Origin of the sequence: Fictibacillus halophilus (assembly GCF_042680145.1) — a bacterium.
Lineage (GTDB): Bacteria > Bacillota > Bacilli > Bacillales > Fictibacillaceae > Fictibacillus > Fictibacillus halophilus_A.
The window spans coordinates 857,035-972,377 of sequence record NZ_JBHTNQ010000001.1 but is presented as its reverse complement, the minus strand read 5'-3'; the positions used below and the strand labels follow the sequence as shown (position 1 = coordinate 972,377).

The window sequence follows — 115,343 nt, the reverse complement described above, 5'->3', positions numbered from 1 at the left end:
TTTTTATTTAAATTTGTTATTATTTTTTTAAATTATAGAAAGGATGTTGATTTTATGAAGGTTTCTTATGAATATTACCACCGAAGCGGCAATAAAGTAACCATTACCGACATCCCAGAAGAATTTAATGAGAAAGGTGTTTGGACACTACGCATCATGCATTCACTTCAAAAGCAAATTGATGAAATTGATCATATGTACCAGCCAAAAAGAACATATCGCCTTAAATTGGAAGAAACGGGGTAAAGACTACACCGTTTCTTTTTTTGATTTAATATTTTGAGCAATCCATTCAACAGCATTCAAATAGGCAGGACGCGAAACTTTATGACCAGATGTCTTGTCATTCATGTAAACCGATCTCTCATTATTTTCAGTAAGACGATTCACGAAAGGTTTTGCAAATTCATATGGAATCACGGCATCGATCTCACTATGCCATATGAATAAAGGACGGTTATTAAGTTTATCCATATTTTGAACGAGGTCATATTTGCTGATTAATTCATATGACTTATCCAATTCTTCTATTGAAAGAGGCAGCTTATGCCCTGCCTTTTCAATTCTTTCAATTTGCCATCTGGCGAAATCTTCATGAGATGGAGTTCCCATTAATGCACATCCTGCGTTAATATCCTGATTGTTTACAAGCGATCCATACGTAATGATTGCCCCCATTGAAGTCCCGCCAACTGCAATCTCTCTATCAGAAACATAATTATTTTCGTTTGCCCATTCAATGATTGTATTTACATCTTTAATACCTTGATGAACAATGTTCCAAAATTCATATTCCATAACTTTTGGAGGATTGGGAGAAATACGTTCACCATGATGAAGAGCATCTGGCAAAATGACACGAAGACCTTTTTCGGCAAGGGTATATGCAAAATGCAGATTATGTTCTTTCGCACTTGTGTATCCATGTATAAAAATAAAGAGCGGCAGCGGTATTCCTTTATTTTCTTCTTTTTCAGCCATTAAAAAAGTGATATCCCCTATCGTTCCTTTTTGAATCGAAACCAAATGTATCTCCTCTTTCTCTTTTTTTCCATCTTATCATGAGACACGCTTCATTTTCATGAATGAAGACCTGTTTGAATAGACTTTTTCAAGGGAAAATATTACACTTTACGTAAAGCATAATAAAAAGGCAGGTACTTTTGTGACACAACCATACTTAATCGCACTTGATCTTGATGGAACTTTATTGACAGATGAAAAGAAAATTCCCCGCAAGACAAAAGCATTGCTTTTTGAACTGATCGAAAAAGGCCACCATGTGTGCATTTCGACTGGCAGACCTTTTCGTTCATCAAACATGTATTATGAAGAGCTCGGATTAAAAACACCTATCGTAAATTTTAACGGCGCTTTTGTTCATCATCCGCATGATGCTGCTTTCGGCATTCACCATTCACCCTTGGAGCTGGATGTCGCGCAAAGAATTATTAAAGCATGTGAAACCTTTAAAGTAAAAAACATCATGGTAGAAGTACTTGATGAGGTCTATTTAAAAAAACACGATGAAGTCATTGTTAATACCTTTATTATGAATGAAAATCCGCTTCAAATCGGAGATCTTCAAAAAACATTAACCGAAGATCCGACAGCCATCCTCGTCCATCCTGAAGATCACCATATAGGTGAACTGAGAGAAATGCTGGAACTTGAGCATGCAGAAGTAGTTGATCAGCGTGTCTGGGCAGCTCCATGGAACATCATCGAAGTGATTCGTTCAGGGATAAATAAAGCAACTGGTCTTGAAAAAGTTGCGGCTTATTACAACATCCCTCAAGAACGAATAATTGCGTTTGGGGATGAGGACAATGACTTTGAAATGATCGAATACGCAGGACATGGTGTAGCGATGGGCAATGCCATTGATGAACTTAAAGAGCGTGCGAATTATGTTACGTTAACAAATGAAGAAGAAGGAATTGCACATTATTTAAAAAATGTATTACAACTTGTGTAATTCACTTGAAAAAACCTCTGGGATTCCAGAGGTTTTTTATTTTTCCATTTCTTTTATATGATGTTTCATCTTCTTTTTACATAATGTCTTCTTCACGGTTAAAACTAATCATACGGGAGAAAAGGAGGTATTTAAAATGAGTAAAAAAAGCCGCTCTAAACGAACAATTAAACAAGGTGCTGATATGGTAAGCCAAGAAACAACAATGGCATTCAGCAAGAATGAACAAGAAGACCGCAAGCGTGAAAAAGAAGAAAGAAATTCTTTAGGAGGCATATAAAAATGGCAAATAAATTATATCAAATGGCAAGAAATGCTGTTCAGCAGGCTGTTGGAAAGTTTCAAAACTCGGCTAATGAGATGATGGGTAACCAAAATAACACTAACAGCCATACATCACATACGAACCTTTCGAGTCATGATATGGAAGTTGCTCAGAACGCTTTATCCTCAGCTATGGCGAATTCTTCTGATGCAGAACGTGCTCAGCTTGCTGAACTTCAGCAGGAACTTGATGCTCATTCAAATCATGCCGGTACGTCTCAAACAGGACAGCCTCCATCCTTCTCTCAGGCGACAGGCTTAAGCATAGAAGATGCACAAAATCTTTTAGAAGATGACCCAAACCAAAATAAATTGCAATAACAGTAAACAGCTTTCTCTTTTTATGGAGAAAGCTGTTTTTTGGGAAATGATATAGCGGTAAGTGTGTTGATTTTTCTTAAGACTAGTTCACTTAACTCTTCATACCCATATTTATTAAAATGGAGGCCATCTTCAATAACGTAGTTCTCGATATCCATTTCGTTAAGTATTTCAAAAAGAGGTACATATGCGGTTCCCTCATGCTTTGCCACCTTTTTAACGGTCTGGGCATATGTTTTCATTCTTTCGTTCGTTCTTGCTTTTTGCTTTTCTTCGTAAACAGGTGCCGGACTAATCAGGATTACTTTTTTTGCACCGATTTTATTTACCATGTAAGTGAGGTTTTTTTCGAATTCTTTTAAAGGGATGAGTCTGTGATCACTTGAATCATTCGCGCCAAACAATATCGTTACAAAGTCGGGCTGATGTCTCAAAACATCATCTTGCAGCCTTACAAGAGCAGCCCTTGTTGTTTCAGCGGGTATTCCTGCGTTCATAACTACCCATTCTGTTAATTCTTGCCTTAGCCGGGAGGTCAGACGCAACGAACCGTCTTTACTCTTTTCTTTTGAAGTGATGCTGTCCCCAAAACAAACAAGAGTCTTCATTCCCACCCATCTCCTTTTTATTGTCTATTTTTATAGTTATTCGAAAGAAATTTCCATTTATCAAACGTCATAGCATCATTAAATTTGTTATAATGTGTTATGTTATGTTTAAATTTAATGTTTTAAGAGTAACCTTGGGGGCATTTTAATGAAAATATATCGAGTAACGAATGACGCAGAATCCCATATTATCGAAGAAATCGCGCACCTTTTTATACAGCAGCGCACAATGGACGGTGAACCTGAAGAACATTCCCGAACGCTTGCAGGTGTTAAGCTTGCGCTGGAAAACCCTGATAAGAGCGGGATCATTGTTGCTCAGGAAGAAGATACTATTATCGGACTAGCTTTTTTTAATTTGGGTATAAGCATTCGCATCGGTGGTCCTTATTTATGGCTTAATGAACTTTATGTACATGAAGAGTACCGAAATAAGGGTATTGCCCGCAAACTGCTTCTTCATTTAATCTATTGGGCCGAACGTGATGGAATTAAATCAATTGAATTAGAAACAGGAATCAATAACTCTGTAACGAAGCATTTGTATAACTCACTGGATTTTCATGATATCATCTCTAAGAGATACGCATTTAATTTTTAATTAAGAAGGAGTGTTCTTTAATGGCAATTGAATTTTCGATCCAGCCTACACCAAATCCAAACGCAATTAAGTTTGATGCATCTGAAAAATTTCTAGAAGGAAGATTATCTGCACGTGTTGGTGACGATACAGATTCACCTCTTGCAAAAGCATTGCTATCAATCGACGGCGTAGAATCAATCTTCGGCTTTGAAAATTTCATCACAGTTAACAAAACAAACGACAGTGACTGGAATCAGCTAATGCCTGAAATTGAAAAAGCTTTAAACGAAAATGCTTAATATGTAAAATGCGAAACCAGCCTAAGTTTGATGAGGGCTGGTTTTTTGATTTTATATGGTGTATGACGCTCGTTTAGCGAGTTTTGAGCGTTGCTGGGAGTGCGTAAATTCCCGTGAGCGCGCATAAATCTCCGCGAACGCTCATAAATCTACGCAAACGCTCATAAATCTCCGCAAACGCTCATAAATCTCCGCGAACGCGCATAAATCTCCGCGAACGCGCATAAATCTCTGCAAACGCTCATAAAACTTCGCAAACGCTCATAAATCTCTTCGAACGCGCATTAATCCTTGCCTCAAATGTAGTTCCCCGCTCATTTTTATCTAAAAGTCTCTAGCGGAACAGCCAATATATCTGTTTTCTCGCCGTCTTTCGGACTATAATAGAACAGTTCAAGCATCAATGTACCATTAATCGGCAAGTCTTCTTCAGGGATCTTAATTTCGAACGAAAAAGGCGCCCATGCAGGTGCTCCTTCTGAAGTTTGTGCATGTTGTTCAACAAAAACCTCATGGCCATCTGTAACTAAGTATGCAAATGAAGCCTCAAAAACTCTTGCTTCACCAGAAACTTTATATTCCCCATCAGTCCCTGTGAAGTGAATATTCCTGAATGAATTATTCTTTAAGTCCCCCAGCCCTGATTGCAAAGTCAAATTCTCGGTAACAACCAGATTTTCAGATTTAATAGAACCTGGTGTTACTTTGCTTGGGTTAAATACCGCTTTTACTTTGTATATTCCCGCTTTTCTGTCCTCTGGGGATAGCTTCCATTTTGCTTTCCATAAATGGCTTGCTCCTGCTTTGATCTGCACCTTCTCTGTGTCCTGTTTATACTTCTTCCCTTTTGAATGCCTATAATTCTCTTTTCCAGTTGAATCTGTAACCGTAATATCAAACATTTTAGAGCTGTCGAATTTCAAAGTTACTGTATGATTGCTTTTGTTCTCTAAAGCTATTAAAAAATCGATTCCATCGTTTCTCTGTTGAACAGATAATACGGGATTAAGCTGTGAACTTACGCTTTCATTCCCTTGAGTCTTTTTCTCTTTACCTTTGCTGCACGCAGATAGGATAGAAAATATGAGTAATGATGAAATAACTATTAAAAATATCTTTTTAAGTTTTTGTCCCAAGCAAATCACCACCTTTTAATTCATTTTTACCGTTATATGGTGATTTTAACGAAAAGATTCATAAATAAAACGCGGCACGGATAATGTCCGTGCCGCGTGTACATAAATAGCCAATTTGTATTTGTATGGGGTCTGTCCCCCCCCTAGTCGTTGCGGAAGAAGCCATAGATGCCTTGGGTATGAATGATATTCGTAAAGGCATTAGGGTCCACTTCTTTTAGAACCAGCTCCAAATCATATAGTTCATAGCGTGTTATTACAATCATAAGCATTTCTTTATCATGATTTGAGAAAGCTCCTTTTGCAGGGATGATTGTTATCCCTCGCACCATTCTGCCGTGAATGGCTTCTTGTATCTCTTTCCCTTTCTTCGTAACAATCATCGCTGTAAGCTTTTCATGACGAGTATGTACTGCGTCGATCACACGTGAAGAAACATAGAGAGCAACAAGTGTATAAAGTGCCTTTTCCCAGCCGAATAAGAAACCTGCCGCCATAATGATCAATCCGTTTAATATGAAAAAGTAGCCGCCGATCGGTTTGTTTTTCATTCGGGAAAGAACCATGGCAATGATGTCTAATCCACCGGTTGATGCACCGTATTTTAATGTAACCCCAACACCTATTGCAGCAATTACACCCCCAAAAACGGCGTTCAGCAAGATATCTGTTGATACTACTGTAATAGGAATTATTTCTAAGAAAAAAGTAATCATGAGTACGCTTAAGAAACTGTATATTGTAAACGACTTACCTACTTTCATCCAGCCGAGAATCGTAACCGGAATATTAAATATTAGATATAATATACCTGTTGAGATAGGAAATGAAGTATTTTCAAGCAGTGATGAAATAAGCTGGGATACCCCAGTAAATCCGCTTGCGTATACTTTTGCGGGAATCAAAAACATATTCAGTGATATTGCGTTTAATATTGCCCCTACTATTATAAAAAAGATTGTTTTCATTTCATTTATTCCTAGTTCAGAGATACGAAAACGTTCTTTAATCATGTGAGCCCCTCCTTTCATAGTCCAAGATTCATTTTTAACAGATAATACAGAACACCGTCAATAGCCAAATTAACCTTTTTTCTAAACATGTTGATTGCCTTTTCATTCCATCACAAGTTAAACTAGAGAAAAAGCCAAGCAGGTGAAATGAAATGATACATATTATAACGGATACAGGTTCTGATCTGCCAAAACAACTTTTGGACGAATACGATATTTCTATGCTTCCATTAGTAGTACAGATCAATAACGAAGAATATTTAGACCGGTCAAACATTGAACCAAAACAGCTATATACATATATGAAAGAAGGAGCCGTACCAAAAACGGCACAAGTACCTCCTGCTCTTATAAAAGAAACATTAAGTTCCTATGCAAAGAATGGAAAACCGGCAATATACATAACTTTATCTTCAGGAATTAGCGGCACGTATCAAACCGCAGTCCTCATGAAAAATGAAGTGCTCGAAGAATATCCTGACGCCCAGATTGAAGTTTTTGATAGTCAGGCAGCTTCACTCGGCTATGGACTCATGGTCTATGAGGCAGCCAAAGAAGCAAAAGAAGGAAAAGCATTGAACGAAATCATTAATACCTTACAGCATTATCAGAAACATCTTGAATCTATTTTTACCGTTGATGACCTTGAATATTTATTACGCGGTGGCCGGGTTAGTAAAACAGCGGCAGTAATGGGTGCTCTTTTAAAGATTAAGCCTGTGCTGCATATGGAAGACGGCAAGCTTTTCCCGCTTGAAAAATTGCGTGGAAAAAAGAAAGTCTTAGGCCGTATGGTCGAACTTATGAAAGAACGTGCTGAGTCACTGGATGATATTACAATCGGTATCAGCCATGCTGATGATACAGAAACGGCGCAAGCACTCAAAGAACTGATCATCGATGAAACAGGCAACCGAAACATTTTAATCACGATGATCGGCTGTGCAATTGGGGCACATGCTGGACCAGGAACCATTGCGTTATTCTTTTTAAATACACCTAAAAAAGTTTATTGAAACATGATGCATAATCAATTTCCTTCTGACAGATGTTAGAGACAGGAGGGATTCTATATGACACACCGCTATACAAAAGACGATAATAAAAGATCAGAAGACAATCAGGCGATGAACCAGCTTAAGAACGAAGCTGAACTCGAGATAAAGCAGAAAGGCAAACAGCCTTACTCTAAAAAGCCTGATCATCTTTAACAACATGAAAAAAGCTCCCGAATTAACGGGAGCTTTCTTTTATTGTTGGAAATTTTATAGTGAAACATGTGAAATCTTCTTTGGAATTCACTTCAATTGTGCCATTATGTTTTTCTACAATCTGCTTGCAAACCGATAATCCAAGACCTGTTCCAAGAGATTTGGTCGTTACAAACGGCTCGAAAACGTTCTCCAATAAATAATCAGGAATTGGATTCCCGTTATTACAGATTGAAAGTTCAACAGTTTTTTTAAAGGCCTTCTTTAGTTTGACCTCAATATTACGTTCACCATTCCATTCACTTAATTCTTCAACTGCGTTCACGAGAATATTTAATAAGACCTGTTTAATCTGTGAACTGTCTCCCTCAATATAAACCTCATCGCTTAAATCAGAATGAATGATGATATTGGTTTCTGTGAATCGAGGATACATAAATTCAAGCATCTCTTTTAAGAGTGTTGTTAAAGGTACACTTACAAGCTTATCTTCAAGGCCTCTCATTTTGGATAAATAAAGAAACTGAGTAATCTTTTCTTCAAGACTCTGCATCTCGTTCTGGATGATCTCAAAGTAATAAGCTGATTGATCCGTTTTCTCCAGTTCTCTTTGAAGCAAATAAATAAATCCTTTAACTGATGTCAGCGGATTTCTAAACTCATGTGCAAAGCTTGCTGCGATTTGTCCAAGCATCGTTAGCCTGTCATGATGCATTTCCTGAATGAACTGATTTTTTCTATCTATGATGGAGTCCTTTAGTGCCGTATAGTCTTTCACGCTTAAAAATAGAAGGTGATCAAAATAACGCTGCATCATAAGGACACCTTCGCCTTTTTCATGTTCGTTTAATAAGGAACACATTAAAAGCTCGTAAACAATGCTCCGGCCGATGTTTATGTTATGTACAAAATCTCCGATGTTTGCCTTTGCTTCAATTCGCTCTTTGGCCATTTTGTTTGTAAGATTACTTACTCTGTCGAGCGAACCTGTTTCCAAGTAATAGATCAGTTCTGCGATCGTTTGATAGCCGTTCTTTTTGACTTCCTCATAAAAAGGATCATTCTGCGGCAACAGTACATTTTCAAGCCATTTTTCAACGATGCTTGATTTCTGCTCACTAAGGAACGAAGCCAGCTTCTTATTTATTTGTTCATGTGTACTGCTATCCATGTAGTAATCACCCTTTAAATAAACAATCTCTGTCATCCATTATGAAGGATATTACATGATTCTACAATGAATTGTCGAAATGTGTATAAAGGTTGGAAAAATATACATGATGTTTATTTTAATGGAAATCAAACACTATGTAATAAAGGATCGTGAAAGGATGGTTTCCATGCATACGATGTGGAAAGGTGCAATCAGCTTCGGGCTAGTAAATATCCCAATTAAACTGTTTGCTGCCACAGAAAATAAAGATATTAAAATGAGATATTTACATGAAAAGTGCCACAGCCCTGTTCAATATGAAAAGATATGCCCTGTATGTGAAGAAACAGTTGACTCTAAAGAGATTGTTAAGGGGTATGAATATGAGCCTGGAAAGTTCGTCGTAGTTGAAAAGGATGAGCTGGATGAACTGGCAGGAGTGTCTGATAAATCGATCGAAATCATTGATTTCATACAATTAGAAGAGATTGATCCGATTTTTTACAACCGTTCCTATTTTGTTGGACCAGGAGAAAACGGAACGAAATCCTTTGCTCTATTAAAAAAAGCTATGGAAGACACTGGCAAGATCGGCCTTGCAAAGTTCACACTACGATCTAAAGAGCATCTTGCAGCAGTACGTGTGTATAAAAACGGTTTAGTGCTTGAAACAATCTTTTACCCTGACGAAGTACGCAATGTTGATCACGTTCCTGGATTAACTGACGAAGTTTCGCTTAATGAAAAAGAGCTTGAAATGGCGAAACAGCTTATCGAACAATTAACGGCTCCATTTGAGCCGGAAAAATATGAAGACGAGTATAGAGAAGCTGTTCTTGAGCTGATCAACAGTAAAATTTCAGGTGATGAAGTTAAAGTGGCAAAAGAAAAACCAAAGACAAATGTAGTTGATCTAATGGAAGCACTACAAGCTTCAATCAACGAGAGTAAAGGCAAAGAACCGAAGAAAAAAGAAACAAAGAAACAAAAAGAAACGGCTGAGAAAAAATCTGGTGAGGAAAAGAAAACGAAGAAGAAAAAATCAACAGCTAAGAAGAAAGCTTCAAGTTCATGATTTCCGCTTTTCTTAAACCCATGCTCCCTACTCTTTCTGATGAACTTCCAGTTGGCGAGGATTGGGTATATGAAGTAAAGTACGATGGTTTTCGGTGTCTTCTTTATTGGGATCATTCCAAAATTGTTATGACATCCAGAAATGGGCATCATCTGCATACAATATTTCCGGAAATCCCTAACTTTTTAAAGAGCTTTGATAATAAGCTGAATCACTTGTTTCCGCTTTTGCTCGATGGTGAATTGTGTATTTTAGAAAATCCTTTTAAAGCAAACTTTGAACAGATTCAAAAAAGAGGCCGGCTAAAACAAAGTGACAGAATTACACAAGCTGTTAAGCTGTATCCGTCCTCTTTTTGTGCTTTTGATTTGCTTGCTGTTGAAGGTCAATACATCTATCACGAGCACTTTTTAAAAAGAAAAGAATTGCTGTCGGGTTTTATAGAAACATTAAATGTGGATATCCAAAAGATAATCCCTTCATCTCATATGAACTTTGTCCCTTTTACAAATAATAAAGAGTATATTGAGCATACTGTCCGGAATAACAAAAGCGAGGGTATCGTAGCGAAAAATATTAAAAATAAGTGGTCTTCAGGAACGCGGACAACTCACTGGATTAAGGTAAAAAATCTTAGATACAGTACGTTTATTCTGACAGGATACGATACAGAAAACGGTTTTTTCCATGTTGGTGTGGTAAGAGATGATCAGATCATGTTTGTCGGATTGTTTTCGCACGGAATCTCACCTGAAGAGAAGGAAGCCTTAATTCAGGTCGTGAAAAGAAACCAAAGCGGAAGATCAGGCTCTATCATTACGATTGAACCGTCGCTGTGTGTGGAGCTTTCTTTTTTAGAGGTTTACAAAGAGCAGTTAAGACAGCCGCGCTTTTTTCGTTTTCGTTTTGACGCTGACTGGGAGGATTGTACATGGGAAAGCCTGCAAAAGAACAGCTGAATCTGCAAGTTAATGGAGAGATCGTCACACTGACAAGTCCTGACAAGCCTCTTTGGCCAAAACATAACATAGTAAAAGTCGAGTACATCAACTATTTGACACACATAGCACACTACATGCTTCCCTTCCTTAAGAACCGTGCACTTACAGTAATCAGATATCCGCACGGCGTTGGAGATGAACGCTTTTATCAAAAGAACTGTCCAGATTATGCGCCTGAATTTATACAAACGGTTCAAGAAGAGGATATCAATTATATTGTTTGCAATAACTTGCCTACCCTTTTATGGCTTGGAAATCAGCTTGCATTTGAGTTTCATATTCCTTACCGGACATCTGATACTTCCTTCCCGTCAGAGATTGTGATGGATCTCGATCCACCATCCCGAGAAGAATTTAAGCTTTCGATTGAAGCCGCATTGATGATTAAAGAAATTTGCGATAGCCTTCGTCTAACTACTTTTATTAAAACAAGCGGCAATAAAGGGATGCAGATTTATATTCCTCTACCTGATGATCAAGTAACATTTGATGAGTCCCGGCTTTTCACTGAATTTCTTGCACACTATTTAATTGAAAAAGAACCTCGCTGGTTCACAATCGAAAGGTTAAAAAAGAACAGAGGCAACAAATGTTATATCGATTATATCCAGCATGCGGAAGGCAAAACCATAATTGCACCTTATTCAGTAAGAGGAAATGATGATGCACTTGTAGCTGCCCCGCTTTATTGGCATGAGGTGGATGAGTCGCTTAAACCTGACTTTTTTCCGCTAACTGTTATTCAAGATCGAATTAAAGAAGTTGGCGATCCTTTTAAAGAGTTTTTTTCAGCGAAAAATAGACAGCCAATTTCTCCTGTATTAAAAGCATTAAAAGAAAAAAGCCTTTAACTGAGAGAATGAACTCATCAGATAGAGGCTTTTTAACATAGACTAATTCATTTTTTTACAAGATTGTCTTTCAACGAGCTCGAATGGCACCGCAACGCGTTTTGCTGGTTTTCCTGGCGTCTGAATGCATTCCAGTAATCCTTTTGCTGCTTCATAACCGAGCTTAAAAATATTAATATCAACGGAAGTTAAGGCCGGTGAAGAAAGTTCTGAAAGCATTACATTGTTGAAGCTTAACAAGGAAATATCCTCGGGAACACTTAATCCTAGGTCATTTAATGTACTTAATACACCAAATGACATAAGATCATCCATCACAATCAATGCAGTTGGCGGATTTTGCAATGCCAGCAGTTCTTTTACAGCTTCCTGCCCGCCTTCTTTTAAGAACTCTTCGTGAACGATATATTCATCTTTATGCGGCAGTCCTGCATTTCGTATTGCTTTTTCATAACCTAACAAACGGTCGATTGTTACGACGAGGTTTAAGTCACCGCCAACAAATCCTATTCGTTCATGGCCGAGGGACAATAAATGTTCAGTCATTTCCTGTCCAGCACGGAAATTATCGTTATCAATATGTGTTATCGTTTCTGCATTTTTAAAAGGTTTTCCGATTACGGTAAAAGGAAAGTTTTGTTCTTGTAAATAACACATGATACGATCGTCTACTCGTGAATAAAGCATAACGATTCCGTCAACACGCCGTCCCTGCACCATACGGACAACCCCATCAAAAATTTCATCCTCGGTTTTTCCCGTGGACATATATAGCGCATATTCCTGCTCGTGCGCCATCGTGCTGATTCCTCTGATTACTTCCGGGAAGAAAGGGTTTTGGAAAGCTTTATCTGCAGAACTTGGCATGACGAGTCCGATTGCCTGAGTGCTGCGGTTAGCTAAACTTCTAGCATTAAAGTTAGGATGATAGCCAAGGTAATCCATTGCTTCTTTCACTTTTCGTTTTGTTTTTTCTGATATACGCGGGTTGTTAGCAATAACCCTTGATACCGTTGAAGGAGCAACATCTGCTAATTTCGCTACATCTTTAATGGTAACTGACATAATGGGAGTCCTCCTTTCAGACTATTACTCTGGTTGTATACGCTTTCTTAATCCAACATAATTGTATAGAATCCTTAGGAAAAAAGATATATGATTCTTATAAATTCAGGTTGCTTTTAAAAGTAGTTGATTTCCGCTCCAGGTTGCTCGCTTTCCGCGGGGCGTGCGGTGAGCCTCCTTGGCTAATCAAGCCTGCCGTTGTCTCACCTTCAAGGAAGTTTGTGTGCTCCTGCGTCTACAAGCAAAATAGCATCAAGCGTGTTCCTCGTCGCATGCCTTGCAAGAAGTTTATTCAGGTGGTTGGCACGCAGGAGTCTCGCACCTTGCGCTCCAATCAACTTGTCAATGAAGAAAATGAAAGCGACCCAAAACCAACAATCTTATAGAGAAGATTCTTTAGAAATTCGCAAAATCTATAATCTTTTACGTTTTTTATATAGAAAGACAACCAACGTGATCACGAGAATAGCAATCGCTGCTATAGGAGCGTAGAGATAAGGATTTGAACTATCTTTTTGTAAAAGGAAAATATGCGCTGTCTCTCCTTTAACTTGAAGTTCCATGGTGTCACCTTTTACTTTCGCTTCTTCTTCGTTTAATAAATCAACAAGTTTATGCCCCTTTAAATCCTTGTCTTTAAAAGTGATCTCTGCATCTTTTTTATCGTTGTTATAAACGATATAAATCATTTCATCATTATGTGTTCTCTTAAATACCGCTTTTGCTCCATCATCTTTTATCATAGAAAAATCTCCTCGGCGAAGTGATGGATGCTTTTGTCTCAGATCACCAAGCTTCGCTGTAAATGTCGCCATCTTTTTGTTCTGGCTAAAGTCCATCATACGGCGGTTGTCAGGATCTTTCGCACCGTCCATCATATGTTCTGTCCCTTGATATAGAATCGGAATTCCAGGAGCGGTGTAAAGATAGGTCAGTGCCAATTTAAGTCTTTTTTCTGGGTCCTCTTGTTTGAGCAGCACTTCTCTTACAAAACGGATGTTGTCATGATTATCGATGAAATTTCCTAACGTATAGGGATCTTCATAATAATATTTGTTTCTTTCCCACACAGAGTGCAGCTCTGAAAGAGATTGACCGCTTTGTTTGAAAATCCTTACCATCTCATTAAACAAAGGATAATCTACAAAGGATTGAATTCCTGCTTTGTTATATTCTGCAATATACCGAGGATCGTTGTGCCACACTTCACCGATTAAATAAAAATCAGACTTCGCTTCTTTAACTCTTTCGGCAAATTCTATCCAAAAATCTTTTGGAACATGCTTAACTGTATCTAGCCTGTAGCCGTCAATATCTGTTTCTTTTATCCAATATTCAGCCATATCCAGCAAGTAGTTTCTCGTTTCAGGATTTTCTGTATTTAAATCTGGCAATCCTGCAAGCCATCCGTTCTCTACATTTTGCTGATTGTCCCAATTGCTGATCTCCTCCTGGGGATGAAACCAGTCTTTTTTTTCAGGATCGTTCTGCCATGAATGTTTGTAGCCTGTATGATTCACAACAAGATCCAATATTACTTTTATGTCACGATCATGGGCTTCCTTAACAAGCTGCTTTAACTCTTCCTTCGTCCCAAAATGTTCTTCCGTTTCGTAAAAATCCTGTGTCCAATAACCATGGTAGCCGCGTTCCTCATTTTTCACTACAGGTGTCATCCAAATTGCTGTTACACCAAGTTTTTTGAGGTAATCAAGCTTTTCAGTAATCCCTTTAAAATCTCCCCCATGATAGGCCGCAGGGTCTGATGTATCAACATCAAAATCATTCTTTTTATCACCATTATGAAACCGGTCTATCATAATAAAATAGATGGTCTCGTCTTTCCATGATCGCTCTTCCTTTTTTTCTGCAAGCGCTTTATTTTGAACAGATAAAAAAAGAAGAAACGACAAGCCCAAGATCATGATCTTTTTGCCCATCGCCGTTCCTCCTTGTTTGTCTTTCTCATTAGCTCTTTCTAAAAAGATTGTTGCTTTTATTTTGGGTCGGTTTTGTAAAGAGACTTCATTGATATATTGATTGTAGTGCAAGGTGTGAGACTCCTGTGGGATCAGTGGGACAGGTGAGACTCCTAATGGCCCAAAGGGTCAAGGAGGCTCACCGCCCGCCCCACGGAAAGCGAGCACCTGGAACGGAAATCAACCACTACCAATCAACGAAGTTTTTAACCTTTCGTTCCGCCTGCTGTTAAACCTGAAATAAAGTAACGCTGCAGCGATAAGAAAAGCAATCCGATCGGAATCGCAACTAATACTGAACCTGCCGCAAAAAGCGTAAAGTTATTTCCAAATTTATTTGAGATCATGTTAAACAATCCAACTGCCAGTGTCTGCTTTTCATCAGAGCTAATAAGAATAGAAGCCAAGATAAAATCAGCAAATGGCGAGATGAAACTGAATAGCGCAATTACCGCTAGAATTGGTTTCGAAAGCGGCAAAATAATTTGCCAGAAGATACGGAAGTGACCTGCACCATCAATACGTGCGGATTCATCCAGTTCTTTTGGAATCGTATCATAATAGTTTTTCGCCAAATATGTGTTCATCGGAATTAATCCGCCAACGTACACAAGAATTAATGCCAGATGTGTATCTAACAATCCTACTTGAAATGCAAGAATATAGATTGCAAGTATTGCTACGAACTGCGGGATCATCTGCAAAATCAGGAACAATAATAATCCATTCTTGCGTCCAACAAACTTATATCTTGAGAAGGCATAAGCAGTAAGGCCGATAAAGATGACGGAAAGCACCATTGTAATAAAACAGATCTTAAGCGTATTCCAATACCATGTTAGATATTCAGTTTCTGCAAAAAGCTTTCTATAGTGATCCAAGGTAGCATTTTCGGGAATAATCGTCGAACTTGATAAGCTATTACCTGGATTCAGTGAAGAGCCGACTACCCAAACGATCGGGTAGATTACAACAGCAATTGCACCTAAAAGAATAAGATACGACAGAGTTAAACGGATTCTATTTGCTGTTTTTATACTCATATTAAATCATTCCTTCATCCTTAAATGATTTGGTCTTTCTAAAGTAGAACAGTGACACCGAAACAATAATGATGGATAGCATAACGGTTACTGCTGCAGCTTTACTGTATTGAGCAGATGTCATCGTTAAGTTATAAATCCAGGAGATCAAGATATCAGTTCCACCTGCGTTCTGATCAGGAATCGCAGGACCACCATTGTTGAACAGGTAGATTACGTTAAAGTTATTAAAGTTAAACGTATACTGCGTAATCAAGATCGGAGCTGTCGTAAATAGAATCATAGGAAGCGTAATCTTTCTGAATTTGTCCCAAGTTGATGCCCCATCAACCGTAGCCGCTTCATAAAGCTCACCAGGAATAGATTGAAGAACTCCTGTTGTCATTGCCATAACGAACGGAAAGCCAAGCCATGATTGAATAAAGATCAATGCAATTTTTGTATAGAAAGGATCTGTCATCCAAGGTATGGAATCGATTCCAATAGATGCTAAAATATCGTTATTAATTGCTCCGAAAGTATCATTGAATAATCCTGAGAAGATAAGAATAGATACGAACGCTGGTACAGCCCATGGGAGAATCAATAATGTACGCATTAACCCTTTAAATTTAAGATCTTTCTGATTAAGAAGTACGGCAAGGAAAATCCCTACACCAATTTGTAGTGTTGTAGCTGTAAAAGTCCAGATAATTGTCCAGGCAAATACAGATATGAACGTTTCACGCCAGATATCTAATGTGAACATTTCAATAAACGTTTGAAAACCTACCCAGTCTACTAGTTTATTAGGCGGTGAGTTATATAAATTATAGTTCGTAAATGAAAGTAGAAGCATAAAGACGATTGGGAAAATAACTACGAAAACTAATAGCAGGAATCCAGGTCCCACCATGAGGTAAGGGAACCCTTTGTCGATCACGTTATGATATTGTTCGCGAAGTGTCGCTAACTGCAGCCCCATGTCGCGCTTCTTGCCATTTTGATAAGCATCATAAAAGTTCAATGCATAAAAGCCTAGTCCGATTGCAACTACGATCAAGGAGATAACACCATTTACAAGCAAGAATATAGAATGATCTCTTGGCACTTCTGTACCTAATGTTACAATTCCCCAAAGTCCAATATTTAGAAAATCCAGAAACGCAATAAAATAACATGCTGCTAAAAATAAGAATACAAATCCTTTTACCCATTGCTTGTTATAAAATTGCCCCAATCCTGGAATGATGGACAGCAGCGCTGCCGTCTTACGATGTGTCATTACAGGTTTCCCCTTTCCTTTTCCCGCTTACTTTATTGTGTATTGTTCGAAAGATTTCAGGACCCATTCTTTCAGCGAAACCTTTCCAACATACACAATAGTGAGAGAAAGCAGTACCCGCGACGAGTGGGTACCGCTTTCCTCTTATTGCTTTTTATTTTTTGTGGTTTGCTTCAATGTTTTGTCCGATTGTTTTTACTGCACTGTCTAATGCTGCTTGAGGCTTAGATTTGCCAGTTGCAGATAATTGAAGTGCGTTTGCAGCCGGAGCCCAAACTTCTGCCATCTCAGGGATGTTAGGCATTGGAACACCGCGTTCTGATTGAACAGCTACAGCTTTAGCAGCTTCGTTGTCTGCAATGATTGGGTCCTCCATTAGAGATACAACTGGAGGGATTTCTGCTGTCTTTTCATAACGAACTTTAGAGTTTTCTTCGTTTGTAATGAATTCAACAAGCTTTGCAGCCCATTCTTGGTTTTCAGAGAAAGCACTTACGTTATAACCTTTAACTCCGATGAATGTTTTTACATACTCACCGTTTGGAAGCTTAGGCATTGGTGCAACACCGATGTCGATTCCAGCATCTTTATAGCCTTGGAAAGACCAAGGTCCGTTCATAACTGAAGCTGCTTTACCTTCAGTGAATAATCCATCGATTGTAGAACCAGCTTTTTCACCGATGATACCTTTCGGGAACAATCCTTCGTTGTACCAGCTAGTGATGTAGTCTAAACCTTCAACAGCACCTTCATTAGCAAGGCCAACGTCTTTAGGATCTAAAGTACCGTTGTCATCTTTAAATACATATCCGCCAAATCCAGAAAGTACACCGTGTGCAAAGTAGAAGTCTGTCCAGTTTGCAAGGTATCCGTATTGAGCGCCACCTTTGTCGCCTTTAGAGAAAGCCATTAAGTCTTCTAAAGATTCAGGTGCTTTATCCATCATTTTCTTATTGTAGATGAATACTGGTGTTTCAGTTGATTTTGGAAGTCCATAAAGGTTTCCGTCGTATGTTAATGCGTTAATTGATGACTCAGTGTAAAGCTTTGTCACATCGTCAGAAACTTTAATCGGTGCAATAAGTCCTTCAATTGCTAAAGGTCCGATGCGGTCATGCGGTGTTGTGATAACATCTGGTCCTTTTTTTGCAGGTCCATCAAGACGAAGCTTCTCTTGTTGGTCAAGCATAGGAATTTCTTTAAGCTCTACTTTGATGCCGTGCTTCTCTTCAAACTTTTTGATGGCATCTTTTGTTCCCATACCTTTTTCCTGGTCTTCCCAGATAACCAATTTTTCTGGCTTTTTGCTTGAAGCTTCTTTCTTACCGCCAGTTGAAGTGCTGTCTTCTTGCGGTCCGCAAGCAGCTAGAGCACTTGCAGCTAGAGCAAAAGTTAAAGGCAATGCTAATAACTTTTTCATGAATTGTACCCCCCATAAGATATAAAAATTCAAAGCATACAAACGTTTGCACAGACTGACAAAAAAATATAACTCTGTTGAATTATGTAGTTTTTTGTCGTTTATGAAAACGATTGCATTACCTGCTCAATTTCATTATACCTCGGCATTAAATTTTTACAATAGTTTTTTATTTTTTTTTGGATTCGCTTTCATTCCCCTTGATTTTCACTTTGTAAGCGGTTTATACTACTTTCAACAATGTGAAGGCAATGTACATCTTAAGGGGGTACAACCTAGGTATTTTATAGGTTGTGCCCTTTTTTCATTTCTTTTAGAAAACTGTTTGTTTCTATTCTAAAAGATTGTGAATTTGCTTAGTTGACAAGTTGATTGGAGCGCAAGGTGCGATACTCCTGCGGGACGAGTGTGACAGGTGAGACTCCTAAGGACGCAAAGCGTCGAGGAGGCTCACCGCACGCCCCGCGGAAAGCGAGCATCCTGGAGCGGAGATCAACCACTTTAAGCTTTTAAATGAAGGGAGAAAAACATGTTAAAAGAAGCGATCTACCACAGAGCAGGTAATAACTACGCGTATGCATATGATGAAAAGACTCTTCATATCCGCCTGCGTACAAAAAAAGGAGATGCTGATAAAGTATCATTAATTTATGGCGATCCCTATGACTGGACGAAAGATGGATGGCAAACCGCTACTTCACCTATGACATTGAGCGGAACAGATGAATGGTTTGATTACTACCTTATTGAGATACAGCCGCCTTTTCGCAGATTGAGGTACGGGTTTGAACTCTCAAGCGGTGCCGAAACTGTAGTATTTACCGAAAAAGGCTTTTATGAAGAAGCACCGTTTGATGATACTGCCTATTACTTCTGTTTTCCTTTTTTAAATGCCATTGATGTATTTCGTGCTCCTTCCTGGGTGAAGGATACGGTATGGTATCAGATCTTCCCGGAGCGTTTTGCAAATGGCGATCAGAGCAATGATCCTGTAGATGCAGTACCATGGGGCAGTGAAGAACCAAAAAAAGATAATTTCTTTGGCGGCGACTTTCAAGGCGTGATCGACCATATCCATCATCTTGTAAAACTCGGAGTGACAGGCATTTATTTCACTCCTATATTTAAAGCCAAGTCTAATCACAAATACGATACGATCGACTACATGGAAATCGATCCTCAATTTGGAGATAAGGAAACTTTTAAGAAACTCGTGAAAATATGTCATGAAAACGGCATTAAGGTAATGCTCGATGCTGTGTTTAATCATAGCGGCTACTATTTTGAGCCTTTTCAGGATGTGCTTAAAAATGAAGAGAAATCCCGCTATAAAAATTGGTTTCATTTAAGGGAATTTCCAATCGTGACAGAACCGCGTCCAAATTATGATACGTTTGCTTTTGAAAAAACAATGCCAAAGCTGAATACAGAAAACCCTGAAGTCCGTGAATATTTGCTGAAAGTAGCCCGATATTGGATTGAAGAGTTTGACATTGATGGCTGGAGACTCGATGTTGCGAATGAAGTTGATCATTCTTTCTGGAGAGAGTTTAGAACTGCTGTAAAGACTGCTAAACCTGAAGCTTACATCTTAGGCGAGATTTGGCACGACTCGATGAACTGGCTGCAAGGCGATCAGTTTGATGCAGTAATGAACTATCCTTTTACAAATGCTGCTCTTGAATTTGTTGCAAAAAATACAATTGATGCAAAAGTCTTTGCCGAAAAAATCACCGCTGTTATGCATATGTATCCAGAAAATGTGAACGAAGCAGCGTTTAATCTTCTTGGCTCACATGATACAAAACGTGTTTTAAACTTCTGTGAAGGCAACAAGGACAAAATGAAACTTCTCTTCCTTCTTATGCTGACATTCAAAGGTACACCGTGTATTTATTATGGAGACGAAATCGGTATGACTGGGGAAATAGATCCTGGATGCAGAAAATGTATGGAATGGGATGAAGAAAAGCAGGATCTGGATCTTTTTAATCATATCCAGAAACTCCTTTCTCTTCGTAAAGAACACAAAGTTTTAGCGAATGAGGGCAAGCTGACATTCATCTCGGCAAATGGCAAGACACTCGTTTATGAAAAATCTTCTTATGATGAAAGCATATTGATACTTTTAAACGCTGGAGATGCATCTGTTGAGAAATCATTTATTATCCCAGAAGGGTATGAATTACTATTCGGAAAGGATGCATCGGAAGTAATACCTCCTTATGGATTCAGCATTTATAGAAAAAAATAAAAGCTGTTTTCGTAAACTTGGATGTTATTAGAAGAGGTTGATTTCCCCTTCAGTATGCTCGCTTTCCGCGGGGCGTGCGGTGAGCCCGCAGGAGTCTTGCACCTTGCGCTCCAATCAACTATCAATAAAAAAACAATCTATGAAAAAATCCCCTTACTAAAAAAGTAAGGGGATTTCCTTTCAAGAGTTCAATTTTCTGCTACAATAGGAAAATATTCTAAACACCTAGATGGAGAGGGATGTACATGAATGGAAATAAAGCCGCAAAGCTTTCCCTTTTTGCCATTACGTGGCCCATTTTTATAGAGATTTTACTTCATATGCTGATGGGTAACGCTGATACCCTTATGCTAAGCCAATACTCTGATCACTCGGTTGCAGCTGTTGGATTAACTAACCAGCTTTTATCAGTCGTGATCGTTATGTTCGGTTTTGTTGCTACAGGGGCGAGTGTGGTCATTGCACAAGCAATCGGTGCGAAGCTTGATAAAACGGCAGCCGAGGTTGCGGTTGTATCGATTATAGCAAACTTACTTTTCGGTTTGCTGTTAAGCGGAGCATTGCTTATTTGGGGTGACACTTTCTTAAAGTGGATGAATACTCCGCCTGAATTAATGAAAGAGGCAACCATCTATCTTATGATCGTTGGCGGTTTTTCTTTTGTCCAATCTGTTATTATGACAATTGGTGCCGCTATTCGCAGTTACGGATTTACGAAGGATGCGATGTATGTAACCATCGGGATGAATATCTTAAATGTGATCGGAAACTACTTATTCATTTTCGGCGCATTTGGATTCCCTGTTCTTGGTGTTGAAGGTGTCGCCATCTCCACTGTTTTCAGCCGATTTTTAGGATTGGTTGTCATTTTGTATCTATTATTCAAACGATCTTCTATTCCTCTGCCCTTTGCAAAGTCATTTAAGCTGATTCCGCTTCATATTAAAAGCGTATTGAAAATCGGACTTCCGGCTGCAGGTGAACATCTCTCTTACAGCGGTTCTCAAATGGTTATTACTTTTTTCATTACATTGCTCGGCACTTCTGCTCTTACTACAAAAGTGTACACGTTTAATATTATGATGTTTATCTTCTTATTTGCCGTAGCAATCGGACAAGGGACACAAATTCTAATCGGACATATGATTGGTGCGAAGTCATATGACTCTGCTTATAAAATGTGTTTAAAAAGCCAGACCTATGCCATGATCATTAGCTTCTTAATGGCCGGAGTTGCTTCTCTTTTTGCAAAACCACTTCTTTCCCTTTTCACGGATAACCCTGAGATTATAAAAGAAGGAACACTATTGCTTTACTTAACACTATTGCTCGAACCTGGACGTTCCTTTAATCTGGTCATTATTTCAAGCTTAAGAGCTGCTGGTGATGTAAAGTTCCCCGTTGTGATGGGTGTTATTTCTATGTGGGGTGTAAGTGTAACGCTCGCCTATCTCCTCGGCATCGTCTTTGAACTTGGATTAGCAGGTATTTGGATTGCCTTTATTGCGGACGAGTGGCTGCGCGGGCTTTTCATGTTAGCAAGATGGAGAAAACGAAAATGGCAGAATAAATTTATGGTGCGGAATGCTGAGGCGACTGCTTAAACTTTCGTGGGATTATTTTAATATGATTATTCCACGCGGACATTACGTATATCTTGTCTTTCAAAGAAATACAAATATAAAAAAGCGGTCACTCAAGAGAGGTATCTTCTGAGTTTGCCCGCTTTTTGTTTATTAATCTATGATATTTACATTATAGTCACTCAGCCAGCTATCAATTTGAGCCAGATGTGCCATAAGCTGCGGACCAGTCATCAACTGTCCGAACCAAGGTTCGTTGAATGTTTCCCCGTTCTTATCAATGATTTTCTGTACTTTCTCACGGTTCAGGACTTCAAAAAGCGGCGAGTTCTTCTTATTTACAATACACTGCAGCCAGTCTTTTACGCCGTCTGTATACTCCGGGTGAAAAGTTTTAGGATATGGACTTTTCTTCCGGTACAAAACGTCATCTGGAAGCATACCGGTTAATGATTTTCTCAGAATCCCCTTCTCTCTTCCTGCAAGCATCTTCATTTCCCAAGGGATATTCCACGCATACTCTACGATTCTATGATCGGCAAAAGGCACCCTGACTTCTAAACTTGCTCCCATACTCATGCGGTCTTTACGATCAAGAAGTGTTGTCATAAACCATAGCATATTTAAATAAAAGATTTCTCTTCTTCTCGCTTCTAGTCTCGTTTCTCCTTCAAGTACCGGTGTTTCTTTTACTGTTTCTTCATATCTTTGCTGGACATATGATGCGAGATTCAACTTTTCTGCCCATGAATCCTGTAGAAGATTCTGTCTTGCTACTGTTGAGCGCATCCAAGGAAACATCTCTCTGTTCATGAGCTCTTCTTTATGAAACCATGGATATCCGCCAAAAATTTCATCTGCGCATTCCCCAGACAGTGCTACTGTAGATTGCGGCTTAATCTGCCGGCAGAACCATAATAATGAAGAATCCACATCTGCCATACCAGGAAGGTCGCGTACAGTAACTGCTTCACGCAAGTGATTGATTAATAGTTCGTTATCTATGACACAGCTATGATGAGTGGATCCTGTAGCCTCTACCATTTTATTGATCCAGAAACCATCTGAGTTCGGCTGATAATCGCTAGCTTTAAAGTATTTGTCATTATCTTCATAATCAATGCTGAATGTGTGAAGTTCGCCTTTGTTTTCTTCTTTAAAATGCTTGGATGCGATTGCCGTAATCGCACTTGAATCTAATCCTCCTGATAAAAATGTACAAACCGGTACGTCTGCTACAAGCTGACGGGTTACAGCATCTTTTACTAGAGTCCCTACGTTCTCAATTGTTTCTTCGAGTGAATGCTCGTGAGGTTTGCTTTCCACGTTCCAATAACGCCAGATCTTCAATCCATTCTTTGTGTAGGTTGCTGCATGTGCCGGCCGAAGCTCTTTTATTCCTTTATAAACACCGTTACCTGGTGTTCTGGATGGACCGAGGCCAAATACTTCTTGAAGTCCTTCACGGTCAACTTCCGCCTTTATTTCGGGATGAGCCAGAATAGCTTTCAGTTCCGACCCAAAAAGAAAACGGCCGCCTTTTTCTGAATAAAAGAATGGTTTAACTCCTAAACGATCTCTTGCGACGAACAAACTCTCCTTCTCTTCATCCCATATTCCGAAGGCGAAAATTCCGTTAAACTTTTCGATGCAGGCCTCTCTCCACTCTATATAGGAAACTAGGAGAACTTCTGTATCAGAATGGCCTTCAAATGTGTAGCCGCGCTGCAAGAGCTCTTTTCGGATATCCTCCGTGTTGTACAGTTCCCCGTTATAGCAAAGTGTATAATTGTTGTTGTTCTTTTTTCTGCTCATCGGCTGTACGCCGCCTTCAATATCGACAACAGCAAGCCGGGCGTGACCAAATCCTGCATGTGTTGTGCACCAGACATTCAATGCATCAGGTCCTCTTTTGGATAAAGTTGTGGCCATTTTTAACAGTACATTTTTTTCATTGATGAGGTTTCGATTCCAATCTGCCCAGCCTGTTATTCCGCACATTGGTTTCATCCTTTCTATGCAAACTGCGAGTATAATACGTATGCCCAATACTTAACATATGCTTTTATCCTTGTACGGGTGTTATGAAATATTTGTGCAAGTTCTTCCAACTTGTATATAATGAATCTATATTTCAGAAGATAAAGGTGATCATTGAATGCCACAGTCGAAGTTTTTTCGTATCGGTTACGGATTGCTCCTCATTTTTCTTATTATTTTAGTAGGAACAAAGATTGATTTTATTTTCAGACCGATCGTCGTTCTTGTTCAAACATTGTTTTTCCCGTTTTTATTAGGCGGCGTTCTGTACTATTTGTTCCGTCCCGTTGTTCAATTTCTACATAAGCGCAACGTACCGAAAGTATTATCTATTTTGTTAATCTACTTGCTTGCCATCGGATTGTTTGTTTTATTGTTCTATTCCATCGGTCCTGTATTGCAAAGACAGGTCAGCAACCTGGTAGAAAACACACCTGCGTTAATTGATGCGATACGTTCAAAGCTGAACGATCTGCAGCAAAATGAATGGGTGAATCGCTTCCAGGAAAGTGAACAATTTGATGTAAAAGAAATCTCTGATAAAGTTTCAGCTTACTTATCTAATAGTGTTCAAACGATTGGAACGAACATTGCGAACTTCATCGGAATCATTACCAACATCATCATGATTTTTGTAACAGTACCATTTATCCTTTACTACATGCTTAAAGAAGGCGAAAAGGCGCCGCAGATGGTGCTTCAGACATTGCCTGAAAAACAGCGCAACAATGGGACGAAAATTTTAAAAGATATGGATATCGCGCTAAGCTCATATATCCAGGGACAGATTCTAGTCAGTGTATGTGTAGGAACAATGCTTTATATCGGATATTTAATTATTGGGATCGAGTATTCATTGATCCTTGCAATCATAGCCATGTTTACGAACGTAATTCCGTTCTTAGGGCCTATTATCGGGGTTGTACCTGCGCTGATTGTAGCAGTTGTTGCCTCTCCTGCTATGGTAATTAAAGTGCTGGTTGTCATGGTCATTGCACAGCAGATTGAAGGGAATGTGATTTCGCCGCAAGTTATGGGTAAAAAACTTGATATCCATCCGCTTACGATCATTTCCATATTGCTCGTTGCAGGAAGTCTTGGCGGACTGCTTGGTTTAATCTTAGCGGTTCCTGTCTATGCGGTGTTAAAGGTTATCGTTCTGCATACGTACAGATTGATTAACTTAAGAAGAGAAAAGAAGATAGAGGGATAAGGAAATAGCACCGGTTGGCCGGTGCTCTTTTTTTGTGCTAGTATTTCTCAGTTTGTGCTGAATATAAATCTGCCTGAGCGCTCATAAATCTCCCCGAACGCGCATAAATCCTCTCGAGCGCTCATAAATCTCCCCGAACGCGCATAAATCCTCTCGAGCGCGCATAAATCCTCCCGAGCGCGCATAAATCTTCCCTAGCGCGCATAAATCTCCACGAGCGCGCATAAATCCTCCCGAGCGCGCATAAATCTTCCTGAGCCCGCATAATTTCGCTTCTGCTTTCATTAATATAGAAAAAACACACCATTTCATCTAATATGGTGTGTCTTCGTTAAGCTTATTTCGCTTCCTGAGGTTCCTTGTCGTAAATCGGCACCCAGCCTTCTTTTGATTTGAAGATGCGTACTGCTACTACTTTTCGATCTTCCTGCAGAGTAAAGTAATGACGGTAATTTTCAGGAACAGATATAAGATCGCCCGGCTCAAGTTCTACATCAAAGAATCTGCCGTTTGGCCCTTCGATCGCAAAGATTCCATGACCTGAAACGATAAAGCGCACTTCATCATCTGTGTGGTGGTGTTCAGATAAGAAATTTTTCAATAGTTCATCTAAGTTTGGTGTTGCATCAGACAGAGAGATAACATCTGAAGTTACATACCCCCGGCGCTCCGAAATATCATTAATTTCGCTTTGGAACGTCTGGAGCACTTCTTCTTTTTCTTCATCCGTTAAAGAGTAGTTTTCACGAAGGTTTTGAGGAAGTTTTTCAATATCCCATTTTTCATAAATAACTTCCTGTGAATTTAAGTAAGCTTCTACTTCACTTTGATTTTCGATTCTTTCGTTGTTGTCATGAAATCTTAATTGTGCCATGTTTTACTCCTCCAAATGATTTATTTTTTGTTTTTTTGCTTAAAAAAGAAAGTGTTTGAAGTTTTAAATGATAGGAGAAAAGAAATTCAAAAGCTTCCAAATGTTTTTTCGCTTCAAATGCATTTTTTCCCCAAACCGTGATTCCGTGATTGCGGATCAGCACTGCCTTCGTATCCGGTTTTATCACACCGGCAACGGCTTCAGACAGCTTAGTCAAATCTGCATGGTTCTCAACGATAGGCACTGTAATACTCCCGTCTTCTTCCCATATTCCAAATGCCTTGATTAATTCTTGTCTTTGAAATGTAATTTCTCCATCGTTTCCATACAGCTCTGAGATAAGGTTATTGTCAACGGTATGAACATGCAGACAGCAGCCTGCATCTGTTAAACGATATACTTCACAGTGAATGCCGGTTTCTGCAGAAGCTTTAAGCGATGTCTGCTCAACAGCTTTCCCTTCTCCATCAACGAGTAAAAAATCTTCTGACGTACGCTTCGTTTTATCTTTGCCGCTTGCAGAAACATAAAATGTTAGCGGACTCTCTTCAACTTTTATCGATACGTTTCCACTAGTTCCAGGAAACCAGTTTCTTGCAGCTAACTCATCTTTCACATCGGCCAATTCGTTCCAGCGTTGTTCATGAATAGTCAACTTCTTACCTCCTCTTTTTCCAATGCATGGATGACATCAAAAAATGTTTCAAAAGGTGTATATTGAATATTGTTTTCTTCACATTTTTCAATTAAGTAATCTCTTGCAAAAACTACATCGGCAAGCTTAGAAGCCTGAAGATCCGTTATGGAGTCACCGATTACTATTTTTTGAAAATCGTGATATTGGTTATCTGTCTTTCTGATAAAGGAAGGCTTGCAGCACCCGCAATCATTCTGGCAAAATTCATCACATTTGTTTGGCCACGTAATTTTGATTTGCTCTTCGGAAAAATCACTATGATTGCAGATGATTTGTTCAGGATTCAGTTTATCTTTCAGCACTGGATGAACAAAGAAATCAATACCTCCGCTTACGATATAAAGCGGAATTTTTTCTTGCTTCGTAAAATTTATAAATTCTTTAAACCCATCTCTTATTTTGGAACGAGTCAAAACAAACTGTATGATGTCCTCCTTCTTGTTGGAAGATATCCGTGAAAACAGCTTCCCTACTCCTTCTCGAATCGAGATGTTTTCGTTTAAAATATCGTTCACAATCGGCTGCCATCCATTTGGAGCGAACTCTTCCATTATGGCTACGATGTTGTCTTTCTCGGTAACAGTTCCGTCAAAATCGCAGAAGATTACTTTGCGCGTCATGTTACAGGCACTCCGCCCCATAACTCCAAAGCTTTTTGAAGTTCCGGGTGTTTCTCGGCATAATTTTCTAGATCTTCGCCTGTAACTACTGCATCTACAGCTAGACGGAATGCTCGTGCCCCGCCTGCTGCTCCGTCAGGATGACCGTGAATTCCCCCTCCAGCATTAATTACACTATCTAAGCCAAAATCGTTAAACAATACAGGAGTTAATCCAGGATGAATTCCGGCTGATGGTACTGGGAATGATTTTTTTAGCGCAATATTATCTGTTGTTAATGCTTCTGCAATATTTAGTGTTTCATCTCTATCAAGTGCCACACTTCCATATGGAGACGGGAACAGTACTAAATCTGCTCCTGCATATCGAAAAAGTTTTCCGAGCAATACTGAGTAACCTATTCCATAGAGAGAAGATGAACCGATTGCGCCTGACAACGCAGGATGTGCCATGATCGGAAGAGGTATTTCTTTATCTTCTGCCAACTCCTGAAGCACATCAGGTCCATATGACAGCACATTGAACAGCAATGCATTTGCACCCAGATCTGCAGCGCGCCTTGCTTTATCACGCAGTTCACTTGTTCTCCCAGTTAAGTTCACTGCGTACAGCGTTTTTTCACCAGTTCTGACTTCTGCCTGCTGCAGCACTTCTTTTGCAGTCTTAATGCGGTCTTCGAACGGAGTCAGCTGATTATCAAAAAGAATTTCATCATCCTTCACAAGGTCTACCCCGCCAAGTGCCTGTTCATATAGCTGCTGTTTAAAGAATGAAAGATCTTTACCAAGCACTCCTTTAAAAATACTCATCACTAACGGCCGGTTATGAACACCTAAAATATCACGTATCCCAGATATTCCATACTTCGGTCCTGGGAAACTCGATTCCAGCTGTTTATCAAACTCCAAATCTACGAGCTTAATCTCTCCGTCAAGAGACAGTTTGCCAAAGACAGTCGTCAAAATTGCTGGAATATCGTTAGAAAAATTTGCAGAAGGATAAGAGATCTTTAGCAATCCTCTCGTACGCTGATTTCCTAAAAACCGATCAGCTGCATCGTCACGCTCCAGTTCAACGACACTTTCTACAACACCTTTATTTTTTCGAAGCTGTTCTTGCTCAAGCAGCGGCAGATCTGTCCAAGATCCTATTGTCAATCCCAGCGCAATGCCTTCAGCTTTTTTATCTAAATTTCCTTTTTTGTCATGAACCAAATAGGTCGCTGTTACTTTTCCCATATCGTTAAAACTCCTCTCAAACACACTAATATTCATGTTCATTCAGAAGCAAGAAGGTCGAGGAAGCTAAGTTTCGAGGAACGCAGCGTATTAAACATACGTGAGTACCGGAGAAACAAAGCTGACGACGAGATTCGCCGCTTATCAAAGAACATATAAAAAGCCCCATCCAAAAGGAAGGGGCGCTAAATATCGCAGGTCCGCTTCCTCTCATCTCTCAGTCTATTTGACTGCAAGAATTAGCACCGTTTTCAGCTAAAACATTAGCTGAATGGTTGCCGGGTTTCATCGGGCTAGTCCCTCCACCTGCTCTTAATAAGAGTGCAAATTGTTCGAATATAATATTAATTGTGATTATGACAGGGCATGAAGATCCTGTCAACCAATTTTTTTAATGACTTTTGCGATTCTGTCGGCTGCTTCTATTAGCCTTTCTTCTGAAGTAAGCAAACCTGCCCGCACATATTTGTCTCCTTCTTTTCCAAATCCGACCCCTGGAGCAACGACAACATGAGCTTTTTCTAGTAAATGATCCGCAAACGTTTCTGACGTGTATCCTTCAGGAACTGGGAGCCAACAGAAGAACGAACCCTTTGGAGCATCGACGTTCCATCCGTTTTCTCTCAACCTGCCGATAAAAGCGTTGCGTCTTTTTTCGTATGTCTCTACTAGTTCATCCACGCATTCTTGGGATTCATTAAGCGCAGCGGCCGCTGCATGCTGCACGGCTCCAAATAGACTGACATAAAAATGATCTTGAAGAAGGTTGATAGATTCAATGACTTGCTCATTTCCGACTGCGAAACCGACACGCCAGCCAGCCATGTTGTATGTTTTGGACAGTGTATAGATTTCTATTCCAACTTCTTTCGCTCCATCAACCTCTAAAAAGCTGACAGGCTTTTTGCCTTCAAATCCAATAGCACCATACGCAAAATCATGGCACACTAAAATATCATGTTTTTTTGCAAGTTCAACGGTCTCTTCAAAAAAATCCTTCGTAGCGACACCAGCTGTCGGATTGTTCGGATAGTTTAAGAACATAAGTTTAGCTTCTTGCAGCACATTTTCCTCTAAACGATCATAATCAGGCAAAAAAGCATTCTCTGCTAAGAGAGGCATCGTCTCCATCTTCGCCCCAGCCATTGCGATTCCTGACCAGTAATCAGGATATCCGGGATCTGGAACAAGAGCAATATCTCCTGAATTTAAATAGCACTGAGATAACTCTACTAAACCCGTTTTACCTCCGAACAATACTGCTACTTCTTTTTCCGGATCCAGCGTAACTCCGTATTCTCTTTTATAAAAATCGGCTGCAGCCTGCTTTAAAAAGGAATGTCCGCGAAACGGCGAGTATTTGTGATATGCAGGATTGTCTGCCCCTTCTTTTAACGCATCCACAATATGATTTGGCGTGGGCTGGTCCGGGTTCCCTTGTCCAAGATTAATAACATCATAGCCTTGCTCCACATACTGTGATACTTTTTTTACAAGTTTAGCGAAAAATTGTTCCGGCAGTTTCCCCATGACCTCTGCCTGTTCAAAACGTTTCAAACGATCACTTCCAGTCTAATTTGAATGTTCTTGAAATTCTAATCAGTTATGTTATACGCTTAAGGAAATTCTGTAAAGACTTTTTTTGGCATAAGGGAGTGTTTTTGTGAAAATTGTATGTATACAGGTCGATGTCCAATTTGGAAATCCAGGAAAAAATATGGAACACATTGAGAAAGAAATTCGTGAGGCGGTTCGTCTTCACAAGCCTGACACCATAGTGCTTCCTGAACTTTGGGATACAGGGTATGATCTGTCGCGCCTTGACGAGATCAGTGATGAAAATGGTGAAAAAGCAAAAAAATGGCTCAGTATCCTTGCTAAAGAGTTCGAAATTAACATCGTTGGCGGATCTGTGGCGTTTCGGCAAGGTAATGACGTTTATAATACAATGCTAAGCTTTGACAGAAAAGGTCAGCATATCGGAACTTATTCGAAAGCACATCTTATTACGCTTATGGAAGAAGAAAAATATATCGCTCCTGGCAAAGAAAACGGTATTTTCACTGTTGATGGGATATTGTCTTCAGCTGCAATCTGCTATGATATCCGTTTTCCTGAATGGATACGCATGCCTTTTATAAAAGGAGCAAAAGTTTTATTTGTTCCTGCTCAATGGCCAATCCAGCGACAGACTCATTGGCGTGCTCTTTTGATTGCCCGGGCTATTGAAAATCAGTGTTATGTTGTTGCTTGTAATCGTGTAGGAAGTGATCCTAACAATACATTCGCCGGTCAGTCTATGATCATCGATCCTTGGGGCGATATTGTCGCAGAAGCCTCCGTTTCTGAAGAAGAAATCCTTACTGCTGAAATATCTCCTGAATTGGTTGATGAAGTCCGGGCGAAGGTTCCTGTTTTTAAGGACCGACGTGTGGATCTTTACTAAGTGGGACCCCACTAGTGCAAGCGCCGAAGAAGCTCACCGCTCGCTCCGCGAAAAGCGAGCATCCTGAATCGGAAATCAACCGCTTCCTCTTTTCTTAAGGTTCTTTTCTAAAGGCTGTTTTCTAAAAGATTGTTGTTTTTGATGTTTTTTTTAAAAGTACATCGTCGAAAGTTGATTGGAGCGCAAGGTGCGAGACTCCTGCGGGATTAGCGGGACAGGTGAGACTCCTAAGCGCACAACGCAGGGGAGGCTCACCGCACGCCCCGCGGAAAGCGAGCACCTGGAGTGGAAATCAACACTTTCAATAAGCTTTACAAGAACAGCTACCTAAAAAAAGTTTGACAAACCGTTTCCAAACATTGTAGTATAACGATTATGAATTGCGCGAATATTATTTCGCTTTTAACGAACTGAATAATTGGTCTCTTATCAAGAGCAGGTGGAGGGAATGGCCCGATGAAACCCAGCAACCGACCGTAATACCATTGTGAAATGGGGCGCCCGCAAGATATGGGGAGCCGCTGGATTTTTTATTAAAATCAGCGTATGGCACGGTGCTAATTCCAGCAAAACTACTCGTTTTGCTAAGATAAGAGGCGCGGGACAACTGTCTTTCCGGGCCTCTTTTCTAATATGAAAAGAGGCTCTTTTATTTTTTAAAAACATTCCGGGGGGAACAAAAAATGACCGTAAAAGTAAAATCAGCATATGAACCATTAAACGAACTGACTGTACTCGATGTAATTAAACCTTTGAACTTTTTTGATACAGCCTCTCTAAACGAGCTCGTTGTTCAAGAGATTGGTGATGGCAACTTAAATCTTGTTTTCCGTGTACAAGATCCTGATTCCAAACAAGCACTGATCGTGAAGCAGGCTCTTCCTTATGCAAAAGTAGTTGGAGAAAGCTGGCCGCTTACTTTAGACAGAGCCAGAATTGAAAGTGATGCTTTATTGCATGAAGCTGAGTCCGTTCCGCATCTCGTACCAAAAGTTTATTACTCCGATTCACACTTAGCCGTAACAGTGATGGAAGATCTTTCAGACCATGTCATATTGCGCAAAGGTTTGATCGAAGGGAATACGTATCCTCTTCTTGCAAAAGATATCGGAACTTTCACAGCAAATACAGCTTTTTATTCCAGTGATTTTTATCTTCACCCTTTTGATAAAAAAGAACAGGTAAAGCGTTTTTCCAACCCTGAACTTTGCAAGATTACAGAGGACTTGGTATTTACAGATCCATTTTTTGATCATGACACAAACGATTTTCCTGCTGAACTGAGAAGTGACGCAGAAAAAATTTGGGCAGATCAAGAATTGCTTCGTGAAGTCGCTCAACTCCGATTCTCTTTTTTAACTAGAGCTGAGATTTTGCTGCATGGCGATCTTCATACCGGAAGTATTTTTGTAAAAGAAGACTCGACAAAAGTGATTGATCCGGAATTTGCTTTCTATGGTCCAGCAGGTTTTGATCTTGCACACTTTTTTGCGAATCTGACACTGAATCATCTTTCACAAAACGCACATGCAAAAGAACCGTTTCATCGGGAAAATGTACAGTCCTTCCTGCTGCAAACGATCGAGAAAACATGGGAGACATACACGAATACTTTTACAGAACTATGGCGCGAAAAAGCATCAGATCCTTTTGCTAAAACAGAAGGCGTTCTTGAAAATTTCCTTCGGCACACCTTTCAGGAAGCAATCGGATTTGCCGGCTGTGAAGTAATACGAAGAACGATCGGACTTGCACATGTTGCTGACCTTGATTCCATTGAACAAAAAGATATTGAACTTTTTTATAAGAAAAAAGCGCTTGAGCTAGGAAGCTATCTCATAAAAAACCAAAGAAAATTTACGAGTATCACTCAACTAACTGATTGGATTAGAGGTGCATAAAGAATGACCGTAGCTGAAAAATGGGTCCCTTCTGTTCGATATCGCAGGGACCATCTTCTTATCTTAGATCAGCAGCAGCTTCCGCATCACACTGTATACTTGAATGTAACAAGTATTGAACATGTGTGGGATGCTATTTCAAACCTAAAGGTGCGGGGTGCACCTGCAATCGGCATTTCGGCCGCTTTTGGCCTTGTGCTTTGGAGCAACAGCGAGATAGATAATAAACTTGAATCATTTTTATCAAAGCTGCAAGTTAAGCGAGATTACCTCGCCTCCTCTCGGCCGACAGCTGTTAACTTATTTTGGGCACTGGACCGGGTAGTTCGCGCGGCGCAAAAAGCCGTTTCGGTAGACGATGCTAAAGAAAAGATTGAACTAGAAGCTATTAACATTCAAACAGAAGATGAAAACACATGCCGCAAGATTGGTGAATATGCTCTTTCACTTTTACAGGATGGCGATGCAGTAATGACAATCTGCAATGCTGGTGCGATCGCAACGAGTAAATACGGCACAGCACTGGCTCCCTTTCACCTTGCTAAAGAAAAAGGATTGCATCTCTCCGTTTATGCAAACGAAACACGACCTGTCCTCCAAGGAGCTCGTTTAACAGCTTGGGAGCTGCAGGCAAATGATATTGATGTAACGCTCATTACAGACAATATGGCCGCACATACCCTTAAAACAAAAAATATTAAAGCCGTTATCGTCGGCTGTGACCGTGTTGCGGCGAATGGAGATACCGCTAACAAAATCGGAACATTCGGATTAGCTCTCCAGGCAAAAGCACTAAGCATTCCCTTTTATGTCGCTTGCCCCTTATCTACTTTAGATTTAGAAACAGCAAGCGGTGAAGATATTCCGATCGAGGAGCGTCCTGAAGAAGAAGTCACTCATTTAAACGGTATCCGTATTGCACCTGAAGGCATTAAAGTGTTCAACCCTGCTTTTGACGTAACACCCGCTGAGTATATATCAGCCATCATTACGGAAAAAGGTATTGTAAGCGGTAACTACAAGGATTCTCTATATGAGCTTAAGAAGGAAAACAACTAATAAAAGAAGGCTGTTTTCGTAAACGTTGCTGTTACTAGAAGTGGTTGATTTCCGCTCCAGGATGCTCGCTTTCCGCGGGGCGTGCGGTGAGCCTCCTTGGCGCTATGCACCATTAGGAGTCTCAGTGAAGCATGTCTGCTCCTGCGTCTACAAGCAACTCCTAACGAAGTGAGCTTCCTCGTCGCATGCCTTGCGAGAAGAATACTCAGGTAGCTGGCACGCTGATCCCGCAGGACAAGGAAGGCTTCGGCAGCGTTACATCGCACGAAGAAAATGTGATTTTCATTTTCGAGGAGTCTCGCACATTGCACTCCAATCAACTTTTCAATGAAGTTTTTTAAAAAGTATCTAAAGTCAACAATGCTTTAGAAAAAAACCTAAACAAACAGCACACCCCGTTGTCAGGATGTGCTGTTTTTCATTGTATAAAATTCATCTAAAAAAAGTTGTGCTTCTTTAGCAGGCATCGGTTTACTGATGATATATCCTTGTGCGGTATGGCAGCCATATTCACGAAGAAGCTTCATCTGTTCGTACGATTCAACACCTTCTGCCACAGTAGTTAACGACAAACCTTCACACATCATAATAATAGCCTTAATGATGGCGGCATCACTCGTATTGAAAAAGTCATCACTCAAGTGGCGGATAAAGCTTTGATCGATTTTAAGCGAATCAACAGGAAAATCTTTTAAGTAGCTAAGTGAACTATAGCCTGTACCAAAATCATCAATCGATAGTTTAACACCTAGTTCTCTTAATTCCTGCATAATACTTATACTGTATTGCACATTATGAATCATCGTGCTTTCGGTTAACTCCAAATGCAGACACTCAGCAGGTATTCCTGACGTTTGCAGCGCCTCTTTTACTTCATATACGAATGACAATCTCTGAAACTGCCTTCCTGAAACATTAACAGAAATTGAAAGATGGTGTGCACCTTCATCGTGCCAGTGTTTCAGCTGTTTACAAGATTCAAAGAGAACAAATCTTCCAATGTCATCTATGAGGCCAATTTCTTCTGCAAGAGGAACAAACTGCATCGGTGAGACAAGGCCAAGTTCCGGGTGGTTCCAGCGTACGAGTGCTTCGAAACCTGTGATTCTTTCCGTCTTCATGCAAAGCTGCGGCTGAAAGTAAGGCTGAAGCTCTCCTTTTTGAACCGCCTTTCTTAAATAGCCTTCGAGTTTAAGGCGTTCAAGTGTAAATGCGTTCATTTCGTCAGTGAAAAACTCACGTTTGCCGCGTCCTTTTTCTTTTGCCTTATGAAGAGCAATGTCAGCATTTTTTATCAGTACATCTGCTTCCTTACTATCGTTTGGATAGATGCTGATTCCGATCGATGCGCTGACCGTATATTCCTGTCCATCTAAATAGATTGGCATTTTTAGCGCTTCTGCAATTCTGTTTGCCGTGTCTATCACTTCTCCCGGCTTATCAAGCGTTGGCAGGATAAGCGTGAACACATCCCCGGCAAAACGGCATAAAAGGTCATCCCCTTTAATCGTCTGTCTAAGCTGCTTGCTAACATGCTTTAATACTACATCGCCGATATGGTGACCAAGACTTTCATTTATAATTTTAAAATGGTCTATATCTATAAACATGACAGCTAGTTTATTTTTGGTATGATGATTCTCTTCCACTAACTCACGAAGTCTTTTCTCAAATTGATTTCGGTTCGGCAAGCCTGTCAGTGAGTCATGAAAAGCTAGTCTTTCTATCTTTTCTTCTGCATTTTTCTGCCACGTTATGTTTTTGCTTATTCCGTACACACCAACTACGGCCTGGTTCACAACGATCGGTATGTTCGTAATGCTGCATACGATTTCGCTGCCGTCTTTTTTCCTGATACTCGTTACAAAAGTTTGGGGTTTGTCATGTATAGCAAGACGAAAATGTTCAACAACACGCTTGTGATCTTTTTTACATACGAAATTTAACGCATGAGCTTGGAGCATATCTTTTTTTGAAAATCCTAATGTTTGAATAAGTGCTGGATTCACACTCGTAATATATCCATTCATATCCATAGAATAGATCATATCCGGGTTATGATCGAAGAGTGATTTGTACCGCTGTTCAGACTCGAGAAGAGTATTATTAAGCTGCTCCATTTCTTTCGCACTTGCTTGCACTAAGTGTGACATCGCTAAAAGATCATCTATTTCTTGTGATTGCTCCGGCATTTTTAATTTTAAATCATTTTCATTTTTGTTTAGATAATTGAAGGTTCTCATGATTACACCTCATCTGCTAAAAGAACAATCATATGGATTCGAGCATTATGCCACTATTAATATCGGTGCACAGTTCAATATTTTAACAGGACTATTGGTGGTTATTTTTACCATATAAAAAATCGCCTGATTTAATATCAGACGATTTCTTTTTATCATTTAACGAAGCACGATATAACCATAGAATAATACTAAAACAAGTGATATCCAGAAAAACACCCAGTTCATTAAACGGCCTTCACCGCGTTTTCTTTGAACAAGAATGATTTCCATCAATCCGATCATAACTAGCCCTAGAACACCTTTAATAATAAGTGGACCTTTATTTACAATTCCAGGGTCTGTGAGGTAGCCAGCAAGCATATGCCCGCCTGTTGCAAGTATTGCTAAATACAAAACTCGCAGAATCATATGAAAAATTTTAGATTTTTTCCCGGCATTTTTTTTGTATAGCATATACGTTACAAAAAACAAAATCAGAGCCAGAAACCAAGATGTAACATGTGCATGAATCATAAATATATCCTCCTATGTATAATTCTCCATATTAATATACCACGAAGTCTATCCAACAAGACAACCAAATGAGTTGCCCCTGTAAAGAAAGCACTTTCACTGGTATAATAGCACTGTGAGAAATCTTGCAGAATAGAGGTGTTCCCTATGAAACAGACACAGACTAAGAATACGGAAACTGTTATTTCTAAAACGGAGCAGTATGGTGCACAAAACTATCATCCGCTGCCAATCGTAATTTCAAAAGCGGAAGGTGTATGGGTAACAGATCCTGAAGGAAACCGTTACATGGATATGCTTAGTGCATACTCCGCGGTAAACCAAGGACACCGCCACCCTAAAATCATCCAAGCTCTTAAAGATCAAGCAGACAGAGTAACACTGACTTCACGTGCGTTCCACAACGATCAGCTAGGCGATTTTTATGAAAAAGTTTCTAGCCTGACGAAAAAAGACATGGTGCTTCCTATGAACACTGGTGCTGAAGCTGTTGAAACAGCAATCAAAGCTGTTCGCCGCTGGGCATATGATGTGAAAGGTGTTGCTGATAACCAAGCAGAAATCATCGTTTGCGAAGGAAACTTCCATGGCCGTACAATGACAGCCGTATCCATGAGCTCTGACCCAGATTATCAGCGCGGATTTGGTCCTATGCTTCCGGGAATTAAAGTAATTCCTTACGGTGATCTAGATGCATTGAAGGCTGCTATTACACCTAACACTGCAGCATTTATCTTAGAACCGATTCAAGGTGAAGCAGGAATCGTTATCCCGCGTGAAGGCTTCTTGAAGGAAGCTCTTGAAGTGTGTAAATCTGAAAATGTTCTTTTTGTAGCAGATGAAATCCAATCCGGTCTTGGCCGTTCTGGTAAAATGTTCGCTTGTGACTGGGAAGAAATTGAGCCAGACATGTACATCCTAGGAAAAGCACTTGGTGGAGGCGTTATGCCGATTTCTTGTGTTGCAGCTAACCGGGAAATCCTTGGTGTATTCAACCCTGGATCACACGGATCAACATTTGGAGGAAACCCGCTTTCTTGCGCAGTTTCTGTAGCTTCTCTTGAAGTACTTGTTGAGGAGAACTTGGTTGAGCGTTCATTAAAGCTTGGGGAGTATTTCCTAGGCGAGCTTAAGAAGATTGATAATCCAGCGATCAAAGAAGTTCGCGGAAAAGGATTATTTATCGGAGTTGAGCTAAACGAACCAGCTCGTTCTTATTGTGAAAAACTAAAAGAGCAAGGCTTATTATGTAAGGAAACACATGAAAACGTAATCCGCTTCGCACCGCCGCTGATCATTTCTGAAGAAGACTTAGATTGGGCGATTGAGCGCATTAAAAACGTTCTTTCTGTTTAATAATTGTGGGAAGCTGACTCTCGTGGGTCAGCTTTTTCATTTTTTTAGGTTGAAAGCCTTTAATATGGTTCAGTTTCGTTTGCCGAAACAGTTCTCAGTCCATACCAGGAGGGGTATTAGGTGGTATCAGAGAGGTTTAATCCACAAAAAATCGGGTCCAATCCAAAAGTTTTACCTGTTTATCCACGAGATTTTACCCCCAATCCAAAAGTTTTGGCCATTTATCCACGAGCCTACAATCCTCGACAATTTTCACCATCACGTATACCCCTCGAACGAACAAAAAAGAAGCAGCCACCGCTGCTTCTTTCCCTTTTTATAACGCTTTAACCATCCCGCCATCAATCAGCAATGACTGGCCTGTAACGTACGTGTTAGCTCCGGAACAGAGAAACACGACCATCTTTGCAAATTCTTCAGGCTCACCATAGCGGCCAAGAGGAATGCCGCTTTCCATTGCTGCTTTCACTTCTTCTGCAGAGACACCCTTCTTCTCTGCAACCATCTGATCCAGTTCACCTACACGGTCTGTTCCGATTCGCCCTGGACCAATCGTATTGATCAGGATGCCATCTTTCCCAAGCTCTTGTGAAAGACTCTTCGATAAACCATTAATGGCTGTACGGAACGTATTAGATAAAATCAGACCATCGATTGGCTGCTTGAATGAGGATGACGCGATATTCACAATGCGTCCGCCGCCATTCTTTCTCATATTAGGTGTGACCGCACGAACTGTCCTCACTAAGCTCAAGAGTGTCAGTTCAAATGCTCCCTGCCAATGTTCATCTTCAAAGTCGTTAAAGTTTCCAGCTGGCGGACCTCCTGCATTGTTCACCAAAACATCGATGCTTCCGAGCTTCTCTACTGTTTCTGCTACGAGTTCATCGATCTCATTCCGCTGTGTGATATCACACTTCTTAAAATGTACGTCTGCTCCCGTTTCGCTTTTTATTTCTTCAGCTGTTTGTGATAACTGCTGTTCATCCCTGCTTGTGAGCATGACGTTCGCACCTTCTCTGGCAAACTGCAGTGCGCACGCTTTTCCGAGTCCTTTACTTGAAGCAAGAACTAGTACATTTTTACCTCTTAATCCTAAATCCATCAAATATCACCTAGTTTCTTTATTGATTTATAGAACAAAGCTTACATATTTCGTTTCAAGATAAGCTTCCATTCCTTCGACTCCGCCTTCACGGCCAAGACCGCTTTCTTTCATGCCTCCAAATGGCGCTTGAGCTGCTGATGGTACGCCATCATTCCAGCCAATGATTCCGTAGTCTAATCCTTCTACGATTTGAGTTCCTTTTGACATGTTTTCAGTGTACACATATGCTGCTAAGCCAAATGGACTTGTGTTTGCAAGTGTGATCCCTTCTTCAATGGAACTGATCTTGTGAATTGGAATAACCGGTCCGAACGTCTCTTCATTCATGATCAACATATCTTGTGTTACGTTTTTCAACACCGTAGGTTCGTAATAATAAGCCCCGTTTTCTGCTTTTCCTTTTCCGCCCGTTACACACTCTGCTCCGCTTGCAACAGCGTTTTCTACATGCTCAGATATTTTATCGTAGCCGTCTTTATTAATGATCGGTCCGATATCAGTACCTTCTTCAAGTCCGTTGCCTACTTTTAGCTTTTTCGCTTCAGCGGCAACGAGTTCCACAAACTCATCGTATACGTTTTCCTGAACATAGACTCTATTGATACAGATACACGTTTGACCTGCATTACGAAACTTCGAAGCTACGATTCCTGCCACTGCTTTTTTAAGATCAGCATCATCGAGTACGACTGCAGGTGCATGGCCGCCAAGTTCCATAGATACGTTTTTAACTGTAGCTGCGCTCTGTTCGATCAGCTTTTTCCCGATTTCAGTTGATCCCGTAAATGTTACTTTTCTTACTTTTTCAGAATCCATGATCGCTTTCCCAATAATAGAGGATGAACCTGTTACAAGGTTGATAACTCCTTTTGGAAAGCCTGCTTTATCTGCAAGTTCTACTAGTTTTATAGCTGTTAGAGGTGTTTCCTTTGGCGGCTTCACGATAAATGTGCAGCCAGCTGCAAGAGCCGGACCAAGCTTTCTCGTGATCATGGCAGCCGGGAAGTTCCATGGTGTGATCGCTGCTACTACTCCAACTGGCTGACGCAATACTTGCATTCTTTTATTTCCAGCACTTGAAGGGATCGTTCTGCCGTAAACACGTTTACCTTCCTCAGCGTACCATTTGATAAAAGAAGCTGCATACATCACTTCACCTACAGATTCTTTTAACGGTTTTCCCATTTCTAACGTCATCAGTTCCGCGATCTCTTCTTTTTCATCTAACATCAAATCATGCAGTTTCATGAGGTAGTCAGCACGCTCATAGGCAGTCAGTTTAGCCCATCCGGCAAAAGCATCATGAGCTGCATCAATTGCAGCTTCCGTTTCTTCTTTTCCGCAAGATGGCACAGTACCGACAACCTCGCCATTAGCAGGGTTAAATACCTCTATTTTTTCAAGAGAATCTCCTGTCCAAGAACCATTAATATAAAGCAGCTTTTCCATGTGAATTCCTCCTCTATGTAACTAGTAAAATTCGACTTCATTCTACTATTTCATTACGAAGTGTCCCGATTCCTTCTATTGAGATTTCAATCGTGTCCCCGGCTTTAAGGAAAACTGGCGGCTTCATACCTTTCCCTACCCCTGCTGGCGTTCCTGTCGCGATAATGTCTCCGGCTTCAAGCGTCATGCCTTTTGAAAGTTCAGCAATCATAGTCCGTATGTCAAAAATAAAATCAGATGTATTTCCTTTCTGACGCACTTCCCCGTTTACCTTCGTTTCAATCATAAGAATCTCTGGATTTGGGATTTCAGAATGATGAACGATCCAAGGTCCCATTGGACAAGTACCGTCTAAGCTTTTTCCGAGCAAAAATTGCTTATGCTTCTGCTGCAGATCACGTGCTGTAATGTCATTGATAATCGTGTAGCCAAACACGTAATCCATTGCTTCTTCCTTAGTGATTCCAGTTCCTGTTTTCCCGATAACAACAGCGAGTTCTCCTTCGTAATCCAATTGATCGGTAACCTTCGAATGGCTTGGAATTCCCTCACCATGTCCAATAACTGCTGTTGGAGCTTTCGAAAATACCATGATGTCTTCAGGAATATCTGCTTCGCTCCCCATTTCTATTGCGTGGTCACGATAATTTTTACCGATACAAAATACATTTTTCGAAGGACGCGGAATAGGCGCTAATAAATGAACCTCTTCCAATGGATATGTATAATCTGCCGCTTTTACTTGATTTACAAGATCATTAACAGTGGAAGTGAATTCCTCTCCTTGCTGAATGGCTTTTAATAAAGTTTGAGGTATCTCTTTTCCAACTGAAGCTGCCAGAGCTGATACATTGATCACAGCATCATCCTTAACTATTCCTATAAATTGATCTCCCTTTTGAACTGCAGAAACAAGTTTCATTTTGTATGAATTCCTCCTCTTAAAAAACGCTTCCATGATTATTAGTTCTACTATATAGCCCAGGGCTCTGTACCGTAAAGAAATTTGCTGTTAATACTACGAGTCAGATCTGGTTTTTTCTTCGTTTTAAAATATGGTAAAATAGTGTGTCATCTAAATCACCCAGTCATTTGGGTAAACGTAATGAGGGAATGAAACCATGAAAACTGTACTAAGTACGTTAAATGCAAAATATATACACACTTGTCTTGCTTTAAGATATTTAAAAGCATACAGCGAACCTGAATTTCCAGTAACGATTCGCGAGTTCACGATAAAAGATCCATCGCTGAATATCGTGACTGACCTTTACAGCCAACAGCCAGATGTCCTTGGTTTCAGCTGTTATATCTGGAACATTGAAGAAACGATCAAGGTTATTCAGATGTTTAAGAAGATCAAGCCTGAAACAAAGATCGTTCTCGGCGGTCCTGAGGTTTCCTACGATGTAGCGTATTGGCTTGACCGTATTCCAGAAGTCGATTTTATCGTTGTGAATGAAGGTGAAGAAACATTTAAGCACTTGCTTGGTCAGATTCAGAATAACGGTTCGTTCGAAACTGTCGCTGGTCTTGCATATAGAATAGACGGCAAACCGAAAATCAATGGACCACGCGAAAAGCTGGATCTGAAAACAGTCCCATCCCCATTTCGGTTTGAGGAAGACGTAGAATCTCTTTCTAAACGCATCACCTATTTTGAGACAAGCCGCGGTTGTCCTTATTCATGTGCGTTCTGCTTATCTTCAATCGAAGTAGGTGTCCGTTATTTTAATCCCGATCTTGTTAAAGAAGATTTGATATTTTTGATGGATAACGGAGCGAAGATTATTAAGTTCGTAGATAGAACGTTCAATATTCGCCGTGATTACGCACTTGAGATGTTCTCCTTTTTAATCGAGAACCGCCGACCTGGCGTCGTGTTCCAGTTTGAGATCACGGCAGATATTATGAGACCTGAAGTTATTGTTTACCTAAATGAACATGCTCCAAAAGGTTTGTTCCGCTTTGAAATTGGTGTTCAATCTACGAATGATGCGGTTAACGAACTTGTTCAGCGCAGACAAAATTTCGAGAAGCTTACCCGAACAGTTACAACAGTGCGTGACGGCGGAAAGATTGTTCAGCATTTAGATTTAATAGCTGGATTGCCTGAAGAAGATTACAACTCGTTCCGCAAAACATTTAACGATGTTTTTGCGTTTGGGATTGAGGAAGTTCAGTTAGGATTTTTAAAGATGCTACGCGGTACTGGGCTTCGTCTGACAGCTGAAAAGCATGATTACGTTTATATGGACCATTCACCATATGAAATTTTAGGCAACAATGTTCTGACGTTTGACGAAATCATCCGCATTAAGCAAGTAGAGGACGTATTGGAGAAATACTGGAACGATCATCGAATGGATCACACGGTAAAATATCTGATCAACCATGTGTTTGATTCGCCATTTGATTTCTTTCAGGAGTTCGGAACATATTGGGAGACAAGAGGGTGGTCCAGAATCGGACATCAGCTTGAAGATTTATTTAAACGATTGATCGCATTCTTAAAAGAATCTGCACCACACGCTTTACCTGCAGCTGAAAGCCTGATGAAGCTAGACTATCTAGAGCGTCAGCAGTTTAAACCTCGTAAGCCATGGTGGGAAAATACACAAAACAAAGAAGAAACATCTAAGTTCTTATCATTACTTGCGCAGTCACCTGAAGTGATTGAAGGTTTCCCGGCACTTTCTGAAAAAGACATTTATAAACATGCCTTTGTTACAGAAACCGCAATCGATCCATTATCAGATCAAATCGAACATCATCCAGAAAAATCATATTTGCTGATTGCTCTGTTTGACCCAAAACAGCAAAATACACAGATTTTCACTGCACCAAAATCACTTATACATGCAAAAAGGGACGCGTAATCCGCATCCCTTTTTTGTTTATTATTATTGATTGTATTTTGAAAACACTTCATTGACAAGTTGATTGGAGCGCAAGGTGCGAGACTCCTACGGGATCAGCGGGACAGGTGAGACTCCTAAGGGCGCAAAGCGCCGAGGAGGCTCACCGCACGCCCCGTGGAAAGCGAGCATCCTGGAGCGGAAATCAACCGCTTCAAGTAACAATCAACGTTTACAAAAACAGCCTTTATTTTTTTATTACTGGCTGCCCTGAAACAAATACTGGTGAAGGATTTAATACGACAGCTTGATCTTTTTTAAGACCTTTCTTTATTTGAACTAAACCGATTTGCTCAATCCCTGTCTCAACTTTCATCTTATACAGCTTATCTTTCACGATAATAAGAACATACTTATTACCATCATCTTTTAGGACCGCTTTCTTTGGAACACTTATTGCTTTTTCAGCTAATTTTTCAGAAACGATGATTTTCGCAGTCTGTCCTTCTACCCAAGCTGCTTCATCCTCTACAAGAACAGTCAAAGTAAAAGTCTGATCCTCCTCTGATGGCAGAACAGTTTGAACCGTTCCGTTAAGCTTTTTCTTTTGATTTGGTGACTCGATTTGGACGGAATCCCCTGTTTTTACGAAACCAGCCATCTCTTGTTTGACCGAAGCCTTCAATTCAAAATTTCCTTGTCCAATAATAGTCAAAACTGGCTTTTGATCTTGAATACCATTTACTTCTGAAACCACTCCATCTGCAGGACTTTTTACAGAAAGAGCATCAAGACGATCTTCTAAATCGCTGATTTCACCGGATAATACTGAGCTTTCATTTTCTGCAAGCTCTTCTTGAAGTTCAGCATTGCTCAGCTGCTCCTGAAGACTAACCTTTGCCTCAGCACTGTCTTTCTCATCGTCGAAGCTTGAAAGTTCACTTTCCCACTCGCTTATCTGGCTAGAGTAATGATCAGCACGCACATCTGCAGCTTCTTTTTCTCTTTTTAGTGTTCGAAGTTCTTTTTCAATTTCGTTATTTTCGTATGTAACAAGTGTCTGACCTGAGGAAACCGTATCACCAGGGTTCACCATTATTTCTTTTATCGATCCTAATGAGTCATTCCGATAAATATCAAACGTGTTTTTTGAAAATGCAATTCCTATTACTTCATGCTTTTTCGAAAAATCTCTCTCTTTGGAGAGTGTGGTTTCAAGTCTTGGAGCTTCAATTGCTGTAGACTCTTTTTTATCAAATATTAATAAATTCATCACTAGCAGGAGAACAATTATTATGCCAGCCGCTATCCATTTTAACCTATTCATATGACAGCTCCCCCCTACACCAATTGTCCGCTGACTAATGCAGCATATAAGGAATATAAAATAATCCAGAAAACAGATCCGCAAATTGTGATGGCTAAACAGTAGCTTTTTGCTTTAAATGATAACTGTCTTAATGCAAAGTAAATGACAACTGAACCCCATACGGTAAATAAATTAATGGAATTCAAAAGCTCCTGCCAAAATCCGTGCTTAAAGAACAGAACTCCTGCAAATCCAAAACCTAAAGGCTGAACAACTTCTTCAGCACCTGTTGCAAATTGAAACGGCAGTTCAAATGCTAATCCAATTAGAAAAAGCACATACACGACACTCATTACATAAAAAAGAGCTTTGTAGCTGACATCTCTAAAGAATACATAAAGAAATAAAGTCCCTGCTTGGAGAATGAGGAACGGTACAATAATTCCCCATGCACCTCCGGCTATAGATATTAAAAATCTGAGCAGCTCTTGTTCTGCTCCTGAAAGTTTTGCAGATTCAACGAATGAAATATTTTTGAAAGATGGATATGCCGCAAAAAAAGATAGTGCATGTAGCAGTCCGCTGACCGCTAAAATCGCGATAAACCTAATCCAGAATCCTTCTTTTTCTTTCCACTCTTTATAAAATGAAAAATATGTATAAGGCTTTGTTAAAGCAGGAATAATTTGAGCTCTTCCTGTCATACGGCCTCCCCCTTCTCTCTCTGTTTATCTGTATATCGTATCACATTTTTTTACTCATAATGACAATTTCTGACTCATTTTTTCAAAAATAGACACATCTCCGTATAAATGCCTTTAATCCGCAAAAACTAAGGCAAACTATTGCAGATCGGGATGAGGTCTATATGACTTTTTTTAAGAAACCTAAAAAGCTTAAGCCAGAAAAAGAAGCTCTTAAAACACAAGATGGTCCTCAAGAGAATAACTCTCAGGAAAACCAATCTGTCACAGTCCAGAATCTTAGCCTAGATGAAATTTTAACGAAGGTTAAAGAACCTTTCTCTGCAACTGAAGATTTATTGACACATGAAATTGAGCTTCCATCTGATAAAAGCCGGATAGCTCTTCTTTATATTGAATCCATTGTGGATAAACAGCTTGTGCAGAGTATGATTTTAAATCCTTTATTTGTGACAGATAAAGAAATCAATTTTGCTTCTTTTAAACAGATGGCGAGCATTGATCTAAAGAAGCACACTGACTTAAAACAAGTACAGGAGCTGCTTCTGCAATCAAACACGCTTATTTTTACTGAAGATACAACTTGTTTTTATGCCATGTCAACACCTGTAAAGACGCAAAGAGATATAACAGAACCAGATAATGAGACCATCATCCGTGGAGCGCATGAAGGTTTCATAGAAAACCTGTCAATGAATCTGGCACTGGTACGAAAACGGTTAAAAACCCCAAGATTGACTGTCAAATATCTCCAAGTTGGTAAAGAGACTCATACTACAATCGCATTATTATATGTCGACAATATTGCAGACCCTGAGCATGTAAAGGAAGTGGAAAAAAGAATAAAATCCATTGAGGCTGATGCGGTTTATACTCCTGGAAATATTGAGGAAAGCATTGAAGACAAGCCGTTTAGTTTTTTCCCGCAGATGCTCAGTACTGAACGCCCTGACCGTGTTGCGGCAAACTTAATGGAAGGCAGAGTAGCCCTTATATACGACACATCACCAACAGCCCACATCATGCCTGTAAATTTCTTTTCGTTCTATCAATCTGTAGATGATTACAATAAAAGATGGCATATCGGTTCCTTTTTCCGTTTTGTCCGAATTATGGGTTTTTTTATTGCTATGGGATTGCCTGCTGTATATATCGCAATCGTTTCATTTCATTTTGAGGTCATTCCGTTCGGTCTCATTTTGCTGATAAAAAGTTCACTTGAGGATATCCCTTACCCTCCCTTATTTGAAGCACTTCTGATGGAGCTGACGATCGAATTAATACGAGAAGCTTCTATAAGACTTCCAACAAGGATCGGTTCCACCATCGCCATCGTTGGTGGTCTCGTAATTGGTGATGCAGTAGTAAAAGCAGGACTTGTATCAAATTTAATGATTATCGTTGTGGCCATTACTGCCATTGCGGCTTACATCGTTCCGTCAAATGAAATGAGTGCTGCTGTGCGTATTTTGCGATTTCCGTTCATGATAGCAGCTGCGACTTTAGGATTTTTAGGGATTGTTTTTGGATTTATGATTTTAATTTTCCATTTATGCAGGCTGTATACATTTGGATCTCCATATTTCGCACCAATAGCACCACTTAATCTGGGGGATTTGAAGGATGCGTTTATACGAGCCCCGTTTTGGAAACAGAATACACGGCCTAAAGATGTAAATGCACAAAAAACAGATAATTCAAACCATACTCGAAAGTGGGATAAGTCATGAATAATCATACCATCACGCATAGACAGCTTTTCTTTTTGATTGTTCAGACACAAGTCGGTGTCGGTGTATTATCTCTGCCCTATTCTTTATTTGCTAAAGCAAAGATAGATGGGTGGATTGCTCTCATCATTGCAGGGTTGTTCATTCAATTTTCAATATTAGCCATTTGGAAACTATGTGACAGATTTCCACAGAATACGATTTATGACATCCTCCCGAAAATAATGGGAAAGAATTTAGGTTTCGTGTTCAACTTCATTTACACGCTGCATTTTGCGTTTATTTCTATTTTAATCCTAATCATGTATAACAGCATTGTCGGTAAATGGATTTTATTTGAGACACCTCATTGGGTCATTATTTTTATCATGGCTTTTGCAGGATGGTATTTCATAACCAGTACACCGAGGGAAATAGCAAGGTTTTTTGTACTCGTCACACCACTTTTGTTAATTTTGTTTGGCTTCATCTTGTACGCCTATACAGATGTTCATCTTCTGTATGTTTTTCCAGTCGGGCAGACTGGAATGCTTACCATTATTAAGAGCTCTTCTGATGCTGTCGTAGCATTATTGGGATTTGATGCAGCACTCATTTTTTTAGCTTACACGAGCGGTTCGCCTGCAAAAAAAATAAAAGTCATATCATTCGCTTCATTTTGTATAACAGTACTTTACGCGTTCATCGTATTTACTACTTACATTTTCTTTAACCCTGAGGAAATCGTGATTGTTCCTGAACCTGTACTATATATGCTTAAAGCTTTTACTTTTTCAATCATCGAAAGAACCGACTTGATTTTCCTGTCTGTATGGATTATTTCGGTGGCTACTTCTTTTATCAGTTATCTCTTTGTTGCTGCAAAAGGCGTACAAACATTATTCAGACTTCAGCACCATCAGTCAGCAGCACCTTACATCACCATTTTCTGTGCAATGATTGCGATAATCCCAAATGAAAAACTCGAGATTCTAATTTGGAATAAATACATCAGTCTCACATCGTTAATCTTTTCAGGATTGTTTCCAATTGTATTATTGCTCATTGCAGTATTAAGGAAAAAGCAAGAGAAAGGGGCGGCTCCTTCATGAGGAAAATATTTTGTTTTCTGCCTGCTCTGCTTCTTATGACAGGGTGCTGGGATCAAACGATGCTTAATCAAACCAAACTCATAACAGCTGGGGGATTTGATTATACAAAGGATGGAAAAGTAGTAACAACGGCTGCTGTCCCTCAATCTGTTGCAGCAGAAGCAGGACAGGGTAACATCGTTAATCAAATCTTTTCAGCTTCGGGTTACACAGCCCGGCAAAGCAGATTAAGGCTGGATAGAAAAGTTGCAGAAAGGCTGGATGCTTCAAAGAACCAGCTCATTATTTTTGGAGAAGATGCTGCTAAAAAGGATCTTTATCAAATTTTGGATGTATTTTATCGTGATCCAAAATCTGCTTTAAATGCGAAGTTAGCTGTAGCGAAAGGAAAAGCTTCTGATATAATCAGCACGCAGTTTGAAGAGCCTAAAATGTCTACAGGTGTAGGAGAATATTTGAAGGATTCAATTCGCAGTGCTGAAGAATCAGCGACTGTCCCAAAAGAAAATATACAGACGATATGTCCTATCATGTTTGATCCAGGGCAGGATTTTGCTCTTCCTTATTTAGAACCAACGAAAAAAACAGTTAAAATCCGCGGTGTAGCTTTGTTCCATGAACATCAAATGGTTGGAACAATAAGTGAACCATTATCTGTTATATACACGATGCTTTCAGGTGAAAAACATACGATTGCTATGAATACTACTAAAAAGATCTTTAATAACAAGAAACCTGAATTAATGAATTATGTTACGATTAAAGTTAAAAAAAATAAGCGGTCATTTAATGTAGATGTTTCGCATGAAGGAAAGATTTCGGCAAAAATAAAATTAAAAATGAAAGTTGTTGTAACAGAATATCCAAGTGATAACTTGAACACACCTGGTGAGGTGAAAAAAATAGAAGAAAAAATCTCAAAAAAAATGACAAAAGATGCACAAACAGTTATCAATAAACTGCAAGGAATGAACAGTGACCCATATGGCGTCGGCAGACAGGTAATGGCTTATCATTATCCAGTCTGGGAAAAACTAGATTGGAATAAAGAGTATCCTAAAATTGATTTCACTGCCTCAGTTGATGTTGATGTGATCGGTCACGGAATTATTGAATAAAAAAAGGATTCGAGGTACATATGCTTCGAATCCTTTTCTTTAGCTGTTATCATAAACTTGTTGAAATTGAAGAGTAGCGGTTGATTTGTCCCCTTCTCTAAGCCTTTTCATTTAGGCTGTTTTAGTAAACATTGTTTCTATTTGAAAGGGTTCATTTCCGGTCCAGGATGCTCGCTTTCCGCGGGGCGTGCGGTTAGCCTCCTCGGCACTTTGTGCCCTTAGGAGTCTCACCTTCAAGGAAGTTTGTGTGCTCCTGCGTCTACAAGCAAATCCCGACGAAGCGTGTTCCTCGTCGCATGCCTCGCAAGAAGTATATTCAGGTGGTTGGCACGCAGGAGTCTCGCATCTTGCGCTCCAATCAACTAGTCCAGGAAGTTTAATCAACAAAAAATGTTCAAAAGCAACAATCTTTTAGAAATGAGCCTTCACTTAAAGCTGATCCAACCTCACCCTAGTCCCCTTGCCAGAATGTTCAGCTGGTTCTACAATCAGACGCTTTGTTAACCTTGCTTTAAGCTCAGGGACATGGGAAATGACACCAATCGCAAAGTTTTCCATCTGTACTTTTTCAAGTGCTGTTACTACAGTATCAAGAAGTTCTTGATCAAGCGTTCCAAATCCTTCATCTAAGAAGAAGAATTGAAGCGGGAACTTTCCTCTCAGCTGTATTTGTGCGGATAAGGATAATGCTAATGCGAGTGAAGTCAGAAATGTTTCTCCGCCTGATAGAGATGTAACTGGCCTTTTGATTCCGCCATTTGCATCATCTCGAATGACAAAACCGCTGTTGGAGTCAACTTCAATCGCATAACGTCCTCTTGTGAGCTTAGAAAGACGGCTCGAAGCATCACGCGTGACATGTATGAGCTGCTCTTCTGCCATGAACTCAACAAATGCGTTTCCTCTAAACACACTTTGAAGCTTTCCGATTTGCTCCAGAAGAGCAGACACTTTTAGCCTTTCATCTTCAAGCTCTTTAAAACGAGCATGGTTTTTTTCGGTTGTAATCCAGTTCTGTCTTGCTTGTCCTACAGCTTCCCTCGTCTCATCCACCTCTTGCTTACGTTCATTCAAAGCTGTTTGTTGTTGAAGCATCTCTTCTTCAGTTATTGGTCTTTCAGGAAGTTTTGCTTTTAATGCTTCAATCGCCGTTTGTACCTCTTTGCACTGATCAGAATAGATCGTCAGCTGTTGTTCCCAATTTTGTTGAGAAACTTCATCTTTTACAGATTCTGAATACTCTTCAAAGCTGTTAAAAATTGAATTTTGCAGTTTCTCATTCCATTGGGTATGAGCTTTCTCGTTTCTTTTAAGAGCATCTTCAAAACGCTGCAGAATTGAATGCAATGCCTTGTCAGCTTCCAGAAATAGTTTTCGTGAACGCTCATATTGCTCTACAGCATACTTGTATGCGGCCGCAACTGTTTTCAGCTGTTTTTCAACGGCTTCATATTGTTCACTTGCCTTTTTATCACCTAAACGGTCCAGCAGCTTTTCTTTCAGATGCTGAATATCTTTATTCAGGATTTTGAGCTGGTTCTTACTCGTGTTTATGGAGAATTCAAGATTTCTGTTATCTTCTTTTAGTTTTTCAATTTTACTGTTTTGCTTTTCAAGAAAATCTGCAGCGACTTTAAGGCTTACCTGAATCTCATTCTGCCTTGTTTCACGTTGTTCAAACTGTTCCTTTACTTCATGCAGATTCTCTAATTCAAAAGATATATTTGCTTCTTTCCATTCAGCTGTAATCTGTTTCTTTAACTCTTTATTGGCTGTGAGTTTTTGCTGGAGATCATCCACCTGTTTTTCAGCATATTCACAGTTAAATGTCAGATGTTCGAGCTGTTTTTGCTGTCCGTCAAAACGGGATGTAAGTGCTTCAAATCGGTCTTCTAGTGAGAGCTGATCCTGTATAACCCCTTTTACTTTAGTTGAGTGATCATTTAATTTCCTAACATCAAAGGTTCTGTCGTTTTTCACACTTTCAGTTACTGCAGCATCACGGGCTGCAGCTGTTTCCTCGCTTGGCACATTCATCTTTGACCAAATTTTATTTGATAGTTTTTCAAGCGTTTCTGTAAGATGGATTAAATCACGGTGCTTGTTTTGCAAAGAAACTTTTGCAGCCTCTAAGTATTCTACTGTGTCATCGTTACTTTCTAAGTCATTAGATTCAATAAATGGCAAAGGGTGAACAGTTGAGCCGCATACCGTACATGGCTCGTTCTCTCTTAACTGCGAAGATAACCGCACAGCCAGCTGCTGGATCTTAATTTTCTCATGATGCTCTTTTTCTCTCTTAAGTGTTTCCTGTAACGAAAGAAACAGACTTTCATTTTCTCTGATCGCATTTTGTGCTTCATTATATAAAGACAAAACATCACTTGATAGAGCTTTCCAGTTATCTAAGCTTGTACTGATCGTGCCCTTTACAGATTTTATGTTTTGGTTCATCGATTCCAGATTTTTCACAGCTTGTTTAAGCTCGTTTTGAATGTTTTGTTCTTCGTTTTGAAAGCTTCGATAACGCTGTGAGAGCAATAGAGCAGACTGCATTACCGCACGTTCTTTTTGACTGATCTCAATTTCCGTTAATTCCTCTTGCAAAGAACTTTGTTTGTTCTTCCCTTTTTCAAGCAAGCCAATCGCATCTTCTTCTGATTTTTTACCAAGTGAATAAGAGCTTTCCATTTCAGAAAGTTTTATAGTTTCTTTCTGCAATTCTGCTTCCTTTTCATTGAGATCTTTCTCCCACCGGAACGCCTCTTCTAACACACTGAGTCTTCTAATTAATTCCGGCTCTTCTTTATCCTTTGTATCTTTCGCTTCCACGTACTGTTTTTCATGTTCTGCAAAAAGCTTTTTTAGCTTTTCAGCATTTAACTCAAGCTGTTCTTTTTCCATTCCCAGTTCTTTTTTTACTTTGTCGGAATCGAGCCATTCTTCTGCATATGGTGTAAGACGATCAGCCATTACTGCTTTTTTATGAAATTGTTTCAGCTGTTCCATTTCAGACAATTGTAAGTCCAGCTCTTTTTGTCTTAAAAGAAGTTTTTCGTTTTCTGATTGTGTCTCCCAATATGCTTTTTTCAGCTTATATTTTTCTTCTTCTGTTTTTAGAAGTTCTGAAATGTTAAGCAGAACTTGTTCTTTTTCTTTGAGCTGTGACTCTGCTTCCTGTAAGGCTTCTTGTGAAGCATCGCCTAATCCGGCTTGTTCCGCCGTAATCTCATTTAGGCGGTTCTTTTGTTCATCAGATCTTTTCTTAAGCTTTTGATTTAAAACGTCGCCATACTTTTCTAGCTGAAAAAGACGCTGAAGCATCTGTCTTCTGTCTGCACCTTTTAACGATAAAAATTCGGCAAACTTACCTTGTGGCAGTACAACTGCACGTGTAAAGTCTTCTATCGTAAGACCTATGAGTTCTTGAACAAGCCTTGTAACATCTCTATCTTTGTCCGCATGTACAACGGATTCACCATTAACGGACTCAATCAATCTAGAAGTGCTCGTCCGAATCGTATGTTCACCTGTTCTTTTGTAGGAACGTTCAACCGTGTAGTTCTTTTCGGTATCGTCCTGACCTAACTGAAAAGAAAAAGAAACAGAGAGTTTTTCTTCAGCCTGGTTCATGATTCCGTGTGTTCCGCCAGCAGCACGCTCCACTTTTCCATACAAAGCAAGTGTTACTGCATCGAGGATTGTTGATTTCCCGCTTCCTGTTGGTCCGAAGATCCCGAACACTCCACCCGAACAAAGTTCACTAAAAGGTATGGTCTGTGATTCGCGGAAGCTTTGGAGTCCAGAAACACTTAATGATAATGGTCTCATCCTGCATTCTCTCCTTCCCCATCTTCTTCACCTACGAGATCGAGGAAAAGTGAAATCAGTTCTTGATCAGGTACAGCTCCGCCAGTTTGACGTTTATAAAATGCTGTAAAAAGCTCATCTACCGGAAGCTTTTGTGCAGAGACGCTGATCTGTTCACCAAGAGCTTCTGTAAAAACGGGCTTTATATGAACAATACCATCATGCGCTTTTCTGAGTCTTTGAATCTCTTCCATCGAAAGAGCATCCTGCACATGAATCGACAGATCAATCCAGCAATTGTGATGCAGACCATCCTGAATCCCTTTAAAGACTTCAGAAATGCCATTCTTTGCTTCCCATGCTACAAGCGGCTTGCCGCACGTTAAGTGGATCTCTTCTACTTTTGCCTTCTGATTTGGTTCCACATCAATAATCGTTACTGATTTAGATTGACCGCTTTCAGAAAAACTATATGAAAGCGGAGAACCCGAATAACGTGCTTCTGTTTTAGCCCGCTTTATGATTTGCGGTCTGTGCAGATGACCTAGTGCTACGTATTGAGCTGCAATAGGAAGGCTTTCTGCTGCGACCGTGTAAGCTCCGCCAATATGTACTGGACGCTCTGAATCGCTCTCCTTGCTTCCTGCAACATATAGATGGCTCATTGCCAGGTGCACATTTCCAGGTGTGTATCGTGATGTAATTTTTTTAAAGTAGGAATCTACCCAATCATCATACTGGCTGCGAACGTCAAGTTCTTCAGCTGATTCACTTAACAGCATCTTCAAACGGGATTCAGACGGGTAAGGCAGTGCTGCGATTTCCAGCATCTCTCCAGTTCTGGTGATTGGAACCCGCTGCAGCTCTAAAGTTGGAAGTCCTACTAGCGTAATGCCCAGCTCTTTCGAAAGCGGAAAAGAAGCTGCGAGTCTGTCTGGATGATCATGGTTCCCAGCTATCGCGATAAAAGGACATTCACCTTTCCGGCTGATCCGGGCAAGTGTTTCATAAAACATCTGTTCAGCAGCTGCAGGGGGGTTCACCGTATCAAATACATCCCCAGCCATAAGAACTGCATCAATTTTTTCTCTGGACACAATTTCTACTAGTTCGTCCAAAAAAGTTTGCTGTTCTTCAAGCCTGCTCCGTCCTTCTAAAGAACGTCCCAAATGCCAGTCAGCGGTATGAAGCAATCGCATCGTATCCCCCCTATTTCACTTGCAGAATGTGTCCACCGTCAAAAAAGTAGAGATAACTCTCTTTTACCGGTTTCTTTAAGATTCTTTCTATTGCTTTTGCGTATAAAGTAAGCTGCATTTCGTATCTGTTCAACAGCGTTTCTTTCGCTCCTGAAAATCCATTCGTAAATCTGTTCTGTATTTTATCTGTTTTATAGTCGATTAAGACGAATCCATCCTCATCTTCAATCAAGCAATCGATAACACCCTGAACGAGTACATGCTCCTCTTCCCCGCCCCAATTTTCTCTCGTTTCAGAAAGGGGAAGTGCCATACTGAATGGAATTTCCCGCTTTACGTTTCCGTTCTCTATGATTCTCTGTCCAAGCGGTCCATTGATAAAATCAATTATTTGTCCAATCTGGATGAAACGGGCTTGTTCCGATGTCAGCAGCTCTCTTGATTCCATCATTGCAAGCTGTTCCTCCAAGTCTTCCAGAGTTTGAGATTTCGTAAAATCCACATGCTGCATAACCATATGCATAGCTGTACCTGCTTCAGCGGCATTCAACTGAGATTCCTGCATGAATCGAGGACGTTCATGGATTGCAGGCTGTGCCGCTTTTACAAGATCAGTACTGCTGTATTCATCTGCTGTTTGAAATTGCTTTTTTAACTCTGTAACAGATTGCTTGGAACGCGTTGCAGTTAAAGACTTATGTTGATATTGCCACTCTAGACGGTGGCTGATCTCATCTTTCGAGTCACTAGCAATGTCCACCGTCTCGGATTTTTGCAGTTTTAAAAGCAGCTCTTCTTGTTTCTGCTCTTGTGCTGTCTCAAGTTCTTCATAATCACTCGCTGGAAGAATGGTAATCTTCCAATCTGTTTCATCTATGAAAACTTCTCCTCTTCCTCGTTCACCAGTACCTAGTACAGATAATAGAGGACCTGCATTTTTATTCCGGATCACCGCACGCCCGATCCAATCCAGATAACTTTTCACTCCTGCACGTTCATGGTCCGGAAGCAGCCAGTTTTCTTCATAAAGAGAGCCACTCCAGCTTTCAGCAGATTTTTCGATGTCATTTACTGTTCCGACCAGATACAATTTTTCCTTCGCACGTGTCAGTGCTACATAAAGGACACGCATTTCTTCGGCGACAAGCTCCATCTTTTTTCTGCCTATGATTGCTAATCGTGGAAGTGTTGGATATGTTACACGGTATACAGGATTAATATATTGCGTTCCGAGACCAAGTTCTTTATGAAGCAGCACTTTTTCTTTTAGGTCTCTCGTATTGAACTGCTTGTTCAAGCCTCCGACAAAAACGATCGGAAATTCGAGACCTTTACTTTTATGAATTGTCATTATGCGTACAACGTCTTCTTGTTCACCGAGCGCTCTTGCTGCTCCTAGATCTTTGCCGCGTTCCTGCATCCTTTCGATAAAACGCAGGAAACGAAATAGCCCGCGGAAAGATGTGCTTTCATACATTTTTGCACGGTCGTATAACGCCCTTAAGTTTGCCTGTCTTTGTTTACCTCCAGAAAGACCGCCAACATAATCAAAGTAACCCGTTTCTCTATAAATGTCCCAGATCAGATCTGCCAGTGACCCTTGACGAGCCTGATGACGCCATGATTCAAGCTGTTTTAAGAATAGAGAAAGCTTTTCCTTGATCTCCGGATTTTCTCCTTCTTGACTGTATAGCTCGACCGCTCCAAGATAGTTGTCCTTTTTTTGAATGAGCCGGACGATTGCAAGCTCTTCACCAGTCAGACCTACTACCGGAGATCGGAGAACCGCTGCAAGCGGTATATCTTGAAGAGGGTTATCGATTACTTTTAGAAGCGACATCATCACATGGATTTCCGTCGCGTCAAAATATCCAGTTGAAAGTTCTGCATGTGCAGGAATTCCCTGTTGTTTAAATTCTTCTAAAATAACTGGTGCCCATTGTGAGGTTGCTCTAAAAAGCATGACGATGTCTTTGTACTTTGCAGGACGCATCATCTTCGTTTTTTTATCAAAAACAAGATGAGGAGAATTCCCCGTTGTCCCGACTATTTCTTTTATTCTTTCAGCGATCACACGCGCTTCCAGCTGGACGGTCTCAAGGTCTGACTTTTCCAGTTCACCGCTCTCTAGACCTTCCTCATCAATAGCAGGCTGGCTTTTATTAATCAAAATCAGTTCAGGTTCATTTCCCGGCTGATCCGGGTAATAATCTGCTCCTAATTTAAGTTCAGCATCTTCACTGTATTCAATCTCTCCGACTGTTTCGTTCATAATTTGCCTGAACAAATAGTTGGTAGCCTGAAGAACTCCGTTTCGGCTTCTGAAATTCTTGGCAAGATCGATTCGGAGTCCGTTCCCGCCTTCTTTTGTGAACTGCTTATACTTTGATAAAAAGAGAAGTGGTTCAGCAAGCCTGAAGCGGTAGATAGACTGCTTTACATCACCAACCATGAACATGTTTCCAAAACCAGAGTCCTTTGAAACGAGACGGACAATCGATTCCTGAACAAAGTTTGTATCTTGATATTCATCTACTAAAACTTCGACAAACCGCTCACGATATTCAGCTGCCGCATCAGAAGGAACCGGATTTTCCATTGTTGAACCTTCACCTTTTAATACCTGCAGGCAATAATGCTCAAGATCTCCAAAATCGACGAGTGATTTTTCGCGCTTTGCCAATGAATATCCCCGGCCGAATGCTTTTACAAGAGATGATAGCTCTCTTACGATCGGTGCCATCTCTTCAATATGTGCAACATAGGAATCAGGATGGCGTTCAAAGAATTCTTCTTTTAAACTGCCCGTTTTCTTTTTAATGGTGTCTCTCATTGCTTTTACTTTATTCTTTAATTCTTCATCAACATCTTTTCCTCTGACCGCTTTTAGCTTTGGCGGTTCATACGTTTGGAAAACCTCATATAATTGACTCCAGCTCTCTTTCACATGACCCAGTGACTTTAAAAATTCCAAGTCTTCTTCCAGTGTCGCTGCATAAGGGAGTGGTCCTCCGGGGATTTCAGCAAGGTAACGCGCACGAACTGCCATCGCTTGCAATCCTTCTAACTGCAGGGAAATATCCGCAAGAAGTTCTTTTGTCCAAGGAAGGTCATCGATGGACGAAGCATTGATCTCGTAAGTATCAGCCATTTGATCCAGCCATCCTTCAGGGTCTGGATGGCTTCTTGCAAAATCATAGAGTGAAAGAACAAGCTTCTGAAGATCCATATCATTCCGATCTGAACTATATGCATCAACCACCTGATAAAAAGTATGGTCCTCTCCCTTGCTGTACTCTTCTTCAAAAAGCTCTTCAATCACTTCCTGACGGATAAGTTCAGCTTCTGTTTCTTCAGCTACCCTGAACCCTGGATCAAGATCTGTTTCGTAATAATACTTTCTTAAAACTTCAATACAAAAAGAATGGAGTGTAGAGATGGAAGCTTTGTTCAATAAATTTAATTGTCTTCTAAGATGCAGCGAAGAAGGATTATGAGTCAGCTCTTTATCAATAGCTTCTCCGATACGCTTGCGCATTTCTGCAGCTGCCGCATTTGTAAATGTAACGATGAGCAATCTGTCTACATCTGCAGACTGTTCTCTTATCATCGTAATGATTCTTTCAACAAGAACTGCTGTTTTCCCTGAGCCGGCCGCTGCTGCAACGAGTATATTTTCTCCTCGTGCCTGGATTGCTTGCCATTGTTCATCAGTCCAAGTTGATCCTTCAGGTTTTGGAATTAATGTTTTCAAATGAGACTGCCTCCTTCCTCCTGCATTTTTTCTAAAATGATTTCATCTTTTTCTGGTTTCAGCTGACGGTATTGATTTTCTTCAAGTGTCTGATCAAACTGGCAGACCGGTTTATACGAACAGAACGTGCAAGGCACCTTCTTTTTCATTTCATAAGGCGAAATATCAATCACTCCGTCCGTAATACCTGTTCCGGAGCTGACAGCCATTTTACGCGCATGATGTCTCATCGTTTCAAAATTGGAAGCCGAAGCAATGGACGAGTGCGACTTATGGAATCCATTATTCGTAAGTGCAACCGGAATAATGTTAGAACGCTTATCCATCGTGCTGTCCATTAATTGCACGGCTTCTTCTTCAGCTAATACAAGACCTTTCATCTTAAATTTCTTCAGCACTTCTTTTTCAATTTCCTCCGCAGTCAACAGCTTCTTTTGGTTTAAAAGAGGATTATGAACATGGAAATAAAGTACACCTGCAGGGATTGATTCTTGACCCAGCCATTTCTTAGAATGTTCAACTGCCACATCCAGGTATGTGAGCATCTGAAGTGCAATGCCATGATACAGCTCAGCAAGGTTTAATCCTGTTGAACTCGATTTATAGTCAATTACACGCATTAAGAGACCTTTTGAACTAGCAGCAGTATCAACTCTGTCAATACGTCCTGCTACTTCCATCGTTGTGCCGTTCGGCAGTTTATACACTAATGGCGGCAGCGTTCCGCCTGTGCCAAATGCCAGTTCAAGACCTGCTGGAGTAAATCCGCTTGCCTTCGCATGTTCGCTTAAAATATGCGAAGCCTTGCCCACAACTTCTTTCAGCTTCTTCTTAATATAAAGATGGCGGTTGGAGCTTAACAGAATCTCATGCTGAAGCTGAGGAGCCAAGAGATCAACGATATCTCCTGCCATACGGTAGCAATCTCCTTTAGACAGATCGCTCCACTGAACTCTCCTCTGCTGCAATGCATCATTCATCTGTTTTAAAGCAGCATGGAACAGCTGTCCGATATCAGGAGCTTCCAGTTTGTACATCTGTCGTTCTTTCAGTTTAAGTCCATAAGACATAAACTGTGAAAACGGACAAGATTGAAATAACTCCATGCGGGAAATACTCGTTAAGATGCTTTCCCCATATAGATCCTTTGATACGGAAGGGCTTAAAGGTGCTTCCCGGTTAAAGTAAAACAAACTCGATATCGCTTTTTTTGCATACTGGTCATACTGATCATCGGTAATGATCCAATTATAGACATCCCACCAAACCGGCGAGATCGGATATCCCTTTTTCCATTCGCGAAGCTGTGCACTTAAATAGGACACACTTTTCACAGGATGCTGAACAAAAGATAAATCTTCTTCAACACCCGGTTCATTTTGATATAGATACTCTTTTAGATCAGGAAATAGATCCCTCATCCTTTGAATGACCATTGATGGCTGCAATGTTTTTCCTTCTTCATCAGCAAGCGCATAGGACACGTACAGACGATCACTGCCGTTGGTCAATGCCAGGTAGATCATAAATTGTTCGTCGAGCAGTTTTCTTCTTGCAGAAGGTGCCAGCACAACACCGTTTCTTTCAAGCGCTTCTCTTTCGTCTTCTGATAACAGACCATCATCTTTTGGTTTTAGCGGTATGATTCCATCGTTAACACCTAATAAAAAGTTAACTTTCACATCTGTAAAACGTGAACGCTCCAAAGTTCCTGCAAGGACCTGATCCAGTGACGGCGGAACAAGAGCAAACTTCATACTTTCCAGACCCGTCTCAAGCATCTGCATCCATGTCTCTTTGGAAAGCTTCTCGCTTCCGGTCAGCTCTACCATTTCATCCAAAAGGCCAAGCAATGCATTCCACACCTGTCCATGTTCACGTGCAGCTCTAAGCTTCCCTTCAGATTCAGCATGAAGCCTTAAGCGTTCTAGTTTCATAGGAACGGAGAGATGTTCTAAATATTTATAAAGTGATGTACAAAAATCTGCTACGGTTATGCTCTTAGATAAATCTCTAGAAAGTCTTTTCATCGGTGACACGATCATATCTCTAAGATCATTGATCAGCTGTTCTTTTTCATCATCCTGGCTCGTTTTTCCGAAATCATCAGCTTCAAATCCTCTGAGTCTCTTATACTTCCAAGGCTTTGAATCTGTCCATCGGCTGCCTTGAATACCAAGAGCCAATACATAGTTTTCCAGGTCGTCCATGCATCTTCTAATCTCTGATGTTGTTTTTCTCATCTCATCAAGCGGATAAAGCATATCCGTTTTCACAGCACGAAATACAGCTTCATACCGCCAGTTCTTTAAAACAACATCCAGTGAAGACCGGATCAGTTCAATGAGCGGATGATGAAGCATCGATTTTTTTTGGTCTAGAAAAACAGGTATCCCATAATCGGCAAATACTGTTTCAATAAGAGGCTGATAACTGCCCGCATTTCTTACCGTTACAGCAATATCCCGGTATCTGTATCCTTCATCACGTACAAGTTCAATAATTTTTCTCGCTGCACCTTCAACTTCTGATCTTAAATTGACCCCAGCTGCTAAGTGTATCCCCTCTGGGTTCGAATAGCTGATCGCAGGTCTCGCATCATATTGTTTTTCAATATGGGCAATCGCAGGAGAAATAAATTTTGGCGTATGAGAGAGTACGATTGGCTCTTCTATCTCCACATTCAGCTCTTTCGCTTTTTGTGTGAGAACTTGTGCTGTCTTCTTTGTCATATAAAAGAGATCCAGTTCATGCGGATCAGTGTCCGGACGATATGATTCCTCTGAAGTCAGAGCAATCGTCACTTTCTTTGCATGTGCCATGAGACCAGCAGCTGCTTCAAGTTCTTGCGGTGTAAAAGAATGGAAACCGTCTATGTAAATCTCGCAATCCTTTATCGTATCAGAATAAGGTATTTTCTCCTGTAGAAGTTTTAAATAATCTTCAGAATCTAAGTATTTTCCAGCAAGAGCTTTTTCAAGAGCGCCTGAAATGATGCTTAAGTCAGACAGCTTGTCTTTGAGCACTTTTTTGTTATTTTCTTTTTGACCAAGTGAAAGCAGCGTTTCTGCATTCCAGGAAAGATCTTCTGAGGATATACAATACCGCTTTAATTCTGTTGTCATAAGCTCGAGCAGTTCATAAAAACCGCTCTGTTCAGAAGCTTTTTTAAATATCTTCAGTTCTTCTTTCTTACTCTCAATAATTTTGCGGAGCATCATTCTCACACCAGTGCTTGTGATGTGCATTCTTGTCATCCCGCCTGTTTCACCAAGAATGCGCCAAGCAAGACGTGAAAAACTATAAACTTGGGCACGAATCATCCCATTTAATCCGGGAGTTGATGCAAGCTTATATTCGGATTGAAAGGTCATCTGATCTGGCACTAAATAGATAATAGGACTCCCCATCGGATCCTCTGCAAGTTTTTCACGTATCTCTTGAAAGACAGAGTGGGACTTTCCGCTGCCGGATCGTCCCAAAATAAATTGCAAACTCATATTTTCCATCCCCTGTTCCGTACACAAATTCTGCTTTTATTATCTCACAATCTACTAGCAGGGCAAAGGCTAGTATACTTAAAACGCATGAAATCTGACTGGTATTTAAAGGATACCTATTATAAAAAAAGGCTGTTTCCGTAACCTTTGTTGCTCTTGAAAGTGGTTGATTTCCGCATGTAGAGTCTCACCTGTCTGCTGCACCTAGTTGCAGCTTAGTGATGCTTTTTTTGAACTGTCTATCCTATTTTTCTTGATCCAAGAATGGTGAAGACTTATAAAGTTTTTTGAGGACTTATAAAAAAATTTGAAGACTTATAAATTTTTTTGAAGACTTATAAGTGCTTGCTTAGGACTTATAACGGTACGATTCTTGTTTTTGGAACCTCATCTACTAGTAATTTCTCGTATCAACTTTACTTCTTTTATGTACCCTGCATGTATGTTCTATAAAAAAGCTGTTTTCTTTCTTTTTAACAAAATAAAATCAGGAGAAACATGATTATTCTCCTGATTTTTATACTTTCTTATCTTTTATTAAAAACGCTCTTTTCTAAAAGATTATTGCTTTTAAGGCATTTTTGTAAAGAGTCTTCATTGACAAGTTGATTGGAGTGCAAGGTACGAGACTCCTGGGGGTCGCGGGACAGGTGAGACACAGTAGGTGCAGAGCACCAAAGTGGCTCACCGCACGCCCCCCCGGAAAGCGAGTATCCTTGAACGGAAATCAACTACTCCAAAGAACTACATGATTACAACAACGCCTTTAAAAAGAAAAACAGCTACACGATCAGCTGCTTTTCCTCACTTTTTTTATGATCTAATTTTAATGTGTTTCTCCCTGCTGCCTTTGCTTCATAAAGGAGCGTGTCTGCACGCTGTATAATGTCTGCCGGACGTTCTCCCTTTTGATAAAAAGCTATCCCATAGCTTAAAGTAACAGGAAGTTCTCCATCTTCAAGTGTATACGGATACTTTTGCAGATGAGTGTTTATCTGCTGAATCGTTTCTGTAACTTCAGATTCTGTTGCCGTTTCCATGATCCACGCAAATTCTTCTCCGCCATATCGATAAGCTTTACCTTCTTTTGCTGGCAAATATCGCTCAAATGCTGCGGCAACAAGTTTTAGGACTTCGTCACCTATAACATGTCCATGTGTATCGTTAAATTCTTTGAAATGATCAATATCGCAAAGAACTAGCGCAAAAGGAGCTTTCTGTTTCGTTTTCTCTAAGACATCCTCCTGGAACTTTCGGTGGTTTAATAACCCAGTAAGATAATCCTGGAGAGATTGAAGCTGGTACATATTTTTCTCGAAATAATACTGTCTTTCTTTAGATGCAATTACCCCTCCATACAGGGCAATCAGCCATAAAAATGACGTATTCATAAAGAACTGAAAAAACTCTGTTGTGTCTTGATATCCTCCATCTCTTAAAAAGAAGTACAGAATAACAGCAAAACTGGCACCGCCAACTATAAAAGAACCTTTTAACCTCCAGTAAAGAGCGGCATGAATAACAATCAAATAACCTACAGGCATGAATGGACTTTCCGAGCCTCCAGACAGCTGCATCAGCCAAACATAAGCAATATAATCAAAAAGGATTCCGCCTCTGGTAAAAATCAGATAATAAAAGGACTTTTCAGGAAATCGGTTTAAGACGATTTGTGTAGATGTCATATAAAGGATCCCTATTGTAAAAAGGACTGGGAATGTGTCTTTGTTAAAATCTAAAACATCTGCGATCGGCTTGTAATAAAAAAGCGGTATACAAATGACAAGAAAGAACCATCGCAATAGTGAAGAGATGGTCTCAGAACGATGTTCAGTAATTATAAATAAGTCTTTCATGCTGCCATCTTCCTTTGCATTTAGTTGCTATAATCAGGAAATTATAGCATATGGTCTTTCTTGTTTAATATTACTTAAACTTCCATTATACAAAAACCGTACTTAAGTCTCAGAAGTTATGCTTTAACTTCTCTTTTATTGCTGTACATCCGTTCATCAGCAAGCTGCAGGTAATAATCAATATTTTCACATGCATCGCCTAACAGCTCGATCGCACCGTATGCTAATGAAATAGATTTGTTCCATGCCATTAACTGGCTTTCCATCTTTTCAACCAGTTTGTAAGCGTCCTCTTCTGTTATTCCCGGCAGCAAAAAGACAAATTCATCTCCCCCAAACCGAAAACCTGATAAAAGTTTTAATCGCTTGGATAATTCCGCGATCTGCTGTAAAAGCTCATCTCCGGCATGATGGCCATACTCATCATTGATATGTTTGAAGTTATTTATATCAAACATAACGAGTGTAATCGGCATCTCTTGTTTTTGAGCTTTACCAATTTCTTTTTCAAGACAATCATAAAAATAACGGCGATTATATAGATTAGTAAGCGGATCACGGATACTGATCTCTTTTAAATCTTTAAATTGCTGAGATGAAAATCCGCTTAAGAAACCTGTAATCGCACGATGTGTTACCGTGTTCCAGCGTTCTAACATAAAAAGCTGCACCGGAAGCGAGTCGGATACTGTTACTCTTTTCATTTCTTGCAGAACTGATTCTCTTATACTTGTAGAGAAACAAGCTAGAGCTTGGTGAGGAATTCGCTGGTGTCTTAAGAAATGGATGCCTGAGCGGAATGCTTTCTGTTCAGCTTGTTTCAAGAAATGCTGAAAACGTTCCTCCTGCAAAAATACTGCATGTACGATTCCTCGCAAAAATTTCTCTAATATTTTTTCATATTGTTCAACAAAACCGTTCATAAATGAGCTGAAGTCATCAAACTGGCTTAAGTGTTCTTTATGTGTATGTATCATCGTTGGAATCGACTTCATGAATTCCCTAAATAAGCTTTTTTTGAGTGTGCGTAATTCTAGTTGGAAGTTTTCCATTATTGCAACCCCTCAAATCTTAAAAATTTGCATACAAAAAGCCATTACCCTTAAATAAAGGGAAATGGCTTTTAATGTTTGATAAGCGTCGAATCTCTTCGTCAGTTTTGTTTCTGCGGTACTCACGTATGTTTAATACGCTCCGTTCCTCGAAACTTCACTTCCTCGACCTTCTTGCTTCTGAAACATCAATATTATCCGTTCCCCTTTGGCAACCGGCTGCCATTGTATGTTCACTCATACTTTAGGCCCATAGCTTTGCGTCCCAGTTTTTCAACTGGTTTGCCTTTAAACAAAGGTTTCCTATTCGTTTATAGATATTATATCCTATATAGGTAAATTGTGCCAATGTTTTTTATAGGTATTTAATACTATTATTTTTTACCCTTGTTTATGGATAATTTTAACTTACGATAGTACCTATACCCCATCCTAATCATATTCAAAACAAAATAAGGAATTCGAATGGGAAAACGATAAAAAACAGGCTTATAAATACTGAAATAAGCCTTTCGTAAATCCTTCCACTTGCGGCAAGATTCTTTCTTATAAAAGTCAGAAACATCAACTATTATACCTTTTCCTTTTGATATCATGACGTTTTTGCCATGAACATCACTTGGAAAAAGTCCTCTTTTTTCTGCATATTCCAAAGCCTTGTCAATATCCCGGATGATACTTTCGGGAATTCTGATACCTTTATGGACACAATCATAAAGCGTGATTCCTTCGATTCTCTTTAAAATCAAAAACCTGTTCTCTGTATAATAGCAAACGGAATAGCCCGGATGTTCACCTAAACGTTCATAAGCCTTCTTTTCTTCTAGAAGACCATGTTCATCTCTGCCGTAGATCTTCACAACATATGAAGGATAGTCAGGGTGATAAAATACCGCAGCATAATTGCCGCAACCAAGTATCTTCCAAGGAAAAGGTGTATTCACAGGACATACGGGATCAAACGGGTTCCGGCTTTCAATCATAATCTCTCTATTCAATTGTCGTGCCAGTTGGATAAAGTGTTCCATGTGTTTCCTCAATTTCTGATATTCTTCAGTAATGATATCATTCTGCATTACGTTCATTGTATACAGACGGAGTCAAAAAGGAAACTTTAACAAGGCTGTTTTCGTAAACTTTGTTGCAATTTGAAAGGGTTGATTTCCGCTCCAGGATGCTCGCTTCCGCGGGGCGTGCGGTGAGCCTCCCTATCGCTTCGTGCTAGCGGGGTCTCACCTGTCCCGCTGATCCCGCTAGAGTCTCGCACCTTGCACTTCAATCAACTTTATCAACGAAGAGTTTTCAAAAAACAATTTAAAAACAACAAATCTAGTAGAAAAAAGTCTCAACAAAAATAGGCTGATTATTTTGATGCTACTCGAAGATATGACAGCATGAGGGTTTCTGCTTTGTTTTTTAAGTGGACGTTTGGAAATCGCATAATTTCACGATAACCCCGGATAAATATCTCATATTCAGTAATATCTTGATCTCTTCGTCCATCCATAACCTTTATTTTTCTCTTCCTAAGCTCGATGCGTACGTCATGCAGGTCTTTGCTCACCTGACTCATAATCTGTTCCAATAAAGCAATGTAAGGCTGTTTTAGTTTGAACGGAGAACGGTTCACTACCTTCAAGTCCCGGTCAAATAGGGTCAGCATAATTGGATACATCACAAATTTTTCTATGAGTGAACGCTCTTCCTCGTTTCCATATTGCATGTCTATCCCCCCATTCTATGAAGGCAAAAACCGGAATTGCACCGATAAAATATTTTTCAGCTCGAATGTTCTAATTTGTTTACGAACTGCGCAATAGGCCGTTATCAATTTTCCATCAAACGAGTATGGCGTAATAAGCCTGTGACTGATCACACCTTTCTCTGATAAATAGATCATCTCGATGGCTGCCCTTTCATGGATGCATCTCATTAACAAATTCGTCATGAAAAAACCCCCTTTTTTTCATTATATGCGAACAAACGTTCTTTTTATACAAGAAAAAAATACCTGCCCATAAAATGGCAGATATTTTATGCTTATTTCGGCTGTTGAGCGATTCCCATTGCTTCAAGCTCCTGATAAAGATTCCCTGAAATTGAGATTCCTTCAAAGCTGATTCCTAAGGATACAACTGTTTGCGCTAATTCTGGGCGCATTCCGCTCAATGTAACTTTCACACCTAAAAGCTTAAGTGAATTGATAACCTTAAACAGGTTGTGAGCCACCATCGTATCAATGACAGGTACGCCTGATAAGTCGATAAATAAGTGTTCAACTTGTAATTCAGTACATTTCTGAAGAGAAGTTTCCATGATTAACTTAGAACGGTGTGTATCAATTGTTCCAACAAGCGGCAGAACCGCAACAGTTCTTGTTAATCTGACAACAGGAACAGAAAGCTCCTCAATCGCCTCACGTGCAAGTCCAAGGACTCTGTTGTTGTTTTCAACATAAGCAACACTGAAAGCATGAACCGTTTCATCTAGTAACGGGTCAATAACAGAAGCTGCTTTAAGTACCGTCTCTACTGAAAAACTTTCATTATGAATCTCATTACGAATGAAATCCCATAATACAATCCGGAAGAAACGGGTGCTTTTTAATGCCATGTCTAAAGGAACTTCGTATTGAACTGCAAGTTCGCCGCTCTTCTTTCCCCATGCTATAAAAAGAGGTTCAACTTCTGACAATTCTTGAAAAAGTGATTTCCCGAAGTAACTGAATAAATCTCCGCGAAGCTGCAGTACCTGATCTGTAAGTTCAGATACGGGTTCGCCATACTCAGCTTTAACTTCATCAATTTTTCTGGCAAGATCGTATTTATGTGTAACGATCTTTTGCCCCAATTCGTACAATTGACGTTCCATCTTATCTATAATCCCCCTATAGAAATAAAAAATGATTGCATACCACTTATCTATATACCATTATTATACATAAGTTAAACCTGTATTTTTAAATTTCATGTCGGATTTTGTTCTTTTACTAGTAAGGAGGTAATATGAAGATTTGGTTTGGATTTATTTTGGGGATTTTTGCTATGTCTCATTGGTCAACAAAGGTATTTGCATGGGAATTAAGAGCGGAAACTATAAGTGAACGCATAGGGGCAGTTTTTTTGGGAGTTGTTATTTTATTATTAATTTTACTGTTCATCTATAAACGATATAATTCTTCATTTTTTCACGGATTCATAGCAGCTATCGGGTTATTTTTAACAGTAGACAACATTCTGTTTCACTGGGTTTTTCAGCTGCATAGAGTAACGAGCGGGCCTGAAGCAAATGTGCTGGAGCCTTTATTTGTATTGGTCGGAATCTGCTTTGTGTATTATACGTGGAAGAAAGAAAAACAAATGATTTAAATATGCTCAATATAAACGGCAAAACCAGCTGCTTTAGCTTTGGCTGCAAGTTTTTGTGCGTTCTCCCTGGATGAAAAAGCCCCGATTTGCACTTTAAATAGGCTGCCCGGTGCAGTTGCTGTATCTTTAAATTCTTCATGATTAACCAGCTGTTTTTTCAATTCATATTTAACATCTTCAATAAAGAAAGGAAAACTTTTATCGTATTGATGAAAACTATTTAACGGGTCTGTTCTTCGCTTCGGATCAAGCTGAAAGTGTCCTTTAATATGGGTCTCTGGATTCCATTGGTATTTCTCACACATATAAGCAAAAAACCAAACATAGCGGCTGTAAGCTTCTGAAAAATCAATTGATGGCCCATAGCATAGCTCTACCCCGATCGCCCAATCATTCGCATCTGAAACGTTTGAACGCACGTGCCAAGCCTTTTCATGCAGCGGGATGATAACAAGAATTTCTTTATCGTCAATAAACACATGTGCAGAGGCTTCCAATGGTCTGCTGTTAAAATAGTTAAAATTTTGCCTGGCTGTTGAACCGGGGTTTCCAGTATCATGAGCAACTGCATAACGAGGAGTCCGTTTTCCACCAGGACGCTGCTTAAGCTCCTTTTTGATATGCTGGTTTGTAATCAAATATTTTTCCTTCAAAATTACACCTCCAAATCGATTTCCTTTCATTTATAAATGTTTTTCTGCATAAAAAAAGAGCCATGACGGCTCATTTTTTACATTCCACCCGGCGGCGATTGAGTTGTAATCGCCCAGATCCAATAGGCGATACCTACTAAAAAACCAAAACCAAGAAGCACAAAAAACAATGTTGAATTCTTCATCTAGTATTCCCCTTAACCCTTTTACTTTCTTTCTTATTAAATATAAATTATCATATAGTTAGAGAAGAAACAAAAAGCAAGGGTGTTAATATGGAAAATAACGAGCAATCTCAATCAAGAATTAATTTAGAGCGCGAATTGGAAATGAGTTTACGCAGACTCTTTCGAACTCTCAGAAAAGGTTTGAATGAAGTTTATACCGATTATATTCCCAGCAATGAATTTGCAGTTCTGCAGACTCTTCACAAGAATAGTCCTTTAATGGCCTCTGAGATCGCAAATGAATTAAAGGTTTCATCCAGCCATATCACAGCTGTTACAGACCGGCTTGTTGGAAAGAACTATATTCAGCGGGTACGTTCGGATTCTGACCGCAGAATCGTATATTTGGAAATTACTGAAGACGGCAAGAAAATTGCAGATGAGATGGATCAAATAAAAAACGAGTATTTAGCTAAAAAGTTTACTCATTTATCAGAAGAAGAAATGAAGCTCATGGTGGCTGCTTCTACAAAACTGCTTGATTGATTGGGCAGTTTTGCTTTTCTTAGATACTTCACTTTATTAATTATTTACTAGATGAATAGGGGGAAGCAGATTTATGGAACATCTTGAACTCCGGCGGAAAATAATAATCATGATTTCTATTATGGCTGCTATGCTTTTTGCAGCTTTAAATCAAACGATCGTAGGAACTTCACTGCCAAGAATAATCGCCGATCTTGGCGGCATTGAATATTATAGCTGGGTATTTACGATTTTCATGTTAACATCGAGCATTACAGCTATTCTTGTAGGAAAACTATCAGATATATACGGCCGAAAACCCTTTATACTTATAGGGATTGGAGTTTTCACTGTCGGTTCACTACTTTGCGGTGTTTCAGACAGCATCCTCGAACTCATCCTATACCGCGGGATTCAAGGTTTTGGCGGAGGGATGATCATGTCTACAGCTTTTACAGCTGTAGGTGATCTCTTTTCTCCTCGTGAACGCGGTAAATGGCAAGGGATTATGAGCAGTGTTTTTGGATTGGCAAGCGTCTTCGGACCAACACTGGGCGGCTATATCGTGGATCATTTTCATTGGCATTGGGTGTTTTGGATCTTTCTTCCGTTCGGGTTAGTAGCTTTTGCAGCTATTTATTTTCTTTTTCCATCTGTACAAAGAAAAGAAAAGGAATCCATTGATTATACCGGGTCTTTGCTTTTAACGATAACAGTAGTTCCACTTCTGCTTTCGTTCACATGGGCTGGAAATCAGTATGAATGGCTATCGCCCGAGATCATAGGACTTTTCGGAGTAACAATCGTTGCACTCTTTTTGTTTATCCGTACAGAAAAGCGTGTCGCGAGCCCTGTACTTCCGCTTGAAATGTTTAAAAATAAAGTTTTTACAATCTCAAACATTATCGGATTATTCTTGGGAGCAGGAATGTTCGGTTCAATCATGTATATGCCTTTCTTTATCCAAGGCGTAATGGGTACGTCAGCTACGAAATCCGGATTTGTTATGATGCCCCTGACACTTGCGATGGTAGCCGGAAGTACGATCAGCGGCCAGATCATAACGAAGACCGGCAAGTATAAAAAACTTGCCCTGCTCGGATTATTCATCATGGCAAGCGGAATGACGAGCATGCATTTTATGGATACAGAAACAACGAATATTACAGCTACACTGAACATGATTTTAGTTGGAACTGGCCTTGGAATCACGTTCCCTATCTTTACATTAACTGTACAAAATGCAGTTGAACATAAATATTTAGGAGTTTCCACTTCCTCTGTACAGCTGTTCCGTCAGTTAGGAGGAACTATCGGTGTTTCGATCATGGGAAGTGTAATGAACAACACACTGGCAGATCACTTTAGCGAAAATTCTCAAAAACTGATTGCTTCCACTCCAAATGTTACACCTCAGATGAGTGAACAAATTAAGGAGTTGGCAAACCCTCAAGTACTTTTGAACCAAGATGCTGTGATGGCGAAGTTCAGCAGCTTGCCTCCAGAATCTGTAGTTTTCTTAAAACAAGTCATGGAGATTCTGCGCGAATCATTAAGCTATGCATTAAATGGCGTTTTTCTGACAGGAGCACTCGTAATCGGAACCGCCCTGCTGCTTACTTTCTTCTTCTTAAAAGAGATACCGCTAAGAACATCCAACGAAAGCAAAGCAAAATTAAAAGATCAATCAGCATAAAGAAAAGACGGCATGAATTTGCCGTCTTTTTATTTCGCTAGGTGCTCAGTTTCCGCTAGCAAAATGCGCCTGTGGGGTCTCACTTATCAAGGTGCAGCGGCTAGCTCCTCTTGCACTGTCCCTTTTTTTGTAAAGAAGAGGGACTTTGAGCGAAAAAGGAAGATTTTGAGCGAAACTAAAGGTAGTTTGAGCGTAGCGAGAAAATCTTGAGCGTAACTCGATGTTTTTGAGCGTAACCTCAATGAGTCTGAGCGTACGTGTAATAAATTTAAGAACACGTACCGTAAAATTGCATCAACAAAGATAAAAGTGCCATTCACCGTTTGTTTTGTCGGGGCTAGAAAGACGCTTCCGTATTTCAAGAGTCCTCTTGTCCCATAGCCTTTGTCTCGCACCTTGCGCTCCAATCAACTAGTCCAAGAAGCGTATTCAACAAAAAAATTCTAAGGCACATCTATTAGAAACGAGCCTTTTATTTTACTAATGGTTCTTGTGTTGTATCGTTCTCAGAAACAGTCATATGAACAGGATAATTCATACTCCACATGCCGATATCTTTAAATCCAAGCCTTTTATAGATGGAACCTGCTTTTGGATTATCGTAGAAAAGACAAAGTGTTTTTCCTTCTAAAAGAACATCCTGACAAAGTGCTTCCATACATAGGGTTGCAAGACCTTGGTTTCTTTTTTCGGGATGTGAACATACACCAACGATCATCGCGGATAATGAATTTTCAGCAGTTGTTGAGGCGCATGAAACGACAATGTTATCTTCTTTCATAAAATATGTACGTCCCGTTTTTGTTTTCAGAGCCTGGTCTAAACTTTGTCTTGCAGTAGCTCTAATCGAGAATTCTTTTATCTGCAGTTTCAGTTCTATTAATGAATCCACATCTTGAAGCTCTGCTTTCTGAATACCTTCTCGGCTGCTGTTTTTATTTAACAAGCGGTTATCTTTAAGCTCAGCAAAATACGTTTCTTTTGTGCGTCCAAACTTAACATATGGACGGAACTGTTCAGTGATCTCCTTTTTTCCTGAGAGCATCTCATATGCGGTGTCTTTGTTTATGATCTCTGAAAAATCTTTTGCATTAATGGTCCCTTTTGAATATGGCAAGTAGTTCCCCATATAACGAAGGAGGATCCCTTGTATTTCTCCTGCCTCATCAAGGTCTGTCCAGATTTCCTGAAAATCAGTTTCATAGCCGAAATTCTCAATATCCGCAATGATAAATAGATTAAGAGCAGGTTCATCACTCAAATAATTCATCACTTTCTCATGCATCGTCTGATCTGCTTTAACAACCATCTGCCTGTTCCCCTCTCATATGTTTCTATTAATTTTAGCTTCAAGATGGAAAAATGCAACAATTTTCTCCATTAAAAAATGGCTGTTTTCTTTTTTGCTTTTGTAAGAGGTTAATTTCCGCTACAGGACTCGCTTTCCGCAGGGTGGGCGGTGAGCCCCCTCGTCGCCTCGCGACATTGAGTGGTCTCACCTGTCCCACTCATCCTGCAGGAGTCTCGTCCTTTCGCTCCAATTAACTATTCAATGAAGAATTTCGATAAAATCTCTTAGTTGCAACAATCTTTTAGAAAAGAGCGAAAAAAATAAACCAGCCAATGGACTGGTTTACATAGAAACTAGATGGTTTTGTACTGCATAGATGACGGCTTGGGAACGGCTCTTAACTTCTAGTTTTTTAAAGATTTTACTAACGTGAATTTTTACTGTTTTATCACTGATAAAGAGTTTTTCTGCGATTTCTTTATTGCTCAGCCCTTCTACTAGGCCAATCAGCACTTCCTGTTCCCTGTCAGTTAGGTTCGATTCATCTTTCTTCACTTGGGTTTGCTGAAGGTGAATATTTACCAGTTTCTTTGTCATGCTCGGTGTAATCATAGATTCGCCGCGGTAAACAGCATTTATTGCATCAACAACATGTTCAGAAGGAGCATCTTTTAATAGGTATCCATCCGCTCCTGCTTTTAACGCAGACATTAAATATTCATCGTGTGTGTACATCGTTAAAACGAGTATGCGGGCATCAGGATTTTTTTCTTTAATAATTGCTGTTGTTTCGACTCCATTCATACCAGGAAGATTAATATCCATAATGATCACATCTGGCGACAATTCTTCTGTTAGTTTGAGTGCTTCCTCACCAGAGATTGCTTCTCCAACAACTCTTATGTCATCTTCAAAAGATAGTATATTTTTTAATCCGTCTCTTAAAATAGCATGGTCATCTACTAGTAATATAGAAATCATGTTATGTGAGCCTCCTTTGTTTCTAATTGAGGTATTTGAAGTTTAATTTCTGTTCCTTTTCCTTTGGCAGAATCAATATGAAGAGACGCCCCCAAAGTATCTGACTGTTCATTCATGTTTAATATGCCGTAATGGGGTTCTTGTTGAGCTTTAATCATCGATTCATAAAGAGAAAATCCAATACCGTCATCTTTGATCCTAAAAATTACTTGATCGTTTGAGTAGCTTAGCAGGATGCTCACCTTTGTAGCCTTTGCATGCTTTAAGACGTTTTGAAGGCTTTCTTGAAAAATATCAAAAATCACTTTTTCAACCATTGTACTCAATCTGCTGGGTGTTCCCCGCTCTTGAAAATGAATCTGAATGATATGCCCTTCTTCTTTTATAGACTTTATCTTTGCTTTAATTGCTTGATGAAGCCCAATTCTTTCAGTTGGATAAGGTCTTAATGCATAGATGGACTCTCGGAGTTCCTTCAAACTTCCTCTCAGCTTCTCTGTACTGACAGCTACTAATTGTTTTGTTCTTTCAGGTTTTATGGTAAAAACACGCTGTGCCGTTTCAAGCTGCATGACAGATCCAGCCAGTGTCTGTGCAATTCCATCATGTATTTCACGGGCAATACGGTTTCGTTCTTCTAATAAAACACGTTTTTCACGTTCAGAAATAAGCAATTTTGTTTTCCAGGCAACTGCCAGCTGGTTTGCTAATGTTGCCATGGATTGTGTATCAACTGCAGAAAAAGAATGCGATCTCGTTCTGCCAGTAATAAGCACCCCCGTTATCTCTTCTTCCGCCATTAGCGGCGCAAGCATGACAGACTTGATGGAATCGGGAAAGAAAGAAAATCCCCACGCGTTATTCTCATTCTTTTTGTTAAATAAATGCATGGAAGGATTCGATTCCAGCAGCTCAATAAAATCAGTACAAATTTCTTTTTCAACTGAAACCACGCCGTTTTCATATGCTTTTTTCCATGAATCTCCATCATTTAGAAACAATATCACCGCATCAGTTCCGAGAAACTCTAAAAATGGGAGCTCCGCTTGCTGAAGCCAATCTTTCGATGGAAGATGAGCATTGAAGGTTGTACTAATTTTGTATAAAGCCTTTAAACGGTTTCTCTCTTGGTGCAGCCTCGCAATAAATGAAGAGATAAGCGCGATCGCCACAAGCGGCGAGAAGAAAAAGATATAGGAGAATACGTCAACCACACCACGATTTTGGCTGCCTAACAAGAACATTAAGGTAATATACGATATGGAAAAGAGTGTTACAAGGCTCTCTGAGATCGTTTTTGTTTTCCATATTTTTAATGGGTACGTTTGGGGCCGAATCAGTAAAACAGCATCTACGATAAGGTTATTGAAGATATAGTACATCCCAGCGATCAGGATCATTCTTAGTTCTGCATACCAGAAAGCGCTCAATCCAGCTTCTAAGGATAAAAGAATAAGTTCTGTAACATGAACAGCACCAAAAAAACTGAGCAGGAGCTGTGCTGGATTGAATAGAACAATGCGAAGCGGACGCTTATTCAACGCATGAATGAGACAAACCATTGCGCCAAATACGACAACAGTTAATCCCCAGCCATATAGAAGTTCAATTGTATAAAGCAAAGGAAAACTTAAAGCACTAAGTCCTTTCCAAATCGGAATCGGAAAGTATTCTGTAATAAATAGAAACAGCAATAATGTAGAAAAAATAAGCAGATCAGGATATTTCGTGATAGAAAAAGCACTAAAAATCCAAATAATGATCCCAGCTAAAATGATAGCCGAAACAAATTTACTTGCTGCTGCCTCCCGATTCAAACCCACTTTTCCCACCTCTTTTTATAAAAAATTCAGTCAATTCATTATAACATAGCTATTTAGCAGACATTCTCCTCCAAAATGTGGTGAATGTGCTAAAGAAATAGAGCGTAAAAAAACCGAAATTAGTCGAATGACTTACGCCGCTGACCAATTCCGGAAAAACCATGTTTTTTTAATATTATCGCACTTCAGTTAAGCTGTTTCTATTACACAAAAGACGTATATGAGTATAGTACCTATTAACTAACCTTTTATAAGAGATGAGATAAAAACATTGTTGCTGTTCCAAAATAAACAAATAACGAGAAAATATCATTCAGCGTCGTAATCAGAGGTCCTGATGCAACAGCCGGATCCACCTTAAAGCGATACAGCAGTAAAGGTATTAATGTACCGGCAAGTGTCCCAATTATTAAAGTGAAAAATAAAGAACTTCCTACAACGAGACCTAAAATGAGGTTGCCTTTCCATAAAAAAGCGACAATCGCAATTAAAATACCGCATGTTATTCCTATAATAAAACCTACACCAAACTCCCGCATGATCAGCTTTACGATCGTCGCACGGTCGATATCATGCGATACTAATCCACGAACCACAACGGCAAGTGACTGTGTACCTGTGTTTCCCGTCATCCCAGCGATCATCGGCATAAAATAAGTCAAAGCAACAGCTTTTTCAATGGTGCCTTCAAATGTACTGATGATGCTTCCAGATAATATCCCAATAAAGAGTAACAAGATAAGCCAAGGTAAACGGCGATATGATGCTACAATCGCGCTTGTTTGAAAGTCAATCGATTTACCAGTTGCTGATAGCTTTTCAATGTCTTCATTCGCTTCTTCAATTAAGACATCGAGAACATCATCGACAGTTACAATCCCGATCAATCGTTCCTGATCATCAATAACTGGAACCGCGATAAAGTCATATCGCTCAATCGTTCTGGCTACTTCTTCCTGATCTGTTTCGGCAGGTACAGCAATAACCCTGCTGTACATAATCTCTTCAATCTTTTCATCCATTTCAGCCAGCAGTAAGTCTCTGTACGAAACAACCCCAACCAGTTTTTTTTCTTCATCAATAACATAGAGATAATAAATGTTCTCGGCAAAACCTGCGAATGTTTTTAATTTTTCAACCGCATCCCGAACCGTATAGACTTTCGGAATCCAGACAAAACGGTTGGTCATAATTCCGCCGGCAGTATCAGAGTCATATTGCATCAAACTCTGAACACTTTTTGATTCATCCGCTTTCATTGAAGCTAAGAAATCCTGAATTTCATTTACATCCAAATTACCAAGCAAGTCAGCAAGGTCATCGTTTTCCATCAAGTTCATGATATGAGATGACCGTTCGATGCCTAATTTGTGCAGAATCTCCATCTGCAGGTCACTGTCTAATTCTTGAATCAATGATGCAATCTGTCTGGTTGTCAAAAACGTTACAAACTTATGCCTGTGCTTTTCAGGCAAGTTCTTATATACATTGGCAATGTCGTAAGGATGAAGTTCATCAATAAGCAGTTGAAATTCTCTTTTTCTAAGTTCTTTCAGGTTTTTAATGACATACAATAAGATCTGATTCTCTGACATCTCTTTAAACAAGGAACGTCACCTCCTTATAAAATACTCATTTATTATAAGTGATTTTTTCATGTGTGACTATGAAAGAAATGATGCAACATCACGCTTTTTAAACCTATTCATAGCATATCGCTTTTCATAAAGAAAAAACCACCTTAAATAGATGGTTTCCTCTCTATTTTTATTCTATTTCCCTACTTCAGCCATAAATAATCAAGTGAATAAGTACCTGCGCCTGTTAACGCAACTCCCACCACTACGGCAATAAGGACAAGATTGAATTCGTATCCGTTAGCTGTCACCCAAAAACCATTCTGCAAGTGGACTTTAAGGATGGCCACAAGCATAGTAGCAGCGATTAAGATCGCCCCTATTTCTGTAAAGAGTCCTGCAGCAAAAAGCAATCCCCCGCCAAATTCCGCAAGTCCTGCTATTAGAGCCATCGTGTAGCCAGGCTTTATTCCAATTGACTCCAGCCAGCCTCCTGTTCCTTTTAAACCATAGCCTCCAAACCAACCGAATAACTTTTGCGCTCCGTGAGCAGCAAGTGCCAGACCAACAACTAGACGTATAATAAGTAATCCTAAAGATAACATATAATGATTCCCTCTTTCTTAAGTTTATTTTTACTTACTTTATGTTAGTATATTACAATATGTAACTTGTCTATGTCAAGTTACTTTAAAAAAATAATTATAAGGGCAAAAAAATGACCGCATTCCTTTTATAAAGAGTATGCGGCAAATCCAGTTTTAAGCTTGTTCAGTTAAAATAATCGGTCCATTTCTTGTTATGGCAACAGTATGTTCATATTGGGCTGATAAACTTCCATCGTACGTCAATGCCGTCCATCCATCTGAACCCATCGTTATAAAAGGCAGCCCTTGATTGAAAATGGGCTCTATCGTTATGACCATACCTTCTTTTAATTTAATACCTGTATTCCGTTCGCCAACATGATGAACTTGTGGTTCTTCATGTATTTCCCGACCAATACCATGACCGATGAATTCTCTAACAATAGAATATCCTTTTCTGCCGGCATAGGATTCAATAGCGTTCCCTATATCTCCTAATCGGTTGCCGACTTGCGCTTGTTCTATACCTTTATATAATGCTTTTCTAGTTGCTTTCATTAACCTCTGTGCTTCTGGCGCGATTTTCCCAACTCCATATGACCATGCTGAGTCAGCAAGCCATCCATCATGATTCACAACAAAATCGACGGTAAGGATATCACCATTTTTTAAAGGTTTTCTATTAGGAAGGCCATGGCAGACCTCATTGTTTACAGATGAACACGTTGCGAAAGGATAGCCCATATACCCTTTTTGCGCAGGTTTTGCACCTCTCTCGTGAAGAAAGCGCTCCACCAATTGATCAAGTTCTAACGTTGTAATTCCTGGCAAGACCATTTTGCTTAAAGCTTTGTGACATTCAGCAAGGATTGTTCCTGCATGTTTCATTTTCTCTATTTGTTTATCGGATTTAATCTCAACCAAACCGCCCTCTCCCTTCCTCTTTTTAAACTATATTCCGAGGAAAAGTTTTGCGTGAAAAATTGTCTGATTAAGATTTGGATCGTTTTTGTAAAGACCTCGTTGACTACCATATGGTTGGTATTTCATATCCTTTGCAGATGCAATTTTACGGTACATGTTCTTATATTTATTACACTTTCGCTCAGACTCATTGAGTTTCACTCAAAAACGTCGAGTTACGCTCAAGATTTTCTCGCTACGCTCAAACTGCCTTTAGTTTCGCTCAAAATCTTTCTATTCAGCTCAAAGTCCCTAAACTTTTAGAAAAGCCTATAAGTAAAAAAACACCAGGCTATAAATTAAGCCTGATGTTCTGATTGTTTTAATCTGGATTCAACTACTTTGCCGCCTAGCCATAGAACAAATATACCGAACACGATTAACCCTAATTTTAATGGGCTTTTCAAAACATCTACAAAATCGTAGCCAATGAAAGAAACAATCGCGATCATTACTAGTTTACCGAGCGTTAAAGCTAATAAAAAAGTTTTAATATTAATCCGGGAAAGCCCGCCAACGACGTTAACTAATGCTGAAGGCGTGAAAGGAAAACAATAGATTAAGAAGAGCATTCCAAATCCGTGGCGTTCCACCCAGTTCAGCATCCGCGTTGTGTTTGTATGTCTGTTTAAGAAGTTCAAGAATCGTTTTTGTCCGAATTTGCGAACTAACAAAAAGACAATAGCTGAACCTAAACAAACTCCGACCCATGAATAGATAAAACCTAACCAAAATCCGTATGCAGCTGCATTACCCGCTACAAAAAGGAATAATGGCAAGATTGGAATAAATGATTCAAGCATCGGTAATAGAATACCTGGCAAAAAGCCTAGATCACGGTATTGCTCAAGTAATTTAAGTATGTTGTCTTCTGTAAAATATTGCTGCCAATTTTTCCAATTCATCGTTCGCTCACCCTTTTCTTCCTCATACCCTCATCGTTGCCATCGTTAACACTTTTAAAACTGAATCGAGGAAAAACAAGGAGTCTTTCATTCCTATAATTTTATCATAATTCAAAAAAGCACACTATTTTGAAATTGAATGCGAACGGATTATTTTCTTATTCTTTTTTCCGATTATGAAGATGCAGAAAACAGCGGAAAGCCCTGAGGTAATACCATAAAATGAATTTCCTTTGCCCAATTCCTGTCCAAGACCTTCAGGAAACAACAGCCAATATAAAAAAAGTGATCCATGAAGCAGAATACCTGCTGCCGCTAAAACTTTCATCAACCAAAAAAACGGCAGCCGTTTAAACGAGAACATGACAGCAGCTATCCCCCAAAATAAAAGAAAGTACCCCCATAATCCCATCCCTGCCACTGACTTCGTTTTTAACAAGTCCGTTACAAAGTAAATACCGGTAAAGACAGATATCAATCCGGATAAAAGCAGCATACGCCAGGCAGCTGTCATTTAAGTCACCCTCTTTTCGGTATAATAAAAACCGCCTTAACATGCTTTAAGACGGTTTCTGCTGCTTCCTCATAATTCTGGCAGGTTTACTTCATAAGAGCAGCATATACCTGTTCATCCAGCTCTTTCGCTTTCTTTTCATTATACGTTTTTTCATAAACCGGTTCTTGGACGATCTTAGCACCCCAGAACATGCTCTCAAATACGTGTTCAATATTTACTTCAATTTTTGCAAGCTTAAGAGGTACATCCGCCATAGCGTTTTCCAGGATATTCGCTTTTCCGTTAATCGAATACACGGTTTCCAGCCCGACAACTGTCATCACTACATTAGGATTTGCTTGAATGTTAGTAACGATGCGGGAATTGTTTGTTACTGTAAAACGAATTTTTTCTTCTGATAAACTCTTTACCCAGGAAATTGCATTTACGGATGGAGCATTAGATTCTGCGTCAACTGTACCAAGTAATACAAGCTGCTCGCCTTGCAGGTGTTCAAACAATTCAGGACTTAACTTTGTTGGTGTTTCCTGTTTCGCCATGTGATCGCCACCTTAATTTTTTTTGTATGTATACTGTTTATTTTACCATATATTTCTCTTCAGAAAAATGAAAAAGAGACCGACTCAAAAGTATAAAAACTTTAGAAGTCATGCCTCTTTTTATTTAATCCTATTTAGATAACGTCCAAATAAACTCGATTAGATTGATAAATTTGGACGATATTATTTATTTTTTATTTGTTAAAAATAAAAAATTAGGGCTGCCAAAAGTAAGTTCACCTTACTTTTGGGACAGCCTCTTTACTCAAATATTCCTCTTATAATCGCTTTTCCGTCCTGAACCATCACTTGGCCGAGTGCGATTACAGAATCGATGTTAAGATTATCCTTATTCAGTAGAACAAGATCAGCATGAAGTCCCTCTGCTAGAACTCCTTTTTCTTTAAGCTTTAGAACTCGTGCAGGGTTGCTTGTAATCGTCTGCAAGGCTGTTTCGAGCGGTATCCCCTCTTGAAGGACAGCATCTCTTACTTCTTTATATAAAGAATTAACTTTACCGATACGAAGTCCGGTAAATTCTCCCCGTTCATTAAAAGCAGGCAAACTTCCTTGTGCATCAGACGTGAATGTAATGAGTTCACTAGGCACTCCCGCATCAATCATTCGTTTTAACCCCGCGCTGCATTTCACTTCGCCTTCTTCTATAAACTGTTTCGTTGTACTTGTTGTAAAGTCTACATAGCCGCCCTTTTTTGCGTACTCGATTCCGGCTTCAAACACATAAGAATTTCGGTTGATGTGCGTCGGATAAAATTGAGAAACTGGGAGATCCGTTGTTTCTACTACTTCTTCAATTAAAGAAAGCATGCTTTTTGAATCACCGAGGTGGATGTTGACTACACCCGCTTTCCCAGACAGCATTCCTGCAACACGTGCTTGAGAGGCGAGCCTTGCGAGTTCATGAGCTTGGGGCTGAGAGGATCGATGGTCGGCAATAGCAATCTCTCCAACTCCGATAACCTCATCAACCATCATGATGTCGGTTTCGATGCTTCCTGTCAGCGTTTTTACAGGTACCTGATAAGAGCCAGTGTGCACAAAGCAAGAGATTCCTTCTTCTTTAAGTGCTTTCGCTTTTGCGATTAAATTTGTCATCGTGCGAGCAGTTCCATCAGTACCAATTACTCCAACAATGGTCGTAACACCAGCAAGGGTTACGTCGGACAAATAAATTTCTGGCGTTCTTGTTTTGTATCCGCCTTCTCCTCCGCCCCCTGTAATATGAACGTGAGCATCAATAAATCCTGGTGTAACGATTTTGTTCGTTGCATCGATTACATGGATACCAATATCGGATGAGCGCCATTCGATGTGATCTGAGATTTTTGCGATTTTTCCTGCAGCTATTAATATGTCCTTTTTACCAAGATGATGAGGTGCATATACCTCGCCGCCTTTAATCAATGTAAACATGATATCAGTCCTTTTTCTTACATATATCTAAAAATGTACGATCTATAATTATAAGTCTATTATCTACGAAACAGTTTATAAAGGAAATGAAATTATACTGCTGCTGCTTATTTTAAAGGTCTCATAAATTCTGTATGGCGCTCGTCCAGCGAGTATAAATCTCGCTGAACTAGCAAAAAAGCTGACTCGAGAACAAATATCTGAGTCAGCTTCCCTATTTATATAATCACGTTACAAAGTCCGGCTTGCGCTGCGCCAAAGTCGGGCTTTTTTGCTTTACCGGCTCACCAGTTTCCATATCTAAAAACGAAGTCGCCTCGTTAAACCAGCTATCAGGGGCTTTATGTCCCCAAAACGTCTGCCTTCTCGGATCGTTAATATCCCACTTAATAGGCTTAAAATCTGGATCACTCGTTAAGTAATCCCCATTGTACAGTTCGATGCGGTTTCCATCCGGGTCGCGAATGTATAGGAAAAAGGCATTCGATAATCCATGACGCCCTGGACCGCGCTCGATATTATCTGCATAACCCATACTTGCCATCACATCACAGCAATGAATGAGACTCATCGGATCTGACAGCCAGAAGCCTACATGATGCAAGCGCGGACCTTCACCATTCATGAATGCTACGTCATGGACGGTTGGTTTTCGGTGAAGCCATGCAGCCCAAGTCCTGTCATCTTCAGTTGCTGTATACTCTGAAACCCTGAATCCGAGTTCATCCGTATAGAATGCTACAGCTGCTTCCACGTCAGGAACCATACAATTGATATGATCGATGCGCTGAACACGGGCACCGCGGTATAAATCATACTTTTGAATGCAGCGCTCAGCACCTTCCATTTCGACGAAAAACTCGAGAGGAATGCCTGAAGGGTCTTCTACACTCAGTGTTTTGCCGATTCCAACCGACTTATCAGCTTCTTTCCAAAGTACTTTTGCCCCTTTTCCTTTAAAGAAGGACTCTAAAGCATTCAAGTGACCATCTTCCCACACTTTATAGCTCACGGCATGCACGCCTGGCTTTTCGGCTTTTTTCAAAAGAAGGCTATGATGACAATGCTCTTCTAATCCCCTTAAAGCCATCCATTCTGAAGTAGATGCTGTTTCAATGAATCCTAGAGCATTTACATAAAAATCACGGGAAGCGTTGAGATCAGTCACGTTCATGACAACTCGCGCGATACGTATAATGTTAAAATCCAACGTCGGCACCTCCCTATACACTCGTATAATTATGATTTGAAGATTTCACACGATTTAAAAAGTCTTTCACCATTGCTTTATAAGGCTCTTTGTTGAATTGATCATAATAGATATTCGACATACGCGCCGGGTCGCCAAAGAAATAATATTCATAAAGAGCTTGGCGTCCCCCGAAAGTGCTGATGGAAATATCCCATGCTAATCGGAATAATTGAGTACGCTCATATCCATCAATATTTGCGCCTTGTGTATAGCGGTGAACGAGCTCACCGATGTCATCAGCATTAAAGTCTGCTTCAGTCGGTATTCCCATTAAGCCTGATGCACCAAGAATTTTCACGATCTCCACAATACGCTGATACATCTTTGGATACCAGTTACGGGCTGCGTTTAATGGTGCAAAGTCTGGTGTCATATTGCCATATTTATCGATCGATGCATTGTGTTCTGCACGGTATAAGTGAGAACGCATTGTCTCTAATATCAGCATTACTTCAGACGCTTTTTCTTTTACATGCGGGAACACATCTATTCCGATGGATTCCATCATGTTCAGAATTACGCCAAGGACAAACTCAGTTTTCACTGTATTCTTTGCAATTACTTGATGCGCCATGTGGACAATTGCGTTCGTCTCCACATAAGTGCGATTGCAAATGTCAGAGTTGCCGCTGACAAAAACACGTTCCCATGGAACAAGAACATTATCAAATACAACAATTGCGTCACTCTCTTCAAAACGAGAGCTTAAGGGATGATCCCACTGGCTTCTCCCTTGATCGAAGGATTCACGGCATAAGAACTTAAGACCTTCTGTGTTGTTCGGAATCGCAAATGCCATTGCGTATGGATCATCCTCAGAGGACGCCTTGTTCAACGTTGAGGGGAATACAACGATCTCATCGGTAACTCCCCCAAGTGTTGCAAGCAATCTAGCTCCTTTTACAACGATTCCATCTTTGTTCTTTTCAACGATACGGGCTGATAAATATGGGTCTTTTTGTTCGGACTGCTTTTTTGAACGGTTTGTTTGCGGATGTATGAGCGTATGCGTTAAGCTGATGTCATTCTCCCTGCAATACTCATAATACTTTTTTGCGTTTTCCGCGAACATCGGATCATCTTGAGCAAAGAAGCTGTCCGCTGTACCGAATGCCATCACACTTGTATTCAGGTAATCCGGGGTGCGTCCCATCATTCCGCCTGTGTAACCAGCCCATTCGGAAATCATCTCGCGGCGGCGGATCAGATCTTCAACCGTTTTAGGCGCGATGAAGGATAGTCCTACCTGCTCGCCTGTCTTCTCAGAGGTATATAACATCTTGTCTGCTTTTTCATGCTGGAGGTCATACAGGTTTGCAATGGATCTCACAATGTTTCGGAATGCTGGATGCGAAGGTACATCATCAACTTTTTTACCATGAATCCATACGTTATTTTTTGCCTTCTTGATTCCTTGAATATATTGTTCCCCCGTACGTGCAGGCAAAGAAATCCCTCCTTAGTGTTTTGCTTCCGTCTGAAGCGATTGTTTTTTCTTTCCGAACTGCTGAATGTGATGGTCAGCGAGAGCTACATGCACGACTTTCATTTCCGTATAAAATTCAAACGCATAATGCCCGCCTTCACGGCCGATTCCTGAGTTTTTTGATCCGCCGAAAGGAATGCGCAGATCCCGTACGTTTTGCGAATTAACCCACAGCATGCCCGCTTCAACAGCGTTTGCCACACGAAGTCCTTTTTTCATATCGTTTGTCCAGACATAACCCGCAAGTCCGTACTTAATGTCATTTGCATAATCGATGACTTCTGCTTCATCTTTAAAGGTCATTACTGAGAGTACCGGACCGAAAATTTCTTCTTGGGCAACAGTCATATCATTTTTAACATTTAATAAAAGAGTAGGAGCTACAAAGTTTCCTTTTTTATGAGATTCAGAGAGCTGCTGGCTGTAGACTTCAGCCCCTTCATCTTCCGCAATCTTCAAATAGCGTTTCACATTTTCATAATGATCATTATGAATGAGCGGCCCCACTTCCGTATCAGGATCGGATGGGTCACCAACAATAATGTTGTCAACTCTCTCTTTCAGCTTGGCCACGAATTCATCTTTAATAGATTCCTGCACAAACAAACGAGAGTTCGCTGTGCATCTCTCACCGTTAAAAGAGAAGATTCCCCACACACAAGCATCCATTGCACGTTCCATGTCACAGTCATCAAATACGATAATTGGAGATTTGCCGCCAAGTTCCATCGAGAAGCGTTTTAAAGAATCCGCTCCGTTCTTCATAATTTCCGATCCTGTCTTCGTCTCCCCTGTAAAAGAGATGAGCTGCACGTCCGGATGCGCTACAAGTGAAGCCCCTGCTTTTTCACCAAAACCGTGAACAACGTTGAAGACACCTTGTGGCAATCCTGCTTCATCAACTAGTTCGGCAAGTTTGTTAGCTGTCAGCGGCGACCACTCAGCAGGTTTTAAAATCACAGTATTCCCCGTCGCAAGAGCTGGAGCGATTTTCCACGTTTCAAGCATGAATGGTGCATTCCATGGTGTGATTAGCCCTGCAACTCCTACAGGTTTTTGAATGGTGTAGTTCATGAACTCGTCATCCACGTGATACGCTTCACCAGACATGCGGTTTTTTACCATCTCCGCATAAAATCTGAAGTTATCTGCTGCACGGCCAACCATCTTTCTCGTTTGTGCAATCGGCAGACCTGTATCATAGGATTCGAGCAAGGCGATCTCTTCAATGTCACGATCGATTAACTCCGCAATTTTATAGATGTACTGAAGACGCTTCTCTTGCTTCATCTTTCCCCAAGGTCCTCTTTTGAAGGCTTCTTTTGCCGCTTTTGCAGCCAGGTTAATATCTTCCTTTGTCCCTTCACTGACTGTATTAATTTTTTCATTTGTAAAAGGGTTCAAGTTTACAAAGAATTCACCAGTATGGCCTGGCACGAATTGTCCGTTAATATAATGACGGATCGTCTCGTTAACTTCTGGCTTCATTGTCCTTCCCTCCCGTTGGTACCTTTTCTGAACGACCATCAACAATCGTGTTTTCCAATACGCCAAGATAGTCGATTTCAAGTCTTACAACATCTCCTGGATGCACATGTGAGATTCCTTTCGGAGTACCTGTCCAGATCACATCGTTCGGCTCAAGCGTCATAAATGAAGACACGAACTCGATGATTTCTGGAATGGAATACATCAAATCTTTCGTGTTGCCTTGCTGTCTGAGTTCACCGTTTACATATGTGCGGAGTTCAAGGTTTGTTACATCAGGAATATCTGCAGCATCTACATAAAAAGGACCCATCGGACCAAACGTATCGTGTCCCTTTGCACGTACCGGGGGACGGTACCAATTGTTAACGAAGTCACGTACTGTTACATCATTCGCAATTGTGTAACCGCTTACAAAATCCATCGCATTTTCAGCTTTAATGTTTCTTCCTTCTTTTCCGATCACAACGGCAAGTTCGTTTTCATAATGCATGTAAGTTGCACCGTCAGGATAGAATACTTGCCCTTTATGTCCGACTAGAGATGAATTTGGTTTTATAAAAAGAACGGGTTCAGCAGGCTTTTCTAGGCCCAGTTCATCTGCGTGGTCAGCATAGTTCAGTGCAAGCCCGATCATCTTATTAGGCTGAAAAGGCGGAAGCCATGTTTCAATGTCCTTTATGTTTGCTGTTTTTCCTGATGAAAATGTAATAACATCATCGGTTACCGTTCCTTTTTGTCCTCTTCCCTCATATATCACTCTTGCATGTTTCATTTACGCTTCACTCCCTATTTTTTCTACTAATCCATAATCAGCAAGTACAGATCTGATTTCCTTCTGCAAGGATTCTGACGGTAAGTCCATCGGCATTCTCAATGTTGGATTGATTTTCCCCATCATTCCGAGTGCAGCTTTTAAAGGTGCCGGGTTCGTGTCTTTAAAAAGAACATCGTTCAATGGCATAAGATCGTAATGAAGCTTCATAGCTTCTTCTACATTTCCTGCTTCCCATGCGTTATAGACTTCAGCTACTTTTGACGGCAGCACGTTTGCTGTTGCGGATATGTACCCAGCTCCACCGATTGCAAGCATTGGATAACAAAGCAGCTCAATTCCTGAATACAGCAAAAAATCACGTCCGCAGTGTAATAGCACACGATTAATGTGTTCAAAGTCTTTATTCGATTCTTTTACACCGATAATATTCGGACAATCTTCGTTAAGTCGGGCAAGTGTTTTCACTTCAAGGTTAACGGCTGTTCTCCCTGGAATGTTATAGATGATAAGCGGTATATCCACACTGTCTGCAATTGTCTTAAAATGTTTGTAAAGTGCATGCTGTGAAGGCTTGTTGTAGTATGGGACGATGACCATAGCAGCATCTGCTCCCATTTCTTGTGCGAGTTTTGTGAGATGAAGTGATTCTTGGTGGTTTGTTGAGCCTGTACCCGGAACAATCGGTACACGTTTGTTTACAGCCTTAATGGCTATTTCCATCACTTGCTCGCGTTCTTTCAGCGTTAGTGACGAAGGCTCTCCTGTTGTCCCGGTTACCGAAATACCATGACTCCCTGACTGGATATGCCAGTCTATTAAACTTTTAAGCGTATCAAGATCAAGTGATTCATCCTCGTGAAAAGGTGTAATGATAGGCGCAATGGATCCACGAAGCGTCTTTTTTGCTTCTTCTGCATTCATTCTTTTCATCTCCTTAGTAATTGATTGTTTGGGGCTGACTAGATTTGTCCTCAAGAAAAGCTTTCAGCGTGTTCAACTTATGATTGCGTGTAAAAGACTCAATTTTCTCTGGATCTTCTCTCTTTTCAATCATTTCAATTAGCAAGTAATGTTCAGCAATGGATCGTTTCATTCTGGAAGGTTTCATTGTCATACCGCTCTTTCGGACTGTACCAAGTCTCTCCCAAGTTGAATGAATTTGTTCCATTAAAAACTGGTTTGAGCAATATTTGTAGGTAAGTTTGTGGAATTCTTTGTTGTAGTTGGAGAAAAGAGAAAAATCAAGTGAATCAAGTGCTTCTTCCATTAACTTGGTGTATGCTCTTAGTTCGTCAAGTTTTTCATGAGGAAAGGATTTAGACGATTCTGCTGTTGCAAAACCTTCTAGTACGGCTAGTACAGACAATGTCTCTAAATATGCTTCTTCATCAAAGGGGGTAACAATCGCTCCTGAATAGGGTTTGAAAGAAATAAGGGAATCAGCTTCGAGCAGCCTGATCGCTTCACGAACAGGAATGGCACTCGTTTGAAGCTCCCTTGCCAGCTGATCAATTACGAGCTTGTGGCCAGGCGGGTATCTTCCATCTAAGATGCGGGAACGGATGACTTGGTAAGCATATTGCTGCTTGTTGGGTTTTTGTTGAGTATTCATAATTCTATGTTAATCTCAAATCATATATGATTTCAAGTGTATTTTCAGAAAAATCATATATTATTGTCAATTTAGTAAGATAGTAATGTTTTCGGGATATAATTAAAAATATACTAGTTATAAGGTCATGATAAAGACTTTAGAAGTTTACACTTGTAGTAAAAATAAGCTATTCTATTCATATAGATTGTGTATAAAGGGGTAACTAACCCATGAATGTGAAAAATGCAATGGAAATACTAGTAGATGAAGCATTACGGAATTATTGGGGACAGCTTCAGCTTCCTTGTAAATGTGAGATTTGTAAAGCAGATGTTTTTGCCATTACACTCAATAATTTACCTCCTCGCTATGTATCAAATGAAGATGGCTATGCATACGTAAAAGCACAAAACTTTGATGACCAATCACGAGTAAATATTTTGAACCAGATCGTTAAGGCAACAGGCATCGTAGCAACGCGTCCTTCACATGACTTAAAACCATCCTCCTCCCAAGAGTAGAAGATGGTTTTTGCTTTAGTCTTTTAATAAAAAGCACGTGTCTCTTTATTCCTATTTTTCAGAATAGTTCCTTGCGGGACAAGCAGCTTTGTGATATATTTGTGACAACCATTCCGGACTGGATTACATCTTAATTAAGAGTTTGAAAGTTGTTTGGTAATTACGGCACAAATGTGCAAACGTTCTAGGAGGCATTCACATGCAAACAGGTAAAGTAAAATGGTTTAACGCAGAAAAAGGTTTTGGTTTCATCGAAGTTGAAGGTGGAGATGATGTATTCGTACACTTTTCTGCTATTCAATCTGAAGGATTCAAATCACTTGACGAAGGTCAAGAAGTAGAATTCGAAATCGTTGACGGAGCTCGCGGACCACAAGCAGCTAACGTAACTAAAAAATAAGTATAACTTATATACAAAACCGGTATACTGTTGCCGGTTTTTTTCTTTGGCTGTTTGCTTTAACTATGGTGCTGTTGGAAGTGGTTGATTTCCGCTCCAGGATGCTCGCTTTCCGCGGGGCGTGCGGTGAGCCCCCTAGGCTAATCAAGCCTGTCGGGGTCTCACCTGTCCCGCTGATCCCGCAGGAGTCTCGCACTTGCACTCCAATCAACGTGTCAATGAAGAGAAGTGACAAAAGACTCAAAAGCAACAAACTTTTATAAAAGAACCTCAATAAAAAGAAGAGGCTCCCCGGACCAGGAACCTCTACTCTTTAAATGTAATTTTAGATTTATAGCTCTCGATCTTCCCAAGTATGTCTACCTTATCTTCCTGCGAAAATATACCGAGCTTATGCAGGATCAGTGTATATTGCTGCAGTTTAAACAAAGAGCTTTCTTTGTACCACATGGCATTCACCCATCTTTCCTTAAGGAAACTTTTTTATCCTTTGCAAATATTATATGCCACATGCTACTTTAATGATTCTAATTATCGAACTAATATCCCCGCGCCCATGAAATTATTTTATTAAATCCTCTACTTTATATAGATCTGAAAAAACTACATCATCATCTGACAATATAAATTTGTGGGTTCGCAGCAGTGATAATTTGAGTGACTCAGGCATGCCTTCTTCTTCATATGCACACATTATGACCAGACCCATATCGGCTACAAGTCTATCGACCACTTTTTCAAGTTCTTCTACTATCGATAATGGTCCATCTATCGTGCTCCATTCTACATGCGTCCATGTGCGGAATGTTATATTCTCATCCAAAAAAGGCTTATACATGTTTTCAATGTAATTAAGAATTGCTGGAGGATGATAGCTCCCACTGGAAAAATAAAAGTCGAAATTATTTATTTGATGGATTTTAGCCATTTCATTTTCATTCAAATGTTTTTTCAACTCTTTCATGAGGTGAGGTAAATACCTTTCATTTTCTATAAGAATAATAGATTGACCCAAAGAAACACCATCTAGGATGAAATTGACTGCACTCCGTATGTAATTATCCATGCCGTTAAATGCATAAAGCAGATGTGCACTTTTATGATTTTGTAGTAGTTCATTTATTTTTATATTCAAGTGTTTACCCTCCCCATTATTAATAATCTTAATGTTTATATACATTAAATTCTTTGTATTTTACAGAAATCCTTCTAAATTAAAAAAGCGTCCATTAAGAACGCTTTTTTTTTTGCATTTATTTAGTTTTTAATGTGGAAAGCATCGCCCAAATCGCCTGCTCCCACTCGGCTGTTTTTTTATGCTGCGCAAGATTAATCGTGTATTTCACTTTATCTCCGCTCTCCATCTCATGGATGACGATATATTTCTTAAAGGAATCTTTTGAAGCCGTAATAAATAGCTGAGTAGATTCAAAAGCAGGACCAGCTGTTTCTAATCCATTCACTTCTTTTACTTCTCCAACAGCCGCAAGTTCATCGTTTGCCCATTTTTTAAGATCTTCAATAGATGCATTTTCTGAAAGCGGCTCTATTCTGACGAACGTTTCCGCAAACTCTGTAGCGAACATTACGTCTTTTCGCGGTTCTTCAGCTGTAAACTCAAATTCATCTATTTTATAAAAGTAGTAATCTTGTTCACTCTCTGTTAGAGCAGCTTCCTTCTCGACCGTGGTTCCATTGACAGTATATTTAAGAGTTTGTGAGGCAGCCGGCTCACCTGTTCCAGAGTCAGCAGCAGTAATCTTTTCGAGGATCCATTGATCATTCTCGTTTTTCTTGTAAACGATCGAAACTTTTAATCCTTCTTCTAAATGTGCAACTGTGTCTCGTACTTCATCAGACAATCGGAGGACAAGTGTATCGCCCGCTGCTTCTACTTCAATTGAGTTATTGTCGATCTGTCCGATATAAATACCTTCTTCTTCAATAGATGCTGCTGGTTCTGGTGCTGGTTCTTCCTTTTGATCTGCAACTTGTGCCGGTTCTGCTGATTGTTTAATCGCTTCTTTTTTCTCTGTATCCTTTGCGTCACCGCTGCACGCCGATAATATAACTGCAAGTGCGAAAATTGAACTCTTCATCCATATCTTTGTTGTCATGATTCATCACCTCATTAATTTAGACGACACTTATAAAAAAATTGTTACATACTGGTAATTACACCTTTAAAACTTAAAAATATATGTCGATATAAAGGCAGTACTTATACATTCTAAAACGGAGATGAAAAATTTTGAATCCATCATTTGCCTCAAATTTACAAACGAACAAGCTTGTAACGAAAATGTTATGGGGAATGTTCTTTCTTGGACTCGGAAGTACATATGCGAGCACAAAAACCATTAACAGTGTTATGTTTTATGGTTTATCAGGATTAGTAATTCTTCTCTCGCTCACAGTTTGGACTTACCGAAAATGGGCGCCGCATGCTGTTCAGTATTACGTGGTTTTCGGTATGACGGTCTTAACGGTTATCATGGCACACTCGAATCCGAAAATCTCCACTTACTTGATGACTTATGTATCTCTTGCTGTAATCACGCTATACCATAATTATATTTCTATCTTACTATCGGGTGTAAGCGGAGTTTTGTTAACCAATTTTTTCTTTTTTCAATATAAAGATTCCATGTTTGCTGGACAAGATCCAAAAATCATCATTTCATTAAATGTGTTTCTTATTGTGATTACGGGTGCGCTGGTTGCTCAAGCCAAAATGGGGCAGCGTATGCAGGAAAATATTCGAACAGCTGAACAGCAGGCCGAAAATGATAAGGTCAAGCTTGAACATCTGTTAGCGAAGGTAAAAGAAGCAACTGAAAATCTGCACATCTTCAGTCAGTCTGTAAGAGAAAACGTTACAAGAACCGGTGAGATCTCAAGCAACATCACTTACGCTTTTACTGAAGTGGCTAAAGGAGTTGAGTCCCAGGCAGTTAGTGTTGGCGGGATGAACGACTCTGTAACAAACACAAATGATGTTGCAAAAGGACTTTATCAGCACTCCAGCGACATGAAAAAATTATCTGAAGAAACAGCTCAAGTAACTAAGGCAGGAGAAAGCCAAGTTTCGGAGCTATCTGCCAAGATGGAAGAAGTCAGCAAACTAATGCACCAAACCAACTCATTAATGCACGAACTAAACGAACAAAGTGAATCAATTGAAGGGATTCTGACAACGATTGAAGAAATCTCTTCACAGACAAATCTTCTTGCACTGAATGCAGCTATTGAAGCCGCACGTGCTGGTGAACAAGGCCGCGGTTTTGCTGTGGTTGCTGATGAAGTTCGCAGGTTGGCGGAAGACTCACAAAACTCTACTAAACAAATCGCTAGCATCCTCGGTGAAATCCGCAACAAAGCAAAACAGGCTGCACAATTTGTTGACGGCTCACAAGGTGTTGTTACCTCAAGTCTTGAAGCAACCCAGAAAACAGCCGACAACTTCGGGCGTATTTTAATAAACACAGATCAAGTAGCGGCACAATCTTTCCAAGTGCAAACATTGATCAATCAGCTTTATGAATCAACAGGTTACATCGTTGGAGAAATCCAATCTGTTTCTGGAACTGCAGAAACATCAAGCGGTGCTGTTGAAGAAGTACTTGCAAGTGTAGAAGAGCAGCAAAGATGTGTGGAAGAAGTTGTTGCGAGTTTCAACAAATTTGAATCGTTAACAGCCGAATTGAATGAACTTGTAAAAGAATAAATTTACGGAAATGCCTTTTCATGTTAAAGTGAAAAGGTTTTTTTAAGGAGATTATCATGCACACACATAGGGGTATTTATTGCATCTGCACAAATGACAATGGTCACCTGCTCACTGTGGAAAAGAGCGGCGGACCGTATAAAAACCGCCTTGACCTTCCTGGCGGGACACCTGAAAGTGGTGAAACAGAAATAGAAACCATTGTGCGGGAGGTGTTAGAAGAAACCGGCTATAAGGTACTGACAGCAGATAGAGCCGGTGAAAGATCTTATGAACTTCCGTGGAATTATAAACAATGGACTCACTCTCAGCATACGGCTGTCTATTATTTATGTACGGTTGATGAATCGAATAAGATTAGTCTAGCAGATATTCCAGATCAAGATTCTAAGGGTGTTTTATGGAAAGACGCTGAATTATTGAAAGAAGATTGGTGTTCTCCCCTTGTTCTTGAAGCAATACACTACCTTTTAGAAAAGAAGATAACCACTGAAAGAAAGTCTTATCATACATGGGAAGTTCTGCAACTGCCAAAGTACAAATAAAAAAACCGCAAAGGCGGCTTTTTTAAAAGCAATAAAACGAATTGATCTGACGAGTGTCCATCCCGAAGTATACCCATCTGCGCCCGTTCCAGCGGAAACCTGCAACAGAACGTCTGCCTACAAATGTAAGCCAGGCCCAGAAACCAGGGCCCCATGATGGCCAAATGTAAATGAATTGATACAGACAAGGTCTGATTGCTCCTGGATCAACTGCATAGGCACCAAACTGGCCTCCGCCGCCTCCGCCACCACCAAAGCTGTATGCTTGTGATTGTGAAGGAGTAAAACCTGGTGGTGCTGATGTAGGGGCCATTCCGCCGCTCCCACCGCCGCCTGGTCCTTTTCCGCCTGGTCCACCCGGAGGAGGTCCACTCGGTGGTCCGAATCCCTGACCGCCGCCTGGTGGTCCAAACCCTTGGCCCCCGCCTTGACCTCCGCCTTGACCCGGAAAGAAAGGAAAATATCTTTGCGTCAAAATATTCATCTCCTGTATATATTGTTTGTGCTCGATTTAGTTTATTCATCTATTAACCCGTACGTATAGACAAGTATCCCGTAATTCCAAATAAATAGGATTGCCGTTCTATTGTTTAGGGTATATTACATGAAACACCTATGTTTTTTTAAGGAGGCTGATATAATGGGACGCATTAGTAAAGGCATAAAGGGTATGGCGGTTGCCTATTTAATTAAGCAAGGAAAAAAGAGATTGCTGCCAATCATTAAACGAAAACTTAAAAGTAGATAATAAAATGACCCATATTCACTGGGTCTTTTTTTATGAGGTTGTTTGGGATAGTACAGGGGATTGCCTAACGAAATTTGTCGAGGATTGCAGACTCGTGGATGTGTGTGTGACCAAAACTCGTGGATAAAATGCTAGTACTTTTGGACTCATGACCAATTCTCGTGGATTAATAGAGATTTTATTTGGATTGAATTCAATTTCCTGCACCCATACTCCATTTTTGTCTCTTTCAATCTGTGTTCTCTCTGTATTCTCTCATTTCATCCCTTAAAAACCGCACCTCAAATTCTACTATGGATTCTGCGAGCTCATTTTGGAACGTTCGATAGAAGTTTTCCTCGTTATCCAGCAGTAAACTCTTAATTTTTGAATGATTGCCGTCTCTTATTAGTTGATCTATCGCATAATAGCTTTGGCGGTATGGAAGATGCGGAGAATTTCTGCGATTTTCATTTGCCCACTCACTAACACTTTGAATTCTTTTAAAAGGAATGAAATTAAGCGGCATAAACTTAGGGGTCTTTTCTATACTTGCCCATCCAACATATTCAGCTATTCCTTCTTCAAACCATCGAGGCAAATGCCCGTTAACAAGACCCTTTTGTCCTAGATAGCTTACAATCCAATGATGGGTATACTCATGAGCGGTTAGTTCTAAAAAGTGTTCATCATTTTCCTCCATTATCTGAGTAACTAAAAGATGTATCGTTTCTTCTGTCGGAACATACATGCCATGTAAATTTTCATAGGAATGAACGGGTAATTGATTTTGAAAATTCTCCGGATTTCGATATAGAATGACCGTAACCGGAACTGGTTGATGGACATCAATCAACTTTTCATTCATTGTGATCACTTTTCGGATATGCTGTATGGCGAGGTTTGCGAAGTGCTCATCTCCCGGTCTATAGAATACAACCGCCTCTTTTGACGATTTTACGCTGAGCTTTTTAAGGAAACCAATTCTCTTAAATAAGAATTGATTATCATAAAAAAGTGATTTCGTATAAAATTGATTTTTGGCTCGTGCAGGTAAATCTTGAGTTAAAGTATGATGAAGGAAAAAATTGAATGAAGAAAAAAGAACAGAGGATAAAACAACGGTTATAACAATGCATAAAAAGCTGATTCTTTCAGCTTTAGATTTAGTGAACCTCTTTGCCAGAAAAAATTTTATACTTGAAACGATCAAGATCACACCTAGCAATAATCCAAATAATTTATCTGTCAGAAGAAACAAACCATAGAGCAATAATACCAAACATAAGCAGTAACAAAATGTTTTCGTGATGAGATAAAGCCTGTTCAAAATGTATAATCCCCTTTTTTATGAGTAATTTTCTAGAAGTTGTACTATTATCAATATGCACTCCATAAAATCATAGTGAATCCAAGTTTTACAGGAGGCGCTATGACCGGATACATTGTTGAAGGCAAAAGTGATCAACTGAGAGTACAAAGTGTCGATCCACATGCTCATTTCGTTATATTGAATGGCATTTCATTTCGTCATAAAGAAAGAAGAGCGATTGAAGAAGCATTGATTATATGTAACGAGGTGTACGTTTTAACAGATCCTGATGAACCTGGAGACAAAATTGCGCAAAAGATTATGGAGGCTTATCCAGAAATAAAACGTATTCCCATCGATCCTAAAAAAGCTAGAAATGTAAGAGAACGACGCTACAAGTACGGAGTCGAATACTGTTCTAATCAATATTTAAAGGAAACACTTCCTGGTATTTAAACTGAAGAATTCTCTCTGCTCGAATACCTTCCTTCTAAAACTCAATAACCTTTACAAAAAATTAAAAAAGAGACTGCAGAGAATTTCTCCGCAGCCTCCATTTTATTTTCTTTCAAAGAATTCAAGCGACTCTTCATCAGGGCCGTAAAAGAAAAAGTATTTTCCGTTTGGCAGTTCTGTGATTTCTTTGTCTTTAAGCTGAACCCCTTTTTCCTTTAATATCTCGAACTTTTCTTCGATGTTTGTGACAGAGAAAGCAAGATGGTGAACTTTCCCCTCATTCGTTACTTCTCCCGGATAACCAGATATCAGTTCAACAAGCACCTTTTCTTCTAATCCTAAAAAAGCAAGTTCCACTGGGACGCTTGTATGATCAAAACGGTCCAGCAGCTTTAATCCTAAAATTTCCGTATAAAACGAAAGCGATTTTTCCATGTTCGTTACCATAATTCCCGTATGTTCAATTCCTGTAATCATGTGTGTAAACTCCTCTCTTAAGTTGAAACAGAATGTTCAACTGCTAAGTTCTTTCGAATAGCTTCCCCATATTGAAAAAATGGCAGAGACAATAATGAGATTAGCGTCAAGCTCCCAAATACATAGAACCCATGTTCAAAACCGAACGTACTTAAAAGGAGACCGCCAATCCATGGTCCTGCGCTGAATCCGATCGAGCGAAATGACATCGCTCCAAAATATGTACCTCTCATATGGTCTGGAGCCAGGTCGTCTAATAAAACGTCACTCATTACGAAAACGATTATTTCTCCTACAGTTAGCAACACCATGCTTATTACGAGGAAGATCCAGTTAGTTGATAACCCAAATCCAAGTAAAGCAAGACTAAAGGCAATGCTTCCAAAGCGAAGTGCGTTCATCGGCTGAAACCGTTTAACATAGTTCGTAACCGGAAACTGTAATATTAGCACCGTTACGGCATTTGTAACCACAAGATACGCAAAAAGCTTCACACCATTCTCAAATTGCGGGGCATTCCCTATATATTGCGCTAATGTTGTATCCATTTGTGACTGTGCCATCATCACTATTGTGTTTCCTATTAGAAAAAAAGCCAAGACTCTATCTTTTGACAAGACAGTCAGTGCAGATTTGATGGAGAACTTTCTTTCTTCACCGGCTTTTAGTTCTGCTGAATAACCTTTTAGCGTAACGATAATTAAGAGCCCGTATACCAGATACGCAGCAGCAGTAATATAGAATGCTCCAGTTGAAGAACTTGTGCCAAGGTGAGTCCCGGCAACAGGTCCGATCGCTGCTCCTACATTGATAGCAAAATAGCGGGCATTGAAAACGCGAAGTCGATTTTCCTTCGTAGTAACATCTGCAAGCAATGCTCTTGAAATCGGTTCAAACCATGATCGGCAGAGACCGTTTAACATATTCAGCAAGAAGAAGTGCCAGACATGTTCGGCAATCGCGAACCCGGCAAAGACAGCACTCCATGTTAAAATGGCAGCTGTCATAACAGGAATCCTTCCAATGCGGTCAGAGAGATAACCTCCAAAGAATCCCCCAAAGGTTCCTGTAAGTGCACTGACACCGATAATCAATCCCACTATAGCAGGTTCTATTCCTTTTTCACTGTACAAATAAATCGCTAAAAATGGCATTGTCATGAAAAATGCTGCCCGTGTAAAAAGCGTTCCCGTTACGATTACGATGACAGCTGGATGCCATTTTGAAAAAAATCCGTTCATCTCCATTCCTTCTCTCATCTTTTCTGTTTTATAACTTTATCACTTTTTTAAAAAAGATAGAAAAGAATATTTACATTTTTTGAAACTTTCTTTTTTTTGATTCGTCTGATATAGGTGTACCCCCCTTTCCCGGAAAAAAGCCCTCCCCTTACATGGGCTTTTTTCTTTTTGTTTTTTTAAAGGTTCTTTTCTAAAATATCATTGCTTATGTCATTTTTCCTTTCACTTCATTGATAAATTGATTGAAGTGAAAGGTGCGTGCCAACTACTCGAGTATTCTTCTTGTAAGGCATGCGACGAGGAAGCCCACTTCGATAGGATATCTGTTAGACGCAGGAGCACACATACTTCCTTGAATATGACATCTTACATGCTTACATGTTTCACCGCACGCCCCGCGGAAAGCGAGCGACCTGGAACGGAAATCAACTACTTTCAAAAACAACAAGGTTTGCGAGATTTTTTATAGAGTAAAACCCTTTTCTTTAGTCCGTCAACGCGACTTTGTCACAAAGTGATAACTTTTATCAAAAAAATCACATATTCCTCATAAATTTTATGAGTCTTGCTATATTATAGACATCCCTATCAACAACCCCCTTTTTTCATTGTTAAGAACGAGAAAGAGCGCAAAGAAGGACATCCTTCTAAGCGCTCTTTTTTCTGTTCTTTATTCACATTCGTCGCCTTCACAAAATTCCATTTTCTCGTCCCGGATCGCTCCTCTTAGAGCACGTTCAATGTTTGCCTGCGGGTGCAGCCCTTTTAAGGCTCTGTCGCCGATAAACATAGTTGGAACAGCTTTAATTTGCACCTCTTCAAACGCTTGCCGTAAGTATTCTTCTCTCTCGCTGCTGAATTCACGGGTAGTAAGTGCCTGCTCAAACGATTCTCCGTCGAGTCCAACCTCTTCAGCGATGCTGCGAAGTACCTCAATCTGTCCAATGTCTTTACCTTCTTGATAGAAACTGGTAAAAACACGATGTGCATATTCTTTCTCTTTATTATGCCTTTTTGAAAACAGAAGTCCTTCATGTGCCAAATGTGTATGAGGTTGAGGTGAAACTTCTGGCAGAATCATATTTACTCCCATTTTTTGTGCAAGCGGAAGGACAGATTCCTGCCAGGCACGCTGAATGTAATTTCCTTCAGGCATTAAAGTCTCCTCTGGATAGGGGCGCAATTCAAATGGCATCCATTCCACTTCAACATCTTTATCCTTTGTTGCTTCTAGTAGCGGAGCCTCCGCTAAAAAACAATATGGTCAAACGAAATCTGAATAAACTCTGATTTTAATAGTCATATCCTTATCTCCTCTCATTGCTTTTTATATCTTGTATATAAACTTTATGCGTAATTCCCCATATTCCGACAAACACCCTCTGTTCACCTTTTGTATTCCGTGATATATTTAGAAGGGCTTACAAGCCATACATACCATATATTGATTTACATACATATGAACCACTCTTCGCTATAACATCAATGTGTTTTAGCATTTCATTTTAGGAGGATATACCGTGATTTTAATGGCAGGTATGATCGGAACGGGCAAATCTACGTATGCTGAATTTCTGAGCGAACAGCTAAGCAGCGAGATTTTTTACGAAAGCGTCGTTGATAACCCTATTTTACCCGATTATTACAAAAACCCGAAGCGATGGGCTTTCCCGCTTCAGATTTATTTTCTAAACACACGTTTTAAAACGATTCGCCAAGCTAGAACAAGTCCAGATAACGTACTGGACCGCAGTCTCTATGAAGATCTGATTTTTGCAGAACTGAACTTTGATTCCGGCAATATGACACAGCTTGAATTTGATACGTATAAAGATCTGCTTGAAACGATGATGAACGAAATTGACAAAACACCAAAGTCACGTCAGGACCTGCTCATATATTTAGACAGTGATCTGGATACCGTTTTAAACCGCATTAAACAAAGAGGGCGTTCATATGAGCAGATCGAAGAAAATCCCGAACTTCTAGCCTATTACAAAACTCTTCATGCGAAATATAAAGATTGGATCAAAGCATACGATAAAACTCCTGTATTGATGATCGAGAGTGACCAATATAATATCTTTGACAAGAATGATCAGGATAAAATTATGGCACTCGTTAATAATGAGCTTCAGCGTCTCGACTCGCTTGATCAACGTTCTGCTGTTATGCATGAAACCCGCTAAATCCACAAACACTATATGGACAATCAAGCTTTAAGGAGTGAACATTTTGTTTACACTATTCTTTATCTCAATGGCTGTCCCTGTAGTTGTTGCTGGATTATGGTGGACAATGAAAGTTGCAAAGAAACAAAAAGTCTACACTGAAGACGAAGTAAACCCTGCAGTTTCAAGACATCCAGCGGTTCTTAACCCTGTGTTTATAACGTACATCGGGTTTACAGTAGTAGTTATTGTCATTGTTTACATCGCATTCTTCGTTTATTAATAAAAGAAAAGGCCTGGAGACTATTCGTCTTTCGGCCTTTTTTCTAGGTCTTGCGGTTTTTCCGGATTCCAAAAGCTCATCGTTTCAATAAATTGTCTGGTTTCTTCTTGACCGAGATCATGGATGATTTGATAAGCTTCTTTTAATTTTTGATCATATCTGTCATTGTCAGAGTCATTCGAGTAGGGTACATAGGGTAAATGTGTTCTCACAAATGTATCATTTGCTGTACTATCCAGCTCACTAAACTTTTTTGCGAGTTTTCTTACATCTTCATCTGAAGCTGATATCTCAAACTGAAAAGTTGACGCTGTTTTTATCGGCAAAATTTCTCCGCTCTCAACGTTCACATAATAAGGTCTTTTCTCCAAGGGTGACGTCCTCCTTTTTTATTTATTTTCCGCCACATACCGATTTTTATGTAACGTTTACCACCATCTTTTTTTCTTAAAATAACCCATAATCATTACAGCTAAAGCAAAACAAAGCGTTAAAACATAGAAATAGCCGTAACGCCATTTCAGTTCAGGAATATATTCAAAGTTCATTCCATATAAACCTGCGATAAATGTGAGTGGTACAAAGACTGCACTCACAAGGGTAAGAGTCTTCATTATGCGGTTCATGTGATCCGATTTTAATGACATCTGAAGATCTAGAACACCCTTTAAATTCTCTTTAAAACTGTCAAATGCGGTTGTCACTCTTGAGAAAGCAGAGAGTAAATCCTTGAAATAAAACCCCGACTCCTCATTGGCATATTCAAAATCATCATGCCCCATCTTTTGTATGACACTCTCTTCTGCCTCTACATATTGTCTTAGTTTGTGCAGTCGGGACTTCCAGCGGTACACTTTATGCCCGATCTCACGTTTTAACGGATCAACAAACACACTTTTTTCCAGTTCTAAAAATTCATTAGAAAGCTGATCCACCACTTCTAAATAAGAATTCACGATATCCTTCATGAAATAATAAAGCATATAGCTGACGTGCTGCATATGCTCCGGATTTTCTTTAAAGTCCTTTACGAGCGCTTCTCTAAACGGTATCTTTCGTTCTGACAGGACTATCAAATATTGTTCTCCAATTAAAAGGTTGATCCTGATCGGTTCAAGACTTTCCGTTTCTAAATAAAAGGTAGAAACAACAGCGTGTTTTGCATACACGTTAATACTCGGATGTTCTGAAAAGCTGGTAAATGCAGAAGCTGCAAGATGATGAAGTTCAACTTTTTCGAGAATAGAGTCTTTTTGCATTTCTTCAGGAGAATCATAAAATATCCAAATTGTTTCATCCTGATCAGGAACTTCAAAATGCTTGAGCCGGACAGTTTCGTTCGTGGTTTTTTTGTATTTCAGCATAACATCTGCTCCAGTCCATTTTTTCAGTAGCTTTCCCTTCGAATCGAATCTTAATAGCAACAATGTTTACGAAATCAGCCATAGAAAAAGACCCTATAGCAATAAATACTAAAGGGTCACATGACTGATGCTTTTCACTTTTTTAACGACGACACGATCACCATGTGCAGGAGGCTGGGATGTTACGAGAAACTCAGCAGGTACTTCGCTTTCGTTCCGTACTTGATGAGGTGTGCCTGCAGTGATTTCTATTCCTTGATGAGTACTCAGCACGCATTCTTCTCCATCTTTTTCGATTACAATTTCACCATTTAAAATAAAGAAAAATTGACGAGAGAACACATGGTAATGTCTAACCTCTGCTGTTTGCGGAGGCATTTTTTCATGGATGATACTAAGATCATTCTGTTTGAGGAGATGCCATCCGTCACAGGCATTTCCCCATTGATAATGTTCAGCATTTAACGTGCTTATTTTAGACATACATCCTCCAATTACTTCTTCAAAACGTCCTCCAGATTCACTTTCATCCGCTGTGCAGTTGGCGGACATGTTAAGTTATGCTGAAACACTTTTTGGTTAATGGACTCAACTGTTTTTTTGATGTTATATTCCACCGTGTACGATTTTAGCTCTTCTTTTAATACGTCTATCTCTTTGCCAAGTTTCACCCAATTCGGCAAAACATTATTATCTTTCATTACTTTGTGCAGACGTTTTTCAGGATTGTAAACGAGATCTTCATCAATATTAAGCGGTTTACCCATACCTTCCAGATTGTCAAAAGCCCCTTCCTTTCGGGCACGGTTAACGATTGCTGTGATATGGTCTTCATAATACCAGGCGTTTGTCTGCTCGTCCTTCATTAAAATTTCGCGCTTCTGCAGTTCCTTTTCATATGACGGTTTTTTATTCATCGTAAAAACCTCCAGGAATAAATTTACTTCTACTATATATTTTATGTAAACTTATCCATTTGCCTTGTGAAAGTTATGTCAGATTAGTAGCGGAATTGTGAAAAAATTACGAACTCTTTTCATTACCTTTAAAATTTCTGATGAAAGGAAGTGAGAATACGAGTAAAGCAACTACCATCTCCATAGAACCTCCCCACACAAATACATCTGCTGCTCCTATCTTTTCAATGAGAAGTCCCGCGGTTCCTGCTGCAATGGGTTCAGAAATCCCCATAATAATTACCATGATTCCTATCACCCGCCCGAACAGCTTTGGCGGAATTAAAGCATGATTTACGCTTGGAGCGATAACATTAACGGCTGCTTCAAGAAAACCGACCAGAGCAAGCAAAAACAGAAGAACAGCCAGCTCTTTTGAAAAGAAACCGATTAGGAATATGCTTGCACCTTGAAGGAAACAAGTTAATAACGTCATATAAGGCTTAGGTTTATGAATCACAAATAAAGAGAACATTACTGCAGCCACAACACTTCCAACCGCAAGTGACGTATGAGCCCATCCATATCCTTTTATTCCGAAATCTAAATCCTTCATTAAAAAAGGAAGACTTACCATGACAGCACCCACCGCTGCATTTGCAAAAAAAGCGAAGACTGCCATTGTGGCAAGAACAGGAGCACCAACGAAGAACAAAAATCCTTCTTTAATTCCAGCAAAAAAGGAAGTTGTTTTTTCTTCTGACTCCTCGTCAATAACTCTAATAAAAATAAATAAGCCAGCAGCTGTGAAGAATGCAACACCATTTAACAAGAACGCTATTTTAGCTCCGTACATTGCATAAAGCAGTGCGCCAAGAGCTGGACCGACAACACTTGCTGCCTGACCAGCCATCATTAGAAGGCTCATTGACTGTGTGTAATGCTTTTCTGGGACGAGCCGGGTCCTGAAGGTTATGCCTGCAGGCTCACTTACAGCATCAATCAATCCGAAGAGTACACCTGTTATATAAAAGAAATAAATGGAAGGATCGCCTGCTGCAATGACAGCAAACAGGAGCAGCAAAATACTTCCTCTTCCAATAGCCGATCCAATCAGCAGTCTTTTTACTGAGAACCGGTCTACTATTGCTCCCCCAAATAGAACAAATGAGAATTTCGTGAGCGTAACAAGCAGTATGTACGTACCAACAATGACTGGTGAGCCTGAAATCTGAACGAGCAGCCACATTAAAGTGATCATAAAAATACTGTCGCCCATAGCTGTTAAGATCGAACTAAACCAGAAATATAAAAAACTTCTCTTACGAAAAATCTCCCCTGAGAGCTTCATGTCAATTAATCTCCTGACCTTTTTTCTATCTAAACTCATTATAGGAAAATTCAGACAGGAAAACGATCATTGATTTAATATTTTTCATTAATTCGTAATACAAAAATAAGTAAGTGGTTGATTTCCGCTCCAGGCGCTCGCTTTCCGCGGGGCGTGCGGTGAGCCTTCTTGGCGCTTTGCACCATTAGAAGTCTCACCTGTCCCGCTAATCCCGCAGGAGTCTCGCACCTTGCACTCCAATCAACTTGTCAATGAAGAAAAGTTACAAGATACTAAATAGCAACAATCTTTTAGAAAAGAACTAAAAGAATAGAGGAAGCAGATTTGCTCCCTCTATGTTTGGTTATTATTTTTCTAAAAAGTACTTCTCAAGATCGTCAATCATAAGGTTAGCAGCTTTTACCCCGCCAGCTGTGTTCCAGATCGCATCACTTACTTTATGTGCATTTCCTTCTTTTACAGCTCCAAGGTTCTTCCAAAGCGGGTTGTTTGTCCACTCTTTTTCAGTTTCAGTTGCTTTCCCATCTCCAGTTTCATATGTGAAGTAGAACAGCATGTCGCCATCCATATCAGGTATGCGTTCTTGTGTTACTTCTTCTGCGAAGTCAGGGTTGTTTTGGTCTCCAGGACGAGCAAATCCGATCTGCTTAAGGATTACACCAGAGAAAGAATCTTGGTGGTAGATACGAGACTTACCAGGCATGAAACGTACCATAGATACTTCAGTTTTCAGCTTGTCGCCAGCTTCTGCTTTAAAATCTTCGATACGCTTATCGAATGCAGCTAATACTTCTTTCCCATTTTCTTCTTTATTTAAGGCTTTTGAATATAATTCGAAGTTAATCTTCCAGTCACCGCGAAGATCTTCTGCAAATACAGTTGGTGCGATTTGATTAAGCTCATCGTATTGCTTTTCTTGACGCATTTTGTTACCGATAATTAAATCTGGTTTTAAAGCAGCGATTTTCTCAACGTTAACCGCACTCTCGTCACCTACAACTTCAACGCCTTCCATATCGTCCTTAATGTGGTCATACCAAGGATCGCCTAACCATGACTTAACGGCTCCAACTGGTTTTACGCCAAGTGCTAGAACTGCTTCTGTACCTTCGTTTGTCAGAACAACAACACGCTTGTTGCTCTTAACTTCTGTTGTGCCCATTGCGTGTTCTACTTTATATGAAGAATCAGATCCGCCTGATTTTTCTTCCTCTTTCGCTTTGTCTTTTCCGCCGCATGCTGCTAATGCAAGCATTAATGTAAGTACGGCCGCAAGAGCAAGCCATTTGTATGTAGTCTTTTTCATTCTGTTGTCTCTCCCCTTTTCTATTGTGTAAATGATAATGAGAATCAATTACAATTCGTATCATAATACGAGGATGTATACGTTGTCAATAACCAATTGATAATGATTTTCAAAGTCATTGACAGATACCTATTTTACTTTTAAACTGTAAATGAGAATATTTTTCATTATTAAAAGAGGCTCTGATGAACGGAATATTACAAGGTAATAAAATAAGAACAGCCGCATTAATCATAGGGGTATTCATAGCTTTTATCGTGATGGTATTGAGTGTTGTATTAGGTTACACAGATACGTCGCTATCAATGGCAATTGAAGCATACACCGCATTTAACGGCTCAAATGAACATTTAATCATTCAGCTTTCCCGAGTTCCTCGTGCACTCGTCGGAATGGCTGTAGGAATCAGTTTAGGAATTGCAGGCGTACTTATGCAAGCCCTTACCCGCAATCCAATCGCATCTCCTGATATTTTCGGGGTAAATGCCGGTGCAGGATTTTTCATTGTATTTGGTGTTACTTTCTTAGGCATCACTTCCATTCAGCAATTCATGTGGATCGGTTTTCTGGGAGCTGCAGTAGCATCCGGACTTGCATACGCACTTGGATCTGCAGGAAGAGGCGGTTTAACACCTGTTAAACTGACATTGGCTGGAGCGGTTATGGCAGCACTTTTTGCTTCCCTTACACAAGGAATGCTGGTAACAAATGAAAAAGCACTTGATGAAGTTTTGTTTTGGCTGGCAGGTTCAGTAGAAGGAAGAAAGCTTTCCATGCTTGCAGCAGTTATGCCGGCACTGTTAATTGCCTGGGTTGTTTCCATGCTACTATCGCGCCAGTTGAATGCTTTTGCTTTAGGTGAAGACGTCGCAGTAAGCTTGGGGCAAAAAACGATGATCTTTAAATTTGCTGCTGCACTAATGGTTGTTCTCCTTGCTGGAGGTTCGGTTGCTATTGCAGGACCGATCAGCTTTATAGGAATAGTAGTTCCGCATTTTGCTAGATATTTAGTCGGCAGCGATCATCGATGGATTGTCCCTTTTTCAGCGCTCACTGGCGGAATCATGCTTGTACTTGCAGACATTGGGGCACGTTATATCATTATGCCAGAGGAAGCTCCTGTTGGAGTAGTTACCGCTTTACTCGGTACACCGTTCTTTATTTATATTGTTCGTAAAGGAATATTTCAAAGATGAGAAAGTATTGGGTTATACAGCGAAGATCATTTTCTTACTTAATTGATAAAAAAACAACATTTGCGATTTTAGTTTTAACTTTGCTTGCTCTCTTTTCAATGTTGGTCAGTATAGGCGTCGGTGAACTATACATCGCTCCATTCGATGTCTTTGCAGCGTTAATTGGATCAGGACTTGAAATGAATCAGCTGATCATAACTGAGTTTAGACTTCCGAGAGTACTGGTTGCATTTATTGCTGGCGCGTCCCTCGCACTATCAGGGGCTATCCTGCAAGGGGTGATCAGAAATCCCCTCGCCTCACCCGACATGATTGGAATAACAGGCGGAGCTGGATTTGCCGCAGTTGCATTTTTAACCATGTTCAGTGACGACAGCAACAACTTGTTATTAAGTATTAATTATTTGCCTTTGTTTGCTTTTGCAGGGGCGACAATCGTTGCCTTTTTAATATACGGATTAGCTTGGAAAGACGGCGTTACGCCAATAAGACTCATTTTGATCGGAATCGGGCTGATGGCTCTCTTTCAAGCATTAACAACATTAATGATGCTGATTGGGCCAATCTACCGTGCAAGCCAGGCTACTGTCTGGCTGACCGGAACGGTATACGGCACCTCATGGAAAGAAGTAAAGGCGATGCTTCCCTGGTTTTTAGGAATGATACCGATTCTTTTACTTCTTGTAAGACGATTGAACATTCAAGGTTTTGGCGATGACCTTACAACTGGTGCAGGAATTTCGGTCCACCGTGAACGCTTCATGCTTTTAATGGTATGTACAGCTTTAGCTGGATCTGCTGTCGCCTTTGCAGGAGCAATGGGATTTGTCGGATTAATCGGGCCGCATATCGCCAGAAGAATCACTGGATCATCCTTCGGCGGATTGTTCCCTGCTTCAGCATTAATCGGCGGAATCATGGTTGTGTTAGCAGACTTAGCTGGCAGAACTCTTTTCTCACCATTAGAGGTGCCGGCTGGTGTTTTCACAGCAGCAATCGGTGCTCCGTATTTCATTTATCTTTTATTTAAAAACCAATAACAGGAGTGGATAACAGATGGCTGTATTAACAACCTCAAACCTTACGTTAGCTTACGGAAAAGAACCGATCATCGATGGATTGAACCTGCAGATTCCAAAAGGTAAAATCACCGTCTTTATCGGAAGCAACGGATGCGGGAAATCCACCCTGTTAAGATCTATGGCACGTCTTTTAAATCCGAAATCAGGCAACGTGCTGTTAAACGGAAAAGACATTGCAAAACGCTCCACAAAACAAGTAGCAAAAGAACTTGCCATCCTTCCTCAGGGTCCAGTAGCACCTGAAGGATTGACTGTTCTGCAGCTCGTGAAACAAGGTCGTTTTCCTTATCAGTCTTGGCTTCACCAATGGTCTCCAGAAGATGAAAAAGCGGTAATGAATGCTTTAAGAGCAACAAATCTGCTGCCTTTTATGGAAACACCTGTTGACTCTCTTTCAGGCGGACAGCGCCAGCGTGCTTGGATTGCTATGACACTCGCACAAGGTACTGACACAATTCTGCTGGATGAACCAACAACCTTTTTGGATATGACACATCAGGTAGAAATTCTTGATCTTTTATTCGAGTTAAACGAAAAGGAAAAGCGCACAATAGTGATGGTACTTCATGATTTGAACTTAGCTTGCCGATATGCACACCATATTGTAGCTATCCAAGATAAATCTGTTTACGCACAAGGTGCACCTGAAGAAATCATGACTGAACAATTAGTGGAAGATGTCTTTCAGATGTCCAGTACCGTGATTCCGGATCCAGTATTCGGAACGCCAATGTGTATCCCATATGGAAAGGGGCGGGTTGTACGACATGTCAATACTCCTCAGTACGCCTAAGTCTAACGGATGGACGGCAGATGAAAAAAAGCATATCAGTTCAAACTACCGCTTCTCTTTTCTGGCCCCATTTAAGAATGAAGCTGTGGTCTCTGCAGAGCAGTTATTGAACGAAGACAACTTGCTGGATTACTTGGATCAAACAGGTCCGCGTATTGGGTCTAAAAAGCGTCCTGTTACGGCTTCGTTATTTTTTAAACGCTATGCTTTCTGTAGTCTTACTTCTTCTCTGTACGGAATGACTATGTTAAATAAATCGTTTGACATGAATATTAAGAACGTATATTTAATCGACCATAACTCTGATACCATGTGGCTTCCATCATTTACATTAAAAGATGCTTCTGCACAGCTCTCTACTGAATCCAGAGAAGACTGGCGATCAAGTGTTATTGAAACTCTTTTTAAAGAAAATATTTCAGTGATGCTAAATCACGTGGCAAAATCAGCACGTATCTCTAAAGCAACACTATGGGAGAATGCTTGGATTTACATACGCTGGATTTACGAAACATGGCTTAGTGAAGATCATCCAGATGAAGTGAAACAGCGCATTCAAGAAGACTATGCATTTTTCATGGATGCTGAAGCTTATCATTTTGGATTAACAAAGAATCCATTTCACCGGTTTATGTCACCTGCCGGCTGCGCACCAACGAAAGTCCGCAAAACGTGCTGCCTTTATTACAAAACTGAAAACGGGACTTGCTGTTCTACATGTCCCAAGAAATAAAACCGGGCAAAATAGCCCCGGTTTTTTTCTTTGGCTGTTTTCGCAAAAACTTGATGTTCTTTTAAGCCGTTACAGGATGCTCGCTTTCCACGGGGCGTGCGGTGAGCCCCCTAGGCTAAACAAGCCTACCGGGGTCTCACCTTCATAGAAGTATATGTGCTCCTGCGTCTGCAAGCAAATCCTGACGAGGCATGTTCCTCGTCGCATGCCTTGCAAGAAGTATTCAGGTGGCTGGCACGCAGGAGTCTCGCACCTTGCACTCCAATCATCTTGTCAATGAAGAGAATGAACAAAATGATCCAAAAGCTAAAATTTTTTAGAGAAGAGCTTTTTGTTTTTTCTTGTGTATTTCCGGGTACTTTAGTAAAGAAAAGATGATTGGAGGCGTTTGATGATGATGTGGTTATTTCTATTTTTAGCGGCCTGTGCAGGTGTTGCTGTTTTCTTTTTGGTACCGGCATTCAAATCGTTAAAGGAATCAATGACTACGGTTCAAAAAATGAAAAGTACGGGAGACAGTATCACTGCCCGCATGAACGATGTAAAAACCCAGCAGCAGCTTCTGCAGGAAAAGAAAGATTACCTTCGTTATGATATCTATCAAAAGAAGAACAGCTTTTTGGCTGTAAAAGAAGGTTTTGCTGGAGTAAAGGATACTATTCACAAAATAAAAAATTAGAGGATCGTGACATTATTGCGCATTCATACGTTCGTGCTAGCTGCAATAGAAGCCCCAGACAACCAGATTATTGATTCTTTGACGCAGGAAAAGCTCCCTGATTATGAGTTTAATAAAAAAGACTTATTTACCGCCTATTCCCTCTCTTCCGGGGAACGGCTGTTTAAAGATCAGAACGACCAATGGTATGCTGCTGCTCATTTTGTAAAAGATTCTTTGCACAACGTTAAATATGGGAGACAAACATTCCGGCCTCCTTATAAGGACATACCTTCTGAAGAACTTTCATTTGTAGAGATATTAGAAAAGAATGATTGGGTACCTATGAATGCTCATTACGATAAGGCATTATGCCATGTGATTGCAGAAGTAGGCAAACTTGATGAAATTTCTTTAGAGATGCAGTCTAGGTTAGCCCATGCGGATGGAGATGATGACCCTCAAGTGGCTCATTCACTGCATTTTATTGAGTCAAAACTTGATGGCAAACGGTCTCGTTTTATTTCTGGCTGGGAATCTCACTCTTTTGCTACGATTACAGAGAGCAGTGATTTCGCGGATGATATTTTGATGCCAGTTTCATCATGGCTGTATTTGTTATATTTTTCTTATTTTCTCGATAACAATGGTTCCATTCCCTCAGATCAGATGATGCCGCGTCTGCTCGGGAACTTATGGGCTTCAACAATGAAAGAACTACCGTACAATAAAGACCTTATACGGATCCAGCCACTGTTTTAAATACGAAAAAGCCCTCCAACACAAGTCGGAGGGCTTAATTTTTTATTCAACTACAAGCTTTGAGACCATATCTGCATGTCCGCTTCCACATGGAATGCTGCAGCGAAGTGTATATTCCCCTGGCTTTAAGTTAACAACATCAGACGATCCGCCTGCGATATTTACATCTTCCCCTTCAATCATAAGGGCATGATTTCCGTCAACGTTTTCTAATTTTAGAGCAACATCTTTATTTGCTGGAATTTTGTATTCTTTTTGATCAAACTCAAAGTTCTTCGCTTCGATCGTTACTGTTTCTTCTGCTTTTTTAGAACCTTCTTCTTTATCTTTACCTCCACCGCAAGCTGCCAGGATACCGATAGCTAGAATTGCGATTGCCGCAAGCCACAATGATTTTTTCAACATCTAAATTGCCTCCTTGATTCTTTCTAATGTAATTATAACCCTATTTTAATGCATCTAGTATGGAGAATCTGTGACAGATGTCACAAAGAAAAAAGCCTGGTGATATTCACCAGACTACTTTTCCATCTTTTTATATTCTTCATGAATTTCCTTCGACGTCTGGTCGATCTGCTCTCCCCAGTGGTCGTTTACTTTCGTAAATATCACTTTTCCTTTTTTATCGACTAATGCATAGCCGCGTTTTGCTACGCCTTCGCCTTTCATATCCAGATGGTCGATCAATTTAAATTCAGGATCGGACAAAAATGGGAACGGCGGCTGCATTTCTTGATGAAGAGATGACAAATGTTCAACCGTATCAGAACTCACTGCATAGATATTAACATCCATATCTTCAAACATATCTACATTTTCTTTCAGCTGAACCAGCTGAGCTTGACAGAGTCCTCAGCCAGCTGTTGTAAATAAGAAAATTAATGACGGTTTGTCTGAAGGAAATACGGCTACAGGTTCACCGTTCTGGTTTTCCAGTTTCGCTTCTTTCAGCTTTGAGTCATTCCCGCAGCCTGCAGCTGCCAGTGTTAAAATCACTGCAAAACAGATCGCAAATAATTTATGTATCTTTTTCAAGGCAATCTCCTTTCTAGAATACCGCCACTTTTTTCATGTAATGTGATATTCTATAATTTCTTCAATCTATCTATTATTATAATAGATACGGGTAATTCATATACAATAAATCGGCTTATAAAAGGATGATACATATGAAATTTAGCTTTAAAGTTTGGCTGATTCTCTCTTCAATTTTCTTTGTTCTCGCAGGATGCAGCCAGTTGCAATCGTCTGAAAAAGATAGAATTCCAGTTCAAGTTCTAAACGTAGTTGATGGTGACACGATAAAAGTAAAAGTCGATGGAAAAAGTGAAACCGTTCGTTTTTTACTTGTGGACACCCCAGAGAGCGTCCATCCAAATAAACCCGTTCAGCCGTTTAGTAAAGAAGCGAGCAAACATACAGAAAACATGCTCAGTGGATCGAATGTTGAGCTGGAGCTTGGAATTGGTGAACGGGACAAGTACGGAAGACTTTTAGCATACGTGTATGCAGATGATAAGAGTGTTCAAGAATCACTGCTTGAAAAAGGATTAGCGCGAGTGGCCTATGTGTTTGAGCCAAACACAAAATATGTGGATGACTACGAGAAGATCCAAAAACAAGCTCAAAAAGAAGGGATTGGCATTTGGAGTTTGGAGAACTATTCACAGGAGGATGGTTATATTCCTGAAGAAGCAGAAGATCCATTCGAGGAGACTGCTGACACAAAATGCACGATTAAAGGGAACATTAACTCTTCCGGAGAAAAAATCTATCATGTTGAAAGCGGCAGATATTATAAAATTACTAAACCTGAAGAATGGTTCTGCAGCGAGCAAGAAGCGATCGATAACGGATTCCGGAAGTCTCAGCAATAATAATAAAACCGCTGTCAGGCAAAATTCCTGATAGCGGTTTTTGTTTTTAGCAGCATTCATCCTGCCCGACCATAATTAATCCAGAGCCGTGCTTAGAATCTTCAAAATCAAGCTTTAATGCAGTTGTCTGATCTTTAATTCTTTGGTCAAATGCAACACGAATTCCGTTAACTTCTTCAATAACATCTGAGTTTTCTGGCTCATCCAGAGCCAGGCCAAGCTTTGGACCTCCTCAGCCCATGCCTGCAAAATAAACTCGGATTCCGTTTGCGTTATTCATTTCAAGCACTTCTTCAATATACTTTTTTGCGCTTAATGTAATTTCCACAACCATCACCTCTTCATGTGTAGTATATCGTATTTTTGCCTAAATCGTGAAGAAAATGCTTGTCCTAAGTGGGAAATACATTCTAATTCATCGTGAAAAGCCGCTCTCATTAGTGGAAGTCACTAATGTGAAGCGGCTTTGCGTTTATTAGAGGAATGAAAACTTATAGCGGAATATTTTTTATGGTTTTTTTTGATTTATGAGCCTTCAGGAAATTTCATGAGCCTTTAAACTTTTTTATGGGCCGTCATTTTAATTTATGGGCCTTCAAATTTTTTTTTGAGCCTACAAAAATATTTATGAGCCTTAACCGCGAATGTCCGCCCCAAACACACGAAATCAGCCAAAGTGTAATTGTCTAGGGACTGTCCCCCCGGAGCTGCTTCAGCACCTGCTCGATATCTCCGCTGTTGAAACCGCAGTTCCGCATCGCTTCAGAGACTTTTGCTGTCATATCTGATCTTTCATTATGAGCTTTAATCCGCTGCAAAAGTTCGTTAACTTTTGCTGCATTATAGGTTTCATGATAATTTTTTATGAAAGTTTCCATATCCCTTCCCTCCTTTAGAAATTTTCTTCACAGTAGGGATATATATGATTTGGACGAATTTGATTAGAATTTGTCCTCTAAACAAATTAAAAACCCGCTTATCATTAAGCGGGCTCATTCACTATCTAATTCTTATTTCTTTTTTACTTTAAACAAGATAAACAGGAAGATGATAACGACTGCTGCAATCATAATTCCTCTTGTGTAAGGGGCAGCGATTGTTTTGATGTCTTCCCAGTTGCTTCCGAGTCTGCTTCCCAATTCAATGAAGAAGATTGACCATGGAATAACAGCAAGTGTTGTAAATAACGTGAACTTCGCAAATGACATTTTTGCGATACCCGCTGGGATGCTGATCGCATGTCTTACAACCGGAATAAATCGAGCAAAGAAAATAACGCCTGTACCATATTTATTAAACCATTTTTCTGAAAGGTCGATTTGCTTTTTAGAGATTAGAATGTATTTTCCGTACTTTTCTAAAAACGGTCGTCCTCCATAATAGCCCATCCAATATAAGAAAAGCTGCGCCAGCGTTCCGCCAATTGTTCCGGCAATAACAGCCAAGGTAAAATTCAGATGTCCTTTGGCAACCATGTAACCGCCGTAAGACAGAACAAGTTCACTCGGAATGACCTCAATCATCAATCCAAGTGCAATTCCTAAATGACCTAAACTCATAATCCATTCAAGCAGTGAAATCACTAATTCTTTCATTGTATCTCCTTAACCTCTAATTATATTTTTGCTGCTGCCAAAAAGCCTGTCCAAGCAGCTATCAATCCTAATGTGTATGTTAGGACCAAATAAAGAAGAACTTTTCTTTTATCTTTTTTATAAAGCGTAACAACTTCAAATTGAAGTGTCGAGAATGTCGTGAGGGCGCCTAGAAAACCTGCTGCGTACAGTGAATCTAGTATTTCCCGTCCTTCATTCGTGACATACCAGCCTAATAAGAACGATCCGAGAATATTTACATAAAACGTTCCCCAAGGAAAATCTCCATTTAATCGCTGACTCACAAAGTATCGAGCCAGTGCACCGCATGCACCGCCAGCTGCTGCGGCTATAGAACTTACAATCATTGTTCTGCACCTTCTTTTTCTAGAAGTACTAAGCCGCATTTCATCCCGAGTAAGACCGCTCCAATACCCATTACTGCACTGATTATGAAATACTGGATAGCTATCGAATACAGTCCTTGATCCAAAAGCAGAACAATCTCCGCATTAAAGGTTGAGAACGTCGTAAAAGATCCTAAAAATCCGGTTTGAATTCCTAATACGAGTGTTCTGTTTTTTATTTGCTGAGATCCGTGAACAACAAACCATCCCAGAACAAAACTTCCGATCAGATTTATCGCCAAGGTGGGAAACGGAAACTGCGCATGAGGCTGAAAAAGAAGAATACCGATCCAAAACCGGAGAACAGCTCCAATCATTCCGCCGGCTGTGATTGCTACGATCTTCACCCTATACTATTCCTCCTGTATGTACAAAAAGATTAAGACACATGCCTTAATCTTTTGTCAGTTCTTTTTTCCAAATTAAATTTGCACAATACTTGATGATATCTCTTCTTCTTATAATACCGATGAAATGACCATCGTCATCGGTAACAGGTATAAAGTTCTGGTCAGTAGACAAAGTAATAAGGTCTTCCATATTTGAGTTGATCGATACAGATATGTTATTTATACGCTGCGGCACATCAGTTAACTTTGTCTTTAAAACTTCATCATAACCCTTTTCAAAAGCTTCCCTAAGCTTCCATAGAAGATCGCCTTCAGTCAGCGTTCCAATGTAGCGTCCTTCTTCAGATACAAGCGGCACTGAAGTATACTTGTGATAAGATAACTTCTCTAATGCCTGCCTCATAGTTGCTTCAGGGTTCAAGTACTTTACTTCATCTTTCGGCAACAAATAAAAAGCAATATTCATGTTGGTACGCGCTCTCCTTTGTAAGCATGATTCACGCTTATTTAAACGCTTTTTCTAACACCTACTCCATTATATCAAAAAGGAACTTGGTCTGCTTTATTAAACCACTGTCTTATTTTAA

At 39.9% G+C, this 115,343-nt stretch carries 110 protein-coding genes, 2 pseudogenes and 3 riboswitches; of the genes and pseudogenes, 39 read left to right on the top strand and 73 right to left on the bottom strand.

Annotated elements, in window-relative coordinates:
• The first annotated feature begins 54 nt into the window (after positions 1 to 54).
• Positions 55 to 246, top strand: coding sequence for a hypothetical protein (locus ACFQ4X_RS05070; protein WP_077361738.1), 192 nt, complete (start codon positions 55 to 57; stop codon positions 244 to 246).
• Between the two features lie 3 nt (positions 247 to 249).
• Here ACFQ4X_RS05070 and ACFQ4X_RS05065 read toward each other — a convergent pair whose 3' ends face one another.
• Positions 250 to 1,026 carry an alpha/beta fold hydrolase gene (locus ACFQ4X_RS05065; RefSeq protein WP_379833459.1) on the bottom strand — a complete coding sequence of 259 codons (777 nt, stop codon included), beginning with the start codon at positions 1,024 to 1,026 and terminating at the stop codon, positions 250 to 252.
• Between the two features lie 139 nt (positions 1,027 to 1,165).
• Here ACFQ4X_RS05065 and ACFQ4X_RS05060 point away from each other — a divergent pair, with 139 nt between their 5' ends.
• From ACFQ4X_RS05060 to ACFQ4X_RS05050, 3 genes are all read left to right on the top strand, one after another.
• Positions 1,166 to 1,978, top strand: a complete 813-nt coding sequence (locus ACFQ4X_RS05060) for a Cof-type HAD-IIB family hydrolase (protein ID WP_379833457.1) — start codon at positions 1,166 to 1,168, stop codon at positions 1,976 to 1,978.
• A 136-nt stretch (positions 1,979 to 2,114) separates the two neighbouring features.
• On the top strand, positions 2,115 to 2,258 hold the full coding sequence (locus ACFQ4X_RS05055) for a hypothetical protein (RefSeq protein WP_156774253.1): 144 nt from the start codon (positions 2,115 to 2,117) through the stop codon (positions 2,256 to 2,258).
• A gap of 2 nt (positions 2,259 to 2,260) precedes the next feature.
• Positions 2,261 to 2,623, top strand: coding sequence for a DUF3813 domain-containing protein (locus ACFQ4X_RS05050; protein WP_379833455.1), 363 nt, complete (start codon positions 2,261 to 2,263; stop codon positions 2,621 to 2,623).
• A gap of 20 nt (positions 2,624 to 2,643) precedes the next feature.
• Here the strand turns inward: ACFQ4X_RS05050 and ACFQ4X_RS05045 are convergent, their stop codons facing one another.
• Entirely contained in the window at positions 2,644 to 3,231 is a 588-nt protein-coding gene (locus ACFQ4X_RS05045) for a GDSL-type esterase/lipase family protein (protein WP_379833454.1), read from the bottom strand.
• Positions 3,232 to 3,379: 148 nt separating this feature from the next.
• Here ACFQ4X_RS05045 and ACFQ4X_RS05040 point away from each other — a divergent pair, with 148 nt between their 5' ends.
• On the top strand, positions 3,380 to 3,832 hold the full coding sequence (locus ACFQ4X_RS05040; protein ID WP_066288739.1) for a GNAT family N-acetyltransferase: 453 nt from the start codon (positions 3,380 to 3,382) through the stop codon (positions 3,830 to 3,832).
• Positions 3,833 to 3,852: 20 nt separating this feature from the next.
• Entirely contained in the window at positions 3,853 to 4,113 is a 261-nt protein-coding gene (locus ACFQ4X_RS05035; RefSeq protein ID WP_066288738.1) for a NifU N-terminal domain-containing protein, read from the top strand.
• A gap of 320 nt (positions 4,114 to 4,433) precedes the next feature.
• Here the strand turns inward: ACFQ4X_RS05035 and ACFQ4X_RS05030 are convergent, their stop codons facing one another.
• Both ACFQ4X_RS05030 and ACFQ4X_RS05025 read right to left on the bottom strand, forming a co-directional pair.
• Positions 4,434 to 5,249 (bottom strand): BsuPI-related putative proteinase inhibitor, encoded by an 816-nt coding sequence (locus ACFQ4X_RS05030; protein WP_379833453.1) that lies wholly within the window; start codon positions 5,247 to 5,249, stop codon positions 4,434 to 4,436.
• Between the two features lie 143 nt (positions 5,250 to 5,392).
• Positions 5,393 to 6,217 (bottom strand): YitT family protein, encoded by an 825-nt coding sequence (locus ACFQ4X_RS05025; RefSeq protein ID WP_379837044.1) that lies wholly within the window; start codon positions 6,215 to 6,217, stop codon positions 5,393 to 5,395.
• A gap of 197 nt (positions 6,218 to 6,414) precedes the next feature.
• On the opposite strand from ACFQ4X_RS05025, the gene ACFQ4X_RS05020 reads away from it, so the two are divergent.
• Together ACFQ4X_RS05020 and ACFQ4X_RS05015 are read left to right on the top strand one after the other, a co-directional pair.
• Complete coding sequence (locus ACFQ4X_RS05020; RefSeq protein ID WP_379833452.1) at positions 6,415 to 7,278, top strand: DegV family protein; 864 nt, start codon at positions 6,415 to 6,417, stop codon at positions 7,276 to 7,278.
• Positions 7,279 to 7,335: 57 nt separating this feature from the next.
• Entirely contained in the window at positions 7,336 to 7,473 is a 138-nt protein-coding gene (locus ACFQ4X_RS05015) for a hypothetical protein (protein ID WP_379833451.1), read from the top strand.
• Between the two features lie 22 nt (positions 7,474 to 7,495).
• On the opposite strand, the gene ACFQ4X_RS05010 is transcribed toward ACFQ4X_RS05015, so the two are convergent.
• Positions 7,496 to 8,644, bottom strand: a complete 1,149-nt coding sequence (locus ACFQ4X_RS05010) for a histidine kinase N-terminal domain-containing protein (RefSeq protein WP_379833450.1) — start codon at positions 8,642 to 8,644, stop codon at positions 7,496 to 7,498.
• A gap of 169 nt (positions 8,645 to 8,813) precedes the next feature.
• On the opposite strand from ACFQ4X_RS05010, the gene ACFQ4X_RS05005 reads away from it, so the two are divergent.
• From ACFQ4X_RS05005 to ligD (ACFQ4X_RS04995), 3 genes are read left to right on the top strand one after another with little or no spacing between them, the layout of a single operon-like run.
• A complete protein-coding gene (locus ACFQ4X_RS05005) occupies positions 8,814 to 9,701 on the top strand; it encodes a Ku protein (RefSeq protein ID WP_379833449.1) in 888 nt (295 codons plus the stop codon).
• On the top strand, positions 9,698 to 10,660 hold the full coding sequence (gene ligD, locus ACFQ4X_RS05000) for a non-homologous end-joining DNA ligase (RefSeq protein WP_379833448.1): 963 nt from the start codon (positions 9,698 to 9,700) through the stop codon (positions 10,658 to 10,660). The genes ACFQ4X_RS05005 and ligD (ACFQ4X_RS05000) overlap by 4 nt, the downstream gene beginning before the upstream one ends.
• Positions 10,633 to 11,553 carry a non-homologous end-joining DNA ligase gene (gene ligD, locus ACFQ4X_RS04995; RefSeq protein ID WP_379833447.1) on the top strand — a complete coding sequence of 307 codons (921 nt, stop codon included), beginning with the start codon at positions 10,633 to 10,635 and terminating at the stop codon, positions 11,551 to 11,553. Before ligD (ACFQ4X_RS05000) ends, ligD (ACFQ4X_RS04995) begins: the two co-directional genes overlap by 28 nt.
• Positions 11,554 to 11,595: 42 nt before the next feature.
• Here the strand turns inward: ligD (ACFQ4X_RS04995) and ACFQ4X_RS04990 are convergent, their stop codons facing one another.
• The 5 genes from ACFQ4X_RS04990 to ACFQ4X_RS04970 form a co-directional block, all read right to left on the bottom strand.
• Positions 11,596 to 12,618 (bottom strand): LacI family DNA-binding transcriptional regulator, encoded by a 1,023-nt coding sequence (locus ACFQ4X_RS04990; RefSeq protein WP_379833446.1) that lies wholly within the window; start codon positions 12,616 to 12,618, stop codon positions 11,596 to 11,598.
• 413 nt (positions 12,619 to 13,031) lie between these two features.
• Positions 13,032 to 14,558, bottom strand: coding sequence for an alpha-amylase family glycosyl hydrolase (locus ACFQ4X_RS04985; RefSeq protein WP_379837042.1), 1,527 nt, complete (start codon positions 14,556 to 14,558; stop codon positions 13,032 to 13,034).
• Between the two features lie 245 nt (positions 14,559 to 14,803).
• On the bottom strand, positions 14,804 to 15,640 hold the full coding sequence (locus ACFQ4X_RS04980) for a sugar ABC transporter permease (RefSeq protein ID WP_379833445.1): 837 nt from the start codon (positions 15,638 to 15,640) through the stop codon (positions 14,804 to 14,806).
• 1 nt (position 15,641) lies between these two features.
• Positions 15,642 to 16,904: a sugar ABC transporter permease gene (locus ACFQ4X_RS04975; RefSeq protein WP_379833444.1), complete on the bottom strand. Its 1,263-nt coding sequence runs from the start codon at positions 16,902 to 16,904 to the stop codon at positions 15,642 to 15,644.
• 154 nt (positions 16,905 to 17,058) lie between these two features.
• Positions 17,059 to 18,324, bottom strand: coding sequence for an extracellular solute-binding protein (locus tag ACFQ4X_RS04970; RefSeq protein WP_379833443.1), 1,266 nt, complete (start codon positions 18,322 to 18,324; stop codon positions 17,059 to 17,061).
• Positions 18,325 to 18,853: 529 nt separating this feature from the next.
• On the opposite strand from ACFQ4X_RS04970, the gene ACFQ4X_RS04965 reads away from it, so the two are divergent.
• Positions 18,854 to 20,578 carry a glycoside hydrolase family 13 protein gene (locus ACFQ4X_RS04965; protein WP_379833442.1) on the top strand — a complete coding sequence of 575 codons (1,725 nt, stop codon included), beginning with the start codon at positions 18,854 to 18,856 and terminating at the stop codon, positions 20,576 to 20,578.
• Positions 20,579 to 20,823: 245 nt separating this feature from the next.
• Positions 20,824 to 22,182 carry an MATE family efflux transporter gene (locus ACFQ4X_RS04960; protein WP_379833441.1) on the top strand — a complete coding sequence of 453 codons (1,359 nt, stop codon included), beginning with the start codon at positions 20,824 to 20,826 and terminating at the stop codon, positions 22,180 to 22,182.
• Between the two features lie 132 nt (positions 22,183 to 22,314).
• Here ACFQ4X_RS04960 and asnB read toward each other — a convergent pair whose 3' ends face one another.
• Positions 22,315 to 24,162: an asparagine synthase (glutamine-hydrolyzing) gene (asnB, locus tag ACFQ4X_RS04955; protein ID WP_379833440.1), complete on the bottom strand. Its 1,848-nt coding sequence runs from the start codon at positions 24,160 to 24,162 to the stop codon at positions 22,315 to 22,317.
• Positions 24,163 to 24,319: 157 nt separating this feature from the next.
• Between asnB and ACFQ4X_RS04950 the strand changes: the two genes are divergently transcribed.
• A complete protein-coding gene (locus ACFQ4X_RS04950; protein ID WP_379833439.1) occupies positions 24,320 to 25,414 on the top strand; it encodes an AI-2E family transporter in 1,095 nt (364 codons plus the stop codon).
• 337 nt (positions 25,415 to 25,751) lie between these two features.
• Here the strand turns inward: ACFQ4X_RS04950 and ACFQ4X_RS04945 are convergent, their stop codons facing one another.
• The 5 genes from ACFQ4X_RS04945 to ACFQ4X_RS04925 form a co-directional block, all read right to left on the bottom strand.
• Positions 25,752 to 26,288 carry a 1,2-dihydroxy-3-keto-5-methylthiopentene dioxygenase gene (locus ACFQ4X_RS04945; RefSeq protein ID WP_379833438.1) on the bottom strand — a complete coding sequence of 179 codons (537 nt, stop codon included), beginning with the start codon at positions 26,286 to 26,288 and terminating at the stop codon, positions 25,752 to 25,754.
• Complete coding sequence (locus ACFQ4X_RS04940; protein ID WP_379837040.1) at positions 26,266 to 26,937, bottom strand: methylthioribulose 1-phosphate dehydratase; 672 nt, start codon at positions 26,935 to 26,937, stop codon at positions 26,266 to 26,268. Before ACFQ4X_RS04940 ends, ACFQ4X_RS04945 begins: the two co-directional genes overlap by 23 nt.
• Positions 26,938 to 26,939: 2 nt before the next feature.
• Positions 26,940 to 27,605, bottom strand: coding sequence for a 2-hydroxy-3-keto-5-methylthiopentenyl-1-phosphate phosphatase (locus ACFQ4X_RS04935; protein ID WP_379833437.1), 666 nt, complete (start codon positions 27,603 to 27,605; stop codon positions 26,940 to 26,942).
• Positions 27,602 to 28,843, bottom strand: coding sequence for a 2,3-diketo-5-methylthiopentyl-1-phosphate enolase (locus ACFQ4X_RS04930; protein WP_379833436.1), 1,242 nt, complete (start codon positions 28,841 to 28,843; stop codon positions 27,602 to 27,604). The genes ACFQ4X_RS04935 and ACFQ4X_RS04930 overlap by 4 nt, the downstream gene beginning before the upstream one ends.
• 207 nt (positions 28,844 to 29,050) lie before the next feature.
• Positions 29,051 to 29,165, bottom strand: a riboswitch (SAM riboswitch).
• A gap of 56 nt (positions 29,166 to 29,221) precedes the next feature.
• On the bottom strand, positions 29,222 to 30,400 hold the full coding sequence (locus tag ACFQ4X_RS04925; RefSeq protein WP_379833435.1) for a pyridoxal phosphate-dependent aminotransferase: 1,179 nt from the start codon (positions 30,398 to 30,400) through the stop codon (positions 29,222 to 29,224).
• A gap of 106 nt (positions 30,401 to 30,506) precedes the next feature.
• Here ACFQ4X_RS04925 and ACFQ4X_RS04920 point away from each other — a divergent pair, with 106 nt between their 5' ends.
• From ACFQ4X_RS04920 to mtnA, 3 genes are all read left to right on the top strand, one after another.
• Complete coding sequence (locus tag ACFQ4X_RS04920) at positions 30,507 to 31,289, top strand: carbon-nitrogen family hydrolase (protein ID WP_379833434.1); 783 nt, start codon at positions 30,507 to 30,509, stop codon at positions 31,287 to 31,289.
• A gap of 423 nt (positions 31,290 to 31,712) precedes the next feature.
• Positions 31,713 to 31,885: riboswitch (SAM riboswitch) on the top strand.
• An 87-nt stretch (positions 31,886 to 31,972) separates the two neighbouring features.
• Positions 31,973 to 33,190, top strand: a complete 1,218-nt coding sequence (mtnK, locus tag ACFQ4X_RS04915; protein ID WP_379833433.1) for an S-methyl-5-thioribose kinase — start codon at positions 31,973 to 31,975, stop codon at positions 33,188 to 33,190.
• Positions 33,191 to 33,193: 3 nt separating this feature from the next.
• Positions 33,194 to 34,249, top strand: coding sequence for an S-methyl-5-thioribose-1-phosphate isomerase (mtnA, locus tag ACFQ4X_RS04910; RefSeq protein WP_379833432.1), 1,056 nt, complete (start codon positions 33,194 to 33,196; stop codon positions 34,247 to 34,249).
• Between the two features lie 401 nt (positions 34,250 to 34,650).
• On the opposite strand, the gene ACFQ4X_RS04905 is transcribed toward mtnA, so the two are convergent.
• Both ACFQ4X_RS04905 and ACFQ4X_RS04900 read right to left on the bottom strand, forming a co-directional pair.
• The gene (locus ACFQ4X_RS04905; RefSeq protein ID WP_379833431.1) at positions 34,651 to 36,492 is read right to left on the bottom strand and encodes a sensor domain-containing protein; all 1,842 of its coding nucleotides are present in this window, start codon (positions 36,490 to 36,492) and stop codon (positions 34,651 to 34,653) included.
• Between the two features lie 159 nt (positions 36,493 to 36,651).
• Positions 36,652 to 37,008, bottom strand: coding sequence for a DUF1516 family protein (locus ACFQ4X_RS04900; RefSeq protein WP_379833430.1), 357 nt, complete (start codon positions 37,006 to 37,008; stop codon positions 36,652 to 36,654).
• A 147-nt stretch (positions 37,009 to 37,155) separates the two neighbouring features.
• Between ACFQ4X_RS04900 and ACFQ4X_RS04895 the strand changes: the two genes are divergently transcribed.
• Positions 37,156 to 38,364, top strand: coding sequence for an ornithine--oxo-acid transaminase (locus tag ACFQ4X_RS04895; RefSeq protein ID WP_379833429.1), 1,209 nt, complete (start codon positions 37,156 to 37,158; stop codon positions 38,362 to 38,364).
• 316 nt (positions 38,365 to 38,680) lie between these two features.
• On the opposite strand, the gene ACFQ4X_RS04890 is transcribed toward ACFQ4X_RS04895, so the two are convergent.
• Genes ACFQ4X_RS04890 through ACFQ4X_RS04880 form a run of 3 tightly spaced genes read right to left on the bottom strand, consistent with a single transcriptional unit; the run spans position 38,681 to position 41,843 of the window.
• Positions 38,681 to 39,469 carry an SDR family oxidoreductase gene (locus ACFQ4X_RS04890; protein ID WP_379833428.1) on the bottom strand — a complete coding sequence of 263 codons (789 nt, stop codon included), beginning with the start codon at positions 39,467 to 39,469 and terminating at the stop codon, positions 38,681 to 38,683.
• A 27-nt stretch (positions 39,470 to 39,496) separates the two neighbouring features.
• Entirely contained in the window at positions 39,497 to 40,921 is a 1,425-nt protein-coding gene (locus tag ACFQ4X_RS04885) for an NAD-dependent succinate-semialdehyde dehydrogenase (protein ID WP_379833427.1), read from the bottom strand.
• Positions 40,922 to 40,958: 37 nt separating this feature from the next.
• Positions 40,959 to 41,843 carry a fumarylacetoacetate hydrolase family protein gene (locus ACFQ4X_RS04880; protein WP_379833426.1) on the bottom strand — a complete coding sequence of 295 codons (885 nt, stop codon included), beginning with the start codon at positions 41,841 to 41,843 and terminating at the stop codon, positions 40,959 to 40,961.
• Positions 41,844 to 42,042: 199 nt separating this feature from the next.
• On the opposite strand from ACFQ4X_RS04880, the gene ACFQ4X_RS04875 reads away from it, so the two are divergent.
• Positions 42,043 to 43,800, top strand: coding sequence for a B12-binding domain-containing radical SAM protein (locus ACFQ4X_RS04875; RefSeq protein WP_379833425.1), 1,758 nt, complete (start codon positions 42,043 to 42,045; stop codon positions 43,798 to 43,800).
• Positions 43,801 to 44,026: 226 nt separating this feature from the next.
• Here ACFQ4X_RS04875 and ACFQ4X_RS04870 read toward each other — a convergent pair whose 3' ends face one another.
• A complete protein-coding gene (locus ACFQ4X_RS04870) occupies positions 44,027 to 45,106 on the bottom strand; it encodes an efflux RND transporter periplasmic adaptor subunit (protein ID WP_379833424.1) in 1,080 nt (359 codons plus the stop codon).
• A gap of 14 nt (positions 45,107 to 45,120) precedes the next feature.
• Positions 45,121 to 45,792, bottom strand: coding sequence for a hypothetical protein (locus ACFQ4X_RS04865; protein ID WP_379833423.1), 672 nt, complete (start codon positions 45,790 to 45,792; stop codon positions 45,121 to 45,123).
• A 164-nt stretch (positions 45,793 to 45,956) separates the two neighbouring features.
• Here ACFQ4X_RS04865 and ACFQ4X_RS04860 point away from each other — a divergent pair, with 164 nt between their 5' ends.
• From ACFQ4X_RS04860 to ACFQ4X_RS04850, 3 genes are read left to right on the top strand one after another with little or no spacing between them, the layout of a single operon-like run.
• Positions 45,957 to 47,522 carry a spore germination protein gene (locus ACFQ4X_RS04860; RefSeq protein WP_379833422.1) on the top strand — a complete coding sequence of 522 codons (1,566 nt, stop codon included), beginning with the start codon at positions 45,957 to 45,959 and terminating at the stop codon, positions 47,520 to 47,522.
• Complete coding sequence (locus tag ACFQ4X_RS04855; RefSeq protein WP_379833421.1) at positions 47,519 to 48,613, top strand: GerAB/ArcD/ProY family transporter; 1,095 nt, start codon at positions 47,519 to 47,521, stop codon at positions 48,611 to 48,613. The genes ACFQ4X_RS04860 and ACFQ4X_RS04855 overlap by 4 nt, the downstream gene beginning before the upstream one ends.
• Positions 48,610 to 49,731: a Ger(x)C family spore germination protein gene (locus tag ACFQ4X_RS04850; RefSeq protein ID WP_379833420.1), complete on the top strand. Its 1,122-nt coding sequence runs from the start codon at positions 48,610 to 48,612 to the stop codon at positions 49,729 to 49,731. Before ACFQ4X_RS04855 ends, ACFQ4X_RS04850 begins: the two co-directional genes overlap by 4 nt.
• A gap of 429 nt (positions 49,732 to 50,160) precedes the next feature.
• Here ACFQ4X_RS04850 and ACFQ4X_RS04845 read toward each other — a convergent pair whose 3' ends face one another.
• The 10 genes from ACFQ4X_RS04845 to ACFQ4X_RS04800 form a co-directional block, all read right to left on the bottom strand.
• Entirely contained in the window at positions 50,161 to 53,562 is a 3,402-nt protein-coding gene (locus tag ACFQ4X_RS04845) for an SbcC/MukB-like Walker B domain-containing protein (RefSeq protein WP_379833419.1), read from the bottom strand.
• Entirely contained in the window at positions 53,559 to 54,740 is a 1,182-nt protein-coding gene (locus ACFQ4X_RS04840) for a metallophosphoesterase family protein (RefSeq protein WP_379833418.1), read from the bottom strand. Before ACFQ4X_RS04840 ends, ACFQ4X_RS04845 begins: the two co-directional genes overlap by 4 nt.
• Before the next feature lie 10 nt (positions 54,741 to 54,750).
• Positions 54,751 to 58,494, bottom strand: a complete 3,744-nt coding sequence (gene addA, locus ACFQ4X_RS04835) for a helicase-exonuclease AddAB subunit AddA (RefSeq protein WP_379833417.1) — start codon at positions 58,492 to 58,494, stop codon at positions 54,751 to 54,753.
• Positions 58,491 to 61,994 carry a helicase-exonuclease AddAB subunit AddB gene (gene addB / locus ACFQ4X_RS04830; protein WP_379833416.1) on the bottom strand — a complete coding sequence of 1,168 codons (3,504 nt, stop codon included), beginning with the start codon at positions 61,992 to 61,994 and terminating at the stop codon, positions 58,491 to 58,493. The genes addA and addB overlap by 4 nt, the downstream gene beginning before the upstream one ends.
• A gap of 782 nt (positions 61,995 to 62,776) precedes the next feature.
• Positions 62,777 to 63,850: a GGDEF domain-containing protein gene (locus tag ACFQ4X_RS04825; RefSeq protein WP_379833415.1), complete on the bottom strand. Its 1,074-nt coding sequence runs from the start codon at positions 63,848 to 63,850 to the stop codon at positions 62,777 to 62,779.
• Positions 63,851 to 63,966: 116 nt separating this feature from the next.
• The gene (locus tag ACFQ4X_RS04820) at positions 63,967 to 64,902 is read right to left on the bottom strand and encodes a GGDEF domain-containing protein (protein ID WP_379833414.1); all 936 of its coding nucleotides are present in this window, start codon (positions 64,900 to 64,902) and stop codon (positions 63,967 to 63,969) included.
• 207 nt (positions 64,903 to 65,109) lie between these two features.
• A riboswitch (cyclic di-GMP riboswitch) is annotated at positions 65,110 to 65,199 on the bottom strand.
• Positions 65,200 to 65,276: 77 nt separating this feature from the next.
• A complete protein-coding gene (locus ACFQ4X_RS04815) occupies positions 65,277 to 65,930 on the bottom strand; it encodes a serine/threonine protein kinase (RefSeq protein WP_379833413.1) in 654 nt (217 codons plus the stop codon).
• Between the two features lie 335 nt (positions 65,931 to 66,265).
• Positions 66,266 to 66,625, bottom strand: a complete 360-nt coding sequence (locus ACFQ4X_RS04810) for a hypothetical protein (RefSeq protein WP_379833412.1) — start codon at positions 66,623 to 66,625, stop codon at positions 66,266 to 66,268.
• Positions 66,626 to 66,640: 15 nt separating this feature from the next.
• Complete coding sequence (locus ACFQ4X_RS04805) at positions 66,641 to 66,850, bottom strand: hypothetical protein (RefSeq protein ID WP_379833411.1); 210 nt, start codon at positions 66,848 to 66,850, stop codon at positions 66,641 to 66,643.
• Positions 66,851 to 66,942: 92 nt separating this feature from the next.
• Entirely contained in the window at positions 66,943 to 67,773 is an 831-nt protein-coding gene (locus ACFQ4X_RS04800) for an STAS domain-containing protein (RefSeq protein ID WP_379833410.1), read from the bottom strand.
• Between the two features lie 134 nt (positions 67,774 to 67,907).
• Here ACFQ4X_RS04800 and ACFQ4X_RS04795 point away from each other — a divergent pair, with 134 nt between their 5' ends.
• Positions 67,908 to 68,270: a DUF2243 domain-containing protein gene (locus ACFQ4X_RS04795; protein ID WP_379833409.1), complete on the top strand. Its 363-nt coding sequence runs from the start codon at positions 67,908 to 67,910 to the stop codon at positions 68,268 to 68,270.
• On the opposite strand, the gene ACFQ4X_RS04790 is transcribed toward ACFQ4X_RS04795, so the two are convergent.
• The gene (locus tag ACFQ4X_RS04790; protein WP_379833408.1) at positions 68,267 to 68,923 is read right to left on the bottom strand and encodes a peptidoglycan recognition protein family protein; all 657 of its coding nucleotides are present in this window, start codon (positions 68,921 to 68,923) and stop codon (positions 68,267 to 68,269) included. The genes ACFQ4X_RS04795 and ACFQ4X_RS04790 overlap by 4 nt on opposite strands.
• Positions 68,924 to 69,198: 275 nt before the next feature.
• On the opposite strand from ACFQ4X_RS04790, the gene ACFQ4X_RS04785 reads away from it, so the two are divergent.
• Together ACFQ4X_RS04785 and ACFQ4X_RS04780 are read left to right on the top strand one after the other, a co-directional pair.
• Positions 69,199 to 69,636: a MarR family winged helix-turn-helix transcriptional regulator gene (locus ACFQ4X_RS04785; protein WP_379833407.1), complete on the top strand. Its 438-nt coding sequence runs from the start codon at positions 69,199 to 69,201 to the stop codon at positions 69,634 to 69,636.
• Between the two features lie 73 nt (positions 69,637 to 69,709).
• Complete coding sequence (locus ACFQ4X_RS04780) at positions 69,710 to 71,311, top strand: MDR family MFS transporter (RefSeq protein ID WP_379833406.1); 1,602 nt, start codon at positions 69,710 to 69,712, stop codon at positions 71,309 to 71,311.
• A 472-nt stretch (positions 71,312 to 71,783) separates the two neighbouring features.
• On the opposite strand, the gene ACFQ4X_RS04775 is transcribed toward ACFQ4X_RS04780, so the two are convergent.
• From ACFQ4X_RS04775 to ACFQ4X_RS04700, 16 genes are all read right to left on the bottom strand, one after another.
• Positions 71,784 to 72,620 carry a GNAT family N-acetyltransferase gene (locus tag ACFQ4X_RS04775; RefSeq protein WP_379833405.1) on the bottom strand — a complete coding sequence of 279 codons (837 nt, stop codon included), beginning with the start codon at positions 72,618 to 72,620 and terminating at the stop codon, positions 71,784 to 71,786.
• A 324-nt stretch (positions 72,621 to 72,944) separates the two neighbouring features.
• Positions 72,945 to 73,583, bottom strand: a complete 639-nt coding sequence (locus ACFQ4X_RS04770) for a response regulator (RefSeq protein ID WP_379833404.1) — start codon at positions 73,581 to 73,583, stop codon at positions 72,945 to 72,947.
• Positions 73,580 to 75,406 carry a sensor histidine kinase gene (locus tag ACFQ4X_RS04765; protein WP_379833403.1) on the bottom strand — a complete coding sequence of 609 codons (1,827 nt, stop codon included), beginning with the start codon at positions 75,404 to 75,406 and terminating at the stop codon, positions 73,580 to 73,582. Before ACFQ4X_RS04765 ends, ACFQ4X_RS04770 begins: the two co-directional genes overlap by 4 nt.
• Positions 75,407 to 75,654: 248 nt before the next feature.
• Entirely contained in the window at positions 75,655 to 77,013 is a 1,359-nt protein-coding gene (gene mgtE, locus ACFQ4X_RS04760) for a magnesium transporter (protein WP_379833402.1), read from the bottom strand.
• A 173-nt stretch (positions 77,014 to 77,186) separates the two neighbouring features.
• On the bottom strand, positions 77,187 to 77,588 hold the full coding sequence (locus ACFQ4X_RS04755; protein ID WP_379833401.1) for a DoxX family protein: 402 nt from the start codon (positions 77,586 to 77,588) through the stop codon (positions 77,187 to 77,189).
• A gap of 156 nt (positions 77,589 to 77,744) precedes the next feature.
• A complete protein-coding gene (map, locus tag ACFQ4X_RS04750) occupies positions 77,745 to 78,494 on the bottom strand; it encodes a type I methionyl aminopeptidase (protein ID WP_379833400.1) in 750 nt (249 codons plus the stop codon).
• Between the two features lie 338 nt (positions 78,495 to 78,832).
• Positions 78,833 to 79,438: a TVP38/TMEM64 family protein gene (locus ACFQ4X_RS04745; protein ID WP_379833399.1), complete on the bottom strand. Its 606-nt coding sequence runs from the start codon at positions 79,436 to 79,438 to the stop codon at positions 78,833 to 78,835.
• Between the two features lie 124 nt (positions 79,439 to 79,562).
• Entirely contained in the window at positions 79,563 to 79,952 is a 390-nt protein-coding gene (locus ACFQ4X_RS04740) for a hypothetical protein (protein ID WP_379833398.1), read from the bottom strand.
• 86 nt (positions 79,953 to 80,038) lie between these two features.
• The gene (locus ACFQ4X_RS04735) at positions 80,039 to 80,494 is read right to left on the bottom strand and encodes a pyridoxamine 5'-phosphate oxidase family protein (RefSeq protein ID WP_379833397.1); all 456 of its coding nucleotides are present in this window, start codon (positions 80,492 to 80,494) and stop codon (positions 80,039 to 80,041) included.
• A 261-nt stretch (positions 80,495 to 80,755) separates the two neighbouring features.
• Positions 80,756 to 81,928 carry a beta-aspartyl-peptidase gene (gene iadA, locus ACFQ4X_RS04730; protein ID WP_379833396.1) on the bottom strand — a complete coding sequence of 391 codons (1,173 nt, stop codon included), beginning with the start codon at positions 81,926 to 81,928 and terminating at the stop codon, positions 80,756 to 80,758.
• Positions 81,929 to 82,154: 226 nt separating this feature from the next.
• A complete protein-coding gene (gene hpaD, locus ACFQ4X_RS04725) occupies positions 82,155 to 83,138 on the bottom strand; it encodes a 3,4-dihydroxyphenylacetate 2,3-dioxygenase (protein WP_379833395.1) in 984 nt (327 codons plus the stop codon).
• Positions 83,139 to 83,151: 13 nt separating this feature from the next.
• Positions 83,152 to 84,627, bottom strand: a complete 1,476-nt coding sequence (gene hpaB / locus ACFQ4X_RS04720) for a 4-hydroxyphenylacetate 3-monooxygenase, oxygenase component (protein WP_379833394.1) — start codon at positions 84,625 to 84,627, stop codon at positions 83,152 to 83,154.
• Positions 84,628 to 84,639: 12 nt separating this feature from the next.
• Positions 84,640 to 86,154: a 5-carboxymethyl-2-hydroxymuconate semialdehyde dehydrogenase gene (hpaE, locus tag ACFQ4X_RS04715; protein ID WP_379833393.1), complete on the bottom strand. Its 1,515-nt coding sequence runs from the start codon at positions 86,152 to 86,154 to the stop codon at positions 84,640 to 84,642.
• A complete protein-coding gene (locus ACFQ4X_RS04710; RefSeq protein ID WP_379833392.1) occupies positions 86,138 to 86,929 on the bottom strand; it encodes a fumarylacetoacetate hydrolase family protein in 792 nt (263 codons plus the stop codon). Before ACFQ4X_RS04710 ends, hpaE begins: the two co-directional genes overlap by 17 nt.
• Positions 86,930 to 87,862: a 2,4-dihydroxyhept-2-ene-1,7-dioic acid aldolase gene (gene hpaI, locus ACFQ4X_RS04705; RefSeq protein WP_379833391.1), complete on the bottom strand. Its 933-nt coding sequence runs from the start codon at positions 87,860 to 87,862 to the stop codon at positions 86,930 to 86,932.
• Positions 87,863 to 87,866: 4 nt separating this feature from the next.
• On the bottom strand, positions 87,867 to 88,544 hold the full coding sequence (locus tag ACFQ4X_RS04700) for a GntR family transcriptional regulator (protein ID WP_379833390.1): 678 nt from the start codon (positions 88,542 to 88,544) through the stop codon (positions 87,867 to 87,869).
• 212 nt (positions 88,545 to 88,756) lie between these two features.
• Here ACFQ4X_RS04700 and ACFQ4X_RS04695 point away from each other — a divergent pair, with 212 nt between their 5' ends.
• Together ACFQ4X_RS04695 and cspD are read left to right on the top strand one after the other, a co-directional pair.
• Entirely contained in the window at positions 88,757 to 89,047 is a 291-nt protein-coding gene (locus ACFQ4X_RS04695) for a late competence development ComFB family protein (RefSeq protein ID WP_066288578.1), read from the top strand.
• A 199-nt stretch (positions 89,048 to 89,246) separates the two neighbouring features.
• Complete coding sequence (cspD, locus tag ACFQ4X_RS04690; RefSeq protein WP_066237152.1) at positions 89,247 to 89,447, top strand: cold-shock protein CspD; 201 nt, start codon at positions 89,247 to 89,249, stop codon at positions 89,445 to 89,447.
• Positions 89,448 to 89,753: 306 nt separating this feature from the next.
• Here the strand turns inward: cspD and ACFQ4X_RS04685 are convergent, their stop codons facing one another.
• The 3 genes from ACFQ4X_RS04685 to ACFQ4X_RS04675 all read right to left on the bottom strand — a co-directional run bounded on the left by ACFQ4X_RS04685 (position 89,754) and on the right by ACFQ4X_RS04675 (position 91,564).
• The gene (locus ACFQ4X_RS04685; RefSeq protein WP_379833389.1) at positions 89,754 to 89,897 is read right to left on the bottom strand and encodes a hypothetical protein; all 144 of its coding nucleotides are present in this window, start codon (positions 89,895 to 89,897) and stop codon (positions 89,754 to 89,756) included.
• Between the two features lie 112 nt (positions 89,898 to 90,009).
• Positions 90,010 to 90,582, bottom strand: a complete 573-nt coding sequence (locus ACFQ4X_RS04680; RefSeq protein ID WP_379833388.1) for an MEDS domain-containing protein — start codon at positions 90,580 to 90,582, stop codon at positions 90,010 to 90,012.
• A 118-nt stretch (positions 90,583 to 90,700) separates the two neighbouring features.
• Positions 90,701 to 91,564 carry a hypothetical protein gene (locus tag ACFQ4X_RS04675; RefSeq protein WP_379833387.1) on the bottom strand — a complete coding sequence of 288 codons (864 nt, stop codon included), beginning with the start codon at positions 91,562 to 91,564 and terminating at the stop codon, positions 90,701 to 90,703.
• A 134-nt stretch (positions 91,565 to 91,698) separates the two neighbouring features.
• Between ACFQ4X_RS04675 and ACFQ4X_RS04670 the strand changes: the two genes are divergently transcribed.
• Together ACFQ4X_RS04670 and ACFQ4X_RS04665 are read left to right on the top strand one after the other, a co-directional pair.
• Positions 91,699 to 93,174 (top strand): methyl-accepting chemotaxis protein, encoded by a 1,476-nt coding sequence (locus tag ACFQ4X_RS04670; RefSeq protein ID WP_379833386.1) that lies wholly within the window; start codon positions 91,699 to 91,701, stop codon positions 93,172 to 93,174.
• A gap of 56 nt (positions 93,175 to 93,230) precedes the next feature.
• Complete coding sequence (locus tag ACFQ4X_RS04665; protein WP_379833385.1) at positions 93,231 to 93,719, top strand: NUDIX domain-containing protein; 489 nt, start codon at positions 93,231 to 93,233, stop codon at positions 93,717 to 93,719.
• Between the two features lie 22 nt (positions 93,720 to 93,741).
• On the opposite strand, the gene ACFQ4X_RS04660 is transcribed toward ACFQ4X_RS04665, so the two are convergent.
• Together ACFQ4X_RS04660 and ACFQ4X_RS04655 are read right to left on the bottom strand one after the other, a co-directional pair.
• Complete coding sequence (locus ACFQ4X_RS04660) at positions 93,742 to 94,203, bottom strand: transporter (RefSeq protein WP_379833384.1); 462 nt, start codon at positions 94,201 to 94,203, stop codon at positions 93,742 to 93,744.
• A 493-nt stretch (positions 94,204 to 94,696) separates the two neighbouring features.
• Positions 94,697 to 95,776: a hypothetical protein gene (locus ACFQ4X_RS04655; RefSeq protein ID WP_379833383.1), complete on the bottom strand. Its 1,080-nt coding sequence runs from the start codon at positions 95,774 to 95,776 to the stop codon at positions 94,697 to 94,699.
• 102 nt (positions 95,777 to 95,878) lie between these two features.
• Between ACFQ4X_RS04655 and ACFQ4X_RS04650 the strand changes: the two genes are divergently transcribed.
• Entirely contained in the window at positions 95,879 to 96,214 is a 336-nt protein-coding gene (locus ACFQ4X_RS04650) for a toprim domain-containing protein (RefSeq protein WP_379833382.1), read from the top strand.
• A gap of 102 nt (positions 96,215 to 96,316) precedes the next feature.
• Here the strand turns inward: ACFQ4X_RS04650 and ACFQ4X_RS04645 are convergent, their stop codons facing one another.
• From ACFQ4X_RS04645 to ACFQ4X_RS04635, 3 genes and pseudogenes are all read right to left on the bottom strand, one after another.
• Positions 96,317 to 96,691, bottom strand: a complete 375-nt coding sequence (locus ACFQ4X_RS04645; RefSeq protein WP_379833381.1) for a VOC family protein — start codon at positions 96,689 to 96,691, stop codon at positions 96,317 to 96,319.
• Positions 96,692 to 96,708: 17 nt separating this feature from the next.
• Positions 96,709 to 97,932: an MDR family MFS transporter gene (locus tag ACFQ4X_RS04640; RefSeq protein ID WP_379833380.1), complete on the bottom strand. Its 1,224-nt coding sequence runs from the start codon at positions 97,930 to 97,932 to the stop codon at positions 96,709 to 96,711.
• Between the two features lie 670 nt (positions 97,933 to 98,602).
• Positions 98,603 to 99,184: pseudogene (locus ACFQ4X_RS04635) on the bottom strand (DsbA family oxidoreductase); the annotation flags it as partial.
• Positions 99,185 to 99,461: 277 nt separating this feature from the next.
• Here ACFQ4X_RS04635 and ACFQ4X_RS04630 point away from each other — a divergent pair.
• Together ACFQ4X_RS04630 and ACFQ4X_RS04625 are read left to right on the top strand one after the other, a co-directional pair.
• Positions 99,462 to 100,121 (top strand): deoxynucleoside kinase, encoded by a 660-nt coding sequence (locus ACFQ4X_RS04630; RefSeq protein ID WP_379837038.1) that lies wholly within the window; start codon positions 99,462 to 99,464, stop codon positions 100,119 to 100,121.
• A 46-nt stretch (positions 100,122 to 100,167) separates the two neighbouring features.
• On the top strand, positions 100,168 to 100,386 hold the full coding sequence (locus ACFQ4X_RS04625) for a hypothetical protein (protein WP_379833379.1): 219 nt from the start codon (positions 100,168 to 100,170) through the stop codon (positions 100,384 to 100,386).
• A 20-nt stretch (positions 100,387 to 100,406) separates the two neighbouring features.
• On the opposite strand, the gene ACFQ4X_RS04620 is transcribed toward ACFQ4X_RS04625, so the two are convergent.
• The 6 genes from ACFQ4X_RS04620 to ACFQ4X_RS04595 all read right to left on the bottom strand — a co-directional run bounded on the left by ACFQ4X_RS04620 (position 100,407) and on the right by ACFQ4X_RS04595 (position 105,303).
• Positions 100,407 to 100,757 (bottom strand): hydrolase, encoded by a 351-nt coding sequence (locus tag ACFQ4X_RS04620; RefSeq protein ID WP_379833378.1) that lies wholly within the window; start codon positions 100,755 to 100,757, stop codon positions 100,407 to 100,409.
• Between the two features lie 57 nt (positions 100,758 to 100,814).
• Complete coding sequence (locus ACFQ4X_RS04615) at positions 100,815 to 101,750, bottom strand: magnesium transporter CorA family protein (RefSeq protein WP_379833377.1); 936 nt, start codon at positions 101,748 to 101,750, stop codon at positions 100,815 to 100,817.
• Positions 101,751 to 101,858: 108 nt separating this feature from the next.
• Positions 101,859 to 102,233 (bottom strand): cupin domain-containing protein, encoded by a 375-nt coding sequence (locus ACFQ4X_RS04610; RefSeq protein WP_379833376.1) that lies wholly within the window; start codon positions 102,231 to 102,233, stop codon positions 101,859 to 101,861.
• Positions 102,234 to 102,244: 11 nt separating this feature from the next.
• The gene (locus tag ACFQ4X_RS04605) at positions 102,245 to 102,667 is read right to left on the bottom strand and encodes a DUF1992 domain-containing protein (RefSeq protein ID WP_379833375.1); all 423 of its coding nucleotides are present in this window, start codon (positions 102,665 to 102,667) and stop codon (positions 102,245 to 102,247) included.
• A 106-nt stretch (positions 102,668 to 102,773) separates the two neighbouring features.
• Positions 102,774 to 103,997, bottom strand: a complete 1,224-nt coding sequence (locus ACFQ4X_RS04600; RefSeq protein ID WP_379833374.1) for an MFS transporter — start codon at positions 103,995 to 103,997, stop codon at positions 102,774 to 102,776.
• Between the two features lie 346 nt (positions 103,998 to 104,343).
• The gene (locus tag ACFQ4X_RS04595; protein ID WP_379833373.1) at positions 104,344 to 105,303 is read right to left on the bottom strand and encodes an ABC transporter substrate-binding protein; all 960 of its coding nucleotides are present in this window, start codon (positions 105,301 to 105,303) and stop codon (positions 104,344 to 104,346) included.
• Between the two features lie 185 nt (positions 105,304 to 105,488).
• On the opposite strand from ACFQ4X_RS04595, the gene ACFQ4X_RS04590 reads away from it, so the two are divergent.
• The 6 genes from ACFQ4X_RS04590 to ACFQ4X_RS04565 all read left to right on the top strand — a co-directional run bounded on the left by ACFQ4X_RS04590 (position 105,489) and on the right by ACFQ4X_RS04565 (position 110,527).
• On the top strand, positions 105,489 to 106,499 hold the full coding sequence (locus ACFQ4X_RS04590) for a FecCD family ABC transporter permease (protein ID WP_379833372.1): 1,011 nt from the start codon (positions 105,489 to 105,491) through the stop codon (positions 106,497 to 106,499).
• On the top strand, positions 106,496 to 107,539 hold the full coding sequence (locus tag ACFQ4X_RS04585; RefSeq protein ID WP_379833371.1) for a FecCD family ABC transporter permease: 1,044 nt from the start codon (positions 106,496 to 106,498) through the stop codon (positions 107,537 to 107,539). Before ACFQ4X_RS04590 ends, ACFQ4X_RS04585 begins: the two co-directional genes overlap by 4 nt.
• 16 nt (positions 107,540 to 107,555) lie before the next feature.
• Positions 107,556 to 108,374, top strand: coding sequence for an ABC transporter ATP-binding protein (locus ACFQ4X_RS04580; RefSeq protein WP_379833370.1), 819 nt, complete (start codon positions 107,556 to 107,558; stop codon positions 108,372 to 108,374).
• Positions 108,349 to 109,107 carry an IucA/IucC family C-terminal-domain containing protein gene (locus ACFQ4X_RS04575; RefSeq protein ID WP_379833369.1) on the top strand — a complete coding sequence of 253 codons (759 nt, stop codon included), beginning with the start codon at positions 108,349 to 108,351 and terminating at the stop codon, positions 109,105 to 109,107. The genes ACFQ4X_RS04580 and ACFQ4X_RS04575 overlap by 26 nt, the downstream gene beginning before the upstream one ends.
• Before the next feature lie 391 nt (positions 109,108 to 109,498).
• Complete coding sequence (locus ACFQ4X_RS04570; RefSeq protein ID WP_379833368.1) at positions 109,499 to 109,786, top strand: hypothetical protein; 288 nt, start codon at positions 109,499 to 109,501, stop codon at positions 109,784 to 109,786.
• 15 nt (positions 109,787 to 109,801) lie between these two features.
• Complete coding sequence (locus tag ACFQ4X_RS04565; RefSeq protein ID WP_379833367.1) at positions 109,802 to 110,527, top strand: hypothetical protein; 726 nt, start codon at positions 109,802 to 109,804, stop codon at positions 110,525 to 110,527.
• A gap of 42 nt (positions 110,528 to 110,569) precedes the next feature.
• Here the strand turns inward: ACFQ4X_RS04565 and ACFQ4X_RS04560 are convergent, their stop codons facing one another.
• From ACFQ4X_RS04560 to ACFQ4X_RS04550, 3 genes and pseudogenes are all read right to left on the bottom strand, one after another.
• Positions 110,570 to 110,932 (bottom strand): cupredoxin domain-containing protein, encoded by a 363-nt coding sequence (locus ACFQ4X_RS04560; protein WP_379833366.1) that lies wholly within the window; start codon positions 110,930 to 110,932, stop codon positions 110,570 to 110,572.
• A gap of 114 nt (positions 110,933 to 111,046) precedes the next feature.
• Positions 111,047 to 111,364 (bottom strand): annotated as a pseudogene (locus ACFQ4X_RS04555) (redoxin domain-containing protein); the annotation flags it as partial.
• 15 nt (positions 111,365 to 111,379) lie between these two features.
• The gene (locus tag ACFQ4X_RS04550) at positions 111,380 to 111,562 is read right to left on the bottom strand and encodes a hypothetical protein (protein ID WP_379833365.1); all 183 of its coding nucleotides are present in this window, start codon (positions 111,560 to 111,562) and stop codon (positions 111,380 to 111,382) included.
• 134 nt (positions 111,563 to 111,696) lie between these two features.
• Here ACFQ4X_RS04550 and ACFQ4X_RS04545 point away from each other — a divergent pair, with 134 nt between their 5' ends.
• Positions 111,697 to 112,404, top strand: a complete 708-nt coding sequence (locus ACFQ4X_RS04545; protein WP_379833364.1) for a thermonuclease family protein — start codon at positions 111,697 to 111,699, stop codon at positions 112,402 to 112,404.
• A 46-nt stretch (positions 112,405 to 112,450) separates the two neighbouring features.
• On the opposite strand, the gene ACFQ4X_RS19385 is transcribed toward ACFQ4X_RS04545, so the two are convergent.
• The 6 genes from ACFQ4X_RS19385 to ACFQ4X_RS04520 form a co-directional block, all read right to left on the bottom strand.
• Complete coding sequence (locus ACFQ4X_RS19385; protein WP_425589399.1) at positions 112,451 to 112,732, bottom strand: HesB-like (seleno)protein; 282 nt, start codon at positions 112,730 to 112,732, stop codon at positions 112,451 to 112,453.
• A 358-nt stretch (positions 112,733 to 113,090) separates the two neighbouring features.
• Positions 113,091 to 113,282 carry a hypothetical protein gene (locus ACFQ4X_RS04540; RefSeq protein ID WP_379833363.1) on the bottom strand — a complete coding sequence of 64 codons (192 nt, stop codon included), beginning with the start codon at positions 113,280 to 113,282 and terminating at the stop codon, positions 113,091 to 113,093.
• Between the two features lie 132 nt (positions 113,283 to 113,414).
• Positions 113,415 to 113,999, bottom strand: coding sequence for a DedA family protein (locus tag ACFQ4X_RS04535; RefSeq protein ID WP_379833362.1), 585 nt, complete (start codon positions 113,997 to 113,999; stop codon positions 113,415 to 113,417).
• A gap of 20 nt (positions 114,000 to 114,019) precedes the next feature.
• A complete protein-coding gene (locus ACFQ4X_RS04530; RefSeq protein WP_379833361.1) occupies positions 114,020 to 114,367 on the bottom strand; it encodes a fluoride efflux transporter FluC in 348 nt (115 codons plus the stop codon).
• Entirely contained in the window at positions 114,364 to 114,753 is a 390-nt protein-coding gene (gene crcB / locus ACFQ4X_RS04525; RefSeq protein ID WP_379833360.1) for a fluoride efflux transporter CrcB, read from the bottom strand. The genes ACFQ4X_RS04530 and crcB overlap by 4 nt, the downstream gene beginning before the upstream one ends.
• Before the next feature lie 46 nt (positions 114,754 to 114,799).
• On the bottom strand, positions 114,800 to 115,222 hold the full coding sequence (locus tag ACFQ4X_RS04520) for a CBS domain-containing protein (protein WP_066288500.1): 423 nt from the start codon (positions 115,220 to 115,222) through the stop codon (positions 114,800 to 114,802).
• Positions 115,223 to 115,343 lie beyond the last annotated feature (121 nt).

Bases quoted from the DNA above. Each gene is read 5' to 3' on its own strand.
- ligD (WP_379833447.1), top strand. From the start codon at position 10,633: ATGGGAAAGCCTGCAAAAGAACAGCTGAATCTGCAAGTTAATGGAGAG.
- ACFQ4X_RS04605 (WP_379833375.1), bottom strand. From the start codon at position 102,667: ATGAATAAAAAACCGTCATATGAAAAGGAACTGCAGAAGCGCGAAATT.
- ACFQ4X_RS04825 (WP_379833415.1), bottom strand. From the start codon at position 63,850: ATGAAAGACTTATTTATAATTACTGAACATCGTTCTGAGACCATCTCT.
- ACFQ4X_RS05040 (WP_066288739.1), top strand. From the start codon at position 3,380: ATGAAAATATATCGAGTAACGAATGACGCAGAATCCCATATTATCGAA.
- ACFQ4X_RS04530 (WP_379833361.1), bottom strand. From the start codon at position 114,367: ATGATTGTAAGTTCTATAGCCGCAGCAGCTGGCGGTGCATGCGGTGCA.
- ACFQ4X_RS04685 (WP_379833389.1), bottom strand. From the start codon at position 89,897: ATGTGGTACAAAGAAAGCTCTTTGTTTAAACTGCAGCAATATACACTG.
- ACFQ4X_RS04985 (WP_379837042.1), bottom strand. From the start codon at position 14,558: ATGGGCAAAAAGATCATGATCTTGGGCTTGTCGTTTCTTCTTTTTTTA.
- ACFQ4X_RS04950 (WP_379833439.1), top strand. From the start codon at position 24,320: ATGCCACAGTCGAAGTTTTTTCGTATCGGTTACGGATTGCTCCTCATT.
- ligD (WP_379833448.1), top strand. From the start codon at position 9,698: ATGATTTCCGCTTTTCTTAAACCCATGCTCCCTACTCTTTCTGATGAA.
- ACFQ4X_RS04890 (WP_379833428.1), bottom strand. From the start codon at position 39,469: ATGGATTTAGGATTAAGAGGTAAAAATGTACTAGTTCTTGCTTCAAGT.
- ACFQ4X_RS04645 (WP_379833381.1), bottom strand. From the start codon at position 96,691: ATGATTACAGGAATTGAACATACGGGAATTATGGTAACGAACATGGAA.
- ACFQ4X_RS04570 (WP_379833368.1), top strand. From the start codon at position 109,499: ATGATGATGTGGTTATTTCTATTTTTAGCGGCCTGTGCAGGTGTTGCT.
- ACFQ4X_RS04785 (WP_379833407.1), top strand. From the start codon at position 69,199: ATGGAAAATAACGAGCAATCTCAATCAAGAATTAATTTAGAGCGCGAA.
- ACFQ4X_RS04850 (WP_379833420.1), top strand. From the start codon at position 48,610: ATGAGGAAAATATTTTGTTTTCTGCCTGCTCTGCTTCTTATGACAGGG.
- ACFQ4X_RS04875 (WP_379833425.1), top strand. From the start codon at position 42,043: ATGAAAACTGTACTAAGTACGTTAAATGCAAAATATATACACACTTGT.
- ACFQ4X_RS04700 (WP_379833390.1), bottom strand. From the start codon at position 88,544: ATGAATACTCAACAAAAACCCAACAAGCAGCAATATGCTTACCAAGTC.
- ACFQ4X_RS04935 (WP_379833437.1), bottom strand. From the start codon at position 27,605: ATGACGCGCAAAGTAATCTTCTGCGATTTTGACGGAACTGTTACCGAG.
- ACFQ4X_RS04895 (WP_379833429.1), top strand. From the start codon at position 37,156: ATGAAACAGACACAGACTAAGAATACGGAAACTGTTATTTCTAAAACG.
- ACFQ4X_RS04590 (WP_379833372.1), top strand. From the start codon at position 105,489: ATGAACGGAATATTACAAGGTAATAAAATAAGAACAGCCGCATTAATC.
- ACFQ4X_RS04870 (WP_379833424.1), bottom strand. From the start codon at position 45,106: ATGAATAGGTTAAAATGGATAGCGGCTGGCATAATAATTGTTCTCCTG.
- ACFQ4X_RS04905 (WP_379833431.1), bottom strand. From the start codon at position 36,492: ATGAGAACCTTCAATTATCTAAACAAAAATGAAAATGATTTAAAATTA.
- ACFQ4X_RS04945 (WP_379833438.1), bottom strand. From the start codon at position 26,288: ATGGCACAATTAAGATTTCATGACAACAACGAAAGAATCGAAAATCAA.
- ACFQ4X_RS04820 (WP_379833414.1), bottom strand. From the start codon at position 64,902: ATGGAAAACTTCCAACTAGAATTACGCACACTCAAAAAAAGCTTATTT.
- ACFQ4X_RS04710 (WP_379833392.1), bottom strand. From the start codon at position 86,929: ATGAAACATGCAAGAGTGATATATGAGGGAAGAGGACAAAAAGGAACG.
- ACFQ4X_RS04520 (WP_066288500.1), bottom strand. From the start codon at position 115,222: ATGAATATTGCTTTTTATTTGTTGCCGAAAGATGAAGTAAAGTACTTG.
- ACFQ4X_RS05070 (WP_077361738.1), top strand. From the start codon at position 55: ATGAAGGTTTCTTATGAATATTACCACCGAAGCGGCAATAAAGTAACC.
- ACFQ4X_RS04775 (WP_379833405.1), bottom strand. From the start codon at position 72,620: ATGGTTGTTAAAGCAGATCAGACGATGCATGAGAAAGTGATGAATTAT.
- ACFQ4X_RS04860 (WP_379833422.1), top strand. From the start codon at position 45,957: ATGACTTTTTTTAAGAAACCTAAAAAGCTTAAGCCAGAAAAAGAAGCT.
- ACFQ4X_RS04535 (WP_379833362.1), bottom strand. From the start codon at position 113,999: ATGAAAGAATTAGTGATTTCACTGCTTGAATGGATTATGAGTTTAGGT.
- ACFQ4X_RS04695 (WP_066288578.1), top strand. From the start codon at position 88,757: ATGAATGTGAAAAATGCAATGGAAATACTAGTAGATGAAGCATTACGG.
- ACFQ4X_RS05010 (WP_379833450.1), bottom strand. From the start codon at position 8,644: ATGGATAGCAGTACACATGAACAAATAAATAAGAAGCTGGCTTCGTTC.
- ACFQ4X_RS04855 (WP_379833421.1), top strand. From the start codon at position 47,519: ATGAATAATCATACCATCACGCATAGACAGCTTTTCTTTTTGATTGTT.
- ACFQ4X_RS04800 (WP_379833410.1), bottom strand. From the start codon at position 67,773: ATGGAACGTCAATTGTACGAATTGGGGCAAAAGATCGTTACACATAAA.
- ACFQ4X_RS04975 (WP_379833444.1), bottom strand. From the start codon at position 16,904: ATGACACATCGTAAGACGGCAGCGCTGCTGTCCATCATTCCAGGATTG.
- ACFQ4X_RS04970 (WP_379833443.1), bottom strand. From the start codon at position 18,324: ATGAAAAAGTTATTAGCATTGCCTTTAACTTTTGCTCTAGCTGCAAGT.
- ACFQ4X_RS04740 (WP_379833398.1), bottom strand. From the start codon at position 79,952: ATGACAGCTGCCTGGCGTATGCTGCTTTTATCCGGATTGATATCTGTC.
- mtnK (WP_379833433.1), top strand. From the start codon at position 31,973: ATGACCGTAAAAGTAAAATCAGCATATGAACCATTAAACGAACTGACT.
- ACFQ4X_RS04575 (WP_379833369.1), top strand. From the start codon at position 108,349: ATGTCAATACTCCTCAGTACGCCTAAGTCTAACGGATGGACGGCAGAT.
- iadA (WP_379833396.1), bottom strand. From the start codon at position 81,928: ATGTTTACATTGATTAAAGGCGGCGAGGTATATGCACCTCATCATCTT.
- ACFQ4X_RS04980 (WP_379833445.1), bottom strand. From the start codon at position 15,640: ATGAGTATAAAAACAGCAAATAGAATCCGTTTAACTCTGTCGTATCTT.
- ACFQ4X_RS05045 (WP_379833454.1), bottom strand. From the start codon at position 3,231: ATGAAGACTCTTGTTTGTTTTGGGGACAGCATCACTTCAAAAGAAAAG.
- ACFQ4X_RS05025 (WP_379837044.1), bottom strand. From the start codon at position 6,217: ATGAAAACAATCTTTTTTATAATAGTAGGGGCAATATTAAACGCAATA.
- ACFQ4X_RS04885 (WP_379833427.1), bottom strand. From the start codon at position 40,921: ATGGAAAAGCTGCTTTATATTAATGGTTCTTGGACAGGAGATTCTCTT.
- ACFQ4X_RS04965 (WP_379833442.1), top strand. From the start codon at position 18,854: ATGTTAAAAGAAGCGATCTACCACAGAGCAGGTAATAACTACGCGTAT.
- ACFQ4X_RS05055 (WP_156774253.1), top strand. From the start codon at position 2,115: ATGAGTAAAAAAAGCCGCTCTAAACGAACAATTAAACAAGGTGCTGAT.
- ACFQ4X_RS04665 (WP_379833385.1), top strand. From the start codon at position 93,231: ATGCACACACATAGGGGTATTTATTGCATCTGCACAAATGACAATGGT.
- ACFQ4X_RS04580 (WP_379833370.1), top strand. From the start codon at position 107,556: ATGGCTGTATTAACAACCTCAAACCTTACGTTAGCTTACGGAAAAGAA.
- ACFQ4X_RS05050 (WP_379833455.1), top strand. From the start codon at position 2,261: ATGGCAAATAAATTATATCAAATGGCAAGAAATGCTGTTCAGCAGGCT.
- ACFQ4X_RS04560 (WP_379833366.1), bottom strand. From the start codon at position 110,932: ATGTTGAAAAAATCATTGTGGCTTGCGGCAATCGCAATTCTAGCTATC.
- ACFQ4X_RS04770 (WP_379833404.1), bottom strand. From the start codon at position 73,583: ATGATTTCTATATTACTAGTAGATGACCATGCTATTTTAAGAGACGGA.
- ACFQ4X_RS04660 (WP_379833384.1), bottom strand. From the start codon at position 94,203: ATGAATATTTTGACGCAAAGATATTTTCCTTTCTTTCCGGGTCAAGGC.
- ACFQ4X_RS04930 (WP_379833436.1), bottom strand. From the start codon at position 28,843: ATGGGAAAAGTAACAGCGACCTATTTGGTTCATGACAAAAAAGGAAAT.
- ACFQ4X_RS04615 (WP_379833377.1), bottom strand. From the start codon at position 101,750: ATGCTGAAATACAAAAAAACCACGAACGAAACTGTCCGGCTCAAGCAT.
- ACFQ4X_RS04990 (WP_379833446.1), bottom strand. From the start codon at position 12,618: ATGTCAGTTACCATTAAAGATGTAGCGAAATTAGCAGATGTTGCTCCT.
- ACFQ4X_RS04735 (WP_379833397.1), bottom strand. From the start codon at position 80,494: ATGGCGAAACAGGAAACACCAACAAAGTTAAGTCCTGAATTGTTTGAA.
- ACFQ4X_RS05020 (WP_379833452.1), top strand. From the start codon at position 6,415: ATGATACATATTATAACGGATACAGGTTCTGATCTGCCAAAACAACTT.
- ACFQ4X_RS04610 (WP_379833376.1), bottom strand. From the start codon at position 102,233: ATGTCTAAAATAAGCACGTTAAATGCTGAACATTATCAATGGGGAAAT.
- cspD (WP_066237152.1), top strand. From the start codon at position 89,247: ATGCAAACAGGTAAAGTAAAATGGTTTAACGCAGAAAAAGGTTTTGGT.
- ACFQ4X_RS04805 (WP_379833411.1), bottom strand. From the start codon at position 66,850: ATGACGAATTTGTTAATGAGATGCATCCATGAAAGGGCAGCCATCGAG.
- ACFQ4X_RS04630 (WP_379837038.1), top strand. From the start codon at position 99,462: ATGGCAGGTATGATCGGAACGGGCAAATCTACGTATGCTGAATTTCTG.
- hpaE (WP_379833393.1), bottom strand. From the start codon at position 86,154: ATGAAGCCAGAAGTTAACGAGACGATCCGTCATTATATTAACGGACAA.
- ACFQ4X_RS04795 (WP_379833409.1), top strand. From the start codon at position 67,908: ATGAAGATTTGGTTTGGATTTATTTTGGGGATTTTTGCTATGTCTCAT.
- ACFQ4X_RS04780 (WP_379833406.1), top strand. From the start codon at position 69,710: ATGGAACATCTTGAACTCCGGCGGAAAATAATAATCATGATTTCTATT.
- ACFQ4X_RS05035 (WP_066288738.1), top strand. From the start codon at position 3,853: ATGGCAATTGAATTTTCGATCCAGCCTACACCAAATCCAAACGCAATT.
- ACFQ4X_RS04545 (WP_379833364.1), top strand. From the start codon at position 111,697: ATGAAATTTAGCTTTAAAGTTTGGCTGATTCTCTCTTCAATTTTCTTT.
- ACFQ4X_RS04845 (WP_379833419.1), bottom strand. From the start codon at position 53,562: ATGAGACCATTATCATTAAGTGTTTCTGGACTCCAAAGCTTCCGCGAA.
- ACFQ4X_RS05015 (WP_379833451.1), top strand. From the start codon at position 7,336: ATGACACACCGCTATACAAAAGACGATAATAAAAGATCAGAAGACAAT.
- ACFQ4X_RS04900 (WP_379833430.1), bottom strand. From the start codon at position 37,008: ATGATTCATGCACATGTTACATCTTGGTTTCTGGCTCTGATTTTGTTT.
- ACFQ4X_RS04600 (WP_379833374.1), bottom strand. From the start codon at position 103,997: ATGAAGCTCTCAGGGGAGATTTTTCGTAAGAGAAGTTTTTTATATTTC.
- ACFQ4X_RS04960 (WP_379833441.1), top strand. From the start codon at position 20,824: ATGAATGGAAATAAAGCCGCAAAGCTTTCCCTTTTTGCCATTACGTGG.
- ACFQ4X_RS04595 (WP_379833373.1), bottom strand. From the start codon at position 105,303: ATGAAAAAGACTACATACAAATGGCTTGCTCTTGCGGCCGTACTTACA.
- ACFQ4X_RS04650 (WP_379833382.1), top strand. From the start codon at position 95,879: ATGACCGGATACATTGTTGAAGGCAAAAGTGATCAACTGAGAGTACAA.
- ACFQ4X_RS04755 (WP_379833401.1), bottom strand. From the start codon at position 77,588: ATGTTATCTTTAGGATTACTTATTATACGTCTAGTTGTTGGTCTGGCA.
- ACFQ4X_RS04865 (WP_379833423.1), bottom strand. From the start codon at position 45,792: ATGACAGGAAGAGCTCAAATTATTCCTGCTTTAACAAAGCCTTATACA.
- ACFQ4X_RS04640 (WP_379833380.1), bottom strand. From the start codon at position 97,932: ATGAACGGATTTTTTTCAAAATGGCATCCAGCTGTCATCGTAATCGTA.
- addB (WP_379833416.1), bottom strand. From the start codon at position 61,994: ATGAGTTTGCAATTTATTTTGGGACGATCCGGCAGCGGAAAGTCCCAC.
- ACFQ4X_RS04585 (WP_379833371.1), top strand. From the start codon at position 106,496: ATGAGAAAGTATTGGGTTATACAGCGAAGATCATTTTCTTACTTAATT.
- ACFQ4X_RS04810 (WP_379833412.1), bottom strand. From the start codon at position 66,625: ATGCAATATGGAAACGAGGAAGAGCGTTCACTCATAGAAAAATTTGTG.
- ACFQ4X_RS04815 (WP_379833413.1), bottom strand. From the start codon at position 65,930: ATGGAACACTTTATCCAACTGGCACGACAATTGAATAGAGAGATTATG.
- ACFQ4X_RS04840 (WP_379833418.1), bottom strand. From the start codon at position 54,740: ATGCGATTGCTTCATACCGCTGACTGGCATTTGGGACGTTCTTTAGAA.
- ACFQ4X_RS04745 (WP_379833399.1), bottom strand. From the start codon at position 79,438: ATGAATTGGAAAAATTGGCAGCAATATTTTACAGAAGACAACATACTT.
- asnB (WP_379833440.1), bottom strand. From the start codon at position 24,162: ATGTGCGGAATAACAGGCTGGGCAGATTGGAATCGAAACCTCATCAAT.
- mtnA (WP_379833432.1), top strand. From the start codon at position 33,194: ATGACCGTAGCTGAAAAATGGGTCCCTTCTGTTCGATATCGCAGGGAC.
- ACFQ4X_RS05005 (WP_379833449.1), top strand. From the start codon at position 8,814: ATGCATACGATGTGGAAAGGTGCAATCAGCTTCGGGCTAGTAAATATC.
- ACFQ4X_RS04540 (WP_379833363.1), bottom strand. From the start codon at position 113,282: ATGGAAACTTTCATAAAAAATTATCATGAAACCTATAATGCAGCAAAA.
- hpaI (WP_379833391.1), bottom strand. From the start codon at position 87,862: ATGAAAAGAATGAATGCAGAAGAAGCAAAAAAGACGCTTCGTGGATCC.
- ACFQ4X_RS04880 (WP_379833426.1), bottom strand. From the start codon at position 41,843: ATGAAACTTGTTTCTGCAGTTCAAAAGGGAGATCAATTTATAGGAATA.
- ACFQ4X_RS04675 (WP_379833387.1), bottom strand. From the start codon at position 91,564: ATGACAACAAAGATATGGATGAAGAGTTCAATTTTCGCACTTGCAGTT.